Annotated in this window: 105 protein-coding genes, 1 rRNA gene, 2 pseudogenes and 1 riboswitch; of the genes and pseudogenes, 44 read left to right on the top strand and 64 right to left on the bottom strand. The window is 71.8% G+C overall.

Translation table 11 applies throughout. The features are described 5' to 3' along the window. The first annotated feature begins 87 nt into the window (after positions 1-87). Positions 88-486: a DUF3291 domain-containing protein gene (locus tag ACIF83_RS31300; RefSeq protein WP_399731933.1), complete on the top strand. Its 399-nt coding sequence runs from the start codon at positions 88-90 to the stop codon at positions 484-486. 31 nt (positions 487-517) lie between these two features. Continuing rightward, positions 518-1,963: an MFS transporter gene (locus tag ACIF83_RS31305; RefSeq protein ID WP_393482396.1), complete on the top strand. Its 1,446-nt coding sequence runs from the start codon at positions 518-520 to the stop codon at positions 1,961-1,963. 49 nt (positions 1,964-2,012) lie between these two features. On the opposite strand, the gene ACIF83_RS31310 is transcribed toward ACIF83_RS31305, so the two are convergent. The 3 genes from ACIF83_RS31310 to ACIF83_RS31320 all read right to left on the bottom strand — a co-directional run bounded on the left by ACIF83_RS31310 (position 2,013) and on the right by ACIF83_RS31320 (position 4,145). After that, positions 2,013-2,639, bottom strand: a complete 627-nt coding sequence (locus ACIF83_RS31310) for a YigZ family protein (protein WP_393482399.1) — start codon at positions 2,637-2,639, stop codon at positions 2,013-2,015. 61 nt (positions 2,640-2,700) lie between these two features. Then, entirely contained in the window at positions 2,701-3,249 is a 549-nt protein-coding gene (locus ACIF83_RS31315; RefSeq protein ID WP_393482402.1) for a SixA phosphatase family protein, read from the bottom strand. After that, positions 3,246-4,145 (bottom strand): hypothetical protein, encoded by a 900-nt coding sequence (locus ACIF83_RS31320; RefSeq protein ID WP_393482404.1) that lies wholly within the window; start codon positions 4,143-4,145, stop codon positions 3,246-3,248. Before ACIF83_RS31320 ends, ACIF83_RS31315 begins: the two co-directional genes overlap by 4 nt. Positions 4,146-4,287: 142 nt before the next feature. Between ACIF83_RS31320 and ACIF83_RS31325 the strand changes: the two genes are divergently transcribed. The 3 genes from ACIF83_RS31325 (at position 4,288) to ACIF83_RS31335 (ending at position 7,834) form a co-directional block, all read left to right on the top strand. Next, entirely contained in the window at positions 4,288-4,695 is a 408-nt protein-coding gene (locus ACIF83_RS31325; RefSeq protein ID WP_393482407.1) for a CoA-binding protein, read from the top strand. A gap of 202 nt (positions 4,696-4,897) precedes the next feature. Next, positions 4,898-6,535 (top strand): APC family permease, encoded by a 1,638-nt coding sequence (locus ACIF83_RS31330; RefSeq protein ID WP_399731938.1) that lies wholly within the window; start codon positions 4,898-4,900, stop codon positions 6,533-6,535. A 75-nt stretch (positions 6,536-6,610) separates the two neighbouring features. After that, on the top strand, positions 6,611-7,834 hold the full coding sequence (locus ACIF83_RS31335; RefSeq protein WP_399731941.1) for a 4-hydroxybenzoate 3-monooxygenase: 1,224 nt from the start codon (positions 6,611-6,613) through the stop codon (positions 7,832-7,834). Positions 7,835-8,051: 217 nt separating this feature from the next. Here ACIF83_RS31335 and ACIF83_RS31340 read toward each other — a convergent pair whose 3' ends face one another. Further along, positions 8,052-8,453, bottom strand: coding sequence for an ArsR/SmtB family transcription factor (locus tag ACIF83_RS31340; RefSeq protein WP_393482418.1), 402 nt, complete (start codon positions 8,451-8,453; stop codon positions 8,052-8,054). A 79-nt stretch (positions 8,454-8,532) separates the two neighbouring features. On the opposite strand from ACIF83_RS31340, the gene ACIF83_RS31345 reads away from it, so the two are divergent. Beyond that, positions 8,533-9,657 carry a cation diffusion facilitator family transporter gene (locus ACIF83_RS31345; protein ID WP_399731944.1) on the top strand — a complete coding sequence of 375 codons (1,125 nt, stop codon included), beginning with the start codon at positions 8,533-8,535 and terminating at the stop codon, positions 9,655-9,657. A gap of 2 nt (positions 9,658-9,659) precedes the next feature. Here the strand turns inward: ACIF83_RS31345 and ACIF83_RS31350 are convergent, their stop codons facing one another. Continuing rightward, entirely contained in the window at positions 9,660-10,217 is a 558-nt protein-coding gene (locus ACIF83_RS31350) for a YbaK/EbsC family protein (protein ID WP_399731946.1), read from the bottom strand. Between the two features lie 43 nt (positions 10,218-10,260). Further along, complete coding sequence (locus ACIF83_RS31355) at positions 10,261-10,833, bottom strand: helix-turn-helix domain-containing protein (protein WP_390774280.1); 573 nt, start codon at positions 10,831-10,833, stop codon at positions 10,261-10,263. 101 nt (positions 10,834-10,934) lie between these two features. Between ACIF83_RS31355 and ACIF83_RS31360 the strand changes: the two genes are divergently transcribed. Further along, positions 10,935-11,792 carry an EamA family transporter gene (locus ACIF83_RS31360; protein ID WP_399731950.1) on the top strand — a complete coding sequence of 286 codons (858 nt, stop codon included), beginning with the start codon at positions 10,935-10,937 and terminating at the stop codon, positions 11,790-11,792. Position 11,793: 1 nt separating this feature from the next. Here the strand turns inward: ACIF83_RS31360 and ACIF83_RS31365 are convergent, their stop codons facing one another. Further along, entirely contained in the window at positions 11,794-12,558 is a 765-nt protein-coding gene (locus ACIF83_RS31365; protein WP_399731953.1) for an acyltransferase, read from the bottom strand. Positions 12,559-12,668: 110 nt separating this feature from the next. Between ACIF83_RS31365 and ACIF83_RS31370 the strand changes: the two genes are divergently transcribed. Then, positions 12,669-13,196, top strand: a complete 528-nt coding sequence (locus ACIF83_RS31370; protein WP_398139662.1) for a gamma carbonic anhydrase family protein — start codon at positions 12,669-12,671, stop codon at positions 13,194-13,196. An 89-nt stretch (positions 13,197-13,285) separates the two neighbouring features. Here ACIF83_RS31370 and ACIF83_RS31375 read toward each other — a convergent pair whose 3' ends face one another. Next, entirely contained in the window at positions 13,286-13,930 is a 645-nt protein-coding gene (locus ACIF83_RS31375) for a DedA family protein (RefSeq protein ID WP_398139663.1), read from the bottom strand. 413 nt (positions 13,931-14,343) lie between these two features. Between ACIF83_RS31375 and ACIF83_RS31380 the strand changes: the two genes are divergently transcribed. Next, positions 14,344-15,276 carry a YbhN family protein gene (locus ACIF83_RS31380; RefSeq protein WP_399731955.1) on the top strand — a complete coding sequence of 311 codons (933 nt, stop codon included), beginning with the start codon at positions 14,344-14,346 and terminating at the stop codon, positions 15,274-15,276. Positions 15,277-15,331: 55 nt separating this feature from the next. Here the strand turns inward: ACIF83_RS31380 and ACIF83_RS31385 are convergent, their stop codons facing one another. The 7 genes from ACIF83_RS31385 to ACIF83_RS31415 form a co-directional block, all read right to left on the bottom strand. Continuing rightward, positions 15,332-16,399 (bottom strand): class I SAM-dependent methyltransferase, encoded by a 1,068-nt coding sequence (locus ACIF83_RS31385; protein WP_399731958.1) that lies wholly within the window; start codon positions 16,397-16,399, stop codon positions 15,332-15,334. After that, entirely contained in the window at positions 16,396-17,598 is a 1,203-nt protein-coding gene (locus ACIF83_RS31390; protein WP_398139666.1) for a nucleotide disphospho-sugar-binding domain-containing protein, read from the bottom strand. Before ACIF83_RS31390 ends, ACIF83_RS31385 begins: the two co-directional genes overlap by 4 nt. Continuing rightward, complete coding sequence (locus ACIF83_RS31395; RefSeq protein ID WP_393482447.1) at positions 17,595-18,407, bottom strand: alpha/beta fold hydrolase; 813 nt, start codon at positions 18,405-18,407, stop codon at positions 17,595-17,597. The genes ACIF83_RS31390 and ACIF83_RS31395 overlap by 4 nt, the downstream gene beginning before the upstream one ends. 2 nt (positions 18,408-18,409) lie before the next feature. Further along, the gene (locus tag ACIF83_RS31400) at positions 18,410-18,730 is read right to left on the bottom strand and encodes an acyl carrier protein (protein ID WP_094219583.1); all 321 of its coding nucleotides are present in this window, start codon (positions 18,728-18,730) and stop codon (positions 18,410-18,412) included. Further along, entirely contained in the window at positions 18,727-23,475 is a 4,749-nt protein-coding gene (locus ACIF83_RS31405; RefSeq protein ID WP_399731962.1) for a beta-ketoacyl synthase N-terminal-like domain-containing protein, read from the bottom strand. Before ACIF83_RS31405 ends, ACIF83_RS31400 begins: the two co-directional genes overlap by 4 nt. 1 nt (position 23,476) lies before the next feature. Continuing rightward, positions 23,477-30,889 carry an SDR family NAD(P)-dependent oxidoreductase gene (locus ACIF83_RS31410; protein ID WP_399731965.1) on the bottom strand — a complete coding sequence of 2,471 codons (7,413 nt, stop codon included), beginning with the start codon at positions 30,887-30,889 and terminating at the stop codon, positions 23,477-23,479. A 435-nt stretch (positions 30,890-31,324) separates the two neighbouring features. After that, a complete protein-coding gene (locus ACIF83_RS31415; RefSeq protein WP_399731967.1) occupies positions 31,325-33,235 on the bottom strand; it encodes an RICIN domain-containing protein in 1,911 nt (636 codons plus the stop codon). A 394-nt stretch (positions 33,236-33,629) separates the two neighbouring features. Between ACIF83_RS31415 and galU the strand changes: the two genes are divergently transcribed. Beyond that, positions 33,630-34,592: a UTP--glucose-1-phosphate uridylyltransferase GalU gene (gene galU / locus ACIF83_RS31420; protein WP_393482460.1), complete on the top strand. Its 963-nt coding sequence runs from the start codon at positions 33,630-33,632 to the stop codon at positions 34,590-34,592. A gap of 108 nt (positions 34,593-34,700) precedes the next feature. Here the strand turns inward: galU and ACIF83_RS31425 are convergent, their stop codons facing one another. Further along, positions 34,701-35,138 carry a DUF4442 domain-containing protein gene (locus tag ACIF83_RS31425; RefSeq protein ID WP_393482661.1) on the bottom strand — a complete coding sequence of 146 codons (438 nt, stop codon included), beginning with the start codon at positions 35,136-35,138 and terminating at the stop codon, positions 34,701-34,703. A gap of 130 nt (positions 35,139-35,268) precedes the next feature. On the opposite strand from ACIF83_RS31425, the gene ACIF83_RS31430 reads away from it, so the two are divergent. Further along, positions 35,269-36,276 (top strand): hypothetical protein, encoded by a 1,008-nt coding sequence (locus tag ACIF83_RS31430; protein ID WP_399731973.1) that lies wholly within the window; start codon positions 35,269-35,271, stop codon positions 36,274-36,276. 55 nt (positions 36,277-36,331) lie between these two features. On the opposite strand, the gene ACIF83_RS31435 is transcribed toward ACIF83_RS31430, so the two are convergent. Further along, positions 36,332-36,667, bottom strand: a complete 336-nt coding sequence (locus tag ACIF83_RS31435) for a hypothetical protein (protein WP_393482466.1) — start codon at positions 36,665-36,667, stop codon at positions 36,332-36,334. 189 nt (positions 36,668-36,856) lie between these two features. Between ACIF83_RS31435 and ACIF83_RS31440 the strand changes: the two genes are divergently transcribed. Beyond that, the gene (locus ACIF83_RS31440; protein WP_399731978.1) at positions 36,857-38,149 is read left to right on the top strand and encodes an MFS transporter; all 1,293 of its coding nucleotides are present in this window, start codon (positions 36,857-36,859) and stop codon (positions 38,147-38,149) included. Here ACIF83_RS31440 and ACIF83_RS31445 read toward each other — a convergent pair. From ACIF83_RS31445 to ACIF83_RS31455, 3 genes are all read right to left on the bottom strand, one after another. Beyond that, the gene (locus tag ACIF83_RS31445; RefSeq protein ID WP_393482473.1) at positions 38,111-38,956 is read right to left on the bottom strand and encodes a spermidine synthase; all 846 of its coding nucleotides are present in this window, start codon (positions 38,954-38,956) and stop codon (positions 38,111-38,113) included. The two genes, ACIF83_RS31440 and ACIF83_RS31445, sit on opposite strands and share 39 nt — an antisense overlap. Positions 38,957-39,064: 108 nt before the next feature. Further along, complete coding sequence (gene tuf / locus ACIF83_RS31450; RefSeq protein WP_386579744.1) at positions 39,065-40,237, bottom strand: elongation factor Tu; 1,173 nt, start codon at positions 40,235-40,237, stop codon at positions 39,065-39,067. A gap of 282 nt (positions 40,238-40,519) precedes the next feature. Then, a complete protein-coding gene (locus ACIF83_RS31455) occupies positions 40,520-41,239 on the bottom strand; it encodes a DNA alkylation repair protein (protein ID WP_399731981.1) in 720 nt (239 codons plus the stop codon). Positions 41,240-41,338: 99 nt separating this feature from the next. Between ACIF83_RS31455 and ACIF83_RS31460 the strand changes: the two genes are divergently transcribed. The 3 genes from ACIF83_RS31460 (at position 41,339) to ACIF83_RS31470 (ending at position 42,976) form a co-directional block, all read left to right on the top strand. Further along, positions 41,339-41,608 (top strand): ArsR/SmtB family transcription factor, encoded by a 270-nt coding sequence (locus ACIF83_RS31460; protein ID WP_393482479.1) that lies wholly within the window; start codon positions 41,339-41,341, stop codon positions 41,606-41,608. A 41-nt stretch (positions 41,609-41,649) separates the two neighbouring features. Further along, a complete protein-coding gene (locus ACIF83_RS31465) occupies positions 41,650-42,114 on the top strand; it encodes an NUDIX hydrolase (protein WP_399731985.1) in 465 nt (154 codons plus the stop codon). Between the two features lie 85 nt (positions 42,115-42,199). Continuing rightward, positions 42,200-42,976 carry a TVP38/TMEM64 family protein gene (locus tag ACIF83_RS31470; protein ID WP_399731988.1) on the top strand — a complete coding sequence of 259 codons (777 nt, stop codon included), beginning with the start codon at positions 42,200-42,202 and terminating at the stop codon, positions 42,974-42,976. A 26-nt stretch (positions 42,977-43,002) separates the two neighbouring features. Here the strand turns inward: ACIF83_RS31470 and ACIF83_RS31475 are convergent, their stop codons facing one another. Then, positions 43,003-44,172: a thiolase family protein gene (locus ACIF83_RS31475; protein WP_393482488.1), complete on the bottom strand. Its 1,170-nt coding sequence runs from the start codon at positions 44,170-44,172 to the stop codon at positions 43,003-43,005. A 116-nt stretch (positions 44,173-44,288) separates the two neighbouring features. Between ACIF83_RS31475 and ACIF83_RS31480 the strand changes: the two genes are divergently transcribed. Next, positions 44,289-44,759 carry a winged helix-turn-helix transcriptional regulator gene (locus tag ACIF83_RS31480; RefSeq protein WP_399731991.1) on the top strand — a complete coding sequence of 157 codons (471 nt, stop codon included), beginning with the start codon at positions 44,289-44,291 and terminating at the stop codon, positions 44,757-44,759. Between the two features lie 109 nt (positions 44,760-44,868). Further along, complete coding sequence (locus tag ACIF83_RS31485) at positions 44,869-45,735, top strand: GyrI-like domain-containing protein (RefSeq protein WP_399731994.1); 867 nt, start codon at positions 44,869-44,871, stop codon at positions 45,733-45,735. A 29-nt stretch (positions 45,736-45,764) separates the two neighbouring features. On the opposite strand, the gene ACIF83_RS31490 is transcribed toward ACIF83_RS31485, so the two are convergent. Genes ACIF83_RS31490 through ACIF83_RS31500 form a run of 3 tightly spaced genes read right to left on the bottom strand, consistent with a single transcriptional unit; the run spans position 45,765 to position 48,555 of the window. Next, a complete protein-coding gene (locus ACIF83_RS31490) occupies positions 45,765-46,487 on the bottom strand; it encodes a cupin domain-containing protein (protein WP_399731996.1) in 723 nt (240 codons plus the stop codon). Continuing rightward, positions 46,481-47,410, bottom strand: coding sequence for a PmoA family protein (locus ACIF83_RS31495; protein ID WP_399731999.1), 930 nt, complete (start codon positions 47,408-47,410; stop codon positions 46,481-46,483). The genes ACIF83_RS31490 and ACIF83_RS31495 overlap by 7 nt, the downstream gene beginning before the upstream one ends. Continuing rightward, on the bottom strand, positions 47,407-48,555 hold the full coding sequence (locus ACIF83_RS31500; RefSeq protein ID WP_399732001.1) for a Gfo/Idh/MocA family protein: 1,149 nt from the start codon (positions 48,553-48,555) through the stop codon (positions 47,407-47,409). The genes ACIF83_RS31495 and ACIF83_RS31500 overlap by 4 nt, the downstream gene beginning before the upstream one ends. 256 nt (positions 48,556-48,811) lie before the next feature. On the opposite strand from ACIF83_RS31500, the gene ACIF83_RS31505 reads away from it, so the two are divergent. From ACIF83_RS31505 to ACIF83_RS31515, 3 genes are all read left to right on the top strand, one after another. Then, positions 48,812-49,687: an undecaprenyl-diphosphate phosphatase gene (locus ACIF83_RS31505; RefSeq protein WP_399732004.1), complete on the top strand. Its 876-nt coding sequence runs from the start codon at positions 48,812-48,814 to the stop codon at positions 49,685-49,687. Positions 49,688-50,032: 345 nt separating this feature from the next. Continuing rightward, complete coding sequence (locus ACIF83_RS31510) at positions 50,033-50,212, top strand: hypothetical protein (protein ID WP_393482508.1); 180 nt, start codon at positions 50,033-50,035, stop codon at positions 50,210-50,212. A 179-nt stretch (positions 50,213-50,391) separates the two neighbouring features. Continuing rightward, a complete protein-coding gene (locus ACIF83_RS31515; protein ID WP_393482511.1) occupies positions 50,392-51,264 on the top strand; it encodes a YhjD/YihY/BrkB family envelope integrity protein in 873 nt (290 codons plus the stop codon). Between the two features lie 30 nt (positions 51,265-51,294). Here the strand turns inward: ACIF83_RS31515 and ACIF83_RS31520 are convergent, their stop codons facing one another. After that, positions 51,295-51,918 carry a DUF4291 domain-containing protein gene (locus tag ACIF83_RS31520; RefSeq protein ID WP_393482514.1) on the bottom strand — a complete coding sequence of 208 codons (624 nt, stop codon included), beginning with the start codon at positions 51,916-51,918 and terminating at the stop codon, positions 51,295-51,297. A 91-nt stretch (positions 51,919-52,009) separates the two neighbouring features. Here ACIF83_RS31520 and ACIF83_RS31525 point away from each other — a divergent pair, with 91 nt between their 5' ends. Both ACIF83_RS31525 and lnt read left to right on the top strand, forming a co-directional pair. Beyond that, on the top strand, positions 52,010-52,492 hold the full coding sequence (locus ACIF83_RS31525) for a nuclear transport factor 2 family protein (RefSeq protein WP_393482517.1): 483 nt from the start codon (positions 52,010-52,012) through the stop codon (positions 52,490-52,492). 83 nt (positions 52,493-52,575) lie between these two features. Further along, a complete protein-coding gene (gene lnt / locus ACIF83_RS31530; RefSeq protein WP_399732008.1) occupies positions 52,576-54,141 on the top strand; it encodes an apolipoprotein N-acyltransferase in 1,566 nt (521 codons plus the stop codon). On the opposite strand, the gene ACIF83_RS31535 is transcribed toward lnt, so the two are convergent. Both ACIF83_RS31535 and ACIF83_RS31540 read right to left on the bottom strand, forming a co-directional pair. Continuing rightward, positions 54,059-54,970: a Gfo/Idh/MocA family protein gene (locus ACIF83_RS31535; protein WP_393482523.1), complete on the bottom strand. Its 912-nt coding sequence runs from the start codon at positions 54,968-54,970 to the stop codon at positions 54,059-54,061. The genes lnt and ACIF83_RS31535 overlap by 83 nt on opposite strands. A 10-nt stretch (positions 54,971-54,980) precedes the next feature. Beyond that, positions 54,981-56,192: an FAD-dependent monooxygenase gene (locus tag ACIF83_RS31540; RefSeq protein WP_393482525.1), complete on the bottom strand. Its 1,212-nt coding sequence runs from the start codon at positions 56,190-56,192 to the stop codon at positions 54,981-54,983. Between the two features lie 74 nt (positions 56,193-56,266). Here ACIF83_RS31540 and ACIF83_RS31545 point away from each other — a divergent pair, with 74 nt between their 5' ends. The 3 genes from ACIF83_RS31545 to ACIF83_RS31555 all read left to right on the top strand — a co-directional run bounded on the left by ACIF83_RS31545 (position 56,267) and on the right by ACIF83_RS31555 (position 58,003). Next, positions 56,267-56,857, top strand: coding sequence for a TetR/AcrR family transcriptional regulator (locus ACIF83_RS31545; RefSeq protein ID WP_393482527.1), 591 nt, complete (start codon positions 56,267-56,269; stop codon positions 56,855-56,857). Positions 56,858-56,901: 44 nt separating this feature from the next. After that, positions 56,902-57,414 (top strand): DinB family protein, encoded by a 513-nt coding sequence (locus tag ACIF83_RS31550; protein WP_393482530.1) that lies wholly within the window; start codon positions 56,902-56,904, stop codon positions 57,412-57,414. 115 nt (positions 57,415-57,529) lie between these two features. After that, positions 57,530-58,003 carry a hypothetical protein gene (locus ACIF83_RS31555; protein ID WP_399732013.1) on the top strand — a complete coding sequence of 158 codons (474 nt, stop codon included), beginning with the start codon at positions 57,530-57,532 and terminating at the stop codon, positions 58,001-58,003. Positions 58,004-58,028: 25 nt separating this feature from the next. Here ACIF83_RS31555 and ACIF83_RS31560 read toward each other — a convergent pair whose 3' ends face one another. From ACIF83_RS31560 to ACIF83_RS31590, 7 genes are all read right to left on the bottom strand, one after another. Continuing rightward, positions 58,029-58,550 (bottom strand): hypothetical protein, encoded by a 522-nt coding sequence (locus ACIF83_RS31560; RefSeq protein ID WP_399732103.1) that lies wholly within the window; start codon positions 58,548-58,550, stop codon positions 58,029-58,031. A gap of 130 nt (positions 58,551-58,680) precedes the next feature. Then, positions 58,681-59,364, bottom strand: a complete 684-nt coding sequence (locus tag ACIF83_RS31565) for a uracil-DNA glycosylase (RefSeq protein WP_393482536.1) — start codon at positions 59,362-59,364, stop codon at positions 58,681-58,683. An 82-nt stretch (positions 59,365-59,446) separates the two neighbouring features. Next, positions 59,447-61,024 (bottom strand): ABC transporter substrate-binding protein, encoded by a 1,578-nt coding sequence (locus tag ACIF83_RS31570; RefSeq protein WP_399732016.1) that lies wholly within the window; start codon positions 61,022-61,024, stop codon positions 59,447-59,449. 201 nt (positions 61,025-61,225) lie between these two features. Continuing rightward, positions 61,226-61,990 carry an SDR family oxidoreductase gene (locus ACIF83_RS31575; RefSeq protein WP_393482542.1) on the bottom strand — a complete coding sequence of 255 codons (765 nt, stop codon included), beginning with the start codon at positions 61,988-61,990 and terminating at the stop codon, positions 61,226-61,228. Positions 61,991-62,018: 28 nt separating this feature from the next. Continuing rightward, positions 62,019-62,780 (bottom strand): 3-oxoacyl-ACP reductase FabG, encoded by a 762-nt coding sequence (gene fabG / locus ACIF83_RS31580; protein ID WP_399732019.1) that lies wholly within the window; start codon positions 62,778-62,780, stop codon positions 62,019-62,021. Between the two features lie 147 nt (positions 62,781-62,927). Further along, on the bottom strand, positions 62,928-63,377 hold the full coding sequence (locus ACIF83_RS31585) for a DUF3037 domain-containing protein (protein WP_393482548.1): 450 nt from the start codon (positions 63,375-63,377) through the stop codon (positions 62,928-62,930). Next, positions 63,374-64,138: a HipA family kinase gene (locus ACIF83_RS31590; protein ID WP_399732026.1), complete on the bottom strand. Its 765-nt coding sequence runs from the start codon at positions 64,136-64,138 to the stop codon at positions 63,374-63,376. Before ACIF83_RS31590 ends, ACIF83_RS31585 begins: the two co-directional genes overlap by 4 nt. A 174-nt stretch (positions 64,139-64,312) precedes the next feature. Here ACIF83_RS31590 and ACIF83_RS31595 point away from each other — a divergent pair, with 174 nt between their 5' ends. Then, on the top strand, positions 64,313-64,834 hold the full coding sequence (locus ACIF83_RS31595) for a Rieske (2Fe-2S) protein (protein WP_399732029.1): 522 nt from the start codon (positions 64,313-64,315) through the stop codon (positions 64,832-64,834). 6 nt (positions 64,835-64,840) lie between these two features. Here the strand turns inward: ACIF83_RS31595 and ACIF83_RS31600 are convergent, their stop codons facing one another. Further along, positions 64,841-65,485: a cysteine hydrolase gene (locus ACIF83_RS31600; protein WP_399732032.1), complete on the bottom strand. Its 645-nt coding sequence runs from the start codon at positions 65,483-65,485 to the stop codon at positions 64,841-64,843. Positions 65,486-65,634: 149 nt separating this feature from the next. Between ACIF83_RS31600 and ACIF83_RS31605 the strand changes: the two genes are divergently transcribed. After that, complete coding sequence (locus ACIF83_RS31605; protein WP_399732035.1) at positions 65,635-66,102, top strand: pyridoxamine 5'-phosphate oxidase family protein; 468 nt, start codon at positions 65,635-65,637, stop codon at positions 66,100-66,102. Between the two features lie 3 nt (positions 66,103-66,105). Here ACIF83_RS31605 and ACIF83_RS31610 read toward each other — a convergent pair whose 3' ends face one another. Further along, the gene (locus tag ACIF83_RS31610; protein WP_393482562.1) at positions 66,106-67,008 is read right to left on the bottom strand and encodes a LysR family transcriptional regulator; all 903 of its coding nucleotides are present in this window, start codon (positions 67,006-67,008) and stop codon (positions 66,106-66,108) included. A gap of 74 nt (positions 67,009-67,082) precedes the next feature. Between ACIF83_RS31610 and ACIF83_RS31615 the strand changes: the two genes are divergently transcribed. After that, positions 67,083-68,006 (top strand): DMT family transporter, encoded by a 924-nt coding sequence (locus ACIF83_RS31615; RefSeq protein WP_399732038.1) that lies wholly within the window; start codon positions 67,083-67,085, stop codon positions 68,004-68,006. A 25-nt stretch (positions 68,007-68,031) separates the two neighbouring features. Here the strand turns inward: ACIF83_RS31615 and ACIF83_RS31620 are convergent, their stop codons facing one another. Beyond that, positions 68,032-69,363, bottom strand: a complete 1,332-nt coding sequence (locus tag ACIF83_RS31620; RefSeq protein ID WP_399732041.1) for an aminotransferase class I/II-fold pyridoxal phosphate-dependent enzyme — start codon at positions 69,361-69,363, stop codon at positions 68,032-68,034. A gap of 35 nt (positions 69,364-69,398) precedes the next feature. On the opposite strand from ACIF83_RS31620, the gene ACIF83_RS31625 reads away from it, so the two are divergent. After that, the gene (locus ACIF83_RS31625) at positions 69,399-70,082 is read left to right on the top strand and encodes a pyridoxamine 5'-phosphate oxidase family protein (protein ID WP_399732044.1); all 684 of its coding nucleotides are present in this window, start codon (positions 69,399-69,401) and stop codon (positions 70,080-70,082) included. A 278-nt stretch (positions 70,083-70,360) separates the two neighbouring features. On the opposite strand, the gene ACIF83_RS31630 is transcribed toward ACIF83_RS31625, so the two are convergent. Together ACIF83_RS31630 and ACIF83_RS31635 are read right to left on the bottom strand one after the other, a co-directional pair. Beyond that, positions 70,361-71,365 carry an EamA family transporter gene (locus ACIF83_RS31630; protein ID WP_399732046.1) on the bottom strand — a complete coding sequence of 335 codons (1,005 nt, stop codon included), beginning with the start codon at positions 71,363-71,365 and terminating at the stop codon, positions 70,361-70,363. 94 nt (positions 71,366-71,459) lie between these two features. After that, the gene (locus ACIF83_RS31635) at positions 71,460-72,041 is read right to left on the bottom strand and encodes a Clp protease N-terminal domain-containing protein (RefSeq protein ID WP_399732049.1); all 582 of its coding nucleotides are present in this window, start codon (positions 72,039-72,041) and stop codon (positions 71,460-71,462) included. Between the two features lie 252 nt (positions 72,042-72,293). On the opposite strand from ACIF83_RS31635, the gene ACIF83_RS31640 reads away from it, so the two are divergent. Continuing rightward, positions 72,294-72,722, top strand: coding sequence for an SRPBCC family protein (locus tag ACIF83_RS31640; RefSeq protein WP_393482579.1), 429 nt, complete (start codon positions 72,294-72,296; stop codon positions 72,720-72,722). A gap of 79 nt (positions 72,723-72,801) precedes the next feature. On the opposite strand, the gene ACIF83_RS31645 is transcribed toward ACIF83_RS31640, so the two are convergent. Together ACIF83_RS31645 and ACIF83_RS31650 are read right to left on the bottom strand one after the other, a co-directional pair. Next, positions 72,802-73,428, bottom strand: coding sequence for a PadR family transcriptional regulator (locus ACIF83_RS31645; RefSeq protein ID WP_393482581.1), 627 nt, complete (start codon positions 73,426-73,428; stop codon positions 72,802-72,804). A 133-nt stretch (positions 73,429-73,561) separates the two neighbouring features. After that, the gene (locus ACIF83_RS31650) at positions 73,562-73,927 is read right to left on the bottom strand and encodes a MerR family transcriptional regulator (protein ID WP_393482583.1); all 366 of its coding nucleotides are present in this window, start codon (positions 73,925-73,927) and stop codon (positions 73,562-73,564) included. A gap of 93 nt (positions 73,928-74,020) precedes the next feature. On the opposite strand from ACIF83_RS31650, the gene ACIF83_RS31655 reads away from it, so the two are divergent. Beyond that, positions 74,021-74,467, top strand: coding sequence for a hypothetical protein (locus ACIF83_RS31655; protein WP_399732054.1), 447 nt, complete (start codon positions 74,021-74,023; stop codon positions 74,465-74,467). Positions 74,468-74,512: 45 nt separating this feature from the next. Beyond that, positions 74,513-75,328 (top strand): PhzF family phenazine biosynthesis protein, encoded by an 816-nt coding sequence (locus ACIF83_RS31660; protein WP_393482588.1) that lies wholly within the window; start codon positions 74,513-74,515, stop codon positions 75,326-75,328. Here ACIF83_RS31660 and ACIF83_RS31665 read toward each other — a convergent pair. Both ACIF83_RS31665 and ACIF83_RS31670 read right to left on the bottom strand, forming a co-directional pair. Further along, positions 75,325-76,125 carry a CPBP family intramembrane glutamic endopeptidase gene (locus ACIF83_RS31665; RefSeq protein WP_393482666.1) on the bottom strand — a complete coding sequence of 267 codons (801 nt, stop codon included), beginning with the start codon at positions 76,123-76,125 and terminating at the stop codon, positions 75,325-75,327. The two genes, ACIF83_RS31660 and ACIF83_RS31665, sit on opposite strands and share 4 nt — an antisense overlap. 94 nt (positions 76,126-76,219) lie before the next feature. Then, positions 76,220-77,737, bottom strand: a complete 1,518-nt coding sequence (locus tag ACIF83_RS31670; RefSeq protein WP_393482591.1) for a glutamate--cysteine ligase — start codon at positions 77,735-77,737, stop codon at positions 76,220-76,222. A gap of 568 nt (positions 77,738-78,305) precedes the next feature. Between ACIF83_RS31670 and ACIF83_RS31675 the strand changes: the two genes are divergently transcribed. Together ACIF83_RS31675 and ACIF83_RS31680 are read left to right on the top strand one after the other, a co-directional pair. Then, complete coding sequence (locus tag ACIF83_RS31675; RefSeq protein WP_399732057.1) at positions 78,306-78,890, top strand: hypothetical protein; 585 nt, start codon at positions 78,306-78,308, stop codon at positions 78,888-78,890. A gap of 365 nt (positions 78,891-79,255) precedes the next feature. Then, positions 79,256-79,462, top strand: coding sequence for a DUF5999 family protein (locus ACIF83_RS31680; protein WP_393482669.1), 207 nt, complete (start codon positions 79,256-79,258; stop codon positions 79,460-79,462). A gap of 117 nt (positions 79,463-79,579) precedes the next feature. Here the strand turns inward: ACIF83_RS31680 and ACIF83_RS31685 are convergent, their stop codons facing one another. The 7 genes and pseudogenes from ACIF83_RS31685 to ACIF83_RS31715 all read right to left on the bottom strand — a co-directional run. After that, a complete protein-coding gene (locus tag ACIF83_RS31685) occupies positions 79,580-80,629 on the bottom strand; it encodes an endo-1,4-beta-xylanase (protein ID WP_393482597.1) in 1,050 nt (349 codons plus the stop codon). Between the two features lie 56 nt (positions 80,630-80,685). Continuing rightward, on the bottom strand, positions 80,686-81,477 hold the full coding sequence (locus ACIF83_RS31690; protein ID WP_399732108.1) for a carbohydrate ABC transporter permease: 792 nt from the start codon (positions 81,475-81,477) through the stop codon (positions 80,686-80,688). A 32-nt stretch (positions 81,478-81,509) separates the two neighbouring features. Then, the gene (locus tag ACIF83_RS31695) at positions 81,510-82,508 is read right to left on the bottom strand and encodes a carbohydrate ABC transporter permease (protein ID WP_399732060.1); all 999 of its coding nucleotides are present in this window, start codon (positions 82,506-82,508) and stop codon (positions 81,510-81,512) included. A gap of 6 nt (positions 82,509-82,514) precedes the next feature. Continuing rightward, positions 82,515-83,810 carry an extracellular solute-binding protein gene (locus ACIF83_RS31700; protein ID WP_399732111.1) on the bottom strand — a complete coding sequence of 432 codons (1,296 nt, stop codon included), beginning with the start codon at positions 83,808-83,810 and terminating at the stop codon, positions 82,515-82,517. 168 nt (positions 83,811-83,978) lie between these two features. Then, positions 83,979-85,469 carry a glycoside hydrolase family 43 protein gene (locus tag ACIF83_RS31705; protein WP_399732063.1) on the bottom strand — a complete coding sequence of 497 codons (1,491 nt, stop codon included), beginning with the start codon at positions 85,467-85,469 and terminating at the stop codon, positions 83,979-83,981. Positions 85,470-85,646: 177 nt separating this feature from the next. Continuing rightward, a complete protein-coding gene (gene lysA, locus ACIF83_RS31710) occupies positions 85,647-86,978 on the bottom strand; it encodes a diaminopimelate decarboxylase (RefSeq protein WP_399732066.1) in 1,332 nt (443 codons plus the stop codon). 137 nt (positions 86,979-87,115) lie between these two features. Further along, positions 87,116-87,325: pseudogene (locus ACIF83_RS31715) on the bottom strand (SAV_915 family protein); the annotation flags it as partial. Between the two features lie 316 nt (positions 87,326-87,641). Here ACIF83_RS31715 and ACIF83_RS31720 point away from each other — a divergent pair. The 3 genes from ACIF83_RS31720 (at position 87,642) to ACIF83_RS31730 (ending at position 91,134) form a co-directional block, all read left to right on the top strand. Then, the gene (locus ACIF83_RS31720) at positions 87,642-88,172 is read left to right on the top strand and encodes a universal stress protein (protein ID WP_399732069.1); all 531 of its coding nucleotides are present in this window, start codon (positions 87,642-87,644) and stop codon (positions 88,170-88,172) included. A gap of 116 nt (positions 88,173-88,288) precedes the next feature. Next, positions 88,289-88,846 carry a hypothetical protein gene (locus ACIF83_RS31725; RefSeq protein WP_393482615.1) on the top strand — a complete coding sequence of 186 codons (558 nt, stop codon included), beginning with the start codon at positions 88,289-88,291 and terminating at the stop codon, positions 88,844-88,846. A gap of 338 nt (positions 88,847-89,184) precedes the next feature. After that, positions 89,185-91,134 (top strand): amino acid transporter, encoded by a 1,950-nt coding sequence (locus tag ACIF83_RS31730; protein ID WP_393482618.1) that lies wholly within the window; start codon positions 89,185-89,187, stop codon positions 91,132-91,134. A gap of 77 nt (positions 91,135-91,211) precedes the next feature. Here the strand turns inward: ACIF83_RS31730 and ACIF83_RS31735 are convergent, their stop codons facing one another. Next, complete coding sequence (locus tag ACIF83_RS31735; protein ID WP_393482621.1) at positions 91,212-91,808, bottom strand: DUF1707 domain-containing protein; 597 nt, start codon at positions 91,806-91,808, stop codon at positions 91,212-91,214. 125 nt (positions 91,809-91,933) lie between these two features. Between ACIF83_RS31735 and ACIF83_RS31740 the strand changes: the two genes are divergently transcribed. Both ACIF83_RS31740 and ACIF83_RS31745 read left to right on the top strand, forming a co-directional pair. After that, positions 91,934-92,329 carry a molybdopterin-binding protein gene (locus ACIF83_RS31740; protein WP_145886473.1) on the top strand — a complete coding sequence of 132 codons (396 nt, stop codon included), beginning with the start codon at positions 91,934-91,936 and terminating at the stop codon, positions 92,327-92,329. Between the two features lie 144 nt (positions 92,330-92,473). Further along, positions 92,474-92,768, top strand: a pseudogene (locus ACIF83_RS31745) (aldehyde oxidase); the annotation flags it as partial. Here the strand turns inward: ACIF83_RS31745 and ACIF83_RS31750 are convergent. Beyond that, positions 92,683-93,180, bottom strand: a complete 498-nt coding sequence (locus ACIF83_RS31750; RefSeq protein WP_399732074.1) for a molybdopterin-dependent oxidoreductase — start codon at positions 93,178-93,180, stop codon at positions 92,683-92,685. The pseudogene ACIF83_RS31745 and the gene ACIF83_RS31750 sit on opposite strands and share 86 nt — an antisense overlap. 194 nt (positions 93,181-93,374) lie before the next feature. Between ACIF83_RS31750 and modA the strand changes: the two genes are divergently transcribed. The 4 genes from modA to ACIF83_RS31770 are packed head-to-tail and all read left to right on the top strand — an operon-like array spanning position 93,375 to position 96,651. Beyond that, positions 93,375-94,202: a molybdate ABC transporter substrate-binding protein gene (gene modA / locus ACIF83_RS31755; protein ID WP_393482627.1), complete on the top strand. Its 828-nt coding sequence runs from the start codon at positions 93,375-93,377 to the stop codon at positions 94,200-94,202. Beyond that, positions 94,199-95,065: a molybdate ABC transporter permease subunit gene (gene modB, locus ACIF83_RS31760; RefSeq protein WP_399732077.1), complete on the top strand. Its 867-nt coding sequence runs from the start codon at positions 94,199-94,201 to the stop codon at positions 95,063-95,065. Before modA ends, modB begins: the two co-directional genes overlap by 4 nt. A 52-nt stretch (positions 95,066-95,117) precedes the next feature. Next, a complete protein-coding gene (locus tag ACIF83_RS31765) occupies positions 95,118-96,203 on the top strand; it encodes an ABC transporter ATP-binding protein (protein WP_393482675.1) in 1,086 nt (361 codons plus the stop codon). 28 nt (positions 96,204-96,231) lie between these two features. Further along, the gene (locus ACIF83_RS31770; RefSeq protein ID WP_399732080.1) at positions 96,232-96,651 is read left to right on the top strand and encodes a molybdopterin-binding protein; all 420 of its coding nucleotides are present in this window, start codon (positions 96,232-96,234) and stop codon (positions 96,649-96,651) included. Positions 96,652-96,702: 51 nt separating this feature from the next. On the opposite strand, the gene gcvP is transcribed toward ACIF83_RS31770, so the two are convergent. Next, a complete protein-coding gene (gene gcvP / locus ACIF83_RS31775; protein WP_398139709.1) occupies positions 96,703-99,588 on the bottom strand; it encodes an aminomethyl-transferring glycine dehydrogenase in 2,886 nt (961 codons plus the stop codon). Between the two features lie 172 nt (positions 99,589-99,760). After that, positions 99,761-99,855, bottom strand: a riboswitch (glycine riboswitch). A 119-nt stretch (positions 99,856-99,974) separates the two neighbouring features. On the opposite strand from gcvP, the gene ACIF83_RS31780 reads away from it, so the two are divergent. Continuing rightward, the gene (locus ACIF83_RS31780; RefSeq protein WP_386579652.1) at positions 99,975-100,346 is read left to right on the top strand and encodes a PRC-barrel domain-containing protein; all 372 of its coding nucleotides are present in this window, start codon (positions 99,975-99,977) and stop codon (positions 100,344-100,346) included. Here ACIF83_RS31780 and ACIF83_RS31785 read toward each other — a convergent pair. The 11 genes from ACIF83_RS31785 to rrf form a co-directional block, all read right to left on the bottom strand. Continuing rightward, entirely contained in the window at positions 100,268-101,725 is a 1,458-nt protein-coding gene (locus ACIF83_RS31785; protein ID WP_393482639.1) for a DNA polymerase IV, read from the bottom strand. The genes ACIF83_RS31780 and ACIF83_RS31785 overlap by 79 nt on opposite strands. 52 nt (positions 101,726-101,777) lie before the next feature. Further along, entirely contained in the window at positions 101,778-102,458 is a 681-nt protein-coding gene (locus ACIF83_RS31790; RefSeq protein WP_393482642.1) for a MerR family transcriptional regulator, read from the bottom strand. Between the two features lie 263 nt (positions 102,459-102,721). Next, the gene (locus ACIF83_RS31795; RefSeq protein WP_026253112.1) at positions 102,722-103,195 is read right to left on the bottom strand and encodes a bifunctional nuclease family protein; all 474 of its coding nucleotides are present in this window, start codon (positions 103,193-103,195) and stop codon (positions 102,722-102,724) included. Between the two features lie 84 nt (positions 103,196-103,279). Continuing rightward, positions 103,280-104,017: a MerR family transcriptional regulator gene (locus tag ACIF83_RS31800; RefSeq protein ID WP_399732086.1), complete on the bottom strand. Its 738-nt coding sequence runs from the start codon at positions 104,015-104,017 to the stop codon at positions 103,280-103,282. Positions 104,018-104,058: 41 nt separating this feature from the next. Then, complete coding sequence (locus tag ACIF83_RS31805; RefSeq protein WP_399732089.1) at positions 104,059-104,889, bottom strand: FHA domain-containing protein; 831 nt, start codon at positions 104,887-104,889, stop codon at positions 104,059-104,061. Between the two features lie 190 nt (positions 104,890-105,079). Next, on the bottom strand, positions 105,080-105,916 hold the full coding sequence (locus ACIF83_RS31810; RefSeq protein WP_398139712.1) for a DUF881 domain-containing protein: 837 nt from the start codon (positions 105,914-105,916) through the stop codon (positions 105,080-105,082). A gap of 5 nt (positions 105,917-105,921) precedes the next feature. After that, the gene (locus tag ACIF83_RS31815) at positions 105,922-106,254 is read right to left on the bottom strand and encodes a small basic family protein (RefSeq protein WP_003988855.1); all 333 of its coding nucleotides are present in this window, start codon (positions 106,252-106,254) and stop codon (positions 105,922-105,924) included. Continuing rightward, complete coding sequence (locus ACIF83_RS31820) at positions 106,251-107,162, bottom strand: DUF881 domain-containing protein (protein ID WP_393482653.1); 912 nt, start codon at positions 107,160-107,162, stop codon at positions 106,251-106,253. The genes ACIF83_RS31815 and ACIF83_RS31820 overlap by 4 nt, the downstream gene beginning before the upstream one ends. Positions 107,163-107,291: 129 nt before the next feature. Beyond that, positions 107,292-109,787, bottom strand: coding sequence for a sugar phosphate nucleotidyltransferase (locus ACIF83_RS31825; RefSeq protein WP_393482656.1), 2,496 nt, complete (start codon positions 109,785-109,787; stop codon positions 107,292-107,294). 113 nt (positions 109,788-109,900) lie between these two features. Further along, positions 109,901-110,509 (bottom strand): CDP-alcohol phosphatidyltransferase family protein, encoded by a 609-nt coding sequence (locus tag ACIF83_RS31830; RefSeq protein ID WP_393482658.1) that lies wholly within the window; start codon positions 110,507-110,509, stop codon positions 109,901-109,903. 110 nt (positions 110,510-110,619) lie between these two features. Beyond that, positions 110,620-110,714: ribosomal RNA gene (gene rrf, locus ACIF83_RS31835) — 5S ribosomal RNA — on the bottom strand; the annotation flags it as partial.

Here is a 110,714-nt window from a genome sequence, read left to right on the forward strand (position 1 = left end):
TACCTTCACTGCCTAACATAGATAGTATAGGTATCCAATTTTGGGTCCCTCCCCTCGCCCTGCCTCTGACCCGAGAAGGCCGCAGCCATGCCGACCCTGCCCTGGACCACCGTCAACAAGCCCGCGCCGGATGCCGAGGCGTTCGTCATGGCGTCCCGTCTGGAGGTCCGCTCCCTCAAGGACGTACCGCGCTTCTTCCTCAAGTCCCTGGTTGCCTGGAGGCAGGTCTCCAGCGCGCCCGGCGCCTACGGCGCCTCGCTCATCGCCGAACCCTTCAAGCACACCTTCTGGACGCTGTCCGCCTGGCAGGACAAGGACGCGCTCCACACGTACGCCCGGACCGAGCCGCACAAGTCGATCATGACCGGCCTGCGGTCCACGATGAAGCACTCGGTCTTCACGTTCTGGGAGGTCCGGGCGGCGGACCTGCCCATCGACTGGTCGGACGCCAAGCGGCGGCTGGCCGAGCAGAACACGAACGCCTGACCCCGCTCACCCTCATCAGGAGACCCCTGTCATGACGCTGTCCGAAGAAAACCCGGTCCTCGACGATCCGGTCGTCGCCGACCCGGAGCGCACGGGTCGGCGCGTTCCGCTCTGGCTCGCGATCGTCGCCTGCAGCGTGCCGATGTTCATGGTCGCGCTCGACAACCTCGTCGTCTCCACGGCCCTGCACACCCTGGCCGTCGACCTGAAGGCCGACACCCAGGAACTCCAGTGGTTCGTCAACGCCTACGTCCTCAGCTTCGCCTGCCTGCTGATGACGGGGGCCGCGCTCGGTGACCGGTTCGGCCGCCGGCAGGTGTTCGTGCTCGGCATCATCGTGTTCACGCTGGCCTCCGCGGGCTGCGGTCTCGCCGACACCAGCGCCCAGCTGATCACCTTCCGCACGGTCCAGGGCTTCGGCGCTGCGGCCGTGATGCCGCTGTCGCTGACCCTGCTGTCCCAGGCCGTGCCGGACCGGATGCGCGGGCTGGCGCTGGGCCTGTGGTCGGGGATCAGCGGCCTGGCCGTCGCGATGGGCCCGGTGGTCGGCGGTGCAGTGGTCGACGGGCTGGACTGGCGGTGGATCTTCTGGATCAACGTGCCGGTGGGCGTCGTCGCCGTCCCCCTCATCCTGCTGACGCTGCGCGAGAGCTCGCTGCCGGGGATCCGCCTCGACCTGGTCGGCATGCTGCTGGCCGCGGCCGGACTGTGCGCTGTCGTGTGGGCCATCGTGCACGGCGACACCGACGGCTGGCGTTCGGCGAAGGTGCTGGGCGCCTTCGCCGGGGGTGCGGTGCTGCTCGCCGTGTTCGTGCTGTGGGAGGCCAGGGCCGCGCAGCCGATGCTGCCCCTGTCCTTCTACCGGATACGGGCCTTCACGCTCACCAACATCGTCTCCGCGGCCATGTACTTCGGTGTCTTCGGCTCGCTCTTCCTGCTCGCCCAGTACCTGCAGATCGTGCCCCCGCGGACCCCGCTGGAGGCCGGTGTGCGCACCCTGGCCTGGACGCTGATGCCGATGTTCGTCGCCCCCGTCGCCGGTGTGCTCACGAACAGGGTCGGCGGCGGCCGTCTGATGGCGCTCGGCCTGTTCCTGCAGGGGGTGGGCCTCGGCTGGATCAACCTGGTCGCGGACACCGACACCGCCTACTCGGCCATGGTCGGCCCGATGATCGTCGCGGGCATCGGCATGGGCTTCGTCTTCGCGCCCACGGCCGCGGTGGTGCTCGCCTCGGTCGCCAAGGAGCACGCGGGCAAGGCCTCCGGCGCGAACACCACGGTCCGCGAGATCGGGGGGGCACTCGGCATCGCCGTGCTCAGCACGGTGTTCGTGGCGCACGGCAGCACCCGCAGCCCCCAGGATTTCGTCGACGGCCTGCACCCCGCGGTGTGGGTCGGCGTCGCCGTGGTCCTGGTCGGCGCCCTGTGCGCGCTGGGTATTCCGCGCCCGCGGAGCAAGGCCTCCGAGGAGGCGTGAACGTCGGAGAGGCGTGAAGTCCGGCCGACCCCGTAGGGCGCGCCGGACCTCACGCGTCTCCGTAGGCCTCTCCGCCCAGCTCGAATCCGGCCGAGCCCGCCGTCGCATCGGCCAGCCAGCCGCGGAAGGCGTCCACGTCGGCGTCCGGCAGGCCGATCTCGATGGTGACGGCCTCGCCGTAACGGACGTCCCGGACCTCCCGCCCGGTGGCGCGCAGGTCGTTCTGGATCTTGCCGGCGCGCTGGTGGTCGACGGTCACCGTGGCCAGCCGGAAGCGACGCCGGGTGAGCGTGCCGACCTCGTCCAGGGCCTCGCCGACCGCTCCGCCGTAGGCCCGGATCAGCCCGCCCGCGCCCAGCTTCACACCGCCGTAGTACCGGGTGACGACGGCGACGACGTACCGCATCTCACGGCGCAGCAGCATCTGCAGCATGGGCACGCCGGCGGTGCCGCCCGGTTCCCCGTCGTCGCTGGCCTTCTGCACGGACGCGTCGGCGCCGATGACGTACGCCCAGCAGTTGTGGGTGGCGTCGGCGTGCTCCTTGCGGACGGCCGCGACGAACTCCTGGGCCTCCTGCTCGGTGGCCGCCGGGGCGAGAGCGCACAGGAAACGGGAGCGGTTGATCTCGGTCTCGTGCACGCCCGCGCGGGCTACGGTGCGGTACTCGTCCTGCATTCCGTCAGCCTATGCGAGCGCCGGGCCGTCCTTGATCGCGGTGCGCCTCCGCCGGGCCCGGCTACCCCTTCTCCTTCCTGCCCCGCGGCACGATGAACGAGGTCAGCAGGGCGGTGCCCGGGGCCAGGGCAGGCCAGCCGGTGGCGCGCCAGGTCAGTACGGCGATCGCGGAGGTCGGGAACTTCACGCGCACCTGCTCGAGCGTGTCCTCCAGACCGTCCCCGGCCAGCTCGAGGACCAGCTCCTCCAACCCGGGGTTGTGCCCGACCAGCAGCAGCGTCTCCACCTCGCGCGGCGCCTCGCGCACGACCTCGAGCAGCTCCGGTACGTCCGCCCCGTACAGCCTGCGGTCGTAGCGCACCGGGGGTGGCGTGCCCCACTGGGCGGAGGCCAGCTCCCAGGTGCGGCGGGCACGTACGGCGGTGGAGCACAGAGCGAGGTCGGGCAGGCAGTCGGCCTCGGCGAGGGCACGCCCGGCGGCCGGGGCGTCCCGCAGGCCGCGCGGGGCGAGCGGACGCCGGTGGTCCTCGACACCCTCGGGCCAGGCGGACTTGGCGTGCCGCAGGACAACCAGCCGGCGCAGCGGGCCCGCGCCCGCGCGCTCGATCACGCGAAGCTCCCGAGGTCACGGGCGAGGTCGAGGGCGAGCAGGCGGTCCGCGTACACGTACGTCTCGAACCGGGCCCCGTCGGGCAGCTCCGGGGCACTCTCCACGTCCCGCAGCACAGCCAGCACCCCGGGCAGGTCCAGATCGTCCTCCCACGCGGCCCGCAACCGCACCCGCACCGCATCGGGCACCGGACGCGAGGGCTGCCGCGCCCACCCGGCGACGGCCCGCCGCCAGCGGGCGAGGCCCTGCGCCGCCTCTGCGAGTGCGTCGGTGTCCAGCCGTACCGCCGTGTTCCGGGGCACGGAGAGAAGGGCGAGGCGCAGGGCGGTGGGGTCGGAGAGGAGGGCCGGGAGACCGAGAGGGGGCCGTTCACCCGGCGAGCGGGGTGCGGCGGCCTCCCCGGCGGCGGGGGCGGCGTGGAGTGGCGCCTCCGCAGCGGTGCCCGAGCCGTGTCCGCCCGTACCCGTGCCGCTGCGCGGCGATCTGCCCGACCCGCCCAGCCGCTCCTCGTCCCCCGCTTCCGCCGCCGACCACACCGCCGGGGCGACCGTCAGCAGGGGGCCCTCGCTCGGCATGGTCCCGGTGTTCTCGGCCACCACGTGGATCACCTGCGCCTCTCCCAGCCCGGATGCGAGGTCGCGGCCGTCCTCGAAGGGGCGGATGGCGAGGTTCGTCGCGGCCGTGCGGAGTTCGGCGTGCCGGTGGGGCGCGGTGAGGATCGTCCAGACGGGGGTGCCGCCGAGTTCCAGGGCGCGGACCAGGACGTCGGCGGTGAGCAGTACCCGCAGGGCCGTCAGGTCGAGGCCCGAGGCGTAGGCCTCGATGCGGGTCAGGCCACGCCGGGCGGGCGCGGCGGTGACGGGCTCACCGGTTCGGGCGTCGAGGATGCGCAGCACGGCCCGAGCGTAGGCGTGCGGAGGACCGTACGCAGGCACCTTGCGCCGATTCCGGTCGCCGTGGCGGGGTTCCGGGGGGAATCAGCGCCTGAAGTGCGCTGTTTTCGCCCGACGACAGTTACCGCAGCCCGAGGAGGCGGCCGTGTACGGCGACGAAGCGACGATCCGCAGGATTCTGACCGAGCTGGGCGACACCTGGGCGGTTGTCGGCCTGTCCGCCAACCAGCGGCGGGCCGCGTACGGCGTGGCGCAGGTGCTGCAGCGCTACGGAAAGCGGATCGTGCCGGTGCACCCGAAGGCGGAGACGGTGCACGGCGAGCAGGGCTACGCCTGCCTCGCGGACATCCCCTTCGAGGTCGACGTCGTCGATGTCTTCGTCAACAGCGAGCTGGCCGGAGCAGTCGCCGACGAGGCCGTCGCCAAGGGCGCGAAGGCGGTCTGGTTCCAGCTCGGAGTGGTGGACGAGGCCGCCCACGAGCGGGCCCGGGCGGCGGGGCTTGACATGGTCATGGACCGCTGCCCGGCGATCGAAATTCCCCTCCTCAGCTGACTGTCTCACCTTCTTCTCACAATTCTCGGCTGAATATTGACATTCGAGCCACCCTCTGACCTGTGCGAATACTGAGACCAAGAGGGGCAAGATCCGAGGTCAAGACTTCACCAAGAGTCTTTTGGCGGCGCAGAAAGCATCCCTACTGTGTGGCGCTGTTGTTCGTTAAGTCTGCGTTAAACGATCTGAGAGGCCACTTGACATGGTGAAAGTCGACCATGCAGCGCCCATAACCGCGAAGGACCAGGGCGGCCTGCGCCGTGACGTCGGCCTGATCGGTCTGATGTGGGCCTCCGTGGGCTCCATCATCGGGTCCGGCTGGCTGTTCGGCGCCGAGAAGGCCGTCGTGGTCGCGGGCCCCGCGGCGATCATCTCGTGGGTGATCGGCGCGGTGGCCATCGTGCTGCTGGCGCTGGTGCACGCCGAGCTCGGCGGCATGTTCCCGGTGGCCGGTGGCACTGCCCGCTACCCGCACTACGCCTTCGGCGGCCTGGCCGGCATGTCGTTCGGCTGGTTCTCCTGGCTCCAGGCGGCCACCGTGGCGCCGATCGAGGTCGAAGCCATGATCGGCTACGCCAAGCACTGGAGCTGGGCCGACGGGCTGCAGCGCACGGACGGAACGCTCACCGCGAGTGGCATCGTCACCGCGGTCGTCCTCATGGCGGTCTTCGTCGCGGTCAACTTCCTCGGTGTCCGTGTCCTCGCCCACACCAACAGCGCCGCCACCTGGTGGAAGATCGCCGTCCCGCTCGCCGCGATCTTCGTCATCGCCATCGGCAACTTCCACCCGGGCAACTTCACCTCCGAGGGCTTCGCGCCCTTCGGTGCCAAGGGCGTCCTCGGTGCGATCAGCTCCAGCGGCATCATCTTCGCGCTGCTCGGCTTCGAGCAGGCGATCCAGCTGGCCGGCGAGAGCCGCAACCCGAAGCGTGACCTGCCCCGCGCGACCCTCGGTTCGGTGGCGATCGGCTCGGTGATCTACATCCTGCTCCAGGTCGTGTTCATCGTCGCGCTGCCGCACAGCTCCTTCGCGCAGGGCTGGGCGAAGCTCGACTTCCCCGGCATCAGCGGCCCCTGGGCGGGTCTGGCCACGCTGGTGGGCCTCGGCTGGCTGAGCTTCGTCCTGTACGCCGACGCCATCATCTCCCCCGGCGGCACCGGCCTGATCTACACCACCGCCACCTCCCGCATCTCCTACGGCCTGGCCAAGAACGGCTACGCGCCGAAGGTGTTCGCCAAGACGGACAAGCGCGGTGTGCCGTGGTTCGGCCTGGTGGTCTCGTTCGTGACCGGTGTGATCTGCTTCCTGCCGTTCCCCAGCTGGCAGGAGCTGGTCAGCTTCATCACCTCGGCGAGCGTCCTGATGTACGCAGGCGCGCCGCTGGCCTACGGCGTCTTCGCCGACCGCCTGCCGCACCACGAGCGCCCGTACCGGCTGCCCTTCGGCAAGTTCGTCTCGCCGCTGTCGTTCGTGGTCGCCAACCTGATCATCTTCTGGTCCGGCTGGGACACCCTGTGGCGGCTCGGCGCTGCGATCCTGATCGGCTACGTGCTGCTCGGTTCCTACGCCTGGTACGCGATCCGCAAGAACCTGCCCGACGCGCCCCGGCTGGACTTCAAGGCCGCGCAGTGGCTTCCCGGTTACCTGGCCGGCCTCGGTGTGATCTCCTACCTGAGCACCTTCGGCGGCAACGGCACCATCCCGCTGTACTGGGACATCGCGGTGGTCACGGTGTTCTCCCTGGTCATCTACTACTGGGCCAAGGCCACCGCCTCGAAGACCGAGGCGATCGAGCGCAGCATCGAGGAGGTCGTGGTCACCGACGCTCCGGCGCACTGACCCCGCACCTCACCCGGTGTCCCGTCAGCCGCGGCAACTGCGCCGTGGCTGACGGGACACCGTCATAATGCCGGGGTGACGCACCCCTCCCCCCACCCCAACTCCATGCCCGAGGAACGCCGTACGGTCGTCGTCGTGGGCGCCGGGCCCGCCGGGCTCACCGTCGGCACGATCCTGCGGGACGCCTCCGTCGACTGCGTGGTCCTGGAGACCGAGAGCAGGCAGTTCATCGAGACCCGGCCGAGAGCCGGTGTGATCGAGGAATGGGCGGTACGCGAACTCGCGCGCCGCGGCCTGACGGCGAACCCGCTGGAGCGGGCCCAGGTGCACGACACCTGCGAGTTCCGCTTCGGCGGCGAACGGTTCCGGTTCTCCTACGGCCACCTCACGGGCCACCACCACTACGTCTACCCGCAGCCGCTGCTGGTGACGGATCTGGTGCGGGAGTACGCCGACGTACGCGGCGGCGACATCCGCTTCGGTGTGCGCGACGTGCAACTGCACGACCTGGACTCGGACCGGCCCGCGGTGTCGTACCGGTGCCCGGAGACCGGTGAACGGCGGCTGCTGCGCTGCGAGTTCGTCGCGGGCTGCGACGGAGCGCGCGGGCTGACCCGGGACGCGATGCCCCCGGAGGGGACACGGATCGCTCGGCAGGACGACGGCATCGGCTGGCTGGCGCTGCTCGCCGAGGCCCCGCCCTCCTCCGACTGCGTCCTGTTCGGCGTCCACCCGAACGGCTTCGCCGGGCACATGGCCCGCAGCCCCGAGGTCACCCGCTACTACCTGCAGTGCCCGCCCGGCGACGATCCCGGGAACTGGCCGCACGAGCGGGTCTGGGCCGAGCTGCACGCCCGGCTCGGCGCGGCCGGCGCGCCGCCGCTGACCGAGGGCCGGCTGATCGAGAAGCGCGTGCTGGACATGCACCACTACGTCGTCGAACCCCTTGCCCACGGGCGGCTGTTGCTGGCCGGAGACGCCGGTCATCTCACGGCGCCGATCGCGGCCAAGGGCATGAACCTCGCCCTGCACGACGCCTTCCTGCTCGGCGACGCGCTCGTCGGGCAGCTCACCCGGGGCGACAGGGGCGGCCTGGACGGCTACTCGGAGGCGGCCTTGCGGCGAGTGTGGGACTACCAGGAGTTCTCGCAGTGGCTGTCGGACATCTACCACGGGGTCGCCTCGGGTGATCCCTTCCGGGCCGGCACCACGATCGCCCGGCTGCGCCGCCTGTTCACCTCGCCCGCCGCCGCGGCGGCCTTCGCCGAGCAGTACCTGGGCGCGGCCACCGTGTTCTGAGCGCACGCCGGCCGCATCAGGCGGCGACCGCCGCGCGCGGCCGGGTCAGGTACAGGACCGCCCCGGCGAGAGCGAGCAGGACGACCGCGAGGGCCATGGCCAGGCCGGCCGGCGAAGTGGCGCTCCCAAGCCCCCAAGGCGCATGAGAGTCGCACGGGAGGCACCCCAGGGCCCTGCCGTGGCGGCGGCGACCGGCGATCCGGACCAGGTGCCGGCCCTACTGGAGCGGCTCAGCGCCCTGGTGCGGCGACCCGTTCGACCCCGCTGCGGTGACCCGTTCGGCGAGGCGGTGGTCGGCCACCTTCAGCGCCTCGTCGACCAGGCGGCGCAGATGGCCGTCGCGCAGCGCGTAGACCACGCGGCGGCCCTCCTTGCGGGTGCTCACCAGGCCCGCGAGGCGCAGCCGGGCCAGGTGCTGGCTGACGGCGGGGCGGGCGGCGCCGCACACCTCGGTGAGGGTGGTGACGTCGGCCTCGCCTGCCGTCAGGGCGTGCAGCAGGGTGAGGCGGGTACGGTCGCCGAGCAGGGCGAGGAGTTCGGCGGCCACCGTGAACTGCTCGTCGCCCGGGGTGCGCGGCTGCGCATGGTGCGCAGGTGATAGGTGCATGCGTGCGCTCATACGCACATAATGGCTCCGTGGGCGGCGCGCGTCCATTCCCACCCGCGCGTTCGTTCCCACCCACCGGAAGGGGATCCACGTGAGCGACCGGCACACGCACGGGCACGGCCAGCAGCCCCATGGCCAACCCCACGAGCAGGGCCTACCCCACGAGCACGGTCACCACGACGACCGTGGCCACGACCACGGTCACCGCCATGCTCATCCCCACCCCTCCCCCGGCCTGCGCCACCGCCTCGCCCATCTCCTCACCCCGCACTCTCACGAGACCGCCGACAAGCTCGATCCCGCCCTGGAGTCCTCGGCGCGGGGCATGCGCGCACTGTGGGTGTCACTGGCCGTGCTCGGGGCGACCGCGCTGGCACAGGCCGTGGTGGTGGCCCTCTCCGGTTCGGTGGCGCTGCTCGGGGACACCGTGCACAACGCGGCCGACGCGCTGACGGCCGTACCGCTGGGCATCGCCTTCGTGCTGGGGCGGCGGGCGGCGACCCGGCGGTTCACCTACGGCTACGGGCGCGCCGAGGATCTCGCGGGGCTCGCGATCGTGCTGACCATCGCCGCCTCCGCCGCGTTCGCGGCCTGGGCGGCCGTCGGGCGGCTGCTGGACCCGCGCCCGGTGGCACATCTGCCGGCCGTCGCGGTGGCCGCGCTGGTCGGGTTCGTGGGCAACGAATGGGTGGCCCGGTACCGGATCCGGGTGGGCCGGGAGATCGGCTCGGCCGCGCTGGTGGCCGACGGGCTGCATGCGCGGACGGACGGATTCACCTCACTGGCCGTGCTGTTCGGGGCCGGCGGGTCGGCCCTCGGCTGGCACCTGGCCGACCCGCTCGTGGGGCTGGCGATCACCGCCGCGATCACGCTGGTGCTGCGGGACGCGGCGCGGGAGGTGTTCCGGCGGGTGATGGACGCCGTCGACCCGGCGCTGGTCGACCGGGCCGAGCGGGCGGTGCGTGCGGTGCCGGGCGTGCGCGAGGTGGGTGAGCTGCGGCTGCGGTGGATCGGGCACCGGCTGCGGGCCGAGCTGGCGGTCGTGGTGGACGGCGAGGTGTCGGTCCGCCAGGCGCACGCGATCGCCGTCGAGGCGGAACACGCCCTGCTGCACGCCGTACCGAGGCTCACGGCCGCCCTGGTGCACGCCGACCCGGCACCGGTGCCGGGCGAGACGGACCCGCATCTGGCCCTCGCCCATCACCTGACGGCCTGACCTCAGGCGACCCCGAGCCCCTCGAGCACCACGGCACCGGGCAGCCCGGCGAGCGCCTTGCCCGGGACCAGCAGCTTGCCGCGGCGACGCCCGCTGCCGACCAGGACGTAGGGCAGGTCGACGACGGCAGCGTCCACCAACACCGGCCAGTCGGCGGGCAGTCCGACCGGGGTGATGCCGCCGTACTCCATGCCGGTCTCGCCGGTCGCGGTGTCCATCGCGGCGAACGACGCCTTGCGGGCACCGAGTTGGCGGCGCACCACGCCGTTCACGTCGACCCGGGTGGTGGAGAGCACCACACACGCCGCGAGGGTCGTCCCGCCGCCGCGCTTACCCGCGACCACCACACAGTTCGCCGACCGCTCCAGCAGGTCGCGGCCGTAGTGCTCGACGAAGACGGCCGTGTCGGCCCAGCGCGGGTCGGTCTCGACGTAGAGGATCCGGTCGGCGGGGACGCCGCCCCGCCAGTGGCGTACGGCGTCGGCGACCGGGGCGGTCAGTTCGTCCAGGCAGTCGGGGGCGGGGGTGGCGGTGTCGAAGTCGCCGATGGGTGCGCGCATGGCCGCACGCTAGCAAGGCCCGGCCGCCCGCCGTACGGGCATCTCAGTGCACGGGCGGCACCGAGACCGCCATGACCATCTCCATCGGTACGTCGCCGGTGTTGCCGTACACATGCGGGAGGTTGGCCTCGAAGGAGGCGCTCGCGCCGGTCGGGACGCGGTACTCCTCGCCGTCCACGGTGAGCGTCAGCTCACCCGCGGTGACGTGGACCAGTTCGACCGTGCCGCCGGGGTGCGGTTCGGAGGGGCTGCGCTCGCCCGGCATCAGCCGCCAGTCCCACATTTCCAACGGTCCGGGCGCCTCGGTGCCGGCGAGGAGCCGGTTGTAGCTGCCGGCGTCGGTGTGCCACAGCCGTACGGCCCGTTCGGCGGGGACGATGCGGACCTTCGGGCCCTGCTCGTAGTCGAGGAGGGTGGTGATGCTGACGCCGAGCGCGTCGCCGATCTTGACGACGGTGCCGATGCTCGGGTTGGTGCGGGCCTGCTCGATCTGGATGAGCATGCCGCGACTGACACCGGCCCGGGCGGCGAGCACGTCCAGGGTGAAGCCGCGCACCGCGCGCCAGTGCTTGACGTTGCGCGCCAGGGACTGGGTCAGAAGTTCGAGGTCCGACACGTTCCGTCCAATGGGTTCAATATTCTGGATGGCAGAGTTCACTGAATCGAACTACGGTGGGATGCACCCGCTCGTTCATCAAACTGTACTGCGAGGCATCAGTGACAGCGTTCTTCGCCCTGACCACCAGCCTCCTGTGGGGTCTGGCCGACTTCGGCGGCGGGCTGCTGACACGACGCACGCCCGCGCTGACGGTGGTGGTCGCCTCCCAAACGATCGCGGCGGCGGTGCTGGGCGCGATCGTGGTCGCGACCGGCGGCTGGAGCGAGGCCGGGCCACGGCTGTGGTTCGCGGTCGCGGCCGGCCTGGCCGGGCCGTTGGCCGTGTTCGCCTTCTACAAGGCGCTCGCCCTGGGCCCGATGGGCGTGGTCTCCCCGCTGGCCACGCTCAGTGTGGCCGTGCCGGTCGGTGTGGGCCTGATCCTCGGCGAACGCCCGGGGGCCCTGCAGGTCGCCGGCATCGCGGTCGCCGTCACCGGTGTCGTCCTCGCGGGCGGCCCCCAGCTGCGCGGAGCGCCCGTGCAACGGCAGACGATCCTGCTCACGCTGGTCGCGGCGCTGGGCTTCGGCACGGTGTTCGCCCTGATCACGGAGGCCTCGACCAACGTCACCGGCCTCTTCCTCTCCCTCTTCGTGCAGCGCGTGACGAGCGTCGCCGCGGGCGGCGCGGCCCTGTACGCGTCGGTCCGGCGGGGCAACCCCGCCCTGCCGGAGGGCGGTCTGCCCCGGGCCTCGCTGCCGGCGCTGGCCTTCGTCGGCCTCGCGGACGTGGCGGCCAACGGCACCTACGCGGTCGCCGCCCAGCACGGCCCGGTCACCGTGGCGGCGGTGCTCGCCTCCCTCTACCCCGTGGTCACCGCGCTGGCCGCACGCGGCTTCCTCAGCGAGCGGCTGCGCGCCGTACAGGCCGCGGGCGCGGGCCTCGCCCTGGTGGGGACGCTGCTGCTGGCGACCGGCTGACTCAGCCGTCGGCCTCCAGGCGGGCCAGCCGTTCCACGCCCTCCTCGTCGAGGTCGGCCAGCGCGCGCAACTGCTCCGGCGTGACCCCCTCCGGGAGCGGCACCGGCGCGGGGGTCCTCAGCGGCGGCTGCCAGCCGCCCTCGGGCGTCCAGCGCCGTACGACCCGGGCGGGCGCCCCCGCCACCACGGCGTGGTCGGGCACGGCCCCGCGCACCACGGCGCCGGCCGCCACGACCACGTTCCGGCCGATCCGGGCCCCCGGCAGGATCACCGCGCCCGTGCCGATCCAGCAGCCCGGTCCGATCTCCACCGGCTCCATCCGCGGCCACTGCCTGCCGATGGGCTCGTGCGGGTCGTCGTAGGAGTGGTTGGTGGAGGTGACGTAGACGTACGGCCCGAAGTAGCAGTCGCGGCCGATCGTGACCGTGGTGTCGGCGATGACATGGCTGCCCCGGCCGAGGACGACGCCGTCGCCGATGCGCAGGATCGGGTCCGGGCCGAGGTCCAGGTCCGGCATCAGGCCGGCGGTGAGGGTGACCTGCTCGCCGATGATGCAGTGGGATCCGAGGTGGATCCAGGGCTCGCCGAAGACCGTGCCGAGCGGGAAGGCCAGCCGGGTGGCTTCGCCGATCGAGCCGAAGTGGAGGCGGCCGGGGTTCTCGGCGGTCACCGACCCTGTGCGCTGGACCCACGCCCAGCCCGCGTGGACGGCGCGCTGCACCAGTCGGTGTCGCCAGGATGAGAACGTGTTCTTGCTCTTCGGCACGGGCTCAAGTTACTCGGCGGGAGCCTTCGGTATGAGGGCAGGCTGCTGTGATCTTTGCCCCACCCCTGACGTACGGTGCGGAGTACCACTGACATGGCGAGGAGACGGTGATGACGCAGAAGGCGCTGATCGTGGGCATCGGGGGGAAGGAGCCCCGGCTCGATGCGGATGTGTTCGTGGCGCCCACGGCATCGGTGATCGGCGATGTCACGCTGCACACCGGGGCGAGTGTCTGGTACGGGGCCGTGCTGCGGGGTGACGTCGAGCGGATCACCGTGGGTGCTCAGGCGAACGTGCAGGACAACGTCACGCTGCACGCGGATCCCGGGTTTCCGGTGAGCGTCGGGGAGCGGGTGTCCATCGGGCACAACGCGGTCGTTCACGGCGCGACCGTGGAGGACGACTGTCTCGTCGGGATGGGGGCGACCGTCCTCAACGGGGCCGTGATCGGGGCGGGGTCGCTCGTCGCGGCTCAGGCGTTGGTGCCTCAGGGGATGGTGGTGCCGCCCGGGTCGCTGGTGGCGGGGGTACCGGCGAAGGTCAGGCGGGCGTTGTCCGAGGAGGAGCGGCAGGGGGTCACCCTGAACGGCACCATGTACGCGGAGTTGGCCAAGGCGCATCGCGGGGTGCATGAGTAGGTCGTCCGGCGGGTGCGGGTGCGTGGGGGTCTGTCGCGCCCACGCGGCGGAGCCGCAAATCGGCACAGCCCCGCGCCCCTTGACGAGTCTCAGTCCCCGGCGCTGACAGGTTCTGCTTCTCGCTGTTCCGTTCGGACCTTCTTCGCCCTGCGCTTGATGATCAGCATCGACGTCAGGCCGATCAGGACCGCTGCTGCCAGGCCCAGGTACGAGAAGCGCTTCAGCCAGTCCTCGGCCACCACGCCCACGTAGTAGATGACCGCCGTGGTGCCGCCCGCCCAGCAGATGCCGCCGAGGACGTTGGCCGTCAGGAACTTCCAGTACGGCATGTGGAGGACGCCCGCGAGGGGGCCGGCGAAGATGCGCAGAAGGGCGACGAAGCGGCCGAAGAAGACGGCCCACATGCCCCACTTCTCGAAGGAGCGCTCCGCGGTGGCGACGTGGCCCTCGCTGAAGTGTCTCGGGAACTTCTTCCCCAACCAGGCCAGCATGGGGCGTCCGCCCTTGCGGCCGATCGCGTAGCCGATCGAGTCGCCTATGACGGCACCGGCGGTCGCACACGCGCCGAGGACGATCGGGTTGATGCCGGAGTGCTGGGAGGACATGAGGGCGGCCGAGACCAGGACGATCTCGCCCGGCAACGGGATGCCCAGGCTCTCCAGGCCGATCACCAGGGCCACCACCGCGTAGACGGCGGCCGGGGGCACCGTGTCGAGCCATTCCTGGACGTGCACCGCCGGTTCCTCCCGTGTCGCCTTCCCTGCCCGTCGGGGCGTGGCTTGCACAGCGCGCCCCACGGGAAGGCTACCTGGTCTGCGGTGAACGACGGCTCCCGCGGACACCCGGCGGCACCGTCCCGCCCTCACTCCTTCGGCTTTCGGACATCCAGCTGTCACGCGGGAGGGGAAGGCTCTCGGCGGTTTCGCCGCCCCGCTTCCCCCAGGTCCCTCGCCGGGGCCCGATGCGGAAGGACGACGTCCCCGTGTCCTCACTGTCCCCGCTCTCCCCACCCGCACCACCGCCTGTTTCACCTGTCTCCTCCGTCTCGCCTCCCTCGCCCCTCTTGCCTGTCCCGCCTGTCCCGCCTGTCCCGCCTGTCCCGCCATCGTGTCCGGAGTCCGAGGCTCCAGTGGGACGGGGCTCGCTCATGGCCGCCCGGCCGGTCCGGGTCGGCCTCTGTCTGGCTCCCCTGCTGCTCGCCGTGGGCTGGGCACTGGCCAACCGGCCCGTGGCGTTCGGCGGTGTGACGCGGCTGCTCGCGGCCGACCCCTGGTGGCTGCTGGCCGGGGTCGGGTTCACCTGTCTGAACTGGGTGGCGGCCTCCGGTGCCCGCCAGGGCGCGCTGCCGGACCGGGTGCCGCCGGTGCTGCTCCTGGCCTCCCAGTTCGCCGCCGGTGCCGCGAACCACGTGCTGCCCGGCGGCCTCGGCGCACACGCCGTCACGCTGCGGTTCCTGCGCACCCGAGGCGTGCCGCTGCATCGGGCGACCGCCTCGATCGGCCTGTACTCGCTGGCGAAGTCCGGTGCGAAGACCCTGGTGCTCCTGGTGTTCCTGGCCGCCTCGCCCGCCTGGCGGCGACTTGGGGACCTGCTCCCGGACGGGCGGCTGCTGGTGCCCCTCGCCGCCGTCGCGGGCGGGGTGCTCGCCGTGGCGGGCGTGCTGCTGACGGTCGTACGGCCGTTGCGGCGCCCGGTGACGGGGCTGGTGCGCTCCGCCCTCGCCGATGCGCGGGAGGTGCACGGCCGGCCCTGCCGGGTGCTGGCCCTATGGGGCGGAGCGGCCGCGATGCCGCTGCTGCAGGGGGGTGTGCTGGTCTGTGTGGGGTCGGCGCTCGGCCTCGGGCTGCCCTGGGAGCAGGTGATCCTCGCCTACCTGGCGGCCGGCACCGCCGTCGGGGCCGTGCCGTCGCCCGGTGGGCTCGCGGTGGACGCGGCGCTGGTGTGGACGCTGGTCGCCTTCGGCGCCGAGCCGGCAGCGGCCACCGCGGCCGTGATCGGGTACCGGGTGCTGACCGACTGGCTGCCGCTGCTGCCGGGCGCGCTGGTGCTGTCGGCGCTGATCCGCGCCAAGGCGTTGTGAGCGCCGAGGTGTGGCGACCACCCGAGGTGTGAGCGCCATGGTGTGCTGAGCCCGGTCACTCGCGTCGGGCCACCAGACGGTAGGCGTTGGACAGGCCGAGGCGGTGGGAGAGGGGTCGTACCGCGAAGCGGTCGAGCAGGGTGGCCGTGAGCAGGGCGGGGACGCCTGCCAGGAGGGTGGCGGTGCGCAGGGAGCGGCGGAGGGCGCCGGGAGGCTCGGGCAGCCAGGGTGCGTCGTCACGCGGGGCGGTGTGGTCGAGGGCCAGCCAGACGGCGGCGAGCAGGTCGACCGGGTCGTGCGGCTCGGCGTGCTGCTCGGCGACCACCGTGAAGCCGAGTTCGGCCAGCCGCCGACGCAGGTTGGCGACCGGCATGAAGTGCAGGTGCTGCGGCTGGAGCCAGGGCAGCCACCAGCGGCCGAGGAGCCGGGCGTACCGGCTCTCCGGGTCCGGTACCTCGATGAGCAGGTGACCGCCGGGGCGTACGACCTCGTGGGCGGCGCGGAGTTCGCGGTCGGGGCCGGCGCTGTGCTCCAGGTAGTGGAACATGCTCACCACGTCGTAGCGGGCGGCGAGTTCGGGTGCGAGGTCGGGGAAGGCGCCACGGTAGGCGTGCTCCACGCGGCCCTCGCGGGCCGCGAGTTCGACGCCGTCGGTGAAGTCGAGACCGTCGAAGGAGGTGCCGGGCAGGACGGTGCGGGCGGCCTCGCAGAAGTGGCCGTGGCCGGTGCCGACGTCGAGCCAGTTCTTCGGGGTGGGATCGTGCGGTGCCATCGCCTCCGCGCGGTCCCGGTACATCGCGGTGCGGCCGCCGAAGGTGCCGCTCATGCGCTGCTCGCCCAGGCCGTCGTAGAAGTCGCGGTAGTAGAACTCCAGCCCCTCTTGCGTCAGTTGGGGGTTCTGGAAGGTGTGTCCGCAGTCCGTGCAGCGGTCGAGGGTGAAGCGGCCGGGCTTGTGCTGGAGCAGGTCGGTGGTGTGCAGGCGGGTCGTCAGGCTGCTCGACGTGCACCAGGGGCAGGTGGTGCGGCGGGGTGCGAAGAAGCGTTCCGTGCCGTCGGCGAGGTCGGCCTGGTAGGCGGGGCGCAGGGCGGCGATGCGCTCGCCCTTGTCACTGTGGTCGCTCATCGGTTCTCCGTTGTCCCTCCGCTGCTTCGTGCTGCCAGACGTTCGAGGTGGTCGGCGGCCGCGCGAGCGCCGCCCGCGGCGCGGAACGCCGCGCGGACGCGCATGGCGGCGGCCCGGTGGGCGCGGTCGTGCAGGACGGTGTCGAGGGCCGCGCCCAGCCGGGGTGCGGTGACCCGGCCGAAGCGGACCCGGACGCCGGCGCCCGCGTCCACGACCTGGGCGGCCACCACGGGCTGGTCGTCACGGATGGGCGCCACGACGAGCGGGACACCGTGCCACAGCGCCTCGCACACGGTGTTGTGTCCGGCGTGACAGACGACCACGTCCATCCGTTCCAGCAGCGGTAGTTGGGGCACGGACGGCAGGATCAGCACGTCCTTGTCGGAGAGGTCGGCGGGCAGGGTGGCGCCCGGGTCCACGAGCACCGCCTGCACCCGGTCGGCGCGTTCGCCCAGCGCGGTGCGGCACTCGGCGAGGAAGCGGCCCCCGACGTCGGCGTTGGCGGTGCCGAGGGTCACCAGGACCTTCGCCCGGCCGGCATCCAGCCAGTCCCAGGGGAAGCCGGGCCCGGCGGGGCGGTCGGTGAGGGACGGGCCGACGTAGTGGATCCGCTGCCCCAACGGCGCCTGGGGACCGATGAGTTCGGGCGTGCTGAAGACGAGCAGCAGGTGGGGCGAGTAGCGCGGGTCTGCGATGCCGGCCGGGTCGCCGATCCGGGTGCGCAGCTCGGCCAGGCGCTGCCGCAGCCACTCGGCGACCTTGGGCATGCCGTCGTAGGCGCCGGTGAACTCGGCCGAGGTGGTCGCGGAGGTCGCCCAGGGCAGGCCGAGGCGTTCGGCCACCAGGGGACCGGCGAAGGCCTGCTGGTCGGCGACGACCACGTCGGGGCGGAACTGCTCGACGGCCGCGCGGACGCCTGGCGCCATCGCGTCGGCGAGCGGCACCAGATACCCCTCCCAGAGGAACTTCAGCGCCTCCGCGCCCCGCAGGTCGGGCGGTCGTACGGCACCTTCGGCGCCCGGCACCGCGCCGGCGCTGGCGAACACCTCCGCGTTCTCGCCCGCGAGCCGGCGGACCAGTTCCGGGTCGGCGCATGCCCAGGCCACCCGGTGTCCGCGCACGGTGAGCCGGGCGGCGACGCCGACGGCCGGGTTGATGTGTCCGACCAGCGGCGGGACGACGAACAGGAACCCGCTCACCGGACCCCCGCCCGCGCCTCGCCGACGGAGTGGATCAGGTCCAGGATGTGCCCGCCGACGGCCGGGGCCGCCTCGACCAGCACCGAGTGCTCGTGCCCGGGCAGCACGACCGGCCGGAAGTCGGTGAGCAGCGCCTCCTTCAACGGCACCAGGTCCACCAGGTCCGAGTCGCCGCCGTAGACGCCGAGGACCGGGCAGCGTACGGCCCTGATCTGCTCCTCGGTCAGCACCCGGCTCGCGGGGATGTCCCTGCCGAGGGTGGTCTCGCGGGCGAGCCGGGCCGCGCCCTTGGCCAGGCGGGCGGTGTTGTGGCCGCGGTGGGCGGCGATCCAGGCGAGGGCGTCGGGCTCGTTGTGCGCGAGTTCGCTCAGCACCCGGCGCAGGATGCCGCCCAGTTTCACCGCCCAGGCGGCGGTCGCGGGTTCTGACTCGATCAGGGTGAGGCTGGCCGTGCGGTCGGGGTGGCGCGCCGCGTGACCGAAGGCGATGGTGCCGCCGTAGGAGTTGCCGACGAGGTGCACGGGCCCGGTGATCCCGAGCCGGTCGAGAAGTGTCTCCAGGTCGTCGATGTTGTGGTCGAGGGTGTAGCCGTCCGCCGGGCGCTCGCTGCGGCCGTGTCCGCGCAGGTCGTACATGACGACGTCGAGGCCGGCCGCCGCGAAGGCGGGGGCCACGGTGAAGTAGTAGCTGGCCAGGCTGTCGGTGAGCAGCCCGTGCACAAGGACGACCGTGGCGTGCGGGGTACGGCCGTCCGCGGGCCCCGTCCGCTGGACGTGCAGGCGGATTCCGCCGGCGTCGATCATCGCCATGGTCAGCCCGCCTCCGTGGTCTTCAGGCTCCACACCACGTACTCGACGAGCCGGCCCACGGTCAGCTCGATGATCTCGTCGAACTCCATGCCGGCGAGGAACTCGGCGAGGTTGACCCGCCGGCCGTACCGCTCCTCCAGCAGTCCCGCCAGGGTGACGAGATCGATGCTCTCCAGTTCCAGATCGCGGTTGAAGGTGGTGGACATGCCGATCACCACGTCGTCCTCGCCGTACTCCGCGAGGAGGGTGCGGAGCATGCCGGTGATGTCGGCGAGCACGGTGTCGGTGGTGGGCTGCGCCGGCACCGGCTGGGTGGGGTTCATCGCGGGTACTCCTCGGCTGCTTCGTCTGCTGGTCCATCGCCTGGTCCGGCACCGTGTCCGTCACCGGACTCGGGTCCCGTCGTCCAGGCCACCACGTAGGCCCGTCGGGGCAGGGCGGGCGGATTGCTCGCCGGTGCGCAGTGCACGGTGTAGGCGCGCTCCAGCCGACCGGAGACCTCCAGCCGGCTGCCGTCCGGGGCGGCCTCGCGCACGGCGAAGTCCCTGGGGCGGCCCCCGAATCCGACCCCCTCGGCCTTCGCCACGGCCTCCTTGGCGGCCCAGAAGCGGGTGAACCACAGGTCCTCGCCGTCGGGGCCGGCCGCGCAGAGCGTGCGCAGGAGCCGCAGTTCGTCCACGCCGAGGGCGGTGGCGAGCGTCGCGGGGTCGCGCGCGGTGACTTCCTCGATGTCGATACCGGGGCCGGGCCGCGGGGTGTGCGGCCGTACGATCGCCACGCCCGCCTCGGCCCGGTGGGCGAGCGAGACGTCCAGCGGGGGCAGGGTGCGGCCGTGCACGCCGGTGACGTAAGGGCGGCCGAGTTCGTCGTTGTGCACGCGGATCTCCGCCGGGAAGACGGGCCCTTCGCCGTGCTGCCACAGCCACTGCCGTACGGCGTCCTTGACCGCGATCCGGCCCAGCAACCACTGTCTGCGGCCGCGCGGCGGGCGCTCCGCGTACTCCGCGCGCTCCGCACCGCCGAGCGAGTTGCGCATGATCAGCTCGCGTGAGGCGAGGTCGGGCCACCGCTCGTGCACGAGCGCCCAGCCGCCGGGCCGGGCCTCGGAGAGGGTGTGGCGCTCGGGGAAGCGTTCCACGGGGCGGGTCTGCGGGTCGTTGTCGAAGCGGCGGTCCTGCCAGCCGCTGAGTACGGCCCACACCTGCCCGTCGACGGTCAGTTCCGCGTCCGCCTCCAGGAGAGTGTCGGTGAGCGAGGTGATCCGCAGCAGGCAGTCGACCTTCGTCCCGGCGGCCGGATGCGGCCCGTGGAAGCGCATCTCCCGCATCTGCACCGGGAACACGACGGTCCGCTCGGTGCGCGTCGCCATGATCCAGTAGCCCAGCAGCTGGCCGACGTTGTCGAGCAGGGCGCCGGGCGCCGCGGGGGCGGTGATCACTCCGCGGATGTGCCGCGCGCCGACCGCGGTCAGTTCGCTGAGGCCCTGGAAGGCCGGGCCGTGGAACATCCAGCGGTCGCGGTAGATCTGTGCGGCGGTGTGGTCGGGTACGCGTTCGGGGGCGTCCGGGCGTGGGCTCGACGGGGGCGGTGCGGGGTGGTACGGGGCGAGTTCGATCACGGCACGGGCCGTGGGGCCGAAGGCGACGGCGACGCGGTCCGGGTGGCTGGAGTCGGGGGTGACGGTGACGGGCACGTCGACGGGGGGTGTGGCGGTGAGCCAGCGGTCGAAGCGGGCACCGTGCACGGCGACGGCGCGCAGGCCGGGTGCCGCGTCCTCCGCCGCGTCCATCATGTGGCGGACGATCGTGGTGGCGGGGACCACCGGCCAACGGTCTTCGACATCCGGCCAGTCGGGGCGTTGGGGGAAGAAGCAGTGGTCCAGGAGGTGGGGCATGGAGTGGGGGGAGATGTGGACCGTGGTGGTGGCGGGTGCTGGGGTGGGGACGGGGCTGTGGGGTGTGACGGCCGGGTGCGCCGGGGCCGGGGCGGCGGCTCGGGCGAGGGTGCGGGGCGCCGAAGCGGGGGGCGTGACGGCGGCGGTGGCCGGGAGTGGTGCCGGTCCGCCGTCGCTTCGGCCGCTTCGGTGGCCATGCGCCGCGATCAGCTCCGCCGCGGTGTCCGCGGTGTCCCGCAGCAGGGCGGTCAGCTCGGCGGCGGCCGGGAAGCGGGTGGCGAGGTCGTCGAGGGAGGACGTGCCGGGGCGGGGCGGCTGCGAGGGGCGCGCCGCCTGCCGGCCCGGCCGCAGCTCCGACCGCAGCACGTCCAGGTCCGGCCCGGCCAGGGACACCAGGGCACCGTCCAGATCGAGACGGACGGCGGGGCGCGCGGGTGCCGCCGCGGACGCGCGGGTGCGAAGTGCGGTCACGGATGCCTGCGCACGGGGCGCCTGCTCGGGCGCTTCGACGCGGCCCGCCGCCCGCAGTGACGGAGCGGGCGGCAGCGCGGGAGCCACCCGCGCCCCCGCCGTCCACAACGCCGTCGCCACGCATCGCAGCTGGGTCATTCCGGAGCGGTGCGGGGAGTTGGCGGCGACGGCCAGGTGATCGCGGTCGGCGAGGGTGTCGTCGATGAGGGAGGCAAGTTGGCCGGGGCCGGTCTGCACGAAGGTGCGGTGGCCTGCCGCGTACAGGGACTCGATCAGCTCGCGGAAGCGGACGGGCTCCAACAGGTGTCGTACGAACAGCTCGCGCACCGCCGCCTCGTCCTGCGGGAAGGGTTCAGCGGTCGTCCCGGACCAGACCGGCACGGTCGGCGGATGGAGCCGGAAGCGGTCGGCGGCTTCCTTGATCGGGGCGAGATACGGTTCGAGCATCGGCGTGTGGAAGCCGGAGCGGAACGGCAGGACCTGGCACAGGACTCCCTGGGCGCGGAAGGACCGTACGAACTCCTGGACCGCCGTGTCCGGACCGCAGACCATCGACTGGCGGGGCGCGTTGTCGTGGGAGAGCACGATCCCGGAGCCGGCCCAGGCCTGGGCGAGAGCCGTCCGGACGCGGTCCGCCGAGGCGCCCACGGCGCCGAAGGCCAGACCCGGCACGGTCACCGTGTCCGGGTCGAACTCGGCCATGAAGGCGTCCACTTGGGCGTTCGAGTACAGTCCGGCCGCCGCCATGGCCGTCCACTCGCCGACGCTGTGCCCGGCGACCGCGTCCGGTACGACCCCCATGCGGCGCAGCGCGGCGTCCAGGAGCCGGCCCACGCCCACGACACCGAAGCCGTGGCGTCCGACGTCGTCGACGCGTACGTCCGTGCCGGTGGCCGCGAGCGGGGGCAGGCCGAAGTGGGCTGCGATGTCGTCGGCGCGGGGCGTGAAGCCGCCTTCGAGGCCGGGGAAGACGAAGGCCAGCTTGCCGGGCCCGAGCAGCGGGGCGGGCCGGAACCAGACGTCGCTGCGGCCCTGCCAGGCGCGGCCCTTGCCGACCGCGCGACGGGCCAGGGCCAGCCGTTTGGGGGTGGGGTCGACGATGCCGAGGCGTACGGGGCCGGCGTCGGGGTGCGGCCGGGCGGGATCGAGGCCGGCGGCGAGGACCGCCGGGTCGTCGGCGGCGAGGAGGGCGGCGAGGTCGTCCGGGGTGTCGGCGGCGAGCAGCAGAACGCGCTCCGGCTCGGCGGGCGTGGTCCGGGCATGCCGGGTCCTCGCCCGCTCGCCCGGCGCCTCCTCCAGCACCACGTGGGCGTTGATCCCGCCGAACCCGAAGGCGTTCACGGCGGCCCGCCGGACCGGTTGTTCCGGGCCGGTCTCCCAGGGGCGCGCCCGTTCCAGGGTGCGGAAGCGGGTGGCCGCGAGGGCGGGGTGGGGGTCGTCGCAGTGGAGGGTGGGCAGCAGTGTGCCGTGGTGCAGCGCGAGGGCGGCCTTGACCAGGCCGGCCACACCGGCGGCCGGCATGGTGTGGCCGATCATCGACTTCACCGAGCCGAGCACGGGCCGCCGGCCGCCGTGGGCCGTGCCCGGCCCGAACACCTCGGCGAGTGTGGTGAGTTCGGCTGCGTCACCGGCGGGGGTGGCGGTGCCGTGCGCCTCCAGCAGGCCGACGGAGTGGGGTGCGGCGGGGTCGAGTCCGGCCGCGTGCCAGGCCTGGCGCACGGCTCGGGTCTGGCCGCCGGGGTCGGGTGTGACGAGCCCGGCGGTACGGCCGTCGCTGGCCACGCCCGTCCCGCGGATCACCGCGTACACGCGGTCGCCGTCGCGTGCGGCGTCCGCGAGCCGTTTGAGGACGACGACGCCGGTGCCCTCTCCGATGAGGATGCCGTCGGCGTCGCGGTGGAAGGGGCGGATGCGCTGGCTCGGGGACAGGGCGCGGAGCTGGGAGAAGACGCTCCAGAGGGTGATGTCGTGGCAGTGGTGCACTCCCCCGGCCAGCATCATGTCGCAGCGTCCGGTGGTGAGTTCGGTGACCGCCTGGTCGACGGCGACCAGCGAGGAGGCGCAGGCCGCGTCCACGGTGTAGGCGGGGCCGCGCAGGTCGAGCCGGTTGGCGATGCGGGAGGCGGCGAGGTTGGGGACCAGGCCGATCGCGGACTCGGGGCTGTCCGGGCCGAGCCGTTCGGTGAACGCCTCCCGCACCCGGTCCAGCTGGGCGGGCGACAGGTCGGGCAGTAACTCGCCCAGTGTGCACACGAGTTGTCTCGCGGTGCGCACGCGCTGGTCCAGCCTGACCAGGCCCGGGGTGAGGTAGCCGCCGCGGCCCAGGGTCACGCCGATCCGGTCCCGCGCCGGCAGCCGGTCCGTGCCGCCCGCGTCGGCGAGCGCGGCGGCGGCCACGTCGAGGGCGATCAGCTGGTCGGGCTCGGTCCCCGGCACGGACGCGGGCATGATGCCGTACCGGGTCACCTCCACCTCGGCCAGTCCGTCCACGAAGCCGCCGCGCCGGCAGTAGATCCGGTCGGCGACGGCGGGCTCCGCGGCCGAGCCGGGTCGGTAGTAGCCGGCGTCCCACCGCCCCTCGGGGACGTCGCCGATGGCGTCCACGCCGTCGCGCAGGTTGCGCCAGTAGGCGTCGAGTCCTGCGGCACCGGGCAGCAGCACCGCCATCCCGACTATGGCGACGGGAGTCTGAGGCTCCGTCATCTCACCAGCCCGAGGCGGTGTAGACGACGGCGCGGGCCGGGCGGTCGCCCCAGGCGAGTTCCCGGAGCAGGGCAGCGGTGCCCTCGTCCGGGTCGATCAGCTGCACCCCGCGGCGGGCGTACTCCCGGCCCAGTTCCTCACCGACCATGCCGCTGTGGATCCCGGAGGGCGCCCAGGGGCCCCAGTGGACGGTGAGCGCGCGGTGGCCGGTGCGCTCGGCCCAGTCGGCGCCGAGGCGCTCCAGGGCGTCGTTGGCGGCGGCGTAGTCGGCCTGGCCGCGGTTGCCGAGGACGGCGGCGATGCTGCCGAACAGCACCGTGAATCCCGGCCCGTCGGGCAGGTCGTCGAGCGCGCTGAGCAGGGCGGCGGCCCCGGCCGTCTTCGTGCCGTACACGCGCCGGAAGGAGTCGGGGCTCTTCTCGGCGATCAGCCGGTCCTCGATCACCCCGGCGGCGAAGACGACTCCGTCGAGCCGGCCGTGCTCGGCGTGGATCTCCTTGACGGCCTGGAGAGCGGCGTCCCGCTCGCGGAAGTCGACCGAGCGGTAGCGGGCCTCGCTGCCGAGGGCGGCGAGCTCCGCGAGGGTGGCGGTGATCTCCCGCTGGGCGAGGACGAGTTCGGCCGCCCGGTTGACCTCCGCCGGTCTCAGCGAGCCGCTCGCTGCGAGAGCGGCGCGCAGTTCGACGGCGGTGCGGGCGGCGGCGATCGCCGGGGTCTCGGGCGCGGTGGGGGCGGGGGTGCGGCCGACCAGCTCGATGCGACAGCGGCTCGCGGCGGCCAGTGCGACGGCGAACCTCGCCGTGATGCCCCGGGCACCGCCGACCAGCAGCACCACGGATTCCCGGTCCAGGCCGAGTGCGGCTGCCTCGGCGGCGCCGTCCCCGGCGGGGCCCGCGCCGGTGCTGCCGAGCGGGCCCAGGGGCGCGGGCACCAGTTCGAGACCGTGCCGCTGCCCGGTGTCCGTGCGCAGGACGACGGGGGCCGGCTCCGGCGCAAGCAGCTCGGCGAGCAGGGCGTCGGCGACGGCCGCGGGGGCGGCGTCGGGGACGGTGACGATCCGGGCGAGGGTGTCGGGGTACTCCCGGGCGACGGTGCGGAAGAGGCCGTGGAGACCGGCCGACCGGGCCGCCGCCTCGCCGTCGGCCGGCTGCACGGCCAGCAGGCTGCGCGGTGCGCGGGCCAGGGCCGCCTGCAGCACGGGGAAGGCCTCGGGCAGCACCGGAAGCTCCGGGCCCGGGAGCGCCCCGAGGTACAGGACGCCGTCGACCCTGCCGTCGGCCTCGCCGAGGAGGTGGGCCTGGTCGACGGTGACCGTGTCGGCGCCGTGCTCCCGGAGCCGTGCCGCGACCTCGGCCGCCGCTCCCCCGCCGTCGCCGAGGAGCACGAACCGGGTGCCGGGGAGGGTGGCGGCGGGGGCGGCCGAGGGGTGCGGGAGGGGCACCGGGCGCAGTTCGCAGCGCTTCGGGGCTTCGCCGAGGGGCGTGTGCTCGTGCGGGGCTGCCGGTCTCTGGTCGGCAGCTGCGGTGGGCTCCGGAACAGCCCCGGCTCCCCCACCGACCCGCGCCGTCAGCCAGGCCGTCACCGACGCCGCCGTACGCGCCTTGGCCAGCTCCTCGAGTTCCGCGTCGTCCAGGATCTCCGCCCCACCCGCGATCCCCAGGCGTCTGGCGAGTTCGCCCGCTATCTCGGCCCGCTTGATCGAGTCGATGCTCAGATCCGCCTCCAGGTCGAGGTCGGGTTCGATCATGTCGACGGGGTAGCCGGTGCGCTCGCTGATGATCTCGAGGACGACGTGCTCGACGTCGTGCTCGGGCTCGGGCTCGGGCTCGGTGGGCTCGGGCAACGGCGTTGCGGCAGCGGGTAGTCGGGCCGGCTCCGGGAGCACGGCCTGCGGTATCGGTGCGGGGGCGGCCGGTGCCTGCGGGGTCGCGCCGGGCGCGGCGCCGAAGTAGGTGAGCAGCACGTCGCGCTGGGCGGCGATCATCTCCCGGCTGGTGCGCAGGAATTCGGAGATCAGCGCGTCCTGGCCGGCCGGGACACCGTACTGCGGGTTCGTCGTCACAGTCGTCTCCACGACTCGTCGGGCCGGTGCGAGGGCACCGGGGAGGAGTGCTCCGTCGGCGGTGCGGACGAGGTGTCCGTCGACCGTCCAGCCGGGCCGCCGCGGTACCGGCGTGCGGAGCGCGTCGACGGCGTCGCGGCCCCGGAGGAGCCAGGCGGTGCGCACCGGCAGCCCTGCGAGGGCCAGCTGGGCGAGGGCGTCGAGCCAGCCGGGCAGGCCGCTGTCGGCGCGGGGCTCGCAGGCGACGGTGCGATGCGGACGGTCGCCGAGGATCCGGCCGACGAGCCGGGTGAGGACCGTGCCGGGGCCCGCCTCCACGAAGATCCGCGCTCCCGCCTCGTACATCGCCTCGATCTGGGCGGCGAAGGCGACCGGCGCGCCGATCTGCGCGGCGAGTTCGACGCGTACGGCGTCGGCGTCCTGCGGGTACGGGGACGCGGTGCGGTTGGCCCAGACGGGGAACTCGGGGGCCCGTACGGCCTTGTCCGCGAGGACCTTGGCGAACCGCTCCCCGGCGGCGGCCACCACCGGACTGTGGAAGGCACAGGCGACCGGGATGCGACGCACCCCGAGGCCCGCCTCGCGCAACCGGCCCACGGCGGCCTCTACTTCGGCCGTGGGACCCGAGATCACCGACTGATCGGGCGAGTTTTGATTGGCGACGACGACCGACTCGGGCGCCCCCGCGGCGCGCAGTGCGCGTGCGACGTCCTCGGCACCGGCTCCGACGGCGGCCATGGTGCCGGGTTCGTCGCCCGCGGCCGCCAGGATCGCGCTCGCACGCTCGGTGCTCAGCTCCAGCAGGGTCTCCGGGTCGAGGGCCCCGGCCGCGCTCAGCGCGACCAGTTCACCGTAGCTGTGTCCGGCCGCGAGGTCCGGCTGGACACCCGCCGCGGTGAGGAAGGCATGGGCGGCCAGGCCGGTGATGCCGAGCGCGGGCTGCGCGGCCCGGGTGTCGGTGAGGTCGGCCCGACGGCGCTCGCGGGCGGCCTCGTCGAAGGCGGCGGGCGGGTACAGGGCGTCGGCGTGGGCGCGGCCGAGGTGCAGGTAGTGGCGCAGCTCGGGCAGGGCGACCAGCAGGTCGGCGAGCATGCCGGGCCGCTGGCTGCCCTGGCCGGGGAAGAGGAAGGCGACCTTGGCCTCGCCCTCGACGGGGCTGTCGGCCGCCGGATCGTGTTCCCCGGCGAGGATGCGTCTCAACTGCCCGATCAGGTCGTCGACATCACGGGCCACGACCGCTGCCCGCACCGGTTCGTGGGAGGTGTCCGCGCGCCGGGCGGCGGCGAGGGCGAGGTCGCGCAGGCGCCAGGGCCGGCCGTCGGACTCGGCGGCCCGCAGGATCTCCTCGACGTCCCGGTGGGCCGCCGCCGTGTCCTTCCCGCGGAACAGGAACAGCTCGGCGGGCCAGGTGTCCATGGTCTGCTGCGGCGGTGCGGCGCCGTCGTAAGCCCCGAGCACCGCATGGAAGTTGGTGCCGCCGAAGCCGAACGCGCTGACCCCGGCGAGCCGTTCGGCCGCCGGGGCCGCCCAGGGCCGGGCGCGGGTGTGGAAGGCGAAGGGGCTCTCCTCCTCCGACCAGGCCGGGTTGGGCCGGTCCAGGTGGAGGGTGGGCGGCTTGACGCCGGTGTAGAGGGCGAGGGTGGTCTTGATCAGGCCCGCGAGTCCGGCGGCGCACTTGGTGTGCCCGATCTGTGACTTGACCGAGCCGAGCGCGCAGGTACCGGTCTCGGCGCCGGCCTCGGCGAACACCTCACCGAGTACGGTCAGTTCGGTTCGGTCCCCGACGACCGTGCCGGTGCCGTGTGCCTCGACCAGGCCGACCTCGGCGGGTGAGACGCCGGCGTTGCGGTAGGCGCGCAGCAGCGCGGCCCGCTGCCCTTCGGGGCGCGGTGCGGTCAGGCCGAGGGAGCGGCCGTCGCTGGCGGAGCCGAGGCCCTTGATCACGCCGTAGACACGGTCACCGTCGCGCTCGGCGTCCGCCAGCCGTTTGAGGACCACACAGGCCACGCCCTCGCCGAGGGCGATGCCGTCGGCGGAGCCGTCGAAGGCGCGGGAGCGGCCGGTCGGCGAGAGGGCGTGCACCGAGGAGAACAGGACGAAGTCGTTGATGCCGTTGTGCAGGTCGGCGCCGCCGCACAGCACGACGTCGCTGCCGCCGGAGACGAGTTCCTTGCAGGCCACGTCGAGCGCGGCGAGGGAGGAGGCGCAGGCCGCGTCGACGGTGTAGTTGGCGCCGCCGAGGTCCAGCCGGTTCGCTATGCGGCCGGAGATGACGTTGGCGAGCATGCCGGGGAAGGAGTCCTCGGTCAGCCGGGGCAGCTGCTCCTCCAGACCGTCGGGGACCTTGCCGTAGTACGACGGGAGGACGGCGCGCAGGGTGGCCGCGTTGGACAGGTCGCTGCCCGCCTCCGCGCCGAAGACGACGGAGGTGCGCGAGCGGTCGAACGTCCGCCCCCGGTCGCCGTAACCGGCGTCGTCCAGGGCCCTGCGGGCGGCCTCCAGGGACAGCAGCTGGACCGGTTCGATACTGCCGAGGGAGGCGGGCGGGATGCCGTAGCCCAGCGGGTCGAAGGGGATGCGGGGCAGGAAGCCGCCCCACTTGGAGGCCGTGCTGCCGGCCCCGTGGTGCACGGCCGGGTCCCACCGGTCGGCCGGGACCTCGGTGACGGCGTCGCGTCCGGCGACCACGTTGGCCCAGAAGGTGGCGAGGTCGGGGGCCTGCGGGAACATGCAGGCCATGCCGACGACGGCGACGTCGAGCGGGGCGGGGGGCGCGGGTTCGCAAGCCCGCGGACCGGCGGGGCGCGGGGCGCGGGCGGCGAGGAGGTCGGCGGCGCCGTCGGTGACGGCGTGATGCAGCTGCGCCAGGGAGGTGGTCGCCGAGCGCAGGACGGCGACCTCACCGGCCATGAACATCCCGTCGCTGAGCTGCCGTTCCTCGTCGACACCGGTCAACTCGCCCTCTGCCGACCGCTCGACGCCCTTGCTCGCGATGCGCAACCGCCCGACATTGAGCCGCTCCAGCGCCTCCCACACCTCCCGGTCGGGCAGACCGGACGCGCGTAGCCCGGCCTCGCGGGCGCGGTAGTCCGTGGTGAAGGGGCTGGGGACGCAGCGGGTGGCGTGGCCGGGTGCGGTCTCCAGCAGGGCGGTCGCGGTGGCGGTCAGGACCTGCCGTTGGAAGAGCGGCTGGATCGCGCCGTGCGCGACGGCCTCCTCGGTGAACAGATAGGCCGTGCCCATGAGGACGCCGACGGCGGCGCCCCGGGTGGTGAGCGGTGCGGCCAGGGCCGCGGTCATCGCGGCGGACCGCTCGTCGTGGATCCCGCCCGCGAAGAACACCTCCAGCTGCCGTGCGGTTCCGGCATCGGCTTCGTCGTCCAGGAAGTCCTCCAGTACGGCGAGTTGGGCCTCCCACAACGGGAAGGAGGCGCGCGGTCCGACGTGCCCGCCGCACTCGGCGCCCTCGAACACGAACCGGCGCGCCCCGGCCTGCAGGAACTGCCGCAACAGCCCCGGCGAGGGCACATGCAGGTAGGTGCGGATCCCGACCCGCTCCAGCGCCTCGGCCTGGGCGGGCCGTCCGCCCGCGATGATCGCGTGCGTGGGGCGCAGTTCCCGCACGGCTTCCAGCTGGGCGTTCCTGATGTCCTCGGGCGCGAAGCCGAGCACACCCACGCCCCAGGACCGCCCGTCCAGCACGGCATGTGCCTCGGTCAGCATCGCCCGGGTCCGCTCACCGTCGGCGAGGGCCAGCGCCAGGAAGGGCAGCGCCCCGTCCGCGGCGACGGCGGCGGCGAAGCCCGCCTGATCACTCACCCGCGTCATGGGGCCCTGCGCGACCGGGAGCCGAGTACCGAGGGCACGGCTCATGGGGGAGCCGGGGCGCAGGGCACTGGCGGGGTCGTGGTCGACGGACTGGGGCGATTCGGCGTCGGGCGATTCGGTCGGGCGCCCGACGAATGCCTCGGTCGAGCCACCGTCGGCCACTGCCGTCCCACGGCCGGGCACGGTCGACCCACCGTCGGCAGACTCGGTCGCCCCACCGCCTGCCGCTACCGTCCCACCGCCGGGCAGTGTCGACCCACCGCCGGCCGCTACCGACCCACGCTCAGCACACTCGCCCAACCCACCACCGAACAACTCCGCCGGGCCACCACCGGGCAGTGTCGACCCACCGCCGGCCACTGCCCACCCACGCTCAGCACACTCGCCCAACCCACCACCGAACAACTCCGCCGGGCCACCACCGGGCAGTGTCGACCCACCGCCGAACGGTTGCGTCAGGCCATCGCCGACCGCCGCCGACCCACCGCCGACCCCCGCCGACCCACCGTCCAGCACCCCCACGGACTCGCCGTCGGCGGGCGCCACCTCCCCCGCGCCGACCGGCTCATCCAGACCGCTGCCCACCGACTTGACCGGCTCGCCGCCCACCGGCTTACCGGGCGGGGCACCCACCCGCCTCGGCCCGCCGTCATCCGTCCCTTCGGCCTCCGCCCCGACGACCTCCCGTATCGCCGCCCTCACCTCGCGCACCGTCCGCCGCACATCCCCCCACCGCTCGGCGAACCGCGCGGCGAGGAAGCCGTCCTGGCCCACCGGCAGGAGTTGGCGGCGCAGATCCCGCGCGCCGAGCAGGGCAGCGACCGCCTCGGCGTCGTCCGGGGGCGGAGGCGGGGCGTCCGGGCCGCGCCGGCGCAGCACCCGGTGCCCGGCGACGACCACGGTCTCGGAACCGTCCAGGGATCGCAGCGCGGCCCGCACCGCCTCCGGCAGCCGCGACTCGGCCAGCAGGGCCAATTGGCTGTCGAGGACGACCCCGGCGGCCCCGCCGGCCACCGCGGCGGCCGCCGTACGCGGCCCGATACCGCCACAGGCCCAGACCGGAACCTCCAACCCGTCGTCGGCCAGGAGAAGTTGGAGCAGAACGAAGGTGCTCAGGCCGCCGACCCGGCCACCGCTCTCGGTGCCTCGCGCGATCAGCCCATGGGCCCCGGCACGTACCGCTTCCCGCGCCTGCGTCAGATCCGTGACCTCGGCCAACCACCGGTACCGCGCGGCCACTTCACCCACGTTCCAGGGCGCATCCTGCGCGAGGACCACGGTGTCGGGGGCGTCACCGAGTTCGCCGGGGTCCAGCGCGCAGCGTCCGGTCACCCGGACGCCGAAGGGCCCCGGCGCCGCTCTGCTCAGCCGGTTCAGCTCCTCGCGGGATCGCCGGTCGCCGTCGCCGAGATCGAGGATGCCGAGTGCGCCGGCGCCACAGGCGGCCACGGCCGGCCCGGCATCGGGTTCTCCGAAGGGGGTGAGACACAGGATCAGGTCTTGGGCGCGCACGGGGGAGGTCATGATGCTCCGAAGAATCGGCAAGACAGCACGGTGGGGGGTGTGCGGCAGGACACTCTGGTGCGAGGCCACCGGAACCTAGCGAGGTGCTTACTGGCGGGTCAATAACGCCGCGTCCTTTTCGCGGGCGGTGGCATCGATTCGGCCAGCCCGCCGATTTCCCACGCAAGCGCCGGAAATCCGAGCAATCCCGATCCACCTCATGACCGTACGGCCGTGCCGGCCCTCTCGGCACACCCCCACAAGCCCGTCAAAGCGCCGGGCATATTCAGCGTGGACTCGCCGGGGGGCAACGGCACAGGACACGGGATCGGTTTCTGTAAATTCCGCATGACTTCCGCCCGGTGGCTCGATCCCGGTACGCACCCGAGCCGGGCGGCGAATCGGCCGGGGGACGGCGGGCGAGGGCCACCACGTGTCCGGGATGACCCTCCGATGTCAGCCGAGCAGCGAGCCGACCGTCGTCGGCGCGGAGACGAGGGTGCCCGCGATCGGGGAGACGAGCCGGCGCACCGGGTCCGTGGGAGGGACGGATTCCGCCGCGCCGGGATCATCGTGGGCGCCGACCTGGGCGATCCGGGTCTCGTACCCCGGCCCGGTCGGCTGCTGCTCCTGGCCCTGCCCCTGCCCCTGCCCCTGCCCCTGCCCCTGCCCCTGCCCCTGCCCGCGATCCTCACGCGGGGCGTCCTCGGCCGACCGCCCGGGCGGCTGTCCGGCGGCCCCCTTCGAGGGTTCGGTCCACCCGGGGTCAGGCGCGTCCGGCGGCGTGTGTCGCCGCGGCGGCGCACCCGGTCCCACCCCGGCCCGTACCCCCGCCTCAAGGACCCACCGCTGCCCCTTCGAGCCGTCGCGGGCCGCGACCACCACCCGGGTCGGGGAGTCCCCGGAGTCCGGGGCGAGGGCGAGGCCCTCGGGCCGGCGGAGCAGGACTTCGCCCCGGACCGTGATGTCGTACGACACCTCTCCGGCGTGCACGACACAGCCGGACAACACGACGCCCCGCGTCCCCGGGTCGGCGGTCAGGCAGAGCGTGGGATCGGCGGCGCTGCGCAGCAGTCCGTCGTCCTGGTACGACCACTGCTGCGACCCGGCGGACGAACACTCAGCCAGCAGGGCGCCCGCCCCCGTCTCGGCGTTTCCCCCTCTCGCGTCCAGACAGAGCCCGGAGGCCAGGCTGCGCAGCCTGCCGTGGGCGACCTCGACGGGATCGCCGGCCGAGGCGGCGGACGAGGAGACCGCGGAGGACCGCTCGCTGTCGGCGCCGGGGTGGGCCGAACTGCCCACCGGGGCACCCCAGGTGGCCCCGGGTCCCGGGACACCGTTGTCATCGGACCAGCCCTTGACCACGAGCACCGTGGCCAGCAGGGCGAGCGAGGTGAGACCGACGCCCACCGCCAGGGCCGTACGACGCCTGCCCTCGGGCACCGCGCGACGCCTGCCGTCGGGAACCGTGCGGTGTCGGCCGCCCGGCGCCGGGGCCGGCGCGTGCGGCGTGGGCGACTCCTCCTCCAGGGCGCCGCGGCCAGGCCGGGAGCCGAGATAGCGGCGGGCGCCCCAGCCGAGCACGGTCTCGGCGAGCAGGACTTCCAGGCCGCCCTCGAAATGGCTGAGCTGTTCGGCGGCGTGGCGACAGTGGCGGCAGACGGCCAGATGCGCCTGCACATCCGGGAGCAGGGAGCCGCCGCGACGAATGGGGACGTCCAGGAGGCGGTTGTGGAAGCGGCATTCCCTGGAGGGTGCGAGTTCGCGGTGGGCGCGTACACAGCCCGCCCGGAATTGCTCGCGAGCCTGCTCCAGGGCGGTCGCGGCGGTGACCGTGTCGACCCCCGACAGACCAGCGGGTATGTTTATGGGCTCCGCCTCGACCTCGGTATGCCACAGAAGGCATTGGGAGGCGGCGGGCAAGGCCTGGAATGCGCGTTCTGCGAGCTGTCGCCTTTCGGGCGTGCCGGGCATTGTCGCGCGTAGACCACGGCCACCGGTGGTTTTACGCAGTTCCGGCATGACCACGCAGGCGCCCTCGTCGGCGGCCCAGCTGCGGACGGTCTCACGGACGGCCACCAGCAGCTGCGGACGCAGGGCACCACCGGCCGCCCCGCTCGCGAGCCGGCCGAGTACCTGCTGGAAGGCGGCGGCCGCCACCAGTTGTGCCGTGGGCCCGGCGGCGGCCAGGCAGACGATCGCGTAGTCGCGGGTGGCCCGCCAGTGCCGGGCCAGGAGCAGGGCGACGGCGTGATGGCGGCCGTCGCCGGGGCCGCCCAGAAGGGCGACGAGATCGCGGTCGGACTCCCCCGGCAGCGAACCGGGGCGGGGCGGGAACGGCGGGCGTGGGGGGTAGGGGGACTGCACGGAACACCATTTCCTTTCCAGCCGCAGGGCGGCATCCGAAATGGCGCCCCGTCGGAAAGCAGTGCCTGATTGGTGCATACCTGAGGGGCCCGGCCTTGCCGTTCGGTTGCGACCTTTACCCCTCTCACAGGAGGGCTCACCTTCGCACACGAGCCTCACAGGAAACAAGAAGTTCGAATGACTCGGCTTCAAAGTCGGGGAAATGCACGGCAGTTACCGGCGGTATCCACACACCTCTCCGAGGCTGCGGTTGCACAGCGGTCAACTTGTGTGCATGGAAAGCGGGATGGCACACGAAATCTCCAACTCCCCGCCTGCCCCCTCGGCGGACACCCACAGCCGGTTCCCATGTTCTTCTCGGCGCGCTCTCATCCTCGCGGCCGAGCATGGCCGCATGATCGCCCCCCACTCCACAGCGACCCCCGCCTCCACCCGCCCGGTACGCAAGGCGGTCGTCCCGGCCGCCGGGCTCGGCACCCGGTTCCTGCCCGCTACCAAGGCGACGCCGAAGGAGATGCTCCCCGTCGTCGACAAGCCGGCCATCCAGTACGTCGTGGAGGAGGCCGCGGCGGCCGGTCTCGACGACATCCTGATGGTCACCGGGCGGCACAAGCGCGCCATCGAGGACCACTTCGACAGCGCCTTCGAGCTGGAGCAGGCCCTGGCAGCCAAGGGCGACACCGTGCGCCTGGACGCCGTACGCGATCCCGCGCGGCTGGCCGACATCCACCACATCCGCCAGGGCGACCCGCTCGGCCTCGGCCACGCCGTGCTGTGCGCCCGCCACCACGTCGGGAACCAGCCCTTCGCCGTCCTGCTCGGCGACGACCTGATCGACCCGCGCGAAACCCTGCTCAGCCGCATGCTGGACGTCCGCGACCGGTACGCGGGCACCGTGGTCGCGCTGATGGAGGTCGACCCGGCGCAGATGCAACTCTACGGCTGCGCGGCGGTGGAACCCACCGGCGAGGAGGGAGTCGTACACGTCACCGGCCTCATCGAGAAGCCGTCACCCGAGAAGGCGCCGAGCCGCTACGCGGTCATCGGCCGCTACGTCCTCGACCCCGCCGTCTTCGACGTCCTGGAACGCACCCCGCCGGGCCGCGGCGGCGAGATCCAGCTGACGGACGCCCTCCAGGACCTGGCCGCGGGCGGCACGGTGCACGGGGTCGTGTTCGACGGCCTGCGCTACGACACCGGCGACAAGGCGGACTATCTCCGCACGGTGGTCCGCCTGGCCTGCGCCCGGCCGGACCTGGGCCCCGAATTCAGGGGCTGGCTCCGGGAGTTCGTGGCAGGGCTGGAGGACGGCGAGGCCGACGCGGCCGACATCCGCAAGGAGCGCCGGGCGGCCTGAGACAACGCGAGGGGAGGGATCCGCCCGGACCCCTCCCCCGAACCTGGAAGACCTGCGAGTCCCGCAGACCCCACAGGCCCGACAAGCCCTACAAGTCCCGCGTCAGTCCTAGTTGTTGGGCCGCAGCGTCCACACCACCTGCATCTCGCCCGTGACCGCGCCGTCCGCGCGGCGGATCTCGATCGTCACCGGGAACTCGGGGCGCTGCCCCGCGTCCAGCTCGGCCACGACCTCGGCGGCCGGGCGGCCCAGCTTCGCGGTCGCGGTGACGGCACCCATCGCCAGCTTCTTGTAGGCGATCTCGGCCCGCACGGCGAGCGGCACGGCGCGCGAGAGCTGGTCGCCGAACGCGGCCAGCACGATGGCCCCGCTGGCCGACTCCCCGAGCGTGAACATCGCACCGGCGTGCGGCCCACCCACGTGGTTGTGGTAGTCACCCTGGTCCGGCAGGGACACCACGGCCTGCTCCGGAGAAGTCTCCAGGAACTCCAGGTTCAGCGTCCGGGCCATCGGCACGGTGGCGGCGAGCATGTCGCCGATCGACATCTGGTCTGCGCTCATGGCGCCATGTTACTCACGAGTAGCAGCCGCTGGCCAGAGAGGATTCCGCTTCGCTACAGCCCTGGCGAGGGGTAGTGACCGAATCGTGTCCCTGGCGCCGCTAGGGTGGGCCCCCATGTGGCCAGGACAGCAGCAGCCGCCCGGGGGCGAGCAGAACCCGCAGAACAACCCGTATCAGCAGCCGGGTTACCAGCAACCGAATCCGTACCAGCAGCCCGGCTACCAACAGCCCAGCCCCTATGCGCAGCAGCCGCAGTGGGGGGCTCCGGCACCCGCTGGTGTCCCGCAGCCCTCACCGGGCGGCGGTGGCGGTGGTGGCGGCGGGAACCGGACGAAGGTCGTCGCGATCGTGGCGGCCGCGGCCGTGGTGGTGGCCGCCGGTGTGACCGCGTTCCTGGTCCTGGGCGACAAGGACAAGAAGGACGTGGCCGACAAGCCGAGCAGCCCGGCCACGTCGTCGCCCTCCGGGTCGAGCGCGTCCCCGTCGACGGACGACGACCCGCGCGGCAACGAGACCGAGAAGCCGACGATCGCCGGCTGGAAGGTCGTGGTGAACCCCAAGTGGGGTGTCGCCTTCGACGTGCCGTCGGACTGGGAGGTCCAGGCCACCGGTCTCGCGGTCGGCTTCGACTTCCCGAAGTCCGAGAAGGACAAGGGCATCACCATGTCGGGCCTCGCCGAGTACCAGTCCAAGTGGTGCACGTCCGACGACGACAAGGACGGCCGCACCGAGGACACCCCGCTGGCGGTCGTGGGCTCCAAGGGCGCCAGCGGCGCGAAGAACGCGGACGAGATCGCGATCAACACACCGCCCTGGTGGGTCTACGGCGGCTACACGATGCCGGACAAGAAGAGCATCTCGTGGGACAAGAAGCCCACCCCCTTCACGTCCGCTTCGGGTGTGAAGGGCAGCTACGCGTGGGCCCAGTCGACTCACACGCCCCGCAAGGGCAAGTGCGTGACCGACGGCAAGGCGCTCACGTTCGGCTTCAAGAACGCCGCCGACGACTATGTGTCGTTCAACTTCTACGGGGCCACGGGTACGAAGGGTGAGATCCCCAAGGCGACCGTCCTGAAGATCCTCAGCACGATCCGGCTGCACGGAACCCCGACGTCCGACTGAGCCCGCAGGGTGTTCCGGCCCACCGCGGCGCGGCGGGCCGGAACACCGTGGAGCCTCAGCCCTCGCCCAGGTAGCCGCGGTAGATCCAGTGGCCGTACAGCGTCGGCGTGCCGTCGTCGGAGACCTGGCAGTCCTTGATGCACTCCCAGGTGCTGCTATTGGTGCACTCGTAGTGGGATATCACGTGGTGGCCCTTGGCCGCGTGGCCGATCACCTTGCCACGGCCGCTCGGCGTCTTGTGGATGGCGGCCTCGTCCTTGGTCACGACGTAGCGGTGGGCGGCTGGCCGACAGCTGATCGTCGAGGCCGAGGCGGGCGCCGCGACAACGGCGGGCACGGCGGCACCGATGAGCGCAGCCGTGGCGATCAGGGCTGCAGCATGCTTGCGCATGAAGGTCCTTTCTTCTCTTTCGAAGCAATTAGGCCATCACCATGACAAATAGTCATGGACATGACTTGATCATCTTAAAAAGCTCCTCCGCCAGAGTCAAAGACGCGCCATGCACGGCGAGTTGGCCGGATCGCCGACGCCGCCGGAAACCGGTTTGAAACCGCGAGTCACGCGAGCGATAGTCACCCGGTGAAGCCAGTCGTCCCCCGCCACCCGCCCAGACCCGCCTGGGCGGGCCGCAACTACTCGTTGCTGACCGCCGCGGCGGTCGTGACCGGCCTCGGCGCGGGCGGCTCGCTCATCGCCGCCGCGTTCGCCGTGCTGGACGCGGGCGGCGACGGCGGCGACGTGGGACTGGTGGCTGCCTCCCGCACCCTGCCGCTGGTGGTGTTCCTGCTCATCGGCGGCGCGCTCGCGGACCGGCTGCCCCGGCACCGGGTGATGGTCGCCGCCAACGCCCTCAACTGCCTCTCCCAAGCCGCCTTCGCGTTGCTCGTGCTGGCCGGCGAGCCCCGGCTGTGGCAGATGATGCTGCTCACCGCGCTCGGCGGCACCGGGCAGGCGTTCTTCGGCCCGGCGGCCGAGGGCATGCTGATGTCCTCCGTGGAGGGTGAGCAGGCGGGCCGCGCGTTCGCCCTCTTCCGCATGGCCACCCAGGGAGCGGCCCTCGGCGGCGCCGCGCTCGGCGGCGCGCTGGTCGCGGCGGTCGGCCCCGGCTGGGTCCTCGCGTTCGACGCGGCGGCCTTCGCCGTCGCGGGAGCTCTGCGCTCCCTGCTCGACGTCAGCCACATCCCGCCGCGCATGCCCGGCGAGGGCATGCTGGCCGATCTCCGGGAGGGCTGGCGGGAGTTCGTCGGCCGCCCCTGGCTGTGGGGCATCGTCGTCCAGTTCTCCATCGCCAACGCGGTGGTCGGCGCGGCCGACGCGGTGTACGGCCCGCTCGTCGCCCGCGACAGCCTGGGCGGGGCGGGCCCGTGGGGCCTGGCGCTGGGCGCGTTCGGCGCGGGCACGGTGGCCGGCGCCCTGCTGATGACCCGCTGGCGACCCCGCCGTCTGCTCCTCGCCGGCACCCTGTGCGTCTTCCCGCTGGCCCTGCCCTCGGCCGCCCTCGCCGTGCCGGTGCCGGTGGGCGTCCTCTACGTGGTCATGTTCGTCGCGGGTACGACGGTGGAGGTGTTCGGCGTCTCCTGGATGACCGCGCTGCACCAGGAGATCCCCGAGGACAAGCTCTCCCGGGTCTCCGCCTACGACTGGTTCGGCTCGGTCTCGCTCATACCCCTCGCCACAGCCCTGGCCGGCCCCACCGAGTCCGCCGTCGGCCGCACGGCCGCCCTGTGGGGCTGTGCGGGCCTGGTCGTCCTGGTCACCGCCCTGGTCCTGCTGGTCCCGGACGTCCGCACCCTGACCCGCCGTGCCGCACGGCCGACAACCCCTTCGATCCCCTCAGCCGATGCCGAAAGCCCCGTCGGGGGGCTCGGGTGAGGGTACGGCGTCGCTGTCGCCGACCGGATGCGCGGCACCGATGAAGTCCCGCAGCGCCGGACCGTGTTCGACACGGGCCGGGAAGACGTCGGCGGCGGTGAGACGGGCCACGGCGGCCGTGTCGAGGGGCCGGTGCGAGGCGACGAGAACCGCGTTGCCGAACCGCCGGCCGCGCAGCACGCCCGGCTCGGCGATCAGCGCAAGCTCTTCGAACACGGCCGCGAGATTGGCCAGTTGGGAACGCAGGAACCCGAACGGCGCCGCGTCGGCGAGGTTGGCCAGATAGACCCCGCCCGGCCGCAGCACGCGCTCGGCCTCGCGGGCGTAGGCGAGCGAGGTGAGGTGGGCCGGGACGCGTGAGCCGCCGAACACGTCGGCGATCAGCACGTCGGCCGAATCGTGCGAGGCGGCCTCGAGCCAGGCCCGGGCGTCGGCGGTGTGCAGCGCGACGCCCGAGCCCTCCGGGAGCGGCAGATGCTCGACGACCAGCTCCAGCAGCCCCCGGTCGGCCTCGACCACGTCCTGCCGGGAACCGGGCCGGGTGGCAGCGAGGTACCGGGGAAGCGTGAGCGCTCCCCCGCCCAGGTGCACCACGTCCAGCCCGAGCCCTTCCTCGGCGAGGGTGTCCAGCACGTACCCGAGCCGCCGCGCGTACTCGAACTCCAGATACGTCGGCTCGTCCAGATCGACGTACGACTGCGGGGCGCCGTCGACGGTGAGCAGCCACGCCCGCTCCCGATCGACGTCCGGCATCAGCTTGGCGGTGCCGTGATCGACGGCCCGGGTCACAGGTATGGCTTCACTCACGAACCCATTGTCTCCGGAACCGGAGAACACCGGTGCGGTGAGTGCCTGAGGGGCGTGGGGCTGCATCGATGTGCCGCGCAGCCCCCACGCCCCTCAGCCCCTACGGAGCTACGGAGCCACGGAGATGACCGTCCCGGCCCCGACGGTCCTGCCACCCTCCCGGATGGCGAACCCGAGCCCAGGCTCGACCGGCACCTCCCGCCCCAGCTCAACGGTCATCTCCACCGTCTCGCCGGGCCGCGCGACCGCCACCTCCCCGAGGTCGACGTCCCCGACCACATCCGCCGTACGGATGTAGAACTGCGGTCGGTACCCCGTGGACACCGGAGTCGTACGACCGCCCTCGCGCCCGGACAACACGTACACCCGCGCCGAGAACCGCCGACTGGGCACCACACTCCCCGGCGCGGCCACCACGTGCCCCCGCCGCACGGCGTCCCGCGGCACACCGCGCAACAGCACGGCCACGTTGTCCCCGGCCTGCGCCTCCTCCATCGGCTTGCCGAAGGTCTCCAGTCCGGTGACGACGGTCTCCACGTCGGCGCCGAGCACCGACACCCGGTCCCCCAGGCGGAGCGTCCCCCGCTCCACGGCGCCCGTGACGACCGTGCCCCGCCCGGTGATGGTGAGCACGTTCTCCACCGGCAGCAGGAAGGGCGCGTCCAGATACCGCTCGGGCATCGGCACGTAGGTGTCGACCGCGTCGAGCAACGCCTCGATCGACGCCGTCCAGCGCGGGTCGCCCTCCAGGGCCTTCAGCCCGGAGACCCGTACGACGGGCACGGCGTCCCCCGGGTACCCCTGCGCGGTGAGCAGGTCGCGGACCTCCAGCTCGACCAGGTCGGTCAGCTCCTCGTCGCCCGCGTCGGCTTTGTTGAGCGCGACGACGATGTGGTCGACGCCCACCTGCCGGGCGAGCAGCACGTGCTCGGCGGTCTGCGGCATGATCCCGTCGAGCGCGGAGACGACGAGGATCGCCCCGTCGAGCTGCGCGGCGCCGGTGACCATGTTCTTGACGTAGTCGGCGTGGCCCGGCATGTCGACGTGGGCGTAGTGCCGGGTGTCGGTCTCGTACTCGACGTGCGCGATGTTGATGGTGATGCCGCGGGCGGCCTCCTCCGGGGCCCGGTCGATGCGGTCGAACGGGACGAAGGTGCCGGTGCCGCGCTCGGCCAGGACCTTGGTGATGGCGGCGGTCAGGGTGGTCTTGCCGTGGTCGACGTGGCCCATCGTGCCGATGTTCAGGTGCGGCTTGGTGCGCACGTATGCCGTTTTGGACATGGCTGTACCTCGAAGCCTCTCAGGCGTGCGGAAGAGCGGGGACCCCGAGGAGTGGCCGACCCTCCCCCTGCGGGGTCCGCCGGACAATCCGGAGAGGGTCAGCTTCGGGCGCCGTCGACAGCGGCCGTGAGGATCGGGACGGCAGCCTTCGGCGCATCCGCGACGGCGGATGCTGCGAGGAGGAAGGCGTACCGGAACATGTCGACGATCATCGCCGACGGTTTGTCCGGCGTCGAATGGTTTTTCGGGGTACGCGAGTCGAGGTGGCGGGAGCGACGGCCCTCAGGAGATGTTCTTCAGCGCCTCGCGCACGGTCAGCGGCGCGAACCGGCTCCGCTCGCGCGCCAGGAAGCCGCGGACGGCCTCGGCGTCGGTCTTGGCGTACTCGCGCAGGCACCAGCCGATGGCCTTGCGGACGAAGAAGTCGGGGTGGCCGGACTGGAGCAGGCAGTAGGCGAACAGCCGGTCGGTGTCGGTGCGTTCCTTGTAGCGGAGCTGGTGCAGCAGGGCCGTACGCGCCACCCAGAGATTGTCGTCGGCGATCCAGGCGTCCATGTCGGCCGTGAGCCCGGGGTCGGCCGCCACGAGGGCGCCGACGACGTGCGCGGCGAGCAGATCGACGGTGTCCCACCAGGAGACGGTGGTGACGAGGTACCGGGCGACAGGCAGGAACGCGGAGGTACAGCGGGCCGTGTGGCGGCGCAGGTAGTCCACGGCGAAGTAGTGGTACTCGCGCTCGGGCAGCAGCCAGCAGCGAAGGGCGACCGCGGTGCAGTCCGCCTCGTCCGGCCGGGGTGTGCCGGCCAGGACGGTGCGGGACAGGGTGCGCCGGTCCGGGGTCGGGATCCCGAGGAAGGGCGCCACGTCCTTCATGTACGCCCGCATCGCCGCGGCCCTGCCGGGATCGGCCGCGGCGGCGTAGGTGGCGGTCAGCCGCTCCAGCACGGCGTCGGCGAGGGCGCTGGGCGGCACGTCCGGCGGGGCCGCACCTGAGACGGTCATGGGACGAACGATACGGCGATCACACGGTCACGGGCCGTCCTGCCCCGCGACGATCAGGCGGTAGCCGTAGTCCATGGACTCCCGGCTCAGCAGGTCCGCGTGGCGGCGCTGCCACTCTCCCGTGGCCAGGTCCGCACGCAGTCGTGCGATCGCCGGTTCGACGTCGGACGGGGGAAGTTGGGCGAACGTGGAACTCGCCTCGCGGAACCCGCGAGCACGACCGGACTGGCCCACCGACTGGGCGTCAGCCCCGGCACGGTGAGCCAGCACCTGGGCGTCCTGCACCGCGCCGGACTGGTCACCCGTGCCCGGCACGGCCACGTCGTCCTGTACCTGCGCAGCCCCTTGGGCGATCAGCTGTCGGCGTAGGGACCTCGAACACCACTTGGCCGCATGGCTAGATTGAGACGGTGGAGACGACGCACCGGCCCGCAGCGCGGGTCATCTGCCTGGACGCCGCCCACCGCGTACTCCTGCTGCGCTGGCGCGACCCGTTCGACGGAACATGGTTGTGGGAACCGCCTGGTGGCGGCATGGACCCCGGTGAGACACCGCTGGAGGCGGCACGGCGGGAACTGGCCGAGGAGACCGGACTGGACCCGGCTGCGGTCACCGACCGGTCCGTGCCCGTCGAACGGGACGTGTGGTGGAACGGCAAGCGCCACACAGGCTCGGAGCAGTTCTTCCTGGCCCGTTTCACCGAGGAACAGCCGGCGCTCGTAAGGACCGGCCTGCTCCCCGACGAACAGATCAACCTCGACACCCACGCCTGGATCGCCGCGCCGGACCTGCTCTCGCTCCCGGACCGCCTCGAACCACCCCAGCTGCTGACCGTGCTCGAAGCACTGGTACCGGAGGGCCCCTGGCGGACCTGAAGCCTGTCCGGCACGCCCTGCGCACGGGACGGTGATGAGACGGACCATACGGCGATCACACGCATGCGTCGGTTAGTGTCGCCGGATGCTCGATGCCAACCGCTCTGGCACCGCCACGGCCTCTCCCCGGGCCGCCGTGGAGCAGGCCGTCCCCGCGGCCGTTCCCGTCCCGCGCCTGCCTCGCACGGGGTTCGCCGCCCGCTGCACGCGCGCGGTGCTGTCGCCGTACGCACGGCTGTCCCTGCTGCTCGCCCTGCTCGCGGGCGCCGCGTCCTGCGTGCTCGCGTTCGAGCCGCAGCGGCTGCTGACGCACGGCTGGCCGCCGCAGCTGGGCGGGGCCGCGGCGGCCGTCGTGTTCGCGGTGGCGTACGGGCTGTGCACGGTGGCGTTCGTGCCGCGCCCCCTGCTGAACCTGGGGGCGGGTGCACTGTTCGGCTCCCAGCTCGGGCTGGCGACGGCGCTGACCGGCACGGTGCTCGGCGCCGGGGTCTCCTTCGGGCTCGGCCGGCTGCTGGGGCAGGACGCCCTGCGGCCGTTGCTGCGTGGCCGCTGGCTGAAGGCAGCCGACGGGCAGCTCAGTCGGCACGGGTTCCGTTCGATGCTGGCGGCGCGGCTCTTCCCGGGTGTGCCGTTCTGGGCGGCGAACTACTGTGCCGCCGTGTCCCGGATGGGCTGGCTGCCGTTCCTGCTGGCCACGGCGCTCGGCTCGATCCCGAACACGGCCGCCTACGCGGTCGCCGGCGCCCGCGCCTCGGCGCCGACCTCGCCCGCCTTCCTGATCGCGATGGCCTCCATCGCCGTACCGGCGCTCGCGGGCACGGTGGTGGCCTGGCGCAAGCGCCACCACCTGCGCGACCGGTGATCAGCCAGTGATCAGCCAGTGATCCTTCAAACGCCTTCCAGGATCATCGCGTTGGCGAGCCCGCCCGCCTCGCACATGGTCTGCAGGGCGTAGCGCGCGCCGCGTTCGCGCATGGCGTGGACCAGGGTGGTGGTCAGGCGGGTGCCGCTGGCGCCCAGCGGGTGGCCGAGGGCGATGGCGCCGCCGTTGACGTTGACCTTGGCGAGGTCGGCGCCGGTCTCCTGCTGCCAGGAGAGGACCACGCTGGAGAAGGCCTCGTTGATCTCGAACAGGTCGATGTCGGCCAGACCCAGCGAGGCCCGGCGCAGCACCTTCTCCGTCGCCGGGATGACACCGGTGAGCATCAGCAGCGGGTCGGAGCCGGTGACGGCGAAGCTGTGCAGGCGGGCGATCGGGCGCAGGCCGAGGCGGGCCGCGGTCTCGCTGGAGGTGATCAGCACGGCGGAGGCGCCGTCGTTGACGGGGCTCGCGTTGCCCGCGGTGACGTTCCACTCGATCTGCGGGAAGCGCTCGGCGAAGCCGGGGTCGTAGTAGGCGGGCTTGAGGCCGCCGAGGATCTCCGGGGTGCTGCCGGGCCGTACGCACTCGTCGCGGGTGACGCCCTCCAGCGGCGCGACCTCGGCGTCGAACAGCCCGGCCTCCCAAGCGGCGGCGGCCTTGTGGTGCGAGGAGACCGCGAACTCGTCCATCCGCGCGCGGGTGAGGGACCACTTGGCGGCGATGAGTTCCGCGCTGATGCCCTGCGGGACCAGGCCCTCCGGGTAGCGCTCGGCCACGCCCGGACCGAAGGGGTCCTTGCCGGCCGGCACGTTGGACCACATCGGCACCCGGCTCATCGACTCCACGCCGCAGGCGACGACGAGGTCGTAGGCGCCCGAGATGACGCCCTGCGCGGCGAAGTGCACGGCCTGCTGGGAGGAGCCGCACTGCCGGTCCACCGTGGTCGCCGGGACCGTCTCCGGGAATCCGGCCGCGAGGACGGCGTAGCGGGTGGTGTTCATGGCCTGCTCGCCGACCTGGTCGACGGTGCCGCCGATGACGTCGTCGATCAGCGCCGGGTCGACACCGGAGCGCTCGACCAGGGTGCGCAGGGTGTGCGCGAGGAGCTGCACGGGGTGGACGTGGGCGAGGGAGCCGTTCGGCTTGCCCTTGCCGATGGGGGTGCGTACGGCTTCGACGATGACTGCGTCTCGCATGGTGCGGGCCTCCTTGGCCGCCTGGCTACCCGTAGGGAGCTACCAGTGAGTAGGAAATTCAAACTCACGATAGCTCCATAGGTTTGAAAATCAAACCCTCCTCTAGACTGGCCACCATGGCCGCCACGAAAGACCCGCGCCCCTGCTCCATCGCCGACGCCCTCGCCCTGGTCGGCGAGAAGTACTCCCTGCTGGTCCTGCGCGAGGTGTGTCTGGGCAACGGCCGCTTCGACCAGCTCGTGCGCAACATCGGCGCCCCGCGCGACATCCTGGCCACCCGGCTGCGCCGGCTCGTGGACGCGGGGATCCTCACCAAGCGCGCCTACAGCGAGCGCCCGCAGCGCTTCGAGTACCGGCCCACGCCGGCCGGGCTGGAGCTGGAGCCGGTCTTGATGACCCTCAAGGAGTGGGGCGACCGCCACCTGCGCAAGGGAGCCGACCTCCCCATGGTCATCGAGCACAGCTGCGGCAACGAACTGGTCCCCCAGGTCACCTGCCGGGCCTGCGGCAAGCCCGTCCGCCACGAAGACCTGACGGCCCACCCGCAGGCCCCGGGCTGGACGGTCACCGGCCCGACCACCGTCTAGGCCGTGTTCGCCGGTCGTTTGCCGCACCCGACCGGATCGGGCACAGGATGTCGGGTCCGGCAGGGTGAGTCCTTCCTAACGTGAGTGATCGAAAGGGAAGGAGGCCGGGGTGCTGGAGCGACTGAACCAGGCCATGGAGCACATCGAGTGCCACCTCGATCGGCGGATCGAGGGGGCCGACCTCGCACGGATCGTCGTGACGTCGGAGTACCACTTGCGGCGGCTGTTCTCCGCGCTGGCGGGGATGCCGCTGTCGGAGTACATCCGGCGCAGGCGGCTCACGGTCGCGGGTGCCGAGGTGCTGGCCGGGGATCGGACGCTGCTGGAGATCGCGGTGCGGTACGGCTACACGTCGGGGGAGGCGTTCGCGCGGGCGTTCCGCGTCATGCACGGCGTCGGTCCCGGCGAGGCCAGACGGTCCGGTGCGAGTCTGCAGTCCCAGCCACGGCTGTCCTTCCGACTCACCGTCGAAGGGAGCAGCAGTATGCGATACCGCGTCGTGGAGAAGGACGAGTTCCGAGTGGTCGGCAGGAAGGCGCGCGTCCCCCTCGTGCACGAGGGGGTGAACCCTGCCATTGCCGACTTCATCCGGGGCATCAGGCAGGAGACGCTGCAGCGCATTCAGAGTCTGTCCGACCAGGAGCCGCAGGGGATCGTAGGGGTGAGTGAGAACCTCGACCCGAGTCGGGCGGAGGGGACCGAACTCGACTACTACCACGGGGTGGTGACCCGCGCCGCCGTCCCCCAGGACCTGGACGCGCTCACCGTGCCGGCCGGGATGTGGGCCGTCTTCCAGAGCTCCGGGCCGTTCCCGCAGGCGCTCCAGTACCTCTGGCGGGACGTGTTCACGCAGTGGTTCCCGTCCAATCCCTACCGGAGCCGGCCCGGACCGGAGATTCTGCGGACCCGGCTGTCGCAGGACGCCACACAGGCGGATGCGGAGCTGTGGATCCCCGTGGAGCGGACTGCGGTCTGACCGACAGCGCGCGACGGCCCGGGGCCGCCCTACGACATCGCCTCCGACCGGTACACGTCCAGCCGCCCGCACATCCCGAACCTCCCTTCCTCCCAGGGCTGTTCGGCCCGTACGGCGGCATCGGCGAAGTGGGAGACGTCGCCGCGTTCGAGGCGGGCCAGGTGGTCCCCGGTGGTCTCGGCGGCCGCGAGTGCCCCGTGCCGCCACCGCTCGCGCCACTCCGCCAGCCGGGGCCGTACGAGGGCTGCGGCGGCCCGGTGGAAGGCGGCCAACGGCTCGGGGCCGGTGGCCTCGCACAGGGCGCGGTAGCCCTCCAGGGCCAGGTCTCGGCGGGCGCGGGCGAGGCGCTCCCGTTCCTCCTCCGGCGCGCCGGCCGGGATCACGGTGGCGGCGGCGTACGTGTCCGGGTCGGTCAGGTAGCGCGGGGGCAGGGTGAGCACCGCGTCGCCGGCCTCCGGCAGGCCGCTGTTCTGCATCAGGACGGTGATGCGCAGGTCGCCCTCGTTGACCAGCCGGTGGATGGTGCCCGGCGTGAACCAGGCGACCGTGCCCGCCGCCAGGGGCGTGACCTGGTACCCGGAAGACGTCAGCGTCTGGACGGAACCGGTACCGCCCGTGACCACGTACCCCTCCGAACAGGCCAGGTGCAGATGGGGGGTTCCGCCGTGCAGGCCGTCGGCGGCGGGCCAGTCGTAGACGCACAGGCGCGAGACGGCGACCCCGCCGGGCAGCCCGCCGTACCCGCTCACCACGGGTGCGTCTCCAGGTACTTGGCGATCTCCTCCCGCTCCCAGGCGCCGTCGGCGACGACGACGCGGTAGCGGCGGGTGAGGGTGTCGCCGGGGGCCAGCTCCAGCTCCTGGTGAAAGGCCCAGGACGGGGCGATGCCCGCGAAGGGGTCGTTGCGGACGAACCAGTGGGCGGGGTGAGCGCCCCCGGCGCCGGAGTGGTCGTTCTCCGGGGCGTGCGCGAAGACCACGGTGGCATGGCCGTCGGTGCCGTCGTGCTCGCCGGACAGGGCCAGCCAGGGGCCCTGTGTGCCCATCAGCTCCGGCCCCTCCCCGTCGGGGCCGATGATCCGGCCCTCACGGAAGGCGCGCGGGCCGCGCCAGAACAGGCCGGTGTAGCCGGCCATCTCGCGTCCGGCGGTGGTCGGACTGCCGAAGCGGAGGGGCTCCTCGCGGCGGTTGGTCACCGCGGACGACCAGGTCAGCGCCCAGGAGCCGCAGGCCGGGTCGACGTCGTGCACCTCGACGCGGCGGACCTCCTCGGCCCACAGCTCGCCGCCGTGCGGGTGCCAGGTCAGCCGCTCGGCGATGACGGCCCGGTTCTCGTCCGCGACGATGTCGTCGAAGCCGACGTGCGCCATCGAGCCGACCCGCTCCGGGAGTTCGAGATAGCCCTCCCCGTGGACGTACGTGTTGCCGCCCCACAGGTTCGCCCCGGACAGATGCGAGGCCGTCAGGGACAGGCCCTTGTGCCAGCGGTGGTCGTTGGGCCGGTAGTCGGTGACGACGTCACCCGCCAGGGTCCGCACCGGATGGAGGTACGGCTTCGGCGCCTCCCAGGCCGCCTCCGGACGGTAGACGTAGGCGAACAGCTCCACGCCGGTGAGCGGTTCGGTCACCGTGATCCGGTCGCCGTGGGCGTGGACGAGGCGCAGGCCGCCGCTCATGCCCGGACCTCCTCGGCCGCCTCGGGCGCCCAGCCGGGCGCGTCGCCGTGCAGGGCCGTGTAGTACGGGTCGCCGGGGCCGATCCGGCCGCGGCGTACGGTCGTGTCGGTGAACGCCGACTTGTACAGCGCGGTGATCAGCTCCAGGCTGGTGCGCCCGTCCGCCCCGCTGCTGCGCGGCCGCTCCCCCGCGCGCATGCTCGCGACCAGCTCCCGCAGCTGCGCGAGGTGCGAGCTGGGCACGTCGGGCCCGAAGTCCCGCCAGACAGCGACCCGTTCGGACGGCACGTCGGGAGCCGGGGTGATGCGCCAGTTGCCGTTGCCGTGCCCGTAGAGGTGGGTCAGTTCGACGGTGGCGCGTTCGCAGTCGATGCGGATGCGGCTGACCTCGTCGGGGCTGAGCACGCTGTTGACCACGGTTGCCAGCGCACCGTTCTCGAAGCGGACGAGTGCGGTGGAGACGTCCTCGGTCTCCACGTCGTGCACCAGCCGGCCGGCCATGGCCCGCACCTCGCTCCACGGCCCGAGCAGGTCGAGCAGCAGATCCATCTGGTGGATGCCGTGCCCCATGGCCGGGCCGCCTCCCTCGGTGTGCCAGCGCCCCCGCCAGGGCACGGCGTAGTAGGCGGTGTCCCGATACCACGTGGTCTGGCAGTGGGCCACCAGCGGGCGCCCCATCGCCCGCTCGGCGAGCAACTGCCGCACATGCCGGGATCCGGAGCCGAAGCGGTGCTGGAAGACGATCGACGCGTACGGCCCGCCGTCGGTGCCCTCCTCCGCCTCGATCGCGTCGAAGTCGGCGAGCGAGGGCACCGGGGGCTTCTCGCACCACACCCAGGCCCCGGCGCGCAGCGCGGCCACCGTCTGTGCGCGGTGCAGCGTGGGCGGGGTGCCGATGGTGACCAGGTCGGGCCGCTGCTCGGCGAGCATCAGGTCGAGGTCTGTGTAGGCGTGCGGGATACCGGCCTCGGCGCAGAGCGCCTCCACGGCGTCCTTGTCGATGTCGACGGCGGCCACGACCTCCGTCTCGCCCTCCTCGACGAGTCGGGCGAGCGCGGGCAGATGCGATCCGCGCCCGATGGAGCCGGTGCCGATGACGGCGGCCCGGATGCGCCGGCCGGCGAAGGGGGATGTCGAGCGAGGCATGGGCGGGTTCAGCACTCCTCCGGGTACGGCGGCGGGCGCGGTGCGGCGGGCGCAGCAAGCGCTTTCTCCTGCGCTGCAACGTAAGCGGAGGCGCCGGGGCCGGTCAACACCCGGTGCCGCCTGTGAACCTTTGTGTCCCGCCGCTCACCGCGGGCGGGCGGCGAACCCCTGTTCCCCTGCGGTCCCGGGAGCCCGATACGCTGCCCTGGTCACATGATCACCATGTATCCCATCAGCACTTGGACGTCGCACCTTCATGTCTTGGTTTGAATCCCTCGTCCTCGGACTCGTCCAGGGGCTGACCGAGTTCCTGCCCGTCTCCTCCAGCGCGCATCTGCGGCTGACCGCGGCCTTCTCGGGCTGGAAGGACCCCGGGGCGGCCTTCACCGCGATCACCCAGATCGGCACGGAGGCGGCGGTCCTGATCTACTTCCGCAAGGACATCGGGCGGATCGTCTCGGCCTGGTTCCGGTCGCTGTTCGACAAGGCGATGCGACACGACCACGACGCGCAGATGGGCTGGCTGGTGATCGTCGGCTCGATCCCGATCGGTGTGCTCGGTGTGACGCTCAAGGACCAGATCGAGGGGCCGTTCCGCGATCTGCGGATCACGGCGACGATGCTCATCGTCGTCGGCGTGGTGATCGGCATCGCCGACCGCCTGGCGGCCCGTGACGAGACCGGGGGACGGCACCGCGCGCCCAAGCAGCGCAAGACGCTGGAGAACCTCGGCGTCAAGGACGGCCTGATCTTCGGCCTCTGTCAGGCGTGCGCCCTCGTCCCAGGCGTCTCCCGCTCCGGAGCGACCATCAGCGGCGGCCTGTTCATGGGCTACAGGCGCGAGGCGGCGGCCCGTTACTCCTTCCTGCTGGCCATCCCGGCGGTGCTGGCGTCCGGGCTGTTCGAGGTGAAGGACTCGGTGGGCAGCGGCGATGTCGACTGGGGCCCGACCCTGTTCGCGACGGTGATCGCGTTCGCGTCGGGTTACGCGGTGATCGCCTGGTTCATGAAGTGGATCTCCAACAAGAGCTTCATGCCCTTCGTCTGGTACCGCATCGCCCTCGGCATCGTCATCATCGCACTGGTGACGGCGGGCGCCCTGAGCCCCCACGCGGCGGAATCGGCGAGCTGACGAACCCGTCGCTCCACCCCAACTCCGTTGCGTCCACCGTCGTTTCGGACATCTCCCGCGCACTGGACGGCGCGGACCCGAACGGGCCGGCTCCAACCTGCCGGCCCACTCGCCCGAAGCGGCCACGGCCTGCGGATCCGGTGGTCGCGCGGGGGACGAACAGGCGTATCCGGAGGGCCGGTTCACCGTCACCCGTGACTTCTTCCGCTCGACGGCCCGGCGGGGCATATGCCTTCTGGGCTGGCGCGACCGCGAACGCGGGCGTGCCGGCCGGTGACCAACCCCATACCTTCTGAGTAGCTGTGCGGTAGCGCAGTGTCAGTGCTTGCCCCTACGCTTGTCCGCATGTCCCCCGATTCCCTGCCCCCTGGTTCCGTGCGGTCTGCTGCCGAGGTGAACGAGCAGATCCGGGCGCTGTGGCTGCGTGCGGGCGGCACCCTGTCGGCCCAGGAGCGCGCGGAGTACGAGCTGTTGGTGGTCGAGTGGGCGGCGGCCATCCGCGGAGAGATCATCGAGGCGGCCTGAGCGCCACTCGCCCCTGGCCCTTCGGGTGCACAGCCGTGTCGTTCCCCACCGCCCCGGTGACCGTCCTCTAGGCTCGCGCCGCCACACCAGTTTCGATCTTCACGGAGGGCAGGACGGCGAGGATCAATCGCGAGCGTCTCGTCAGGACACTGACGTTCTGGCTGCGCCCCGCCTTCGCGTTGCGGGTCATCAACCGGTTCCAGAAGATCGTCGGATTCGACCGCTCGATGGCCCTGGCCTCCAGCGCTCTCACCGCGCTGGTTCCGCTCGCCATCCTCAGCAGCGCCGTCCTCGGCAACGTCGTCCACTACGACCCCGGACAGCGGATCATCCAGCGCTACCACCTCACCGGGGCAGGCGCCGAGGCGGTCGACTCCCTCTTCTCCCCGGCCGAGGGCAGCAGCACGAGCGCCGGCATCTTCGGGCTGGTGTTCCTGACGATCTCGGCGCTGAGTTTTGCGCGAGCCTCGCAGCGACTCTTCGAACAGACGTGGGAACTGACGCCCCTCAGCGTGCGCAACTCACGCAACGGCCTGTGGTGGATCCTGACCCTCGGCGGCTACGCGTTGATCATCGGGTGGCTCTCCGCGCTCGTCGGCGGGCACGGACTGGGTCTGACGACCGCGCTGTGCGAGGCACCGGTGACCGCCGTGTTCCTCGTATGGAGTGGCTGGATCCTGTCGGCGAAGCGGATCGCGTGGCCCGATCTGATCCCCTTCGGCGTCACCGCAGCCGTTCTGACGGTGGCCTACTCCGTGGGCACGGCCCTCTACCTGCCGCACCTCTTCAACTCGTACGCCGCACGCTACGGGGTGGTCGGTGCCGTCTTCGCGCTGCTCTCGGCCCTGTTCGCCGCCATGCTCATGCTCGTCGCATCGGCCGCACTGGGGCGAGAGGTACGAGAAGAGCTCAGCCGGATCCGCGAGGGCCACCGTCCCTCCGACCACGAGGTCCGCCGGCAGTGGGACAGCGTGGTCGAGCAGACGCGCTCACAGTGGCGCACGGTACGGAAGCAGGTCGCTCATCGGCGGGCCAAGGGCGGGGACCGCTAGCGGCCAGGACCGGGCCGGCCGACTCGACGGCTACGCGCGCAGATGCGCGAGCACCTCGTCGGCCACGGCATACGGCCGCTCCTGCGGCAGCAGCTCCGCCGCCCGGTCGAGGTCACCGGCCCGCACCAGCCCATGGACCTCCGTCGCCAGCGGTGTCACGTCCTCGATGGCGACGATCCACTCGTCCGCGTACCGGGCGGCCGCCTCGCCCGCGAGGCCGAGCTGCAGCGAGCGGTGCGGCAGCGGGTTGAGGTGCAGGTCCCGCTCCGGGTCCCACTGGACGCGGGCCGGCGACTGCCTCAACTCCCGCTTCCAGGCCGCCTGGTTCTCGTGCAGACCGGAGACGTAGTGCGACAGGCAGGAGTTCCGCAGGGCCCACTCGAAGCCGTCGCGGGCGATCTCGACGGCGAGGACCGTCTCCTGTCCCTCCTTGGCGCCCCAGCCGCAGCGGTACATCATCCACAGGAAGGACGGCTTGATCCAGGTCATCCGGTCCCGCTTCCAGGAGGCCGGGAAACGGCCGGTGCGGGCCGCGGGGCCGCCGATCTCCGGTCGGTACGCCTGGTAGACGGTGACCGTGGAATCCGTGTGGCGGGCCCGGATCCGGAACTTCGGCTCAGGTTCAACTACTTGTTCGACTGACTGATCGTTCACGAGGACAGGTTCGGTCGTCCGGCCTCCACCGCACCACCGAATATTCGGCGCGCCTCTTGGCACCCGGCCCCTGGTGCCCAACACTGTGCCGATGACGCAGCGTGTGGAGCTCGCTACCGTGATGGACCGGCTGGCCGTGGACGAGTTGGTCACCGAGTACGCGGTGGCGGTGGATGACGGTGACTGGGCGGCGTACCGAGGGCTGTTCACGCCGGACGGGCGGGCCGACTACCGTTCCGCCGGCGGCATCGAGGGCGAGGCCGGCCGGGTGGCCGGATGGCTCGCCGAGAGCCTGGACCTGTTCGCGATGCGGCAGCACCTGATCGTCAACCGGCGGCTGCGGTTCGGGATCCTGGAGCACGACACCGGGGACACCGCCCGGGTGCGCGCCGACTACGTCAACCCGATGCGCTTCGCCGGCGACGGCGGCTCCGGCGCGCCGGACCTGGTGTGCGGCGGCCGGTACGACTTCGGGCTGCTGCGCACACGGGAGGGCTGGCGGCTGCGCGAGGTCGTCGTGCACGAGAAGTGGCGCCGGATGCCCGAGCGCAGCCCGGCGGCCCTGCCCGAGTGAGCCGTTGAGCCGCCCCGACGCCCTCTGTCGGAGATCGCTTCCGGCGCGCACACTGGAGGCAGCCCTTGGTAGGGAGACTCCGTATGAGGACGTTCGACCGCTGGCTGACCTCCCCCTGGCGGCGCTCCGTCGCCGCCGCTCTCGCGGGCGCTCTGCCCGTGTTCGCGTTCCCGGCGCCCTCGCTGTGGTGGTTCGCGTACGTGGCTCTGGTCCCCTGGATCCTGTTGGTGCGCTCGGCGCCGACCGGGCGGCGGGCGGCGTACGACGGCTGGTGCGGCGGCTTCGGGTTGATGCTGGCCGTGCACCACTGGCTGCTGCCGAGCCTGCACGTGTTCCTGTTCCTGATAGCCGGGCTGCTGAGTCTGCTGTGGGCACCCTGGGGCTGGCTGGTCCGCCGGTTCCTGGGCGGGACACCGTCGCCGGGCCGGGGCGTGGCCGCGCTGCTGGTGCTGCCGTCGGCGTGGCTTGCGGTGGAGCTGGTCCGCTCCTGGCAGGGCCTCGGCGGGCCCTGGGGCATGCTCGGCTCAAGCCAGTGGCAGGTGGGCCCGGCGCTGCGGCTGGCCTCGGTGGGCGGGGTGTGGCTGCTCAGTTTCCTGGTGGTGGCCGTCAACGTCGCGGTCGCCATGCTGGTGGCCGTGCGCGAGTTCCGGATACCCGCCCTCGCCTCGCTCGTCGCCACCGCCGCCGCCACTTCGGCGGCCTGGGTGTGGGCACCCCGCCCGGACATCGACGGGCGCGTCCGGATCGCCGTCGTACAGCCCGGCGTCATGGACGGCGGCGGTCGGCGCTTCGACCACGAGGAGCAGCTGACCCGGCAGTTGACGGGGCAGCACGTCGACCTGGTCGTCTGGGGCGAGAGCAGCGTCGGCTTCGATCTGAGCCGCCGGCCCGACCTGGCGCGGCGGATCGCGGCGCTGTCCCGGCAGACCGGTGCGGACATCCTGGTCAACGTGGACGCGCGCCGCTCGGACCGGCCCGGCATCTACAAGAGTTCGGTGCTCATCGGCCCGGACGGCTCGACCGGCGCCCGCTACGACAAGATGCGCCTCGTTCCCTTCGGGGAGTACGTCCCGGCCCGCTCCCTGCTCGGCTGGGCCACCTCCGTCGGCAAGGCGGCGGGCGAGGACCGGCGGCGGGGCACCGAACAGGTCGTGATGGACGTCGGGCACGGGCTGCGCATCGGCCCGATGATCTGCTTCGAGACCGCGTTCCCCGACATGAGCCGGCATCTCGCCCAGGACGGTGCCGACATACTCCTCGGCCAGTCCGCGACCTCGACCTTCCAGCGCAGCTGGGCTCCGGAGCAGCACGCCTCGCTGGCCGCGCTGCGCGCCGCCGAGACCGGCCGCCCGATGGTGCACGCCACCCTGACCGGCGTCTCCGCCGTCTACGGCCCGAGCGGGCAGCGCCTCGGCCCGTGGCTCGGCACCGGCGCGAGCACCGCCCGCGTGTACGAGGTGCCGCTCGCGCACGGCGTCACGCCGTACGTCCGCTACGGCGACTGGCCGGTGCACGCCGCGCTGCTGGTGCTGGCGGCGCTGTGCGGCACCGAGGGCGTACGGGCGCTCAGGCAGCGCCGGACGGGCCGAGAACCGCTCGTACGACCCGCTCGCACAGCTCATGGGTCGCCAGTGCGTCACGGGCGCTGAGCACCTTGCCCGCGCGCACCGCCTCCAGGAAGGCCAGGACCGCCTGCTCGATGCCGCGCTGGCGGGCCACCGGAACCCAGTCGCCGCGCCGGCGCACCGTCGGCTGTCCCTTGTGGTCGACGACCTCGGCGAGGTTGAGCACCTGGCGCTTGGTGTCCTGCCCGGAGACCTCCAGGATCTCCTCGGCCGAGCCGCTGAGCCGGTTCATCACACCGAGCGCGGTGAAGCCGTCCCCGGCGAGCTGGAGCACGACGTGGTGGAGCAGTCCGGACTCGGTGCGGGCGCGGACGGTGACGTCGTCGACCGGGCCGGGCACCAGGAACCGCAGGGTGTCGACGACGTGGATGAAGTCGTCCAGGATCATCGAGCGCGGCTCCTCGGGCAGCCCGATCCGGTTCTTCTGCATGAGGATCAGTTCGCGCGGGTGGTCCTGGCACTGCGCGTACGCGGGGGCGTAGCGCCGGTTGAAGCCGACGAAGAGCGAGACGCCGCGTTCTTCGGCGAGAGCCACCAGCCGTTCGGAGTCTGCGAGCCGGTAGGCCAGGGGCTTGTCCACGTACGTGGGCACGCCCGCTTCGAGCAGCCGGGTGACGATCTCCGGGTGGGCGACGGTGGGCGCGTGCACGAAGGCCGCGTCGAGACCCGTCTCCAGCAGGGAGTCCAGGGTCGTGTGCCGCCGGTCCCCGGGCAGGTGGAGCGAGTCCGCGACCCGGGCGAGGGTGTCGGGCGTGCGGGTCTGCAGGTGGAGGTCGATCTCCGGCTGGGTGCCCAGCACCGGCAGGTACGCCTTCTGCGCGATGTCCCCGAGACCGATGCAACCGACCTTCACGTGCGCTCCCCTACCGCTTGCCCGCGTGTACCTCCTCGGAAGCATACGGCGGCCGCCAGTCGGCGATGCCGTCGAAGCTCCGCAGGAACAGGGCGGGGCCGGCCTTCGACAGGGCGGCGATCGCGGTGTCGCGTACGGCGACGACGGCCCGGCTCCCGGCCATGTTGAGGCGGGCCACCTTGACGGCCTGCCGGGCGATCGCCGTCGTACGCGGCAGCCGGGCGGCGGTGTACGCGGCGAGGTCGTCGGCGATGGAGGTCCCCCCGCTCGAGCGAAGCCGGGAGTGAGGGACGGCGAGGACGATGGCGTCCTCGACGGCCTGGTTGCCGCCCTGGCCGAGGGTCGGCGGCATGGCGTGGGCCGCGTCGCCGAGGAGGGCGACCCGGCCCAGGTGGTGGGCGGGCAGGGGCTGGGCGAGGTGATGGACGTCGTGGCGCAGGACGTCCTCGGGACGGGCGGCGGCGATGACGGCGGGGATCGGGTCGTGCCAGTCACCGAACCGGCGCAGCAGTTCGGCCTGCTCGTCGTCGGGAGCCCGCTCCCCGGCCGGGGTCATGGCGGCCGCGTAGGCGTAGACCCGGCCGTCCTTGAGCTGGTGGGTGCCCCAGATGCGGCCCCGGCCCCAGGTCTCGTGCGAGGCGAACTCGACGCCGGGCACCGGGATCAGCACCCGCCAGGTGGTGAACCCGGCGTACACCGGCCCCGGGTGGTCGGGGAACAGCGCGCTCCGGACACGGGAGTTGATGCCGTCCGCGCCGACCACCAGGTCGGCCTCCAGTTCCTCGCCGGCCACGGCCACTCGGGCCGGGCGGGCCCTGTCCCCCGGGTCGGCGAGGGTCGCGGCGGCCGCCGTGCGGACGGCGCCGGGCGGGAGCAGTGCGGCGAGGCGGCCGACGAGGGTGGTGCGGGGCAGCAGGACCAGCGGGCCGCCGAAGCGGGCGGCGGCGGCCTCGGCGCTGGAGCGGGACAGCCACCGCCCGCCCGGGGTGCGCAGGCCTCCGTCTCCCTGCCAGGCGGCCAGGTCGCGGATCTCGTCGCCGATGCCGATGACGTCCAGGGCGCGCAGGGCGTTCGGGGCGAGCGAGATGGCCGCGCCCACCGGCTCCAGCGAGCGGGCCCGCTCCAGCACGGTGACCTCCCAGCCCCGCCGGTGCAGGGCCGCGGCCGCGGTCAGGCCTCCGATTCCGCCGCCGATGACGATCGCGCGGGCCGACTGTGCCATGACTCCTCCTGGAAACTACACCTGTAGTGTGCGCGACTTTACTACAGCCGTAGTGAAGCGGGTAGGGTCAGCTCATGTCCGTACGCACCCCGAGCACGTCCCGTGCCGATCTCGTGGCCGACACCGCCCTCGCCCTGCTCGCCGAGCGCGGTATGCGCGGGCTGACGCACCGGGCGGTGGACGAGGCGGCCGGGCTGCCGCAGGGCTCGACCTCGAACGTGGCGCGCACCCGGCAGGCGCTGCTGGAACTCGCGGTGCGGCGGGACGCCGAGCGGGAGGCGCGGATGCTCGCGCCGGAGGGGATGCCGGACCCGCGGGGCGGGCTCGACGCGCTGGCCGAGGGACTGGCCCTGGCGGTGCACCGCTCCCTGACCGGGGGCCGCGAGCTGCTGATCGCCCGCTACGAACTGGCTCTGGAAGCCTCCCGCCGCCCCGAGTTGCGCGCCTACTACGACGCGACCGGCGCCGTCTTCAAGGAGCAGCTCGCGGCACTGCTCACATCGGTCGGCTCGACCGACCCGGCCCGGCACGTGCTGTCGGTGATCGCCTGGGCGGACGGGCTGATGTTCTCGTGCGCGGCCGGTTCCTTCAGCGCCGAGGTACCGAGCCTTCAGGAGGTGCGCACGGGGCTGCGGGAGCTGCTGACCGGCATGCTGGGCACCTGAAAAACCCCTGGTGGCAATCTGCGTGGTGTTGCGAGGATGCGGGCATGACGACGGAACGCCAGGAGCCCGCCCCGAACGCCGGTGAACGCGCCATGCTGGAGGGCTGGTTGGACTATCACCGCCAGACGCTGGCCTGGAAGTGCCAGGGACTGACCGACGAGCAGCTGCGGACCGCGTCCGTGCCGCCGTCCGAGCTGTCCCTGATGGGCCTGGTGCGGCACATGGCCGAGGTGGAGCGGGGCTGGTTCCGCAAGGTCCTGGTGGGCGACGACCCCGGGCCGATCTACTTCACCGAGGAGGACCGGGACGGCGAGTTCCACCTCACCGCGGCGGACACCTGGGAGGAGGCGTACGGCACCTGGCAGGCGGAGATCGAGACGGCCCGGCGCAACGCGGCCGGCTTCGCGCTCGACGATCTCTCCCGGGGCAGGAGCCGGTTCACCGACGAGCCGTTCAGCCTCCGGTGGATCTACACGCACATGATCGAGGAGTACGCCCGGCACAACGGCCACGCCGACCTCGTCCGCGAGCGGATCGACGGCGCCACCGGCGACTGAACGTCACCCTCGGCACTCCGAGACCCTCCGTACGGGGCACGAGATCACCCGTGCGGGGGGATCAACCTCCGGTGAGCGATGCCAATCCGGGCGCCGACCCACCAGAGTTGCCCGGGTGCATCGAACGACGACCACCGCAGCGCTCCTGGTCACCGTGGCCGTCTCGGCCCTCTCCGGCTGTGTGACGGTACCGCGCCCGGCGACACCGGCGCCCCCACCCGACACCGCGCCCTCGCAGCCGTCCTCGCCCCGGCCGGACGGCAGTGCCGAGCCGCGGGTGGTGCAGGCGCCGGCGCGGGAGGCGCTGGACATGGTCGGCCCGTCCAAGCACCGGCACCCCGTCCGACCGACCGCCACCCCGCACCGGGCGCCGGCCGCACCGCCGGACACCCACCGCACGTCGGCCCCGCCCGCACACCCCCGGCCGCACCCGCGCCCGGACCACCCCCGCGAGCAGCGCGGCGACATCCCGGACGTGTCACAGCCGGTCCCGAAGGCCCCGGACGTGTGCGCCCTCGGCAAGCAGTACGGCGGCTGGCGCCGGGACAGCCCCGAGGCGGTGGTCTGCGAGCAGGCGTACAGCCGTTGATCCTGGCCGTACCGGCATACGGCCGCTAGGGAGTGGGCCGCTGTCGCGGTGGGCCCCACGAGTCGCCGCCCGGGTAGTCGTCCTCCCCCAGGCGCAGCTCCAGGCGGCTGATCGCCGCCCGTACGCCGTTGCCGTAGCCGTCGTCGGTCAGGGAGCCGGCGGTGCGGCGGGCCCGGCGCAGATGGCTGCGGGCGGCCTCGGCGTGGCCCAGCTTGACGTAGTCGGCGGCCAGGTTGAGGTGGAGCGAGGGGAAGAAGGCGCGGACGCTCAGCGGGTCACCGGCGCCGCGGCCGTCCGCCAGCTCCTCCGCGGCTGACAACGCCCTCAGGTCCCAGGCCAGTTCGTCGGAGGGGTCGTCCTGGGTGTCGGCCAGGTAGTGGGCCAGGGTGCAGCGGTGCAGCGGGGCGCCCTCCTCGCCGATCTCCGCCCACAGCTGGAGGAAGCGGTGCCGGGCCTCCTCGCGGTCGCCTCCGTGATGCAGCATCACGACCTGCCCGATCCGCGTCAGCACGGCATCCGGCGCCGCCTGCTCCTGTCGCTCCGCCACCACGTCCTCCGGGGCCGTCGTCGGCTGTCGGGCCGGCTGTCGGGTCATCTGTCCGTCCCGACGCTAACCGGCGGGGACGGCAATCCCGGGCAGGCGGCCCCGTACGACACGGGGCCGCCCGCGGGGCGGGTCAGCCCAGGTTCGGAATGGTCCAGTCGATTGCCTCGTGGCCCTGCGCGGCGATCGCCTCGTTGATCTGCGTGAACGGGCGGGAGCCGAAGAACTTCTTCGCGGACAGCGGCGAGGGGTGCGCGCCCTTGACCACGACGTGCCGGCTCTCGTCGATCAGCGGGAGCTTCTTCTGCGCGTAGTTGCCCCACAGCACGAAGACCGCCGGGTCGGGCCGGGAGGCGACCGCGCGGATGACGGCGTCGGTGAACTTCTCCCAGCCCTTGCCCTTGTGCGAGTTGGCCTCGCCGGCCCGGACGGTGAGCACCGCGTTGAGCAGCAGCACGCCCTGCTCGGCCCACGGCATCAGATAACCGTTGTCAGGGACCGGCAGGCCAAGCTCCTCCTGCATCTCCTTGTAGATGTTCCGGAGGGAGGGCGGGGTCTTCACCCCCGGGCGGACCGAGAAGCACAGGCCGTGGCCCTGGCCCTCGCCGTGGTACGGGTCCTGGCCGAGGACGAGGACCTTGACCTTCTCGTACGGCGTCGCCGCCAGCGCGGCGAAGACCTCGTCGCGCGGCGGGTAGACGGGACCGTTCGCCCGCTCCTCCTCGACGAACTCGGTCAGCTCCTTGAAGTAGGGCTGCTGCAGCTCGTCGCCCAGAACCCCGCGCCAGGACTCGGGCAGCATGGCGATGTCGGTCACGTCAACGTCCTCACGATGTGTGGTCACTTGCCGGCTCAAGAACCTACAGGCGACCACTGACAACCGGTGCCGTGAGCCGGATTCACCAGCTGGTCTTGCGGTGCAGCTCCCACATCATCATGATCGTCGACGGGTCGAGGGCGCGCTCGCCGCCGGACATGTCGTCGGTGGCCGCCACGTACTGCCGCCCCTGCCACAGCGGGATCAGCCGGGCGTCGTTCACCATGATCTGCTGGGCCTCCTTGAGGTCCTTGACCACCCTGGCGCGGTCGCTCTGGGCGCGCGAGCGGGGCAGCAGCACCGAGGTGATCTGCTTCGAGTCGTAGGGCGTACCGAGGGCGTTCTTCTCGCCGACGAACGGCGCGATGAAGTTGTCCGCGTCGGGGAAGTCCGGGAACCAGCCGCGGCCGAACACCGGGTACTCGCCCTTCTGGTAGCCGACCACGTAGGTCTTCCAGGGGCGGCTCTTGAGGGTGATCGAGAACAGGCCGGAGTCGTCCAGCTGCCGCTTCAGCTCCTGGAACATCAGGGCCGTCTCGGAGCCGTAACGGTCGGTGGTGTACCAGAGGGTGAGCGGGACGCGCTGGGTGATGCCCGCGTTCTGGAGGATCTTGTGGGCCTTGGAGACGCTCGGGTCGCCGAAGTCGTCGAAGAAGGCCGTGGTGTGGCCGGTGAGGCCCTTGGGGACCATGGAGTACAGCGGGTCCACGGTGTCCTTGTAGACCTTGTGCGCGATGGCGCCCCGGTCGACGACCTGGGCGACGGCCTTGCGGACGGCGGGCTGCTTGGCCCACTGGTCCTTGGGGTTGAACACCAGGTAGCTGATGTCCGTGCCGGCGCCGTCGACCAGCTGGAGGTCGGTGTTGCCGTGCCGCTGCAGGGAGATGATGTCGTCGGCGGCCAGACCGCGGTAGGTGACGTCGATCTGCTTGTCGTGCAGGGCCTTGACCATGGCGGCCGAGTCCTGGAAGTACCGGATGGTCACCGCGTCGTTCTGCCGCTCGGCGAAGCCGTCGTAGTGGTCGTTGCGGACCAGGACGGCCCGCTTGCCCTCCTCGTAGGACTGCAGCTCGTACGGCCCGGAGCCGTAGACCTTGTTGTCCTTGCGCAGGGAGTTCGCGGGGTAGTCGTCGGGGTCGACGATCGACATGGCCGGGGTGGCCAGCACGAACGGGAAGGTGGCGTCGGACTGGTTGAGGTGGAAGACCACCTCGCGGTCGCCGACCGTGTCCACGCTGTCCAGGCTGCCGAGCAGTCCGGCGGGGCCGCCGGGGGCGTTGATGGTGCGGATGCGGTCGATGGAGTGCTGGACCGCCTCGGCGTTCAGCGGGTCTCCGTCGGCGAACTTCATGCCCGCGCGCAGCTTGCAGCGGTAGGTCCGGCTGCTGGAGTCGGTGAAGGAGCAGCTCTCGGCGGCGTCGGGCTGGGGGGTCGTGGCGCCGTTCGGGTAGGCGAGAAGCGTCTGGAAGATGTTCCGGTACAGCTCCCAGGAGCCGTCCCAGGCAGCGGCCGGGTCGAGCGTGCTGGGGGCACTGGTGGTGCCCACGACGATGGGGCCCTTGCTGTTGGGATCGCCGTCGGACAACAGACTGCAGCCGGCCACCAGGGATATGGACGCGATCGCCGCGACTCTCCGCAGGAATCGGTTCCGGTTGAACACGCGCACGCTCCTCGATCTGCCATACCAAGGGTCGGCAGACCATACCGCAGCGTCCGGGCCTGTGAACCACCCCAGGGGCGGACGTTCTTGATCGATTGTGCTATGACGACGTTGTCATTGCACCGTCCGGACCGTATGACACGTTTCGGGCGCCGTTCCGCTGGGAAACGGCGCCCGAACGAGACGACCGGACCGAGCAGGTCAGGCGCCCACGCCGGCGTTGAGGAAGATGCCGCCGTCCACGACGAGCGTCTGGCCGGTGACCCAGTCGGACTGGGTGGAGGTCAGGAACGCGGCCGCCCCGCCGATGTCGGAGGGCACGCCGAGCCGGCCGAGCGGGTAGGCCGCGGCCGCCTCCGCCTCCCGGCCCTCGTACAGGGCCTGGGCGAACTTGGTCTTCACGACGGCCGGAGCGATCGCGTTGACCCGCACCTTCGGCGCGAACTCGTGCGCCAGCTGCTGGGTCAGGTTGATCATCGCGGCCTTGCTGACGCCGTAGGCGCCGATGAACGGCGAGGGCGCGAGGCCCGCGATCGAGGCGATGTTGACGATCGCGCCGCCGTTGTCCTTCTGCCAGGCGTGCCAGGTCTTCTGGGCGAAGCCGAGCGCCGAGATCACGTTGGTCTCGAACACCTTGCGGGCGACGTCCAGGTCGAGGTCGGCGATGGGCCCGAAGACCGGGTTGGTGCCGGCGTTGTTGACCAGGAAGTCGACGCGGCCGAAGGCCTCCATGGTGCGCTCGACGGCCTCGGCCTGGTGGGCGAGGTCGTGGGCCTTGCCGGCGACGGCGATGACCCGCTCGGCGCCGAGCTGCTCGACGGCCTCCTTCAGGGCGTCCTCGTTGCGTCCGGTGATGCAGACGCGGTCACCGCGGGCGACCAGCGCCTCGGCGACGCCGTAGCCGATGCCGCGGCTCGCGCCGGTGACCAGCGCGACCTTGCCGGAAAGCTCCGGGAGTTCAGTCATGTCCGTGTACCCCTGTGTCCCGAGTTCCCTAGTTGAGCGGTCCGCCGGCCACGTACAGGACCTGGCCGGAGACGAAGCCGGCCGCCTCGCCGGTGAAGAAGGCGATGGCGTTGGCGATGTCCTCGGGCTCGCCGACGCGCTGCACCGGGATCTGGGTGGCGGCGGCCTTCTTGAAGTCGTCGAAGCCCATGCCGACGCGGTCGGCGGTGGCCTTGGTCATCTCGGTGGCGATGAAGCCGGGGGCGACGGCGTTGGCGGTGATGCCGAACTTGCCCAGCTCGATGGCGAGGGTCTTGGTGAAGCCCTGCAGGCCGGCCTTGGCGGCCGAGTAGTTCACCTGGCCGCGGTTGCCGAGCGCCGAGGACGAGGAGAGGTTGACGACCCGGCCGAAGCCCGCGTCGACCATGTGCTTCTGCACGGCCTTGGTCATCAGGAACGAGCCGCGCAGGTGGACGTTCATGACGGTGTCCCAGTCGGCGACGCTCATCTTGAACAGCAGGTTGTCGCGCAGCACGCCTGCGTTGTTGACCAGGATCGTCGGCGTGCCCAGCTCCGCCGCGACCCGTGCGACGGCGGCCTCGACCTGCGCCTCGTCGGAGACGTCCGCGCCGACCGCGATGGCCTTGCCGCCGGCCGCGGTGATCTTCTCCACGGTGTCCTTGCAGGCGGCCTCGTCCAGATCGATCACGGCGACCGCGCGCCCCTCGGCGGCCAGTCGTACCGCGGTGGCGGCGCCGATGCCGCGCGCCGCGCCGGTGACGATCGCGACCCGCTGTTCAGTGGTGGACATTGCTGCTTCTCCTCGCCCTTGAGAGAACCTGTCTGGCTCTTGAGGGAGCCCGTGTGGTGCGGTGAGCGACCGCTTAGTACCTTCAGCACACGTGACGCTAGAAGTCCTGGCACCCGGTGTCAACGGGACACCGGGTGGTGTGATCCATTACCTCACCAGGAGGTCCAGCAGACGCTCGGTTTCGGCCGCCGGGTCGGTGGTCAGTCCGGTGTGCACGGGTCCGGGCTGGACGATGGTGGAGCGGGGGGCGATCAGCCAGCGGTAGCGGCGTCCCGCGTCGTCGCCTGCCGCCTGTCCGGCCTCCTCACCGCCCGCGCAGTGACGCTCGATCGCGGCGAGCGCGGCCCGCACCCCGGCCACGTCGGCATCGGGGTCGAGGGCGAGCAGCCGGGCCTGGTCCAGGTGGATGCGGGCGCCGACGTAGGCCTGGGCGCGGCAGTAGACGACCACGCCCGCGTTGATGCACTCGCCGCGCTCGACGCGCGGGACGACCCGCAGCAGGGCGTACTCGAACACGTCCCGGTCGCCGCCCTGGCCCGCCCGGGTGATGTGGCGCTCGACCACATGGCCGGCCATGTGGATGCGGGTCTCGCTCACTTGCCCTCCTCGATTCCCGTGATGCGCTCGGCGATGACGGCCGCCCGGGAGAGCAGGGGCCGCGCATAGGCCCGCCGCAGGTCGTCCGGGGTGTCGAAACCGGGCTCGCCGGCCAGCCAGGCGTCGGGGATCTCGGCGGTGACCTCGGCCAGGAGGTCCTCGGTGACCTTGGGGGCCAGCTCTGCCGCGGCGGCGGTCACGTCCGGGGCGAACCGGGCGAGGGCATGGTCGGAGGCGTCATAGGGGCGGGCCGCCGAGGCCTCGACGGAGGGCCAGTTGTGGTGCCAGATCATCGTGGCGCCGTGGTCGATGAGCCACAGCTCACCGCGGTGCACGAGGAGGTTCGGGTTGCGCCAGGAGCGGTCCACGTTGTTGATCAGCGCGTCGAACCAGACGATCCGCCCGGCCTCCTCGGAGCTCACCGGGAAGGCGAGCGGGTCGTAGCCGAGGGCGCCGGAGAGGAAGTCCATGCCGAGGTTGGTGCCGCCGCTGGACCGGAGCAGCTCCTGCACCTGCTGCTCGGGCTCGCCGAGCCCCAGGACGGAGTCCAGCTCGACGGTGACGAGGCGGGGCATCCGGAATCCGAGCCGGCGGGCGAGTTCGCCGCAGACGACCTCGGCGACCAGTGTCTTGCGGCCCTGTCCGGCGCCGGTGAACTTCATGACGTACGTCCCGAAGTCGTCGGCCTCGACGAGCCCCGGCAAGGAGCCGCCCTCACGCAGCGGCGTGATGTAGCGGGTCACGGTGACTTCCTTGAGCATCGCCCCAGGTTACTGGCGCGGGAGCCGCGCCCCGCCGACAGCTCGTCGACAGCTGTGTCTTACGGCCGCCTCATGCCCGCCGGGCAAGGATCAGGGTGCCCGTCTGAACAGGTGGTGCCCGAGGACCGTACCCCTGGACGGATCACGAAAAGCTCCGCGGAAGGGAACGCCCACATGACCAGCGCATCGCCCAAGCCCGAAGCGGGACCGGCCCGTCGTACCGTCATGGCGGCGGCGGGAGCGGCAGGGCTCGCCGCCGCGCTGACCGCCTGCGGTTCGGGTGACAATTCGTCCGACACCGTCAACACCGGGTCCGGTTCGTCCGGCACGACCGGGTCCACCGGCCCCACGGGATCCACCGGGGCCTCGCAGGACAGCGGTTCCTCGGCCTCGGGCGGTTCGGCCGGCGGCACGGCCCTCGCCAAGACCACGGACATCCCGGAGGGCGGCGGCAAGATCTTCAAGGACCAGGGCGTGGTGGTCACCCAGCCCGCGGCGGGCACCTACAAGGCCTTCTCCTCGAAGTGCACCCACCAGGGCTGCGCGGTGGGCAGTGTGGCCGACGGCGTGATCGTCTGCCCGTGCCACAACAGTCACTTCTCCGCCGAGGACGGCAGCGTGAAGCAGGGTCCCGCGACCCAGCCGCTGGCCGCCGCGAAGATCACCGTCTCCGGCGACGAGATCAAGTTGGCCTGAGCCGCGTCACGGCCGCCGGCGCGGCCGTTCGAAGCAGCCGAGCACCTCGTCCGTGGACGTGATGGTGGCGACCAGGGCGAGGGTGTTGCGGATCATCGCGGGGGTGTAGTCGGCGGGCACACCCGCGATGGCGTCGGCCGGGACGACGGCGGTGTAGCCGCGGTTGACCGCGTCGAACACCGCGTTGGGCACGGCCACATTGGCCGAGACGCCGGTGACGATCAGGGTGCGGCAGCCGAGGTTGCGCAGCAGTGCGTCGACCTCGGTGCCCTGGATCGGGGACAGGCCGTGCAGCCGTCGCACGACGAAGTCCTCCTCGGTGACCTCGATCGGGGGCGCGACCCGCACCGCGGTGGTGCCGGCCAGCTGCTGGACGGGGAGCCGTTCGGCGGCGCGGAAGAGGCGGGCGTTGCGGTTCGCGCCCCGGCCGTCCGGGCGGCGCTCGGCGAGGGCGTGTATCACCTGCACCCCGGTCTCGTGCGCGGCGGAGACCAGCCGGGCCACGTTGCGCAGGGCACCGGAGGAGCGGGCCTCGCGGGCGAGTTCGGGCAGCGCGCTGTCCGGGCCGACCACCCCCTGCTGGCACTCCACTGTCAGCAGGACCGTGCTCGCGGGATCGAGCAGTTCGCCGAGCTCTTCGTACGACGGCATGGCGCCTCCGTTCGCCGAGGTGCGGGGCGGTGAGAGTAACCACAACGAGGCGACAGCGGAAGTCGACCCATTCCCTTTTCTGACGTGATGTCAGAGGATCAACAGTACTCGGAAGTCCTCTGGCACGACGTGGGAGAAGAGGGGGCCGTATGACCGTCACTCAGCAGCGCCGGGGCCGGAAGATCATGATGACGCCCGGAGAGCTGGACGAGTTCCTGACCAGTCAGCGCACCTGCCGGGTCGCCACGGTCTCGACGGACGGCGCGCCGCACGTCAGCGCGCTCTGGTTCGCCTGGGACGGCACCTCGCTGTGGCTGTACTCGGTGGTCCGCAGCCGGCGCTGGGTCCAGCTGCGCCGCGATCCGCGGGTGGCGGTCGTGGTCGACTCGGGCGAGGAGTACGACCAGCTGCGCGGGGTCGAGCTGTCCGGGCGGGTGGAGTTCGTCGGCGAGGTGCCGCGGACCGGCGAGTTGTGCGCCGAACTCGACACGGCTGAGACGCTGTTCGCCCGCAAGAACTTCGGCCTGGACGAGATGCCGCACGACGGCCGGCACGCCTGGGCGCGGCTCGTCCCGGAGAAGATCGTGTCCTGGGACTTCCGGAAGCTCGGGGCGTAGCGCTCAGCCGGATTGCCGGGCCGACGTGCGCAGGGCCTCGACCGCCGCCCGGATCGACGGGCGACGGTCGGCGTCCGCGCGCCAGACGACGTACACGTGCCTGCGTACGCGCTGCTTGAGCGGGACCAGGACGATGCCCGGCGGCACCGGGTGGCGGCCCAGCAGCGGTGCGATGCACACACCCAACCCGGCGGCGACCAGGCCGAGTTGGGTGTGGGTCTCGCCGGCCCGGTGGCCGACGATCGGCTCGATGCCCTTCGAGCGCAGCGTGAACATCAGCCACTCGTGACAGAACTCGCCCTCGCCCCAGGTGATCCACTCGTCCTCCGCGAACTCGGCGAGGTCCACCTCGTCCCGGTCCGCGAGGCGGTGCCCGACGGGCAGGGCGACGTCGGCCGCGTCGTCCAGCAGCGGAGCCTTGACGAGGCCGTCCGGCACGGGCATCGGCTTGTTGTACCAGTCGAGGACGACCGCGAGATCGAGGTCGCCGCGCACGACACCGGCGATGCCCTGCTCCGGCTCCAGTTCGCTGGAGCGCACCCGCAGCCCCGGGTGCTGGGCGCGCAGGGCGCCGAGCGCGGTCGGGAACAGGCCGCGGGCGGCGGTCGGGAACGCCGACAGTCGCAGTTCGCCGACGACCTGGCCGCGATGCGCCTCCAGGTCGGACTGGGCCAGCTCGACCTGCGAGAGGATCCGGGCCGCGTGCTCGGACAGCAGCCGCCCCGCGTCCGTGAGCCGCACACCCCGCCCGTTCTTGGCCAGCAGCTGCTGGCCGACCTCCCGCTCCAGCTTGCCCAGCTGCTGCGAGACCGCGGACGTGGTGACGTGCAGCGCCTCGGCGGCGGCACTGACCGAGCCGTGCCGGGCGAGGGCGTCCAGGGTGCGCAGGCGCTCCAGGTTCAACATGTAAGCAATCCTAAGAGATACCGAGTGGGAAATCTCGATTGTGCTACGAGGTTGCCTCCAGCATCGTTGATGCCATGAGCACGGTCACCGCACCCCGAACCCAGTCCCCCACCCCCACCCGCCCCCGCCTCGACTGGCAGCTGCGCTTCGGCGCCCTCTCGCTGATCTGGGGCTTCAGCTTCCTGCTGATCAAGGTGGGCACGGAGGGCTACGCGCCCTTCCAGGTCACCCTGGGCCGGCTGGTCTTCGGTACGGCGGTGCTGGCGGCGACGATGGCCGTGAAGCGGGAGCGGCTGCCGCGGGGGGCGCGGGTCTGGGGGCACATGGCGGTCGCCGCTTTCTTCCTGAACGCCCTCCCGTTCTCCCTCTTCGCCTATTCCGAGCTGACGATCCCCTCCACACTGGCGGGCATCTGCAACGCCACCTCACCGCTGTGGGGCATGGCACTCTCCTTGGTCGCGCTCTCGGAGGACCGGCCCACGCGGGTTCGCTTCGCCGGCCTCGGCCTGGGCTTCCTGGGGGTGCTGACGGTGCTCGGGGCGTGGCAGGGGTTCCACGGGCTCGATGCCACGGGCACCGCCATGGCCCTGGCGGCCTCGCTGAGCTATCCGGTCGGGTGGATCTATGTACGGCGGACGCTGGCGGGGACGGGGAACTCGCATCTGGCGATGACCGGGGCGCAGTTGCTGCTGGCGACTGTTCAACTGGCCGTTGTGACACCTCTGTTCACCAGCCTGCCGGCGCACTTCTCGTTCGTTCCGCTGCTGGCGATCGCCGCGCTGGGAGCCTTGGGGACGGGGCTGGCGGTTCTCATTCAGTACGGGTTGGTCGCGGAAGTCGGGCCCACCACTGCCCAGATGGTCACGTACTTCATCCCGGTCATCGCCACGGCTGCGGGGGTGGCGATCCTCGGGGAGTCGCTGCGCTGGACCACGCCGGTGGGAGCCCTGATCGTTCTCGCGGGCGCCGCGCTCACCCAGGTGAAGCGGAAGGCCTGAGGGGGCGAGGTGCCGTCGGCCTTCGCTACACATACGTCCTGGCCGGTGCCGGGCCCACCGCTGCCGCCACCGCATCCGCCAGCTCACCGGCCTCCTCCGTCGTCAGCGTCGAGATCGTGATGCGGATCCCCGGTGGAGCGTTCAGGCGGAAGCGGGCCCCCGGCGAGACCGCCCAGCCCGCGTGCAGCAAGCGGGCCACCACGCCCGTCTCGTCGGGGACCGGGACCCAGACGTTCATGCCGCTGCGGCCGTGCGCCGCCACACCGCGTTCGGTCAGAGCCTTGATCAGGGCGTCCCGGCGGCCGCCGTACGAGGCCGCCACCTCGTGTGTGTCCACTGCGCCGTCGTTCCACAGCCTCACGACGGCCCGCTGGACGAGCAGGCTCACCCACCCGGCACCCAGGCGCTGCCGCCCCCGCACCCGGTCGACGGTGACCGCGTCCCCGGTGAACACGGCCAGGCGCAGATCCGGGCCCCAGGCCTTGGCGACGGAGCGGACGAAGACCCAGTGGCGGGTGACCCCGGCGAGCGGGGACAGGGGCACATCGACGATGCCGTGACCGTGGTCGTCCTCGATCAACAGGGTCTCGGGGTACTCCCGGAGCACCGACCGGAGCGCACGCGCGCGCGTGGCGGTCAGTGCGGCACCTGTCGGGTTCTGCGCCCGGTCCGTGACGATCAGGGCGCGCGCCCCGGACTCCAGCGCCCGCCTGACGTCCTCGGGGCATGGCCCTTCGTCGTCGACGCCGACGGGCACCGCGCGCAACCCGAGCGCCGGGACCAGATCCAGCACCCTGCCCCAGCCGGGGTCCTCCACCGCCACCTGGTCGCCCGGCTTGAGGTGCGCCGCCAGGACCCGCTCGGCGGCGTCCAGCGATCCGGAGGCCACGCCGATGGGGCCGTCGGGCACTCCGTCGGCGTCCAGGGCGGCGCGGGCGAGACGCGCCAGCTCCGGCTCCACCGGGTCGTGCCCGTACAGCACGGGTTCCCGGTCGCCCTGCGCGGCGGCCGCCGCGAACGCCTTTGCCAGGTGGGGCAGCAGCGCGGGGTCCGGGTTGCCGTCGGCCATGTCCCGCACGCCCTCCGGCACGGCCACCTGGATCTGCTCGCGGCCCGTCGTCGCCGGCTTCGGCCGGACCCTGCTGCCCCGGCGGCCGGCGGTCTCGATCACCCCGCGCTCGCGCAGAGTGCGATAGGCGGCCGCGACCGTGTTCGGGTTCACCCCGAGCCGGGTCGCCAACTCCCGCATGGGAGGCAGTGGTTGGCCCGGTTCCAGCTCACCGGCGCCGACCGCGCGCTCGACACTGGCCGCAATCTCTGCTGCGCCGTGCCCCTGAATCGGATACTCTCCTAGCACAAAATCAATTATGCACTAGTGCAATGGAGAACGCCATGCAGGGGACCCAGGAGACTCCGCCGAAGCCCGTCGCGTACACCCCGACCGACCGCACCGTGCCGACGCGATCCGCGCAGAAGGCGTCGTACGACAAGGACGTGGTGCACGCGATACTCGACGAGGGCTACGTCTGCCACCTCGGCTTCGTCCGCGACGGCGCCCCGGTGGTGCTGCCGACGCTGTACGGCCGGGTCGGCGAGCGGCTCTACGTGCACGGGTCCACGGGTTCGCGCCCGCTGCGCATGACCGGTGAGGCGGACCCGGGCCTCGCGGTGTGCCTGACGGTCACCCATGTCGACGGGCTGGTGCTCGCCCGCTCCGCCTTCCACCACTCGATCAACTACCGCTCCGTGGTGGTGCACGGCATCGCGCACGAGGTCACCGACCCCGAGGAGCGGCGGCTGGCCCTGGACGCGCTGGTGGACCAGGTCGTGCCGGGCCGGGCCGCCGACTCCCGGCCCGCGAACAAGAAGGAGCTGGCCGCCACCGCGGTCATCCGCCTCGACCTGGACGAGGTCTCCGCCAAGATCCGCACCGGCGGCGCGAACGACGAGCCCGAGGACCTCGACCTGCCGCACTGGGCCGGGGTGGTCCCGCTGCGCAAGGGCTACGGCACGCCGGTCGACAACACCGACCTGGCGCCCGGCATCGACGTCCCGGAGTACATCGCCGCGCTCTGACGCGGGGGTCACACCGGGACCGTCCGACGGCGGTCGCGGGCCTCGGCGAACGTCCGGCCGGCGACCGCTCCGAGCGCCAGCGGGGTGCCGGTCACCGTGGCAGGGCGCGCGGACGCAGGGCGCGCCGACGCAGGGCGCGCCGACGCAGGGCGCGCGGACTTCGTCTGCGGGCAGCACCGACCCGCGCGGTTCCACCTGCCGGGTGCCTTCTTCCCGGAGACCCGCCTCAGGCGGCCGTGGACGGACGGACGAGTGCGTTCAGCGGCGTGATCAGCACCCTAGGCAGGCGTACCCGGGGCGGACAGCTCCCGTTCCACGCCGCCCCGGGCCACCGGCTCGCCGGAACCCTTGGCCGGTGTCGAGGACTGGGCGATGAACGCGCCGAGGAGGACGACGGCACCGCCCACGATCTGCGGCGCCGACAGGTGCTCGCCGAGCAGCACCCAGGCCAGGACGGTCGCGACGACCGCCTCCAGGCAGGCGACGACGCCCGCGACCTGCGGGGACAGCCGTCGCACGGACAGCACGCCGGTGATGTACGCGACGACCGTGGCGACCAGGACGATCCAGCCGAGCAGGGCGAAGGCCGGGACAGCGGTGCCGTTCATGTCCGCGGAGCCGGCCAGCGCCGACCAGTCCATGCTCCAGGGGCGGGCCACGACGGTCAGGACGGCGGCTCCCACGAGCAGGCCGTAGGCGCTGACGCCGAGCGGATCCGGCGCCTGGTTGCCGGCCTCGCTGCCCTGGTCGGACAGGACGAAGTAGCCGACCTGGCAGCAGGCGGCGCCGAGCGCGAGCAGCAGGCCGAGCGCGTCGAAGCTCAGCCCCGACCACACCTCCACCACGCAGGCGAGACCGCCGGCCGCGAGCACCACGCCGAGGGCGGCGGCACGCGAGACGGGCCGCCGCTGCACGAACCGCACCCAGCCGAGCACCAGCGCGGGAGCCAGGTACTCGACGAGCAGTGCCACGCCGACCGGGATGCGGGAGAGCGCGGCGAAGTAGCAGGCTTGGACGCCGGCGACAGCGAGCAGCCCGAACCCGGCGAGCAGCGTGGGGCGGCGGCGCACCAGGGCGCGGTGCCGCACGGCGAGCGGCAGCATCACCAGGGCGGCGCCGGCCACGCGTAGCCACACCACGTGGAGCGGGTCGAGACCCGCCTCTATCAGCGGTTTGGCCGCCACTCCGGACCCGCCGAAGGCCAGCGCGGAAACGAGGGCGAGACCGAGCCCGGCGCCCTTGCCGTGGCTGCCCTGACTGCTCTCAGACGTATGCACCGGCACATGATGACAGGCGCTGACATGAGCGTCATCCCCGTTGACACCTGTCTCAGGGGATGGACTTCTCGGGGGCCGGCCTGGGTGCCGGAACGCCGGTTCAGCAGGCCGCCCCGCCCTCGCCGGCGTACTCCCCCGGGCGGGCCTCGATCCGGGCTCGCAGGTGGTCTGCGGGGATGCCGGCACGCTCCAGGACCGCGACGGCCCGGGACTCCGGGTCCACCACCAGCGCGGCCAGCAGGTCGATGCCGCCCGCCCGGGTCTCGCCACGCTGCCGGGCGCGTCGGCGGGCGTCCTCCATGGCGGCGGCCGCGACGGGCGACCAGCCCCCGGCCTCCTTGGGTTCACCGCCGTACGAAGCGGGGTCCGGTACGACCGCGATCGCTCCGGAGTCCTCCACGCCGCTCTGCCAGCGCAGCCCGTAGCCGATGCTGCGCTGCACGAGGTAGCCGAGCAGCCGGGCGAGCTGCGGGGCTTCGCCGACGGCGGCGCGGGCCTCGGGGTCGGACTCCAGAAGAGAGTGGAGCAGATGGGCGGTGTCGATCTGCCGGTCCCCGTCCCGCAGGGCCCTGCGGCGGGCACCGGCGACCACCGCCGCCAGCTCGGCACTGAGCCCGGCGTCGTCGTCCGTGGGCAGGCCGCCCTGGTCATGGGCGGGCTGACGGGCTATACGGTGTTGCACATCCTCTACCTCATCAGCCCCAGCGGGCCGAGTCATCCGCGAGGGGAACCATTTTCGCGTCCCGCACAGAGTGGACATCACCGGCCGGAATCTCATCCTTACGGAGGAGATCAGGCCCCTCTTGGCCGCAGGTGCGTGTACCGGGTGCACGCCTCCGGAGAACACAATTTCTGACGGTTCATCAGTATTGAATGTTCGAGGCCATGAGGCTACGTTCCGCGACACCGAAGCCCGAAACGAAGGGGTGGTCGCATGGCCGAAGTCAGCGCCGAGGCACGCATCCAGGCACCGGCCGAGAAGGTGTGGACCCAGCTCACCGACTGGTCGGCGTACGGCGAGTGGAACGCGACCCACACCAGCTTCCCCAAGGGCGGGCCCGAGAGCCTGGCGGTGGGCGGGACTTTCCAGGAGAACATGAAGCTGATGGGCTTCCCGGCGGAGGTCGACTGGACCATCGAGGAGCTGGAGCCGGCGCGGGTGTTCGCCATCCGCGGCAAGGGCCCCATGGCCGTGACCGTGGCCACCCGCTACACGCTCCTCCCTGACGGCGACGCCACGACGGTCCGCATCGACGGCGAGTTCACCGGCGCCGCGGTGTCGCTGATGGCGGGCAAGCTCAAGGACTCGGCGACGGCCGCCCTGAACGAGTCGCTGCGCAAGCTGGGCGGACTGGTGGCCTGAGCCCGGACACGGACACAGGGACGGACACGGGAAGGCGCCCCGCGGAGTCTCCACGGGGCGCCTTCCGTCGCCGCAGGCCTCAGTCCTCGTCGGCGAGGATGAGGTACAGCTTCTTGCGGGCGTCGTTGATGACGGCCAGCGCCTTCTCGCGCTGTTCCTTGGTGCCGGTGTTCCAGACCTGCCCGAAGGCCTGCATCAGACCGAAGCCTGCCTGCCGGATCTCACCGAGGGCCTCGAAGTCGACCCCGCGCGAGGCTTCCTCCCAGGGGGCCTCCGGACCTTCCTCGGCGACGCTGCGGCCGTTCTCGGTCAGGGCGAACAGCTTCTTGCCGCCCTCGCTCTCACTGGCGATCAGACCCTCGTCCTCCAGCAGCTGGAGGGTGGGGTAGACCGAGCCGGGACTGGGCTTCCACGCGCCGCCGCTGCGCTCGGCGATCTCCTGGATCATCTCGTAGCCGTGCATGGGCCGGTCCTTGAGCAGGGCCAGGATCGAGGCGCGCACGTCACCGCGCCGCGCCCTCCCCCTCGGGCCACCCCGTCCTCGCGGCCCCCAGGGCCCCGGCCCGAAGCCGGGCCCGAACCCGGGACCACCCGGGCCGAAGGGCCCGAAGGCACCCCGGCGCCCTTCGAATCCACCGAACCCGCCCCAGCCGTGCCGGCCCGGGCCGTCCTGACGATGTCCACGCTCGAAACCGTGGGTACGCATCGCGATCACTCCATTCCATCACTGATCAGTCACATATCGGTCGCGTTCCTTACGCGATGCATCAACGATATATCGGTACCGATAGTGCGGCAAGCCCCTTTCCGGGGATGGCTCCGGGTCGTCCCGGTGGGGCTCAGGCGTCCGTCCCGGCCGCCCGCAGCGGGCAGCCCGTGTCGACGCGGGACGTGAGATCTGCACGCAGCGCCGCGAGTTCGGACATGCGGGTGTCGATGATGCGGATCTTGTCGGCGAGGAGTGCGGACAGCGCCTCGGCGCTGTCCGGGGCGTCGCGCAGGTCCGCGCCGTGCCGGGCGATCTCCGCGAGCGTGAAGCCGAGGGTCTGTGCGGTGCGGACGTAGTGCAGCCAGGTCACCGTCTCGGGCGGGAAGTCGCGGTAGCCGTTGGACAGACGGCGGCCCTCGATCAGCCCGATCCGCTCGTAGAAGCGAACGGTGTCCTTGGACAGGCCCGCCTGTGCGGCCAGTTCTCCGATGCGCATGACTCCCCCGCCGCTCCCCGGACTTGACCTTGGAGCGTACTCCGCTGTTTAGCGTGAGCCGCGTCAGAGACGGACCCGCCCGAGGAGTTCTCCGTGAGCCTTTTCCCCGCCCCCCACCGCCCCGCCTATCTCCGCCTCGTACGGGCCAGCGGCTGGTACGACCTGCTCGTCACCGCCGGCTTCGCGACGCCGTGGACGTACACGCTGGTGCACCACCTGCTGGCGGAGGCGGGTGACGCGGCCGGCCTGGGTGCCTTCCCGGCGCTGGACCCGATGCAGATCCTGTACGCCAACCTGATGGGCTCGGTCGTGGTCGTCTGGTCCGTCCTGCGGGTCGTACGGCCGCTGCCGTTGCACGGGCTCCTGGACGGAGTCGCGCGCACGCTCTTCGCCCTGTGGCAGGCGTACGCGCTGGCGCACGGCGGTCCGCAGGTGCTGTGGCCCTTCCTGGTCGTGGAAGTGGCGTTCGGCGTCGCCCAGCTCGCCCCGTGGGTCACGGCCGGCCGTGCCACCGGCGTGAATTCGGTCCAGGGTTCCTGAATTGGCCTTGGTCCCGCGGCTTCCCACGCCCCTAGCGTCGGGGCCATGCACATCCGAATCGTCGACGCCTTCACCGACCGCCCCTTCGCCGGCAACCCGGCAGGAGTCCTGATCCTGGACGACGTCTTCCCGGACGACGACTGGCTCCAGAAGGTCGCTCTGGAGGTCAACCACGCCGAGACGGCGTTCGCGCACCGGCTGCCCGAGGGCGGCCCCGAGGACTGGGCGCTGCGCTGGTTCACGCCCGTCACCGAGGTCGCGATGTGCGGGCACGCCACCCTCGCCACCGCCCACGTCCTGTACACCACCGGTGCCCACGAGGGACCGGTGCGGTTCACCACCCGCAGTGGGGTGCTCATCGCCACGCCGGGTGCGGACGGCTCGATCACCCTGGACTTCCCGACCGCCCCGCTCACCCCGGTCGAGCTGCCGACCGGGCTCGCCAGGGCGCTGGGCGCCGAACCGGTCGGTGCTCACGACACCGGCCCCGACGTCGGCGACCTGCTGGTGGAACTGGCCGACGAGCGTACGGTCCGCGGGCTCGCCCCGGACTTCAAGGCCCTTGCGGCCCACTCCTCGCGCGGCGTCATCGCGACGGCCCTCGCCGACGACCCGTCGCTCGGCTACGACTACGTCTCCCGCTGCTTCTTCCCCAACCTCGGCATCGACGAGGACCCGGTCACCGGCAGCGCGCACACCTCGCTCGCCCCGCACTGGTCCGCCCGCCTGGGCCGGGACGACCTCACCGGTCTGCAGGCCTCCCGCCGCACCGGCCTGGTCCGCACCGGACTGCGCGGCGACCGCACCCTGCTCACCGGCAGCGCGGTCACGGTCATCGAGGGCGAGCTGCTCGGGTCCTAGGCCGTGGGCAGCCAGCCCACCTTGCCGGCGAGGAGGGCGTAGCCGACGAAGGCGCCGATGTCGAGCAGGGAGTGCGCGACGACCAGTGGGCCGACCCGGCCCCAGCGGCGGTAGAGCCAGACGAAGACCACGCCCATGACCATGTTGCCGATGAAGCCGCCGATGCCCTGGTAGAGGTGGTACGAGCCGCGCAGGACCGCGCTGGCCACCAGTGCGGTCCCCGGGGTCCAGCCCAACTGCCCGAGTCTGCGCAGCAGATAGCCGACGACGATGACCTCTTCGAGGATCGCGTTCTGCAGGGCGGACAGGATCAGCACCGGGTACTTCCACCACACGTCGGGCAGCGCCTCGGGCACCACGGTGAGGTTGAAGCCGAGGCCGCGGGCGGCCAGGTAGAAGGCGATGCCGGTGCTTCCGATCACGGCCGCGACGCCCGCGCCCCGGCCGAGGTCGGGCCAGGGGCGGGTGCGGTCGAAGCCCAGCGTGCGCATGCTCTCGCCCTCGCGCATCAGCAGGTGGGCGACCAGGGCCACGGGGACCAGCGCGCTGGCGATGCCGAAGAGCTGCCAGGCGAGGTCGAGCCAGGGGCGGCCGGGCGCGGCCGAGGCGTTGAGGGTGGCCGCCTGCTCCCTGAGCCCACCCGGTTTGGTGACCGACCCGACGAAGCTGATCAGCGCGGACACCCCGCTCGCGCCCAGCGAGAGCCCCAGGACGAGCAGCGTCTCGTCGCGGAGGATCCGCCGCGAGAACCGCTCCCGCGGGTACGCCTCGGCCACCGGGTCAGCCTCCACGTGCACTCCTGCCTTCGGTCCGGTCATGCGAGGTCACAGCATGCCGGATCGACCTGGGGAGTGCGTGGCCGGGCAGTGCTTCCCCGGTGACCGACGGCCCTCAGCCGAGCGGCACCGGCTCGGGCAGCCCGACGGGCCAGGTGTGCACCGGCTCCCCCGCGTGCATCAGCTCGGCATAGCGCCGGGTCGTCGCGGCGAGGGCCGCCTCGCGGCCGAGTCCCTGTTCCAGGGCCCGGTGGAAGGTGGCCGCCTGCCAGGAGGCCCCGTTGACCCGGCGCCGGCACCGCTCCTCGATGACGCCCAGGTAGAGGTCCCGGTCGGCGGCTTCCAGGCCCCACGCGTCCAGCCCCGCCGAGGCCAGCGGCAGCAGCTCGTCGCGGACCAGGGTGACCGCGTCGACCTCGCCGGTGCCGCCGTAGCGTCCCCGCCGAGGCCAGACGAAGCGGGCGTCGATGCCGTACCGGCACGCCGCGTCGAAGTTGGCCTCGGCCACCGCGAAGGGCAGCCGGGTCCACATCGGCCGGGGCTCCTCGGCGAGGGCGCGCACCAGGCCGTAGTAGAAGGCCGCGTTGGCGATCACGTCGGTGACGGTCGGCCCGGCCGGCAGCACCCGGTTCTCCACGCGCAGGTGCGGCACGCCGTTCGCGATGTCGTAGACGGGCCGGTTCCAGCGGTAGATCGTGCCGTTGTGCAGGACGAGTTCGGCGAGCCGGGGTACGCCGCCGGCGTCCAGGACCTCCAGCGGCTCCTCGGCGTCGCAGATCGGCAGCAGGGGCGGGAAGAAGCGCAGGTTCTCCTCGAACAGGTCGTACGCGGAGGAGATCCAGCGTTCGCCGAACCAGATGCGCGGCCGCACCCCCTGGGCCTGGAGTTCCGGCGGGCGGGTGTCGGTGGCCTGCAGGAACAGCGGCACCCGGGACTCGCGCCACAGCTCGTGCCCGAACAGGAAGGGCGAGTTGGCGCCGACGGCGATCTGCGCGGCCGACGCCACCTGTGCCGCGTTCCACACGTCGGCGAAGCGGGCCGGGGTGACCTGGAGGTGCAGCTGCACGGAGGTGCACGCGGCCTCGGGGGCGATGGACTTGGAGGTGCGGGTCAGGTGCTCCACCCCCTCGATGTCGAGGACGAAGTCCTCGCCGCGGGCGGCCACGATCTGGTCGTTGAGCAGGGTGTAACGGTCCGCCTCGGAGAGGTTGGCGGAGACCACGTCGTCGGGCTCGAGCGTGGGCAGAATGCCGATCATCACGATTCCGGCGTCCACCTCGCCGGCCTTCCGGTCGGCATACGCCAGGGAGGTGCGCAGTTCCTCGGCGAGCCGGTCGAATACGCGGCCGCCCAGCCGGTGTGGGGCTATGTTCACTTCCAGGTTGAACCTGGCGAGTTCTGTTTGGAAATCGCGGCTCGCGATGCGCTCCAGCACCTGCCCGTTCAGCATTTTCGGCATGCCGTCGGGGCCGGCGAGATTCAATTCGATCTCCACACCCATGAGGTTCTTCGGGCGGTCGAACCGCTTCTCGACCAGCAGCCGCTCCAGTCCCGCCAGACACTTTTGGAGCTTTTCGCGGTAGCGCTGGCGATCGGACAGGTCGAACTGCCCCGCCACGACCTTCTCCCCCATCGAAGTGTCCCTCCTTGGATGGGCGGGCCGCAGATCCGGCCGCCGGGGTCCCGGGTCAGGTGGGATGATGCCCAGCCGAAGCGATCGATAACGTCCCATGCGGGCGCGACACCCGCTACTCTGTCGAATGTTCCCCGCGGCACATTCACGGGGCATGCCGCAGTACGCATCTTCGGGTTCCCAGCCCGCCTCGTGAAAAACGCCGACGGCATTCGGCCGACCGCGATGACGGTGTATTCCGAGGTCAGCCGCGCGATCGCAGACCGGAAATCGGGATAATTTACGCGAACCATCGGCTGAATGACCCCTTGTCGGGTCGACCTGAATCCGGTAGACGAAACATCGTCTGAACACGTGTCGTATAACCTTGCGAACAAGGCCTAAGGTTGGTGCCCGCGGTCCCGCTTCCCGACGTGTTCCTGCCGCCGAAGTGACGGGCGGCAGGCCTCAGCCGCACCCTCGTTCACCGATCCGGGCCCCCACCTCTCAGGCCACCCGTGAGCAGACAGCGCCGTCCGCCCCACCCTCCCTCGCGCCGCCGCGCCTGTCGAACGAGAGGCGACCCACCATGCCGCTGCATGTGCCCCTTGCACCCGCGCCCGCCCTGCGCTCCGTCCTCACGGCCCTCGGTTCACCCACCGCGGTCCGTGATTCCCGAACTCCCTCCCTGCGCGCAGCGCGGGGCCCCGTGACGCCCGAACTGCCTCTTCCGGTGCACGTGCTGGACCGGATCACCGCGCAGGGCCTGTCCGCGACCCGGCTGGCCGGGTGGCGCTTCCTGATACGTTGCGGCGACCGCGCCGTGGCCGCGGCCGACACCATGCTCACCCCGGACGGCTGGGCCTTCTCGCACTTCTTCGAGGGCCCCTACATCGTCTCCACCGAGCGAGCCCTGCAGCAGGCCGAGGCGCTGCCGCAGCCGTACCAGCCGCGTCTGCTCTCCGTGCCCGGCCTGTACATGCTCACCCTGTGGCTGCACGGCGAGGTCGCCGCCGAGCCCGCCGAGGGTCATCCGGCCGCCACCGACCTGCTGATACCTCTGGCCCCGGCGCCGCCCGGCATATCGGCCCACCGGCCCTGCCGGGTCTCCGAGTTGCTGCCGGTGCTGACCCATCGGGCGACTCCCGTCCCGCTGCTCGGCTCACCCGCCTGAACGACGCCCAGGTACCCCGCTGCCCGGAAGGGAAGCGGGGTACGACTGTTTTTTCCGGGATGTGAATACTTCTCCGGGACTGCGGCGCCCCACGGGAATGGAATGCGCTCGTACGAGCAATTAGCCGCTCCGACGAGCCGAAAAAGGCTCTCTCACGTCCGGACTAGTCCTATCCGGCCACCCCGAACCACCCAAAGGGACAGTGCAGTTGGAATGAACCGTCCGCGTGGGTGACGCGTCATGAACCTGTGAGAAGCGGTGCTGCGAAATCCCTGCGGAATGACGCCCAGAGGGCAACACTGGGTTCCGACCGACTATCACCACGGGGGACGAAGATGACCACGACCGAGCGAGAGATCCCACCCATGTGCCAGCACCAGCCACCGTGTCCGCAAGCCGAGTCCGCCGACCGGGAGTCCGCCCGCCTCGTGGCGCACCACCCGGAGCAGGGGTGGAGTCTGCTGTGCAACGGCGTCCTGCTCTTCGAGGACACCGGTGAGCTGCTGCCCGACGGCCGCGTCATCGCCCCGCACCGACCGCTCGGTGCGGAACAGGTGATGACCGCCGCCTGAGCAGCGCCCCGGGCGGTCCGCCGCACCGCCCGGTGACCCCAAGGGGCCGGCCGCACACCCACGGTGCGCACCGGCCCCGACGTGTGTCCGGGGGTGGCTACGGTGCGTAGCCGAGCGCTATCGCAGCGCCTCCCGCAGCGCGGTGTAGGCCGGCTTGGGGTTCAGGTGCTCGTCCCAGGGCAGGGCCGCGCCCTCGCCCGGGAAGAAGGCCGGGATCCAGGAGTACTTGTCGGTGTAGTCCCAGACCGTCACGCCCACGCAGCGGCGCACGGCCAGGCAGGCCGCGGTCAGGTCCCGGTACCAGTCCGCCTGCTCGGCGAGCTTCTGCTCGGTCGCGGGCAGTTGCATCCGTACGTCGACCTCGGTGAGGGCGGTGTCGAGGCCGAGGCGGGAGAAGCGGTGGAGGTTGTCCTGCAGGGTGGTGGGATAGCCGTACTGGAGGGCCAGGTGGGCCTGGAAGCCGATGCCGTCGAGCGGGGCGCCCTGCGCCTTCAGGTCCTCGGCCAGCCGGTAGTAGGCGTCGCTCTTCGGTCCGACGGCCTCGATGTTGTAGTCGTTGAGGTAGAGCCGGGCGTGCGGATCGGCCTGGTGGGCCCAGCGCAGTGCGTCGGCGATGTAGCCGGGGCCGAGGGTCTGGTACCAGAGGGTCTCGCGGTAGCTGCCGTCCTCGTTGAACGCCTCGTTGACGACGTCCCAGGAGTAGACCTTGCCCCGGTAGTGCCGTACCTCCGTGGTGATGTGCTTCTTCAGCACTGCCCGCAGTTCGGTGGCCGTCCACTGCTTCGAGGTGAGCCAGCCGGGCAGCTGGCTGTGCCAGACCAGGGTGTGGGCGCGGACCTTCTGGTGGTTCTTGCGGGCCAGGTTCACGATCTGGTCGCCGTTGGCCCAGTCGAAGACGCCCTGCTGCGGCTCGGTGGCGTACCACTTCATGCCGTTGCCGGGCGTGATCATGTCGAATTCGCTGCCGAGGATGCCGGTGTAGGCGCTGTCGGAGAGTTCGGGGTTGTCGGTGGCGCTGCCGAAGTACCGGCCGTGGCGCTGGGCCAGGTCGGCGAGGGTGGGCTGCCGCTCGTGGGCCTGGGCGGCGGGGCCGGTGGCGAGGCCGGCCGCCACCAGGACGGCTGCGAGGGCGCCGGTGAGTCTGAGACGCGTGCTGTTCTTGGGCATGGTGCGACTCCTGTCTCTCGAAGGGTGTGCTCGGCCGGTGTGCTCGGCCGGTGTGATCAGCCCTTGGTGGCGCCGGCGGTGAGGCCGCCCACGAGCTGGCGCTCGGCGACCGAGTAGAAGGCGAGGGCGGGGACCATGGCGAGGACGAGGTAGGCGAAGACGCGGGCGTAGTCGGAGGAGTACTGGCCCTGGAACTGCTGGACGCCGACGGGCAGGGTCCACCACTTGGGGTCGGTGAACACCAGCAGTGGCAGGAAGAAGTTGTTCCAGCTGGTGACGACGGCGAGGACGGAGACGGTGCCGAGCGCGGGCCGCGCCATGGGCAGCAGCACCCGCCAGAAGAACCCGAAGGAGCTGCAGCCGTCGAGGGTGGCCGCCTCCTCCAGCTCGCCGGGGATGTCCCGGAAGAAGCCGCGCAGGATGATGATCGTCATCGGCAGTCCGAAGGCGGCCTGCGGAAGGATCACGCCCAGCGGATTGTCCAGCAGGTCCAGCGAGCGCAGCAGCAGGAACAGCGGCAACGCGGCCACCGCGAAGGGGAACATCAGCCCCATCGTGAACACGGTGAACAGCACTTCCCGCCCGCGGAAGGCGAACCGGGCGAAGGAGAAGGCCGCGAGCGCGGACACGGCCACCACGAGCACGGTCGTGCCCACCGCGATCAGCGTGCTGTTGCCGACCAGCCGCCAGAAGTCGCCCGAGCCGAGGATGCCGGTGTAGTTCCCGGTCAGCCAGTGCTCGGGCAGCCCGAACGGATTGCCGGACAGCTCGTCGGTGGACTTGAAGCCGGAGAGGACGGCGTACACCAGAGGTACGGCCATCACCGCGCCGACGGCCACGAGGATCATGTGCAGCGGCAGGGTGCGCGCACTCTTGCGGGTCACGTGCCGTCTCCCCTCATCGTCGTGGTGGCCCCTTCGAGGTCGCGGCGGAGCACGAACCGCTGGTAGGTGAGGGCGAAGACGAGGCAGATGCCGAACATGACCACGCTGATCGCGCTGGCGTAGCCGACCTGGTAGCGCTTGAAGCCGAACTGGAACATGGTCACGGCCATCGTCTCGGAGTGGTGGTCGGGTCCGCCCTGCGTGACCACCCACACCAGGTCGAACAGCTGGATGGACCCGATGACGGACAGGAAGACGCTGATGCGCAGGGTGGGCGCGAGCAGCGGCAGGGTGACGTTGCGGAAGCGCTGCCAGGGACCCGCGCCGTCGATCAGCGCCGCCTCGGTCAACTCGGCCGGAACGGCCTGGAGTCCGGCCAGGTGGAGCATCATGTGGAAGCCGAAGTACTTCCAGGTCATGACCAGGAACAGGGTCGCCATGACGTAGGACGGATCGGCGAACCACTCACCGCCCAGCCCGTCCAGGCCGATGCTGCCGAGAACGTGGTCGGCGAGTCCGTCGTCCGGGGCGAAGACCATGCTGAACAGCACACCGGTGATGGCCTCGGACAGGACGTACGGCGCGAAGAACAGCATCCGGTACACGGCCCGCCCGCGCAGCCGCTGGTTGAGCGCCACGGCCATGGCGAGCGCGAACGGCAGCTGCAGGGCGAGGGACAGGACGACCAGGACCAGGCAACGCCACAGGTCGCCCAGGAAGACCGGGTCCTGGAAGAGCCGGGTGAAGTTGTCCGTGCCCGTGTAGTCGGAGGGCATGCCGAAGCCGCCCCAGCGGAAGAAGGCGGCGTACAGCGCGAACAGCATCGGCATCAGCACCAGCGTGAGGAACAGGACCAGTGCGGGGACCTGGAAGCCGACCGCGGTGAGCCAGTTCAGGGTGCGTCGCCGCGCCCGCCCCCGGGCCGAGGCAACGGCCGGGGAGGGCACGGCGGCATCGGGACCCGACCGCTTGTCCGGGAGGAAGGTGGAGGTCATCGCCGGCTACTGCTCTTCCTTCGCGGTCTTGGTGACCGACTGCGCGACCTGCTCGGGGGACTTGGAACCCGCGATGAGCGCGGCGACGCTGTCGTTGACCTCCTGGCCGACGGCGGGCGCGTACGCCTGGTCGAGGTAGAGCTGGAATCCGGTGGCGCCCTTCAACTGCGCCTGTACGGCCTTGGTGTTGGGGTCGGAGATGGCGCTCTCGGCGGCCGGGACCACCGGGAGGGTATTGGTCTTCTTGACCAGTTCGATGTCCGTGGCGGCCGAGGCGAAGAACTTCAGGAAGTCGACGGCCGCCTGCGGGGCGCCCTTTCTCAGCGCGTGCCCGCCGCCACCGCCGAACACCTCGGTGATGGCGCCCTTGCCGCCCTCGACCTCGGGGAACGGGAAGAAGCCGAGGTTCGTGCCGAGGCCCTTGCCCGCGTCGGCCTCCACGACCGGGGCCCACTGACCCATGAGTTCCATGGCCGCCTTGCCGTTGCCGACGGTGGCGGCCTGCCCGCTGGGCGTGGAGTAGGCAGCCCCGAGGAACCCCTTCTGGAACGGCTGGAGCTGGACCAGGTCCTTGAGGTGCTGCCCGGCCTCGACGAACCCGGCCCCGGTGAAGTCCTTGGCGTCGCCGGCCTTCTGCAGGGCGTCGACGCCGGCGGTGCGCATCGCGAGGTAGGCCCAGTAGTACATGCCGGGCCACTTCTCCTTGCCGGCGAGGGCGAGGGGGGTGATGCCCTTCGCCTTCAGCTTCCGTACGGCGTCGAGGAAGCCGCTCCAGGTGGTCGGGGGCGCGCTGATGCCGGCCTGCTCGAAGAGCGCCTTGTTGTACCAGAAGCCGATCATGCCGATGTCGAACGGGATGCCGTACAGCTTGTTGTCGAGGAGGTACGGCTGCTTGGCCACCGGCAGGAGTCCGTCGGCCCATGGCTTGGTGCGGTCGCCGAGTTCCTCGACCAGGCCCGCGTCGACCTGCTGCTTCAGGACGCCGCCGCCCCAGGTGTGGAAGATGTCCGGCAGCTTCCCGGAGGCGGTCAGTGCCGTCATCTTCGACTTGTAGGCGTCGTTCTCCAGCTGGACGATCTTCACCTTGACCTTGGGGTTCTTGGCCTCGAACTGCTTGGCGAGGCCGGCCCAGACGGTCTTGGTGGGCTCGGTGGTCGAGATGTTCCACCACTCGATCGTGGTCGTCCCCGAGGACGACCCTCCCTCCGAGTCGCCGCCGCAGCCGCTGAGTGCGGTCACACCGAGACCGGTGGCGACGGAGGCCGCCAGGAAGCCGCGGCGGGACAGTGCAGGGTCGCCCATCATGCGCTCCTTCGAAACTTTCGGAGTTACTTCGGAGAGGGTCCCGACAAGAGAAAGCGGGGCCCACCGCATGCCGCCGGATCGTTCACCGCATCCCGGTGGGCCGAAACATTCGCTCAGATTCCCGAACGTTCCGAACCGCGACTCTAGGAAGGCGCGTTGGGGGCGTCAAGATGTCGTGCAGCAGGTCGCGGACTCGTAGTCGAACCACTCGAAGGCCGCGCTCCCCTCGGTGACGTACATGCCGAGGACACGTCCGGTGAAGCCACCGGCCACCTCGGTGGAGAGATAGCGGCCGTCCAGTTCGGCCAGTCGAACGATTCCGTCGGAAGTTTCGATCGAGAAAGCGATGCTGTCGGGTCCGCTCAGCGGTGCAGGCTCCCGGGACGCGCGGACCTCGAGGGCCAGGGTGACCGGGCCCGCGGGCACCGGATGGGTGGCGATCCGCTGCCGCACCGGCCCGATCCGTACGACCACGGCGGCCTCGCCCCCGCCCACTTCGAGGTCGTAGTGATGTGCCTCGTCCAGCCGGACGGACAGCCCGGAGCGCGACGCCGGTCCGGGGTCGAGCAGCGCGGCGGCCCGGCAGTCGGGGTGCTGCTGGCGGCGGCCGACGAAGGTGTGCCCGGGCCGGTCGAGGCTGTCGCCGGTGGCCGTCAGGGTCAGCCGGCCCGGCCGTTCGGTCAGGGACCAGCAGCCGTCGGGCCGGCGGCGCGGGGAGATCCAGTGCGCTGCGAGGCTCGGGGCGGCGAAGTCGTCCCGGACGGGCGGCGGCCGGAGGGGCGCCCAGGCGGCCGGTGCCGGATGCCGTTCCCGTACCGGCCCCACCCGGGGCCAGCCGTCCACCCACTCCACCGGCACCAGGAAGGTCTCCCGGCCCAGGACGTGGAACTCCGGGAAGCAGCCGCGCGGCCGGGTGCCGAGCAGCACCATCCACCAGCTGCCGTCGGCCGCCTGGACCAGGTCGGCGTGGCCGGTGCACTGGACCGGCAGGCCGGTGCCGCGGTGGGACAGCAGCGGATTGCCGGGCGCCGGTTCCCAGGGGCCTCGCGGGGAGCGGGCGCGGGCGGCCGAGATACCGTGGCCGAGTGCGGTGCCGCCCTCGGCGAGCAGCAGGTACCACCAGTCGCCGATCCGGTACAGGTGCGGCGCCTCGGGGTCCCGCAGACCGGTGCCGGACCACATCGGCAGCGGCCCTTCGAGCACCTTCCCGGTCCGCGGATCGATGCGGGCCACGGTGACCCCGGCCATCGCGCACCAGCACTGCCCGTCCTCGTCCCAGGCGAGGTCGGGGTCGATGCCGGGCAGGTCGATCCACACGGGGTCCGACCAGGGCCCTTCGGGACGTTCGGCGGTGACGAGGAAGGTCCCGCCGGCGCCGACGCAGGTGGTGACGACGTGAAAGAGCCCGTCGTGGTGCCGGACGGTCGGCGCGTAGACGCCGCCGGAGGCCGGCACGTCGTCGGGCAGCGCCAACTGCCCGGGCCGGTCGAGGACGTTGCCGATCTGGCGCCAGTGCACCAGGTCCCGACTGTGGAACAGCGGAAGGCCGGGGAAGTACTCGAAGCTGGAGCACACCAGGTAGTAGTCGTCCCCCACGCGGCACACGCTCGGGTCGGGATGGAAGCCGGGGATGACGGGGTTGTCGTACGTCCGCATGTACGCCTCACAGGTAGTCGAAAGTTTCGAACCTGGCGGCGAATCTTACTGTCACGCTACGGTGGGGCTCAGGCGGACGGAGCAGCTGAAGGCCCGGGCGGGCCGGTCGGCGAGGGAGGGAAGACCGGCCCGCCCGGGAGTCCGGTGCGCGGGACAGTGACGCCGGACGAGGCGGCGTCAGAGGCCCACGTCGCGGCTGCGCAGGTCGGCGAGCGACTCGCGACGGACCAGCAGACGAGCCCGGCCGGCGTGAACGGCGACCACCGGCGGGCGGCCGACCAGGTTGTAGGCGGAGGCCATGGACAGCTGGTAGGCGCCTGCCGCGGGCACGGCGAGCAGGTCGCCGGGGCGCACGTCGGCGGGGAGTTCGGCCTCGGCGAGGACGTCACCGGCCTCGCAGTGCCGGCCGACGACGGTCACCGGGGTCAGGGGCGCCGTGGCGGGCCGCCCGATCAGACGGGGTGCGTAGCGGACGCCGTACAGGGCGGGCCGCGGGTTGTCGCTCATGCCGCCGTCGACCGCCACGAAGGCGCGGTCGCCGGTCCGTTTGACGGCGAGGACGTGGTAGACGGCGACGCCCGCCGGGCCGGCGATCGCCCGGCCGGGTTCGATGACGAGGCGGGGCACCGGCAGGTCGGCCGCCGCGCAGGACGCGGCGAGTTCGGCGCGGACCCTGCGGGCCAGGACGGCCGGGTCGAGGGCCGGGTCGCCGGGGCGGTGGGCGATGCCGTGCCCGCCGCCGAGGTCGAGCTCGGACAGGACGAGACCGTGCTGGTCACGCAGCCGCGCCAGCAGGCCGACCATGCGGCGCACGGCGGTGGCGTACGGCTTCACGCTGGTGATCTGCGAGCCCAAGTGGCAGTGCAGGCCCACGAGTCGGAGCTGCGGCCGGCCGAGGATGCGGGCGATGGCGTCCTGGGCGTGGCCGTCGGAGAGGGAGAGGCCGAACTGCTGGTCCTCGGTGCCGGTGCGGATCTTCTCGTGCCCGCCCGCCGCGATCCCGGGCACCACGCGGACCAGCACCTGCTGCCGGCCGTCGGGTCCGAGGGCGGCGGCCAGCCGGGCGATCTCCGCGGGGCTGTCGATCACGATGCGGCCCACGCCCAGGCGCAGCGCCAGCTCCAGATCACGTGGCGACTTGGCGTTGCCGTGCAGGACGATCCGCTCGGGCGGGAAGCCGGCGGTGACCGCCAGCTCCAGCTCACCGGCCGAGCAGACGTCCAGGCCCAGGCCCTCCTCGTCCGTCCAGCGGACCATGGCCCGGCACAGGAACGCCTTGGCCGCATAGAGGACTTCGGCCCCGGGAAAGGCCTGCCGGTAGGTACGGCAGCGCTCGCGCACCTCGCCCTCGTCGAGCACGTAGACGGGGGTGCCGAACCGGTCCGCGATCTCGGCGAGCGGGACTCCGCCCACGGCCAGGTCGCCGGGGCGGGACTCGGTGGCCGAGGCGGGCCAGACGGACAGACCGGTGAGTGCGGTGGGTACGGCTGCTTCGTGCAGGGTGGCCATCGGGTGCTCCCCTCGGTGATCCGGCAGGCCGGGAGCGGGATCGTCCGGGCGACGGGGGCGGGGGCCGGGGCCGAGAAGGTGGGGTCCACGGTGAGGGAGGTGACGCCGAGCGGTGCGGTCAGCGCGCGCAGCGCGGGCTCGGCGAGGCGGATCCACGGCTGGTCGGGGCCCAGGGTGTGGCCGAGGAGGCGGGCGGAGGTGAAGGCGACGGCCGAGCGGCCGCCGAGGGGGCTGCGGAACAGGCGGGCCGTGCACCCGGCGGGTCCCGGCCGGACGGGGACGAACAGGGGTCCGGCCGGGGTGCGTTCGGAAGGCTCCGGGTCGTCGCCGCAGACGAGTTCGAGCATGGGTTGCCTCCTGGGAGGAGCGTGGTGGCCTTGAGCGCCCCGGACGCGGGGAGGCGGACCGGGGCTGCCTCGACGCTATGCCCGGCCGGGCCGCTGACCCGATCCCTCATGACGCGATGCTGACGGCGAACGGGCCGACACTGACGGGTTGCTGACGGGCGCGGACACCGGAGGGGCCGGAGCCGTCAGCAACCCGCCAGAAATTGCTCCCGTCGGCTGGTCGAATCGCCTGTACGGGAGTGGGATGGAAGAGAAGCCTGTACGCGGGCACACCCGCGGGGCTCGCCCGCGGGCATGCGTGAGGAACGGTGGAGTCATGTCCGGTTACGACACCTCGGCGGCCGCCCGTGTGGTGGTCGGGGTGAGCGGTTCCCTGGGCAGCGTCACGGCCCTGCGCCGGGCCGCGGCGCTGGCCCGAAGACTGGGTGCGGAGCTTTGGCCGGTGCTGGCCTGGGAGCCACCCGGCGGCGATCCCGCCGCGCGCCGCTCCCCCGCCGCCGGTCTGCTGGTCGAGGAGTGGCAGCGGCTGGCCAAGCAGCGGCTGGCCTCCGTGCTCGAGGAGATCTTCGGGGACGACGGGCCGGGGGTGCCGATGCACGCCGTGATCGTCCGCGGCACTCCGGGCAGGGCACTGGTGGCGACCGCCGACCGCGACAACGACCTGCTGGTCGTGGGCGCCGGCCGGCGCGGCCTGCAGCGCGCCTTCTCGGGCCGCGTCTCCCGGCACTGCCTCTCACACGCCGACTGCCCGGTCCTCGCGGTACCGCCGTCACCGCTGGAGTCCGACCTGGTCTCCGTCCACCGCCGCAACGCCTGGCATCTGCGCATGGACATCCGGGGCCTGTGAGGGCGCTGCGCACGCGTCAAGGAGCGCGTCAGGACACACCGCCGTGCCGTCAGGGTCCCGTCAACATCCGGCACGGCCCTGTCCCACCAGGCTCTCCTCTCCCTACCGTCGAAGTCATGGAGCACCACGACGACACCCGATCCGAGGTGACGGCCCCGCACCCGCACAGCACCGGTGCCGTGGTGTACGACCGCCAGTGGACCTCGGACCTGTACAGCTCGGCCCGCTGCGCGGCCGTGCTGCTGGGCATGCTGCTGCTCGTCGACCTGGCGGCAGGCACCCTCACGTGGTGGCGCTCGGCCCTGTGGGTGTCGCTGGCCCTGCTCCTCTTCCTCGTCCTCTTCCCCGCCCGCGTCTCGGCCGGGGAGGACTGGCTGGCCTCCCGCCGCCTGCTGCGCACCCGCCGGGTCCGCACCGACCGGCTGGTCGCGGTACGCCCGCTGGACGGCGTCGCCAAGCGCCTGGTCCTGCGCGACGCCCTCGGCGCCCGCATCGAGATCGACCCCGACGTGCTCCTGCGCAATCCCGACCTCTGGCTCCGCCTGACCGAGGCGGCCCACGCCTCGGAGGCCTCCGGCACCCTCCGCTCCGGCTCGACGGCCCTGCACGAGCTGACGGAGCGCATCGACCGGGAGGCGGCACTGATGGTGTTCAGGGCGTCGGGTTTGGAGTAGCGGACGCGCCGTTGGGTGTCAGCCCACCTCAGGCATGTCCGCTCGCTGCGGCTGCGCTTCCGCTGTCCGCGGGGCAGCATGGAGGTGTCGTACGAGATGACGCTGGGTGTCCGACCCGGAGTTCGCGGCCGCTCTCCCCTATACAGTCCAACGCGTGCCGTCGGCCTGCGGGCCACCGCTTCTTGACGTGTCACCTCCTCCCGTCGGGTCTTTCTTAACGCAAGATTGACGCCTCCAGGCCCCGGATCCGTGGGCCCAGGCGTCACTCTCTGCATACGCTGGTGCCGCCGTCCGTGTGATGGCCGGAAACAGCTGAGCCGCACACCAGGAGCACGCCGATGGCCACGACCGAGCACCCTCCTCCCAGTCGCTTGCGCACCTGGATGTTGGAGGGGCTGTCCGACATGGGCAAGGGGCACGCCCGCCCCGAAGCCCAGCCGGAGCCCGCGCACAAGGGCCAGCGCTGGTGGCGAGTGATGTGCCTGACCGGTGTCGACTACTTCTCCACCCTCGGCTACCAGCCGGGCATCGCGGCCCTCGCGGCCGGTCTGCTCTCGCCCATCGCGACCATCGTGCTCGTCATAGTCACCCTGGCGGGCGCCCTCCCGGTGTACCGCCGGGTGTCCGAGGAGAGCCCGCACGGCGAGGGTTCCATCGCGATGCTGGAGCGCCTGCTCTCGTTCTGGCAGGGCAAGCTCTTCGTTCTGACGCTGCTGGGCTTCGCGGCCACCGACTTCCTCATCACGATCACCCTGTCGGCCGCCGACGCCTCCACCCACCTCGTGGAGAACCCGCACCTCACCAGCGTGCTCCACAGCTACCAGATGCTGATCACCCTGTTCCTGGTGGCCCTGCTCGGCGCGGTGTTCCTGAAGGGCTTCCTGGAGGCCATCGGCGTCGCCGTCGCCCTGGTCGGCATCTATCTCGCGCTCAACGTCGTCGTCGTGATCGTCGGCCTGTACCACGTCGTCACCGCCGGCCACGTGATCACCGACTGGACCAGCGCCCTGACCGCGGAGCACGGCAACATCTTCGTCATGATCGGCGTGTCCCTGATCGTCTTCCCGAAGCTCGCCCTGGGCCTGTCCGGCTTCGAGACCGGTGTCGCCGTCATGCCGCACGTCCAGGGCGACGAGGACGACACCGAGGAGCGTCCGGTCGGCCGGATCCGGGACACCAAGAAGCTGCTGACCACCGCCGCGCTGATCATGAGCGCGTTCCTGATCGCCACCAGCTTCATCACCACGCTGCTCATCCCGGCCAACGAGTTCAAGCCCGGCGGCCAGGCCAATGGCCGTGCGCTCGCCTACCTCGCGCACGAGTACCTGGGCGGGGCCTTCGGCACGGTCTACGACATCTCGACCATCGCCATCCTGTGGTTCGCCGGCGCCTCCGCCATGGCCGGTCTGCTCAACCTGATGCCGCGCTACCTGCCCCGCTACGGCATGGCCCCGCACTGGGCACGAGCCGTCCGCCCGATGGTCATCGTCTTCACTCTGATCGCCTTCCTGGTGACCTGGATCTTCGACGCCAACGTCGACGCACAGGGCGGCGCCTACGCCACCGGTGTGCTGGTGCTGATCAGCTCCGCGGCGATCGCGGTGACCATCGCCGCGCACAAGGCCGGCCAGCGCGGCTGGAGCGTCACGTTCGCGATCATCTCGGTGGTGTTCCTGTACACGACCGTCGTGAACGTCATCGAGCGCCCCGACGGTGTGAAGATCGGTGCCTGCTTCATCGTCGGCATCATCCTGGTCTCGCTGCTGTCCCGGCTGGCCCGCGCCTTCGAGCTGCGCGTGACGCACGTGTCCATGGACCCGATGGCGGAACGATTCGTCCGGGACATGGCCAGCCGCAAGATCCGGTTCATCGCCAACGAGCCCGGCCGGCGCGACAAGGCCGAGTACCGCGACAAGATCGAGCAGATCCGGGCCGACAACGAGATGCCCGAGCAGGAGGACTTCGTCTTCGTGGAGGTCACGGTCACCGACCCCTCCGAGTTCGAGGCGGGCCTGAGCGTGCGTGGCGAGGTCCTGCACAACCGCTACCGCATCCTGACCCTGGAGTCCGCCTCCATCCCCAACGCCCTCGCCGCGATGCTTCTCCACGTCCGGGACATGACGGGATGCACCCCGCACATCTACTTCGAGTGGACCGAGGGCAACCCGTTCGCCAACTTCCTGCGCTTCTTCCTCTTCGGGCAGGGCGAGGTCGCCCCGGTCACCCGTGAGGTGCTGCGCGAGGCGGAACCGGACCGCGCCCGGCGCCCGCGCGTCCACACCGGCTGAGGCACCCTCGCGGTCACGTCAGGTCCCTCAGGTGAGGGAGACGACAGTCGTACCGGGCCGGGAAGACGGCACGCGCCTCAGGCCGTCGCCGTCTTCCTGCCGAACAGCCGCCGCGGCGGCCGCGCCTCCAGCCGGCCCATGCTCAGCCGCCCGTGTATCTCCACGCGCAGCACGACCGGTGTCCCGGGCTGCCCGGCCGGCCGCACCTTGGCCGTGCCGTAGTCGATCACCAGGGAGTCGGTGTCCACGACCACGCCGGGCCGGGTGATCAGCCTGAGGGTGCCGCCGCGCAGGTCCAGGTCGATACGGAGGGTGTCGTGAGTGATCTCCGCCCGGGTGAAGTCGACGGTCACGTCGCCCCACTCCGAGTCGATCTCCATCCGGCGCGGCACCGACCATCCGTCACCGCGCGTGGCCGACGAGAACTGCTGCTCGATGCGGACGACGTCCTTGACCGGCGCCGCCCCGGACGCGTCCGGCAGGTCGCCCGTCAGCTCCGCCAGCTCCCCGAGCGTGCGCGCAGACAGGGCCGCCCCCACCCGCTCGTCGTGTTCCTCGGCGGTGAGTCTGCCGTCCCCCGCGGCAGCCGTCAGAACGTCCACCACGCGGTCCCGGTCCGCGTGCGAGGCCCGCAATCCGGACGGCACATCCGTGGGCACCAGCTCGGCCGACATACCCTCACCTCGATTCAGACGCCCCTGCTGGGGATCCACTGTCACGTACTAACGCTATATCGCGTTATACCCAACGGCCAACCCCACGCCCACGGTTCCCACGTCATGGCCCTATCGTGACCGGCATGCAGTCCTACACGATCGGCCAGGCCGCACGGCTGCTCGGCGTGAGCCCCGACACCGCCCGCCGCTGGGCCGACGCCGGCCGGGTGGCCACCCATCGCGACGAGGCCGGGCGCCGGCTCATCGACGGCAAGGATCTCGCCGCGTTCTCGGTCGAGCTGGCCAAGGCGGGCAGCGGTGAGGAGGACGCCTCCTACACCTCGGTCCGCAACGCCTTCCCGGGCATCGTCACCGCCATCAAGCTCGGCGACGTCGCCGCCCAGGTGGAGATCCAGGCGGGCCCGCACCGCCTGGTCTCCCTGCTGACCCGGGAAGCCGTGGAGGAACTGGGCCTGGAGGTCGGCATGGAGGCCACCGCGCGCGTGAAGTCCACGAACGTGCACATCGACCGCGTCTGAGAACGCCTCCGAGGGCACCTCCAGGGCCGCCTCCGGAACGCCCCCCGCGTCGACGAGGAGGGAGGCGCGTCCGGCACCGTGATCCCGGCCGACGTGAGGGCGTGGCGCGCCTGCGCCTGCGCCCCGCACAGCCCGGCCCCTCGGGTACGGCCGGACGAGCGGGGAAGGGTGGCCACCGCCGGCTCCGCCGCTACCGGCTCCCCCCGTGCGCCGATGCCCCGCGCACCGAGGTTCACTTCGCGGTGACAGCCGACGCCATCGGGCCGCTGGACGCCAGGTCGATGAGCGAGAGCCCGTTCACCCGGTCGCCCCCGCCCTGGCCGGCTCCGTACGGGACGCGACCGGCGAGCGGTTCACGGAGCTGCCGCCGACGTGCGACCGGGTGTGGCGGGCACCGGGCCGTCGAAGTCGTAGCCCCCGTCCACCCGGATCGCCGTGATCCCGCTGATGTGCCGGGCCCCGCAGCGGTCCTGCGGCAGCACCAGCTGGGGGCCGGCCGCGTCCAGCGGGCTGCCGTCGTTGGTGACGGCGAGCAGCACGGGGGCGTGGGCGAAGTCGGGGTCGATCTCGGCCCAGGACAGCAGGGCGTGGTGGCCGTCGGTGCCGGTGACGGCGATGAGGAAGCGCAGCCGGTCCTTGCGCCGGGCCGGGTCGAAGCCGGGTCCGGCGTCGGCGAGCACGTCGTACAGGCGCGGACCGGCGAACCGGTGGCGCCGGATGCCGCTGGTGGCGCACTCGAAGCTGACGTCCGCCACGTGCTGCCGCCAGCCGAGCAGGTCCGGCAGGGTCAGCCGGGCCGGTCGTACGAGATCGCCGGTCAGGGCGAGTTCCGCGAGCTTCACCGCGACCACCTCCCGCAGGACGGTACCCCCGCCCGAGCACCATACAAACGCACATGCCAGCCCCAAGACACAACTTCGCAGCTCATGCGATGCGACAGGAGACTTACACCTGGCAGATGCGGCAGTATCATCGCCGCACGGCCGATCGACCGGCCGTGCCAGGGCGCGACCGTTGTTCCACAGACCCGAGGAGTAGATCCGTGATGACCCGTTCCGTGCGCCGGACCCGGATGCTGCAGCTGGCCGGTGCGGGAGCCGCCGCCCTGATGGCACTGAGCGCCTGCTCCTCCTCGTCCGACGACTCGTCGCCCAAGTCGAAGGCGTCGGACTCGTCGTCCTCCGCCTCCCCGAAGCTCTCCGGGAAGGTCACCGTGTTCGCGGCCGCCTCCCTCAAGGAGAGCTTCACGACCCTGGGCAAGGAGTTCGAGAAGGCCCACCCCGGCACCAGCGTCAGCTTCAACTTCGGCGGCAGCGACACCCTCGCCGCGAGCATCACCAGCGGCGCCCCGGCGGACGTTTTCGCCGCCGCCAGCCCCAAGACCATGGCGATCGTGACGGACAAGCAGGAAGCGGTCGGCACCCCGGCCACCTTCGTCCGCAACCAGCTGGAGATCGCCACCCTGCCGGGCAACCCCGACAAGGTGGCCTCTCTGAAGGACCTCACCAAGTCCGGTCTGAAGGTCGTCCTGTGCGACAAGACCGTTCCGTGCGGCGCCGCCGCGCAGAAGGCCCTGGACGCCGGCAAGCTGAAGCTCACCCCGGTCTCCTACGAGCAGGACGTCAAGGCCGCCCTGACGAAGGTCGAGCTGAAGGAGGCCGACGCGGCCGTCGTCTACAAGACCGATGTGAAGGCCGCGGGTGACAAGGTGGAGGGCGTGGAGTTCCCCGAGTCCGCAAACGCCATCAACGACTACCCGATCACCCTGCTGAAGAACGCCGGCAACGCCGCGGCGGCCAAGGCGTTCATCGAGCTGGTGCAGTCCGCCGAGGGCCAGAAGGTCCTGAACGAGGCCGGGTTCCTCAAGCCGTGACCTCGCTCGACAAGCCCGGCGCCGCGGCCGACCCCCGCACAGGTGGGCCGCGGCGCCGCCGCGTCGGCACGGTGGGCCGACGTGGGGTGCCGTTGCCGCTGCTGGTGCCGGGCGTGGTGGCTCTGGCGTTCCTGCTGCTGCCACTGATCGCGCTGCTCGTACGAGCTCCCTGGCGGAGCCTGCCGCAGCAGCTGACCAGCGCAGAGGTGTGGCAGGCGCTCCAGCTGTCCTTGATCACCGCGACGGCTGCGACGGCCGTGAGCCTGGTGCTGGGGGTGCCGCTGGCCTGGCTGCTGGCCCGTACGGAGTTCCCGGGCCGCGGCCTCGTCCGCGCCCTGGTGACCCTGCCCCTGGTGCTTCCGCCGGTGGTCGGCGGGGTGGCCCTGCTGCTCGCCCTGGGCCGCAACGGCGTCATCGGCAAGTGGCTCGACTCCTGGTTCGGGATCACCCTCCCCTTCACCACCACCGGCGTCGTGATCGCGGAGGCGTTCGTCGCGATGCCGTTCCTGGTCATCAGCGTCGAGGGCACCCTGCGGGCCGCCGACCCGCGCTTCGAGGAGGCGGCCACCACGCTCGGCGCCTCCCGCTTCACCGCGTTCCGCCGGGTCACCCTGCCGCTGATCGCCCCCGGCATCGCCGCTGGCGCGGTGCTGGCCTGGGCCCGCGCGCTCGGCGAGTTCGGCGCGACGATCACCTTCGCGGGCAACTTCCCCGGCCGCACCCAGACCATGCCTCTCGCGGTCTACCTCGCCCTGCAGAACGACCCCGAGGCGGCCATCGCCCTCAGCCTGGTCCTGCTGGCCGTGTCCGTCGCGGTCCTGGCGGGGTTGCGGGACCGGTGGCTGACGGGGGCCGGGCGGTAACGCGAGGATGGAAGACGACGCTGTGCGTGTGCCGACGGAGGGCGCCCTCTTCATGACCGACATCGACACCCCCGAGGCCGGACTCGAGGTGGTGGGCGAGCAGGGGCTCGACGCCCGGCTCCTCGTCGAGCGAGGCTCCTTCCGGCTCGACGTGGCACTGACCGCCGCCCCCGGGGACGTCGTCGCGCTGCTCGGCCCGAACGGCGCCGGCAAGACCACCGCCCTACGCGCCCTCGCCGGCCTCGTCCCGCTCACCGACGGCCACCTGCGGCTGGACGGCGCCTCACTGGACCGCACCCCGCCCGAGTCCCGCCCGGTCGGTGTCGTCTTCCAGGACTACCTGCTCTTCCCGCACCTGTCCGCCCTGGACAACGTGGCCTTCGGACCGCGCTGCCGGGGCGTCTCCAAGGCCGAGGCGCGGGCCCAGGCTGCCGCCTGGCTGGACCGCATGGGCCTCGCCGACCACGCCGGCGCCAAGCCCCGCAGGCTCTCCGGGGGCCAGGCCCAGCGCGTCGCGCTCGCCCGCGCCCTGGCCACCCGGCCCCGGCTGCTGCTCCTGGACGAACCGCTCGCGGCCCTGGACGCCCGTACCCGCCTGGAGGTCCGCGCCCAGCTCCGCCGCCATCTGGCCGAGTTCGAGGCGGTCGCCGTCCTCGTCACGCACGATCCGCTGGACGCCATGGTGCTCGCGGACCGGCTGGTGGTCGTCGAGCACGGCCGGGTCGTCCAGGAGGGCACGCCGGCCGACATCGCCCGCCATCCGCGCACCGACTACATCGCGCAGCTGGTCGGCCTCAACCTCTACCGGGGACGGGCCGAGGGGCACACGGTACGGCTCGACGCGGGCCCCTCGATCACGACCACGGAGGTGCTGTCCGGGCCGGTCTTCGTGGCGTTCCCTCCGGTCGCCGTCTCCCTCTTCCGGGACCGGCCCACCGGCACCAGCGCCCGCAACCTGTGGCACTGCGAGGTCGCCGGTCTGGAGACCCACGGCGACCAGATCCGCGCAGACCTCACCGGCGAACTCCCCCTCGCCGCCGACCTCACCACCGTCGCGGCGGCCGAGCTGGACCTGCATCCCGGCGCAGCTGTCTGGGCGACGGTCAAAGCGACGCAGACACACGCATACCCTGCCTGAACGGGCGTGCAGCCTACTGTGGGTGCCCATGACACTGAGCATCCGCAACCAGCTCCCCGGCACCGTCACCGAGGTCCACCCCGGCGAGGTCATGGCCACGGTCAAGATCCGCCTCGACGGCGGGCAGGAGCTCATGGCGGCCATCACTCTGGAGGCCGTCGAGCAGCTCGGCCTCGCCCCGGACTCCCGCGTCGTCTCACTGGTGAAGTCGACGGAGATCTCGCTCGCCACGAGCCGGTTCGAGGGCCTGTCGATCCGTAACCAGCTCCCTGGCGCGATCGTCCAGATCGCCCTCGGCGGAGCCATGGCCTCCGTGAAGGTCTCGGTGCCCGGCGGCGAACTCACGGCCGTGATCACCAAGGACGCGGCCGAGGACCTCGGCCTCTTCGTCGGTTCCGACGTGATCGCCCTGATCAAGGCGACCGAGGTGGCGCTGGCCTCGGCGTGAGGACGGCAGAGCCCCGCCCGAACACGGGCGGGGCTCTCACCAGGGGATCGCTCAGTCCTCGTACGCGTCCAGCGGCGGGCAGGAGCAGACCAGGTTGCGGTCACCGAAGGCCTGGTCGATCCGGCGCACCGGCGGCCAGTACTTGTCGGCGGTCGAGACGCCGGCCGGGAAGACGGCGTCCTCGCGGCTGTAGGCGTGCGTCCACTCGCCGCCGAGCGCGGCCGCGGTGTGCGGGGCGTTCGCCAGCGGGTTGTCCTCGGCGGGCCACTCCCCGGAGCCGACCTTCTCGATCTCCGCGCGGATGGCGATCATCGCGTCGCAGAACCGGTCCAGCTCGGCCAGGTCCTCGGACTCGGTCGGCTCGATCATCAGCGTGCCGGCCACCGGGAAGGACATGGTCGGCGCGTGGAAGCCGTAGTCGATCAGGCGCTTGGCCACGTCGTCCACGCTCACGCCGGTCGCCTTGGTCAGCGGGCGCAGGTCGATGATGCACTCGTGCGCGACCAGGTTGCCGGGGCCGGTGTAGAGCACCGGGTAGTGCGGCTCCAGGCGCTTGGCGACGTAGTTCGCGGAGAGCACGGCCACCTGGGTGGCGCGCTTGAGGCCCTCGCCGCCCATCAGGCGGACGTACGCCCACGAGATCGGCAGGATGCCCGCGCTGCCCCAGGGCGCCGCCGAGATCGGGCCGACGCCCGTCTCCGGGCCGGCCGCCGGCTGCAGCGGGTGGTTGGGCAGGTGCGGCGCCAGGTGCGAGCGGACCGCGACCGGGCCGACGCCGGGGCCGCCGCCACCGTGCGGGATGCAGAAGGTCTTGTGCAGGTTCAGGTGCGAGACGTCGCCGCCGAAGTGGCCCGGCTTGGCGAGGCCGACCAGGGCGTTGAGGTTGGCGCCGTCGACGTAGACCTGGCCGCCGGCCTCGTGCACCTGGGCGCAGATGTCGGCGACGTGCTCCTCGAACACACCGTGCGTGGACGGGTAGGTGATCATCAGGACCGCCAGCTCGTCGCGGTACTGCTCGATCTTGGCCCGCAGGTCCTCGACGTCGATCTCGCCGTCCTCGGCGGTCTTGACGACGACCACCTTCATGCCGGCCATCACGGCGCTGGCGGCGTTGGTGCCGTGCGCGGAGGACGGGATCAGACAGACGGTGCGCTGCTCGTCGCCGTTGGCCCGGTGGTAGCCGCGGACGGCCAGCAGACCGGCCAGCTCGCCCTGCGAACCGGCGTTCGGCTGGAGCGAGACCTTGTCGTAGCCGGTGACCTCGGCGAGACGCTCCTCCAGCTCCCGGATGAGCGTGAGGTAGCCCTCGGCCTGCTCGGCGGGCGCGAAGGGGTGCAGCTGGCCGAACTCGGGCCAGGTGACGGGCTCCATCTCGGTGGTCGCGTTGAGCTTCATGGTGCACGAGCCCAGCGGGATCATGCCGCGGTCGAGCGCGTAGTCGCGGTCGGCCAGCTTGCGCAGGTAGCGCAGCATGGCGGTCTCGGAGCGGTGCTCGTGGAAGACCGGGTGGGTCAGGAAGTCGTCGGTGCGCAGCAGGGCCTCGGGCAGGGTGTCCGCGGCCGTCACGTCCAGCGCCTCGATGTCGCCCTCGACGCCGAAGGCGGACCAGACGGCGGCCAGCTGGGCCCGGTTGCTGGTCTCGTCACAGGCGAGGGAGACGTGGTCGGCGTCCACGAGACGCAGGTTGACCCCGTTCTCCAGGGCCGCGGCGACCACCTCGGCGGCCTTGCCGGGCACACGCGCGGTGAGGGTGTCGAAGTAGGCGCCGTGGACGATCTCGACACCGCCGGCCTTCAGGCCCTCGGCGAGGATCGTGGCGTAGCGGTGGGTGCGGCGGGCGACGGCGCGCAGCCCCTCGGGGCCGTGGTAGACGGCGTACATACCGGCCATCACGGCGAGCAGCACCTGCGCGGTGCAGATGTTGCTCGTGGCCTTCTCGCGGCGGATGTGCTGCTCACGGGTCTGCAGCGCGAGGCGGTAGGCCTTGTTGCCGTCGGCGTCGACGGAGACGCCGACCAGACGGCCGGGCAGGCTGCGCGCGAACTTCTCGTGCACCGCCATGTAGCCCGCGTGCGGACCGCCGAAGCCCATCGGCACACCGAAGCGCTGGGTCGTGCCGACGGCGATGTCCGCGCCCAGCTCACCCGGCGAGGTCAGCAGGGTGAGGGCCAGCAGGTCGGCGGAGACGGTGACGAGGGCGCCCAGCTCGTGCGCCTGGTCGATGACCGGCTTGATGTCGCGTACGGCACCGGAGGCGCCCGGGTACTGGATCAGCACGCCGTTGATCTCGCGCGCGGCGACGTCGGCCGGGATGCCGTCGCTCAGGTCGGCGACGACGACCTCGACACCGGTCGGCTCGGCACGCGTCTCGATGACGGCGATGGTCTGCGGCAGCGCGTCCGCGTCGACCAGGAACAGGCCCTTCTTGTTCTTGCCCATGCGCCGGGACAGCGCCATCGCCTCGGCGGCGGCCGTGCCCTCGTCCAGGAGGGAGGCGCCGGAGGTCGGCAGGCCGGTCAGGTCGGCGACCATCGTCTGGAAGTTCAGCAGCGCCTCGAGGCGGCCCTGCGAGATCTCCGGCTGGTACGGCGTGTAGGCCGTGTACCAGGCCGGGTTCTCCATGACGTTGCGCAGGATGACCGGCGGGGTGAAGGTCCCGTAGTAGCCGAGCCCGATCATCGAGCCGAGCACCTGGTTGCGGTCGGCGAGCGAGCGGAGCTCGGCGAGCACCTCGGCCTCGGTACGGCCACCCGGCAGATCGAGCGCGTCGGCGTTCTTGATCACATCCGGCACCGCGGCGGCGGTGAGCTCGTCGAGCGAGCCGTAACCGATGTGCGCGAGCATCTTGGCCCGCGCTTCCTGGTCGGGCCCGATGTGGCGCTGCTCGAAGGGGATGCCCGCTTCGAGCTCGGAGAGCGGAGTGCGATGGGCGGTCATTGCGGAGGCCTCCTGGTCTGACGCGACCTTCGGGGGGCACCACGGCGGTTGCCCCGACGGCCTCCCCCTCTGTCATCAAAACCTGAGAGCTTCACCGGGCGCCCGAGGGTCCCGGCTTTCACCGTCGGTGAGGGCGGGAGCCGTCGACGCTCGCCCTGCTTTCCAGAGTGACCTCGTCCGTGCGGTACGTGAGCCTGAGAGATTCCGGGGAGGATTTGCTCCTTCGGCGCCTCCGAGGTGGTCGGAGGACTCTCCCGCACGGGGTCAGCAGCCGCTGTCAGCCTACCAGCGAGGTCAACGCCCGGGCCCTCGAGTGGCCGCCTCCTTGAATGTGCTCTTTTGTAGTGCTTACGGATGAGTTGCGACCAAGTGGAGGGAGAGGGACCGTGCAGACCGACATCGATCCGCGCAACCTGATCGGCCGCAAGGCGTTCGACCGCAATGGCACCAAGATCGGCACCATCGACGAGGTGTACCTCGACGACGCCACGGGCGTGCCGGAGTGGGCGGCCATACGCACCGGTCTGTTCTCCCGGGACGCCTTCGTCCCCCTGGAGCCCAGCGAGCTGGTGGAGGGCGCCCTCAGGGTCCCCTTCGACCGCGCGCTCATCAAGGACGCCCCCGACTTCGGCGTGGGCCGCCACCTCTCCCCCGAACAGGAACTCCAGCTCTATCACCACTACGGCCTAGACGCGGCCGCACCTCCTTCGGTACCGGACCACGACTTCGGCAAGCTGGCGGGCACGGAGGAGGTCTGATCCCCGGCCGGGGTGGGCCGCTGGGCCCCCTCGGTTCCCGGCACCAGCGGCAACGGCTCGGCCGATTCCAGCGCGGGATCGTCGACGAAGAACGTACGGACCCGCCCCGGCTCGGACTGCGGTGTCTCGAAGCGCACAGTGACCCGCCCCAGGCCACTGCCCTGCACCCAGCCGTGCCCGTACTCGGCGTGCCGTACGTCGCACCCGGCACGCCACTGCCGCTCGGCGGGCTCGGGGCGCTCCTCCACGGCGTCGGGCACGACCTCCTGTGACGCCTCCACGGCCGCGGCCGCGTCCCGCTCGCCCGCAGCGGCCTGCGCGAACAGGTCCTCCTGGGTGTAGTCGGCGAGCCCCGAGACGCCCACGCCCAGCAGCCGTACCCCGCCCGTGGTGTCCACGGACTCCAGGAGCCGCGCGGCCGCCTCCCGGATCACCGCCGGATCGTCGGTGGGCCCACGGAGCGTCTCGGAGCGGGTCAGCGTCGAGAAGTCGTACCGCCGCACCTTCAGCACGATGGTCCGCCCGGACAGCCCGGCCCCGCGCAGCCGCCCCACGCACCGGTCGGCGAGCCGCTGCACCTCAAGTCCGACCCGCAGCCGGTCATGGATGTCCACGTCGTAGGTGTCCTCGACCGACACCGACTTGGTCTCCCGCTCGGCCACCACGGGTCGGTCGTCGTGCGCCAGCGCCATGGCGTACAGCGCGTGCCCGTGCGCCTTGCCGAGCAGCCGTACGAGTTCGTCCTCCCCCGCCTCGGCCAGTTCCTCGACGGTGGTGATCCCGGTCCGCCGCAGATGGTCCCCGGTCGCCGGCCCGACCCCGGGCAGCGTCCGCACCGACATGGGTCCCAGCAGCGCCCGCTCGGTCCCGGGCTCGATCAGCACGAGTCCGTCGGGCTTGGCCTGCTCCGAGGCGATCTTCGCGAGCATCTTGGAGGCGGCCAGCCCCACCGACCCGGTCAGCCCCGTGACCGTCCGGATGTCCGCGCGCAGCTTCGTCCCGGCCAGCCGCGCCGACGCCTCGTCCCAGGCCTCTCCGCCGGCCTCCAGATCGACGAACGCCTCGTCCAGGCTCAGCGGCTCCACCAGCGGCGACAGCGCCCGCAGCAGCGCCATCACCTGCTCGCTGACCGACTTGTACAGGGCGAAGCGCGGCACGAGGTACGCGGCGTTCGGCGCCAGCCTGCGCGCCTGGGCCATCGGCATGGCCGAGTGGACCCCGAAGACCCGGGCCTCGTACGACGCGGTGGCCACCACCCCGCGTGGTCCGAGTCCGCCCACGACGACGGCCTTCCCGCGCAGGCTCGGCTTGGACGCCTGCTCCACCGAGGCGAAGAAGGCGTCCATGTCGAGATGCAGGATCGTGGGCGCGTTTCTCACATCTCCGATGCTGCACCACGCCACTGACAACGCGGGCCCCGAGAGGGCGCCGTCAGACCGCCCGGTTGCGGCGCCTGGCCAGCTCGTCCGTCGGGTTGTGCCCGACCAGGGTCTCCCCGGTGTCGATGCGCTCGCCGTGCAGCTGGGAGAGTGCGCTTTCCACGTCCCGCCAGACCACGCCGACGGCGATGCCGAAGATGCCCTGACCGCCCTGGAGCAGGGCGTGGACCTCGTCGGGCGAGGTGCACTCGTAGACCGTGGCGCCGTCGCTCATGAGCGTCATGCGCTCCAGGTCGCGGAAACCGCGTTCCCGGAGGTGCTGGACGGCCGTACGGATGTTCTGCAGCGACACCCCGGTGTCCAGGAACCGCTTGACGATCTTCAGGACGACGACGTCCCGGAAGCTGTACAGGCGCTGTGTGCCCGAACCGTACGCGGGCCGCACGCTCGGCTCGACGAGGCCGGTGCGGGCCCAGTAGTCGAGTTGCCGATAGGTGATTCCGGCGGCCGCGCAGGCGGTGGGCCCGCGATAGCCGATCTCTTCGGACGCCATGGACGCCGCCCCTCCGCCGTCGGGCACCACCGTCGGTCGCTGTGAGGCGTGGTCGACCGCGCTGCCGGGCTGGGGGTATCCCCTGTCCGAACGCAGCTGAGAACTCGGGGGAGGGTACGGACCGCTCTCCCCGAGTCGTCCGGGGGCACCCCCAGCCGTACCGTCGCCGCTGGTTCTCACGCCGACCTCCGTCCTTGACCTGCCTTCTCGACGGTAGGCAGTCACCAGGGGTGCGTCAACGATCGCCACACTCGGCACGCCGAGTGATAATCACCCTAGGAGTGGTTTCCCGTGCCCCACCGCGGGGAAAGGCTAGCCGAATGCTCCGGCGGGGGGCCGTAGGACGCTCTCAATGGCCGGTGGCAATTGCCATGGCGCCGGGCGCGGACGAGCCGCCGACCGGCCGGTCACGGACCCCGCGGGTCGCCGCGCCGGCCCCCGTCTCACTGGCTGCTGGTGCCGAAGTCCTCGGGCGAGATCTGGTCGAGGAACTCGCGGAACTTCTCCACCTCGTCCTCCTGCTCGTCCGGGATCGCGATGCCGGCGTCGTCCAGCACCGTGTCGCTGCCGTAGATCGGCGTTCCGGTGCGCAGTGCGAGCGCTATGGCGTCCGAGGGACGGGCGCTCACCTCGACCCCGCTGGCGAAGACCAGCTCCGCGTAGAAGACGCCCTCACGCAGATCCGTGATGCGTACTTCGGTCAGCTCCTGGCCGACGGCCTCCAGCACGTCCTTGAACAGGTCGTGGGTCAGCGGTCGCGCGGGGGCCATGCCCTGTTGGGCGAAGGCGATCGCCGTCGCCTCCCCCGGCCCGATCCAGATGGGGAGGTAACGGTCGCCCCCCACTTCGCGCAGGAGCACGATCGGTTGGTTGGAGGGCATTTCCACCCGGACACCTACGACATCGAGCTCGTTCACACAGCAACCCTAGGCCGTGCCCGGGACGTTTGGGTAGTCGGGCCGGGAACAGGTGCCCGATCCGGCCCCCGCAAACCCTGCCGCTCAGGGCAGTCGGACACCCAGAGCGATCTGCACCAGCGCGGCGTGCAGCTTCACCGTGAGCGCCGCCAGCTCCTTCGCCCGGGCCTCGGCATGCGCCCTCGTCTGCGGGTTGCGGTGGCGCTTCAGAGGGGCCACCACCTGGTCCACGAGCCCCGCCTCGCGGTCGGCGGCGGCCTTCATCACCCGAAGGTGGCGCGGCTCGATCCCGAACCGGCCCAGCTCGGCGACCAGCGAGGCCACGGTGACGGCCTCGGAGTCGTACGCCCCGTCCTCCAGCGGTGCGATGAGCCCGTACGACTCCCACTCCTGGAGGTCGCCCTCGGTGATGTCGGCGGCCGCCAGCAGTGCGGCCCGCCCGATCCGGGCGACCGTGGGCCACTCGAGCGGCTCCAGCACGTCCTCACCGGTGCGCTGGCGCCCCACCAGGGGCAGCTGGACGGCCTCGCCCCGCTCCACGGCGTCCAGGTGCTCGCGGATCACCTTGAGCGGCAGATAGTGGTCCCGCTGCATCCTCAGGACATGAGCGAGGCGCTCGACGTCAGCGGCACTGAACTTCCGGTACCCCGAAGGGGTCCGCTGCGGCTCGACGAGGCCCTCCGACTCCAGGAAGCGGATCTTGGAGATGGTGACCTCGGGGAACTCGTCACGCAGCGCGTTCAGCACCGCGCCGATGCTCATCAGCCCACTGTCCGCGGCGGCGGTACCGCTTCGGGCACCGCCGCTCGGTGTTTGAAGCATGGACCTTCCCTGGGGGTCCCCCGGACAGAGTCCGGGGGGGGTCAGATGCCCTGCCGGCTCGCGTAGAAGACCAGCCGGTACTTGCCGATCTGCACCTCGTCACCGTTCGACAGAGCGACCTGGTCGATCCGCTCACGGTTGACGTACGTGCCGTTCAGACTGCCCACGTCGGCCACGGTGAACGAGCCGTCCGGGGAGCGCCGGAACTCCACGTGTCGGCGGGAGACCGTCACGTCGTCCAGGAAGATGTCGCTCTGCGGGTGACGGCCGGCCGTGGTCAGGTCGCTGTCCAGCAGGAAGCGGCTGCCCGAGTTCGGCCCCCGGCGCACCACCAGCAGCGCCGAGCCCGTCGGCAGCGCGTCGACCGCGGCCTGCGCCTCGGGCGAGAGCATCGGCATGGCCGTCTGACCGGTCGCTTCGGCGTCGTAGGCCTCGAGACCGGAGATGGAGATCGTGGACGTGGTCTCGGACGCACGCTCCGGCGCCACACCGGGCCGCAGCGGCGCACCGCAATTGGAACAGAAGCGGGCGTTCTCCGCGTTGCGGTTACCGCACCTCGTACACACCAGGATCGACATGGACGGATCCTCCTGCCGCGGCAGCCCCGCGGGGGCGTTGGACGCATACGGGTCGGAGGTAAACCCTCCACCCGCACTTGAGGTTGACGGTTGCCCGAAACCTATGCCGCCGGACTGGGCAGGGTCAACAGACGCCGCGCCCTGACCTCCGGAAATGTCACCGCCCGGACCAGCGACCTGGTCGCGGAACAGCGGGCGCTGGCCCTCTGCGTCAGGCTGTGCGCGATGACGAGCGGTCGCGTTGTCGCTGCCCTCTCGCGCGCTCTTGCCGAACAACTTCGCAAACAACTTCACGGGCGATTCCCCTTGACCGAAACAGACCCGCCCGTGGGGCAGGACGAACCCTGAATGCCTACACCGGCCGACCCGGACACCCTCACAACGTCCGTATCCACCAGACAGTTTCCACCACGCACCACCCCTTCGGTGCGCCGACCCCCCGCAACCTCATGCCCCTGCCGGACGTCCCCCATGCACCGCCGGTTCACTGGGAGGACGACCGAGCGTAGTCAGGCTGCTTCGCCTGTCGCAAGGCATCCACGACGATCTTGCTCGACCGCTCGACGGTCGCCGTGGCCTGCTCCTTCTCCAGCGTCTGCACCACGCCTCCAGGAATGTTCAGCGCCGGCTCGAGATCCTGCGGCTTGCCGATGACCTTGAAACGATAGGGAGCGTTGATCTTGTTCCCGTCGACGCTCACGGTCTTGCCGGAGTCGGTGAAGTAGCTGCTCGCGACCACCCGCACTCCGTTGACCTGGATGGCCTCCGCGCCGGCCGCGCGCAACTCCTGGATCGCGTCGAGCAGCATGTCCGCCTTGACCGTCCCCTTCGTGTCCTCGATCGTCATGGTGATGCCGGGACCCTGCGCGGCCACGGTGCCCGCCAGAATGCCGAGTTGTCTCTCCTTCTCGGCAGTCTGCCGGCGCGCCTCCGCGGCCTGGTCGGAACTGCTCTGCAGCTCCTGGCGCTGCTTCTCGAGTCCCTGCTTCTCGTCCACAAGACGCTGAGTACGGTCATCCAGTTCATCGAGGATGCGGACAAGATCTTCCTGACGGGCGCCGCGCAGCGCGCTGTCGCTGTCGCTGTTCGACGCCACCTGCACCGCCAGGCCGAAACCGAGGCCGAACAGCAGCAGCGCGACGATGAGTTGGGCCCGGGTGACCCGCAGCGGCCACAGCCCCTTGACCAGCCGCTGTCGCCCGGTGAGCTGCGGCTCGGCGCTCTCGGCGGGAGCCTGCTCGGGCTCGGGCGCAGGGGCCGGCACCTCGTCGGGCAGTTCCTTGCGCAGCCTGTTCTCCGGCTGCTCTTCCTGGTTGCTCATCTGCCTCACGCCCGGAAGACGTGCCGCCGGATCGCCGCGGCGTTCGAGAAGATCCGGATACCGAGAACGACCACGACACCCGTGGACAGCTGGGCGCCCACGCCCAACTTGTCCCCCAGGAACACGATCAACGCGGCCACGACCACGTTCGACAGGAACGACACCACGAAGACCTTGTCGTCGAAGATGCCGTCCAGCATGGCCCGCAGACCACCGAACACGGCGTCCAGCGCCGCCACGACGGCGATCGGCAGATAAGGCTCGACGACCGCCGGAACCTCAGGCCGGACCAACAGGCCGGCCACGACTCCCACGACGAGGCCCAGTACGGCGATCACGATGTGCCCTTCTCAGTCTTCTCGGCGTTCGGCTGTGCTGTGCGTACGATCACACTCGGTGCGGCGGGCAACCGGACGTCACCCTGCGTGGAGATGGTGGCGCGGATGCCGAAGTTCTGCTCCAGGGCATGCAGATACAGCCCGTCCGCGCTGTTCTGGAACCCGGTGCTCAGCTGCTCCCCGTCCCCCACTGCCAGCACCGTGTACGGCGGCACCAGCGGCCTGTTGTCGACCAGTATCGCCTCACCCGCGGCCCTGATCGCGGACAGGGCCGTCAGCCGCTGTCCGTTGATCGAGACGGCTTCGGCCCCCGAGGCCCACAGCCCGTTGACCACCCGCTGCATGTCCCGGTCGCGCAGCCGCCCGGTGTCGGAGAATCCGGACGTCTCGCGCGGATTGGTGCCGTCGCCACCGGTGCTGGCCTCCTTGGCGTCGTCGACCACGAGCTTCACCCCGGGACCGTGCACCGCGGTGGCGCCCGACAGGATGCCCATCAGGTCCGCCTCGGAACCGCCGCCGCTCTGCTTCAGCGCCGCCCGCTGACGGGAGCTGACGTCGTCGCGCAGCTTGTCGACATCGCCTTCCAGGCTGTCCGCGGCCGCGGTCTCGCGGTCGATGCGGTCGATCAGCTCCTGGCGCTCCTTGGCCACCACGGGCGCCGCCACGCGCGCCTGGGCCGCTCCGACGGTCACGACCAGCGCCGCGAGCACCAGCCCGGCCGCCAGACCCAGCTTCGCCCGGAGGGTCTTCGGCAGCCCGCCTTCGATGCCCTGGGACCTCTTCCGGGCGGCGGCCTCGGCGTACCCGTCGTCGAGGCTGTGGTCCATGACGTTGGTGATCAACGACATGGAAGCGTCCGGACGCCGCGGCCGCGGGGGGCTGCTCCGAACGGGGGGTTGCTGCGGCATGCCGCACATCGTCGCATGTCGCGCGCAGTACCTCCGAATGGCCCCACCGGCGTGCCGGACAGGCCCCCTTGGGGACACTTGTCCGGCACGCGCGTGTGCTGTGGCTTTTGCCGTCCGGAGCTGCCGGTTCTACCGCCCCGCGCTGTCCACCACGGCGGACCACTCGTCCAGCAGGGCCTGCGCCGAGGCGTCGTCGGGGCCCTCGGCCCACAGATGGGTGACGGCCTCGGCGGGGTCGGGCAGCACCATCACCCAGCGTCCGTCGGTCTCCACGACCCGCACACCGTCCGTCGTGTCGACGAAGCGATCACCGGCCGCCTCGACGACACGCCGCATCACCAGACCCTTGACGGCCCACGGGGTCGCCAGGTCCCGCTTGAGGACGTGCGCCCGCGGAATCCGCGCGTCGATCTGGCTCAGCGTGAGCTGCGTGCGCGCCACCAGCCCGATCAGCCGTACGAAGGCAGCCGTGCCGTCGTAGACGCTGCTGAACTCGGGGACGATGAACCCGCCCTTGCCGTCACCGCCGAAAATGGTGCCCTCTTCACGTCCCACGCGCGTGAGGTCGTCGGGAGAGGTGGTCGTCCACTCGACCTGCGTGCCGTGGTAGGCCGCCACCTGCTCGGCGATCCTGGTCGTGGTCACCGGCAGCGCCACACGTCCGCTGCGCCGCTCAGCGGCCACCAGGTCCAGCATCACGAGCAGGGCCCGGTCGTCCTCGATGATCCGGCCCTTCTCGTCCACGAGCGACAGCCGCTCGCCGACGGGGTCGAACCGGACACCGAACGCGGCCCCGGAGGACGCCACGATCTCACCGAGGCGCACCAGCCCGTTCCGGCGCACCTCGGCGGTCTCCGTCGGCCGGGACTCGTCGAGACCCGGGTTGACGGTCAGCGAGTCCACACCGAGCTTGCCGAGCAGGCTGGGCAGGACGAGGCCGGCGCTGCCGTTGGAGGCGTCCACGACCACCTTCAGGCCCGATTCCGCGATCCCGGTGGTGTCCACGTTGCGCAGCAGCGAACCGGTGTAGGAGTCGAAGACGCTCGCCGGGAAGTACAGGTCGCCGATCTCACCGGGGAACGCCCGGCGGTACTCCTGTCGCGCGAACACCCGGTCGAGCTTGCGCTGGCCGCCCTGCGACAGATCCGCGCCCTGCCCGTCGAAGAACATGATGTCGACGGAGTCCGGCACACCCGGCGAGGTCCGGATCATGATGCCGCCGGCACTGCCCCGCGCGGTCTGCTGCCGGGCCACCGGAAGCGGCACGTTCTCCAGGTCCCGTACGTCGATGGCACTGGCCTGGAGCGCGGAGATCACCGCCCGCTTGAGGGCGCGGGCGCCTCGGGAGTGGTCACGGGCCGTGGTGACCGTGGAACCCTTCTTCAACGTGGTCGCATAGGCGCCCGCCAGCCGTACGGCCAGCTCCGGCGTGATCTCCACGTTCAGGATTCCGGACACACCGCGGGCACCGAAGAGTTGTGCCTGTCCCCTCGACTCCCAGATGACCGAGGTGTTGACGAAGGCGCCCGCCTCGATGGTCTTGAACGGGTAGACCCGCACATTGCCCTGAACGATCGATTCTTCACCGATCAGGCACTCGTCACCGATGACCGCGCCGTCCTCGATCCGGGCCGCCCGCATGATGTCGGTGTTCTTGCCGATGACACAGCCACGCAGATTGCTGTGCTGACCGACATACACGTTGTCGTGCACCACGGCCCGGTGCAGGAAGGCACCGCTCTTGACGACGACATTGGAGCCGATGACGGTGTGTTCGCGGATTTCGGCGCCGGCCTCCACCTTGGCGTAGTCACCGATGTAGAGCGGCCCGCGGAGCACGGCATCGGGGTGCACCTCGGCACCCTCCGCCACCCAGACGCCAGGCGATATCTCGAATCCGTCGATGTCGACGTTGACCTTGCCCTCGAGGACGTCGGCCTGGGCCTTGACGTAGCTCTCGTGGGTACCGACGTCCTCCCAGTAGCCTTCGGCGATATAGCCGTAGATCGGCTTGCCTTCCTTCATCAGCTGCGGGAAGACATCGCCGGACCAGTCGACGGGCACATCGGGTTCGACGTAGTCGAACACCTCGGGCTCCATCACATAGATGCCCGTGTTCACCGTGTCGGAGAAGACCTGCCCCCAGGTCGGCTTCTCGAGGAAACGCTCGACCTTGCCTTCCTCGTCGACGATGGTGATACCGAACTCCAGCGGATTGGGCACCCGGGTCAGGCAGACCGTGACCAGTGCGCCCTTCTCCTTGTGGAAATTGATCAGATCGGTGAGGTCGAAGTCCGTCAGAGCATCGCCGGAGATGACGAGGAAAGCATCGTCCTTCAACGCCTCTTCGGCGTTCTTGACGCTTCCGGCGGTACCGAGCGGCTTCTCCTCATTGGCATATGTGAGCTCCATTCCGAGCTCCTCGCCGTCGCCGAAGTAGTTCTTGACGAGCGAGGCCAGGAACTGAACGGTGACAACGGTCTCGTTGAGCCCATGCCTTTTGAGCAGCCGTAGCACGTGCTCCATGATCGGACGGTTCACCACAGGCAGGAGCGGCTTGGGCATGCTGGAGGTCATAGGGCGAAGGCGAGTGCCTTCACCACCGGCCATCACGACGGCCTTCATGTCGGAAGCGTCCTCCTAGAGAGACGACGGTCTAGCCGACTTCACCCGTCCACATTGTCCCGCAGTTTTCCGCAGCGGGCCATCGGGCCACTATGTCCGGACAATCAACGAGCTCAATCGGCCGTGGCGTCCGCGCGGACCAGGCGGCGGACTTGTACCACGTAGAGCACTCCTGCCCACCAATAGAGCGTTGTACCCCATCCTGCGAACGCCCATCCGAAAACAGCGGCAAGTGACGCGATCCATCCGTTTCCGTCACTGAGGAGCAGGAGCGGGAAGGCATACATCAGGTTGAAGGTGGCGGCCTTCCCCAGGAAGTTCACCTGCGGCGGCGGATAGCCGTGCCGTCGGAGGATGCCCACCATCACCAGCAGAACCAGCTCCCTCGCGAGCAGGAGGCCGGTCAACCAGAGCGGCAGGATCCCCCGCCAGGTGAGCCCCAGCAGAGTGGAGAGTACGTACAGCCGGTCGGCAGCCGGATCGAGGAGCCGGCCGAGGCTGCTGATCTGATTCCAGCGCCGGGCGAGCTTGCCGTCGAGATAGTCACTGATCCCGCTGAAGGCCAACACCAGGAGAGCCCAGCCATCACTGTTGGGTCCCCCGAACTCCGGCCTGAGGATCAGCCAGAGGAAGAGGGGTACGCCGACGAGCCGCGCCATGCTGAGGATGTTGGGGATGGTGAGGACCCGGTCAGTCTGGACACGGGTCTCCTGGACCTCCACCCGGGGGCCTCCTGTGCGAAAACGAGCCAACGATGCCCCCTGACCTTACCTCAACGCAAAAAAGCTCCGGCCCCTGGGCTGTGTGCCCAAGAGCCGGAGCTGTAAAAGGAGTTCGGCGGCGTCCTACTCTCCCACAGGGTCCCCCCTGCAGTACCATCGGCGCTGTGAGGCTTAGCTTCCGGGTTCGGAATGTAACCGGGCGTTT

The organism is Streptomyces sp. NPDC085866, assembly GCF_044541035.1.
In the GTDB taxonomy this organism is placed as follows: domain Bacteria; phylum Actinomycetota; class Actinomycetes; order Streptomycetales; family Streptomycetaceae; genus Streptomyces.

Bases quoted from the DNA above. Each gene is read 5' to 3' on its own strand.
- ACIF83_RS31810 (WP_398139712.1), bottom strand. From the start codon at position 105,916: ATGAGCAACCAGGAAGAGCAGCCGGAGAACAGGCTGCGCAAGGAACTG.
- ACIF83_RS31595 (WP_399732029.1), top strand. From the start codon at position 64,313: ATGACCAGCGCATCGCCCAAGCCCGAAGCGGGACCGGCCCGTCGTACC.
- ACIF83_RS31685 (WP_393482597.1), bottom strand. From the start codon at position 80,629: ATGCCCAAGAACAGCACGCGTCTCAGACTCACCGGCGCCCTCGCAGCC.
- ACIF83_RS31480 (WP_399731991.1), top strand. From the start codon at position 44,289: ATGGCCGCCACGAAAGACCCGCGCCCCTGCTCCATCGCCGACGCCCTC.
- ACIF83_RS31305 (WP_393482396.1), top strand. From the start codon at position 518: ATGACGCTGTCCGAAGAAAACCCGGTCCTCGACGATCCGGTCGTCGCC.
- gcvP (WP_398139709.1), bottom strand. From the start codon at position 99,588: ATGACCGCCCATCGCACTCCGCTCTCCGAGCTCGAAGCGGGCATCCCC.
- ACIF83_RS31395 (WP_393482447.1), bottom strand. From the start codon at position 18,407: ATGGCGATGATCGACGCCGGCGGAATCCGCCTGCACGTCCAGCGGACG.
- ACIF83_RS31615 (WP_399732038.1), top strand. From the start codon at position 67,083: ATGAGCACGGTCACCGCACCCCGAACCCAGTCCCCCACCCCCACCCGC.
- ACIF83_RS31425 (WP_393482661.1), bottom strand. From the start codon at position 35,138: ATGTCGATCGGCGACATGCTCGCCGCCACCGTGCCGATGGCCCGGACG.
- ACIF83_RS31740 (WP_145886473.1), top strand. From the start codon at position 91,934: ATGCAGTCCTACACGATCGGCCAGGCCGCACGGCTGCTCGGCGTGAGC.
- ACIF83_RS31765 (WP_393482675.1), top strand. From the start codon at position 95,118: ATGACCGACATCGACACCCCCGAGGCCGGACTCGAGGTGGTGGGCGAG.
- ACIF83_RS31350 (WP_399731946.1), bottom strand. From the start codon at position 10,217: ATGCGCGCACCCATCGGCGACTTCGACACCGCCACCCCCGCCCCCGAC.
- ACIF83_RS31385 (WP_399731958.1), bottom strand. From the start codon at position 16,399: ATGAGCGACCACAGTGACAAGGGCGAGCGCATCGCCGCCCTGCGCCCC.
- ACIF83_RS31645 (WP_393482581.1), bottom strand. From the start codon at position 73,428: ATGCGTACCCACGGTTTCGAGCGTGGACATCGTCAGGACGGCCCGGGC.
- ACIF83_RS31475 (WP_393482488.1), bottom strand. From the start codon at position 44,172: ATGCGAGACGCAGTCATCGTCGAAGCCGTACGCACCCCCATCGGCAAG.
- ACIF83_RS31505 (WP_399732004.1), top strand. From the start codon at position 48,812: ATGTCTTGGTTTGAATCCCTCGTCCTCGGACTCGTCCAGGGGCTGACC.
- tuf (WP_386579744.1), bottom strand. From the start codon at position 40,237: ATGTCCAAAACGGCATACGTGCGCACCAAGCCGCACCTGAACATCGGC.
- ACIF83_RS31605 (WP_399732035.1), top strand. From the start codon at position 65,635: ATGACCGTCACTCAGCAGCGCCGGGGCCGGAAGATCATGATGACGCCC.
- ACIF83_RS31470 (WP_399731988.1), top strand. From the start codon at position 42,200: ATGCTCGATGCCAACCGCTCTGGCACCGCCACGGCCTCTCCCCGGGCC.
- ACIF83_RS31680 (WP_393482669.1), top strand. From the start codon at position 79,256: ATGTGCCAGCACCAGCCACCGTGTCCGCAAGCCGAGTCCGCCGACCGG.
- ACIF83_RS31690 (WP_399732108.1), bottom strand. From the start codon at position 81,477: ATGATCCTCGTGGCCGTCGGCGCGGTGATGGCCGTACCTCTGGTGTAC.
- ACIF83_RS31310 (WP_393482399.1), bottom strand. From the start codon at position 2,639: ATGCAGGACGAGTACCGCACCGTAGCCCGCGCGGGCGTGCACGAGACC.
- ACIF83_RS31700 (WP_399732111.1), bottom strand. From the start codon at position 83,810: ATGGGCGACCCTGCACTGTCCCGCCGCGGCTTCCTGGCGGCCTCCGTC.
- ACIF83_RS31820 (WP_393482653.1), bottom strand. From the start codon at position 107,162: ATGCCGCAGCAACCCCCCGTTCGGAGCAGCCCCCCGCGGCCGCGGCGT.
- ACIF83_RS31610 (WP_393482562.1), bottom strand. From the start codon at position 67,008: ATGTTGAACCTGGAGCGCCTGCGCACCCTGGACGCCCTCGCCCGGCAC.
- ACIF83_RS31625 (WP_399732044.1), top strand. From the start codon at position 69,399: ATGCAGGGGACCCAGGAGACTCCGCCGAAGCCCGTCGCGTACACCCCG.
- lysA (WP_399732066.1), bottom strand. From the start codon at position 86,978: ATGGCCACCCTGCACGAAGCAGCCGTACCCACCGCACTCACCGGTCTG.
- ACIF83_RS31660 (WP_393482588.1), top strand. From the start codon at position 74,513: ATGCACATCCGAATCGTCGACGCCTTCACCGACCGCCCCTTCGCCGGC.
- galU (WP_393482460.1), top strand. From the start codon at position 33,630: ATGATCGCCCCCCACTCCACAGCGACCCCCGCCTCCACCCGCCCGGTA.
- ACIF83_RS31640 (WP_393482579.1), top strand. From the start codon at position 72,294: ATGGCCGAAGTCAGCGCCGAGGCACGCATCCAGGCACCGGCCGAGAAG.
- ACIF83_RS31675 (WP_399732057.1), top strand. From the start codon at position 78,306: ATGCCGCTGCATGTGCCCCTTGCACCCGCGCCCGCCCTGCGCTCCGTC.
- ACIF83_RS31525 (WP_393482517.1), top strand. From the start codon at position 52,010: ATGACGCAGCGTGTGGAGCTCGCTACCGTGATGGACCGGCTGGCCGTG.
- ACIF83_RS31370 (WP_398139662.1), top strand. From the start codon at position 12,669: ATGACGCAGAAGGCGCTGATCGTGGGCATCGGGGGGAAGGAGCCCCGG.
- ACIF83_RS31600 (WP_399732032.1), bottom strand. From the start codon at position 65,485: ATGCCGTCGTACGAAGAGCTCGGCGAACTGCTCGATCCCGCGAGCACG.
- ACIF83_RS31550 (WP_393482530.1), top strand. From the start codon at position 56,902: ATGACGACGGAACGCCAGGAGCCCGCCCCGAACGCCGGTGAACGCGCC.
- ACIF83_RS31545 (WP_393482527.1), top strand. From the start codon at position 56,267: ATGTCCGTACGCACCCCGAGCACGTCCCGTGCCGATCTCGTGGCCGAC.
- ACIF83_RS31705 (WP_399732063.1), bottom strand. From the start codon at position 85,469: ATGCGGACGTACGACAACCCCGTCATCCCCGGCTTCCATCCCGACCCG.
- fabG (WP_399732019.1), bottom strand. From the start codon at position 62,780: ATGTCCACCACTGAACAGCGGGTCGCGATCGTCACCGGCGCGGCGCGC.
- ACIF83_RS31695 (WP_399732060.1), bottom strand. From the start codon at position 82,508: ATGACCTCCACCTTCCTCCCGGACAAGCGGTCGGGTCCCGATGCCGCC.
- ACIF83_RS31575 (WP_393482542.1), bottom strand. From the start codon at position 61,990: ATGACTGAACTCCCGGAGCTTTCCGGCAAGGTCGCGCTGGTCACCGGC.
- ACIF83_RS31495 (WP_399731999.1), bottom strand. From the start codon at position 47,410: ATGAGCGGCGGCCTGCGCCTCGTCCACGCCCACGGCGACCGGATCACG.
- ACIF83_RS31430 (WP_399731973.1), top strand. From the start codon at position 35,269: ATGTGGCCAGGACAGCAGCAGCCGCCCGGGGGCGAGCAGAACCCGCAG.
- ACIF83_RS31720 (WP_399732069.1), top strand. From the start codon at position 87,642: ATGTCCGGTTACGACACCTCGGCGGCCGCCCGTGTGGTGGTCGGGGTG.
- ACIF83_RS31455 (WP_399731981.1), bottom strand. From the start codon at position 41,239: ATGACCGTCTCAGGTGCGGCCCCGCCGGACGTGCCGCCCAGCGCCCTC.
- ACIF83_RS31825 (WP_393482656.1), bottom strand. From the start codon at position 109,787: ATGAAGGCCGTCGTGATGGCCGGTGGTGAAGGCACTCGCCTTCGCCCT.
- ACIF83_RS31540 (WP_393482525.1), bottom strand. From the start codon at position 56,192: ATGGCACAGTCGGCCCGCGCGATCGTCATCGGCGGCGGAATCGGAGGC.
- ACIF83_RS31670 (WP_393482591.1), bottom strand. From the start codon at position 77,737: ATGGGGGAGAAGGTCGTGGCGGGGCAGTTCGACCTGTCCGATCGCCAG.
- ACIF83_RS31735 (WP_393482621.1), bottom strand. From the start codon at position 91,808: ATGTCGGCCGAGCTGGTGCCCACGGATGTGCCGTCCGGATTGCGGGCC.
- ACIF83_RS31500 (WP_399732001.1), bottom strand. From the start codon at position 48,555: ATGCCTCGCTCGACATCCCCCTTCGCCGGCCGGCGCATCCGGGCCGCC.
- ACIF83_RS31590 (WP_399732026.1), bottom strand. From the start codon at position 64,138: ATGCTCAAGGAAGTCACCGTGACCCGCTACATCACGCCGCTGCGTGAG.
- ACIF83_RS31510 (WP_393482508.1), top strand. From the start codon at position 50,033: ATGTCCCCCGATTCCCTGCCCCCTGGTTCCGTGCGGTCTGCTGCCGAG.
- ACIF83_RS31800 (WP_399732086.1), bottom strand. From the start codon at position 104,017: ATGCTTCAAACACCGAGCGGCGGTGCCCGAAGCGGTACCGCCGCCGCG.
- ACIF83_RS31300 (WP_399731933.1), top strand. From the start codon at position 88: ATGCCGACCCTGCCCTGGACCACCGTCAACAAGCCCGCGCCGGATGCC.
- ACIF83_RS31380 (WP_399731955.1), top strand. From the start codon at position 14,344: ATGGCCGCCCGGCCGGTCCGGGTCGGCCTCTGTCTGGCTCCCCTGCTG.
- ACIF83_RS31770 (WP_399732080.1), top strand. From the start codon at position 96,232: ATGACACTGAGCATCCGCAACCAGCTCCCCGGCACCGTCACCGAGGTC.
- ACIF83_RS31650 (WP_393482583.1), bottom strand. From the start codon at position 73,927: ATGCGCATCGGAGAACTGGCCGCACAGGCGGGCCTGTCCAAGGACACC.
- ACIF83_RS31725 (WP_393482615.1), top strand. From the start codon at position 88,289: ATGGAGCACCACGACGACACCCGATCCGAGGTGACGGCCCCGCACCCG.
- ACIF83_RS31730 (WP_393482618.1), top strand. From the start codon at position 89,185: ATGGCCACGACCGAGCACCCTCCTCCCAGTCGCTTGCGCACCTGGATG.
- lnt (WP_399732008.1), top strand. From the start codon at position 52,576: ATGAGGACGTTCGACCGCTGGCTGACCTCCCCCTGGCGGCGCTCCGTC.
- ACIF83_RS31435 (WP_393482466.1), bottom strand. From the start codon at position 36,667: ATGCGCAAGCATGCTGCAGCCCTGATCGCCACGGCTGCGCTCATCGGT.
- ACIF83_RS31400 (WP_094219583.1), bottom strand. From the start codon at position 18,730: ATGAACCCCACCCAGCCGGTGCCGGCGCAGCCCACCACCGACACCGTG.
- ACIF83_RS31340 (WP_393482418.1), bottom strand. From the start codon at position 8,453: ATGAGCGCACGCATGCACCTATCACCTGCGCACCATGCGCAGCCGCGC.
- ACIF83_RS31405 (WP_399731962.1), bottom strand. From the start codon at position 23,475: ATGACGGAGCCTCAGACTCCCGTCGCCATAGTCGGGATGGCGGTGCTG.
- ACIF83_RS31410 (WP_399731965.1), bottom strand. From the start codon at position 30,889: ATGACCTCCCCCGTGCGCGCCCAAGACCTGATCCTGTGTCTCACCCCC.
- ACIF83_RS31330 (WP_399731938.1), top strand. From the start codon at position 4,898: ATGGTGAAAGTCGACCATGCAGCGCCCATAACCGCGAAGGACCAGGGC.
- modA (WP_393482627.1), top strand. From the start codon at position 93,375: ATGACCCGTTCCGTGCGCCGGACCCGGATGCTGCAGCTGGCCGGTGCG.